This window comes from Streptomyces malaysiensis subsp. samsunensis (genome assembly GCF_024519315.1).
Lineage (GTDB): Bacteria > Actinomycetota > Actinomycetes > Streptomycetales > Streptomycetaceae > Streptomyces > Streptomyces malaysiensis.
In genome coordinates this window covers 1-112,573 of the sequence record NZ_JANIIC010000033.1, presented here as the reverse complement: position 1 = coordinate 112,573, position 112,573 = coordinate 1, and the positions used below count along the sequence as shown (strand labels likewise).

The window sequence follows — 112,573 nt, the reverse complement described above, 5'->3', positions numbered from 1 at the left end:
TACCCCGACCGGGAGTGTCTGTGAGCCCTGGCGGGGTGGTTCAGGGCTCCGGCCGCCGCTGCCTACCCCCGAGGGAGGGCGGCCGGAGCCACACACGAGCGAGAGGAGAGGGCCTGCGTGCGACGGCGATGGGCGACAGGATCCCTTCGCGTCAGATCCGCTTCCCGGGGTCCGTACGGATCCTACGGATCGTACGGGCGGTCCAGCGGCCGTCGGTGCGGGTGATGTGGACCGGGTGGTCGAAGCACTTGGTGATGTGGTCGGTGGTCACCACCTCGTCCACCGCGCCCGAGGCCAGGCACTCCCCGGTGCGCAGCAGCATCGCGTGGGTGGTGCTGGCGGGCAGCTCCTCCAGGTGGTGGGTGACCAGGACCGTGGCCAGCTCGGGGTGGTCGCGGCGCAGGGTGTCCAGGCTCTCCAGCAGCTGCTCACGGGCGGCGAGGTCCAGCCCGGTGGCCGGTTCGTCGAGCAGCAGCAGCCGGGGGCGGGGCATCAGCGCGCGGGCGATCAGCACCCGGCCGCGCTGGCCCTGCGACAGGGTCGGCCAGCGCGCGTCCAGCTTCCCGCCCATGCCGAGCGTGGTCAGCAGTCGGCCGGCCCGGTCCCGCTGTTCGGCGGTGGGCCGGCGGCGGGGGACCGGCTCCACGGTGTTGGTCAGCCCGGTGAGCACCACGTCCCGCACCCGCAGCGGGGAGCGCAGCGGATGCCGGGGGTCCACATGGCCCACGAACGACCGCAGCTCGCGCAGGTCCACCCGGCCCAGGGTGCGGCCGAGGACCTCCACCGTGCCGTGCGTCGGGTGCACCAGCGCGCCCGCGAGGCTGAGCAGGGTGGACTTGCCCGCGCCGTTGGAGCCGAGCAGCGCCCAGTGCTCCCCCTGGTGGACGGTGAGCGAGATCGAGCGCAGCAGCGGGGTGCCGTCGCGCACCACATCCACATCGCTCAACTTCAGTACGGGAACGGCCGGGGCGGTCACTGGGCCGCCACCTCCTTGTTCTGTCCTTGTCCTGGGCGACTGTCTCGACCTGTGCCGCGTACGGCACGGGTACGACGGAGGCTATCCCGGGCCGGGCCGGCGGAGGGTTGCCGTCCGGTTGTTGAGAGGGCGTGGGGCCGCTCGTGGCGGGCGTTGTCAGTGGTGCATGGGAAGGTGGGCACACATGGGGGAAGTACGACAAAGGGAGGGGCGGCCATGGGCTGGCACCGGGGGCTGCTGATCGGATTCGATCTGGAGACGACGGGCACCGATCCGCGGACGGCGAGGATCGTCACGGCGGCCGTGGTCGAGGCGAGGGGCGGGGAGCCGATCGGCCGGCGCGAGTGGCTGGCCGACCCCCAAGTGCCCATACCGGACGACGCGGTGGCGGTGCACGGGATCACCAATGAGCAGGCGGCGGCGGAGGGCCGGCCCGCGCGTGAGGTGGTCGAGGAGGTCGCCGAGGTGCTGGTGGCCCACTGGCGCTCCGGCGCCCCGGTGGTGGCGTACAACGCGGCGTTCGACCTCAGCCTGCTCGCCGCCGAGTTGGGGCGGCACGGGCTGCGCCCGCTGAGCGAGCGGCTGGAAGGGGCGGAGACCGGCCCCGTCGTGGATCCGTACACGATAGACCGCGCCGTCGACCGCTATCGCAAGGGCAAGCGCACGCTGGAGGCGGTGTGCGGGGAGTACGGCGTGGTGCACGACCGCGCCCATGACGCCGGTGCGGACGCGCTGGCGGCGGTTCGGGTCGCCTGCGCGCTCGCCGAGCGCCACCGCGAGGTCGCCGGGCTCGAGCTGTGGGACCTCCACCGCAAGCAGGTGGGGTGGTACGCCCACTGGGCGGCCGACTTCCAGTCCTGGCTGCGCCGCAAGGGCACGCCGGACGCGGTGGTGGACGGCGGCTGGCCCCTGCGGGAGGCGGAGGCGGAGGCGGCGGTGGGGTAACCGCCTCTCGCTCCGCTGGGAATGCCCCGGCCTGCCGTCGATCGTCTGCGGCGCCCACGAGGCGGAGCCGCACATCGACACGGCCCCGCGCCCCTTGGGGGTGCCTCTCGTTCGGGGCGCCTCTCCGAACGCGGCCGACTGCCGCCGTTCCGCTCAGCGGCCCGCCCAAGGCGGACATCGGAGCGGCCCGCCCGGCGGATATCGGAGCGGCTCACTCGGCGGATACCGGAGCGTGCCGCCTGGCTGACGTCGGAGCGTGCGGCCCGGCGGACGTCGGCGCGGTTCACTCGGCGGGTTCCGGAGTGTGCCGCTGGGCGGATAGCGGAAGTGCGTCGCCTGGCTGACGTCGGAGCGTGCGGCCCGGCGGACGTCGGCGCGGTTCACTCGGCGGGTTCCGGAGTGTGCCGCTGGGCGGATAGCGGAAGTGCGTCGCCCGGCTGACATCGGAGCGTGCGGCCCGGTGGACATCCGCGCGGCCCGCCCCGCGTACATCGGCGCGGCCCCCGTACATCCGCGCGAGCCGCCTTGCCGTACATCCGCGCGGCCCGCCTCCCCCTACACCGGAGCGCGCCGCACCGATGAGTTTCCGGCCGCCGTGCGGTCCATACGCGTGAGGGGGAACACGCACTCGATCGAGGAGAAGAACCACCGTGACCGACGACCAGACCGTCATGATCGACTTCGGACCCGCCGCCCAACGGGTGACGGCGCTGCTCAGCGGAGTCTCGGATGAGCAGCTCACCGCGCCCACCCCGTGTGGCACCTACTCCGTGGCCGATCTGCTCGACCACTTCATGGGGCTCGCCATCGGTATGCGCCATGCCGCCGAGAAGACCACGGCCGCGGCGGGTCCGGACGCCCCCGCCCCCGGCCAGGGGGCGGCGGAGCGGCTGGACCCCGACTGGCGGCAGGAGCTGCCGCGTCGGCTCGACGCGCTGACCGCCGCCTGGCGTGAGCCGTCCGCCTGGCAGGGCACCACGGAGGCCGGGGGTGTCACCATGCCCGCCCAGATGATGGGCATCGTGGCGCTGGACGAGGTGGTGATCCACGGCTGGGATCTCGCCCGCGCCACCGGCCAGCCCTACGACTGCGACCCCCACTGCGCCGAGGCCATCATCGGGTGGCTGTCGGCGTTCCCGGACGAGCAGCGCCCCGAGGGGGCTTTTGGCCCCATCGTCTCCGTGGCCGACGACGCCCCGCCCCTGGCCCGCGCGGTCGCCCTCAGCGGCCGCGACCCGGAGTGGCGAGCCTGAGCGAAGCCCTTCGTTCAGACCCGCTCGTTCAGAACGTGTGCCAGCGCACCGCCGTGTCGCCCTCCCGCAGGGAGGCGATGCGGCGGGCGAACTCGGTGCGCGCCGCCGGGTTGCCCGGGGCGTGCTGGGACACCCATGCACAGCTGGCGGTCTCCCGCGCGCCCCGCAGCACCGCGCAGCCGGGCCATTCGCGCACGTCCCAGCCGTACTCCGCCACGAACGCGTCGTACTCCGCCGCGCCGAGCCCATAGCGGTCCCGGGACAGGGCCATCACCACCAGATCGTGCTCGCGCAGATCGTGCGAGAAGGTCTCCAGGTCCACCAGCACCGGGCCGTCGGGGCCGATGTGCACATTGCGCGGCAGCGCGTCGCCGTGGATCGGGCCGGGGGTGAGCCGCGGGCTCAGCTCCTCGACGGCGGTCGTGAAGTCGTCCCGGCGGGCGCGCAGATACGCCGCGTCCGCCGGGTCGATCGCGTCCCCGGCCAGCCGCAGCCAGCGCTCGACCCCGCCCAGCAGATCGCGGCGCGGCAGTGTGAGCGGCGCCGGATCGGCGGGCGGGTCGGGCAGGGCGTGCACCATCCGCAGCAGCTCCGCGAGATCGCGCGGCCCGGCGGGGCGTACCGGATCGGGGAGCCGCTGCCAGTAGGTGACGAGGTGGTCGGCGAACGGCAGCGGCTGCTCGGGGCCGAAGCGCCGGTCGGGGCGTACCGCGGGCAGACCCTCCCGGGCGAGCCAGTCGGCGATCCTCAACTCGCGGGCGGCCCGGTCCCACACCTCGAGATCGCGGCTGATCCGGACCACCAGGGAGAGGCTGTCGACGGCGAAGACGGCGTTCTCGCCGAGGGCCAGCAGCCGGGCCTCCGCGGTACCCGCCCGGTAGGGCGGCAGCGCGGCCGAGAGCACCGCCCGCGCCCGCTCCTCCGTCAAGGCGACATCCGCCACCGCCACACCCCTCACTCCTCGTGTCCGTGCCGCCCAAGTCTCGCATCGGGTCCCGCGGCCAGTGTCACGTCGGGTCCTACGCCGGATGCCGCACCGGGCGCCGCGCCGGCTGCCTCAGATGAACCGCTTGACTGCGCCGTCCGCCCTCCGCACGATGACGTGGGCTCTCCCACCCGGGCCGCCCTCCCACCGTGTCCGAAGGAGGCCGCGCCGTTGGTACCCGTGACCGCCGCCTCCGCGCGCTCGGGCGAGGGCTCCGCCGAACACCCGTCAGCCGCTCCCGGCAAGCGGCCGGGCAGCCGCGTCGCGGCGCACCGCCACGGGACGTGGTTCCTGGTCCTCCCCGCGCTGATCCCGATCCTCCTGCTCAGCGTCGGCCCGCTGCTCTACGGCATCGCGCTCGCCTTCACCGACTCCCAGGCGGGCCGCACCGAGCCCACCCAGTGGATCGGGCTGCTCAACTTCCAGGATCTGCTGCGCGACACCCTCTTCTGGGAGTCCTTCCGGATCGGCCTGGTGTGGGCGGTCGCCGTCTCCGTACCGCAGTTCCTGCTCGCGCTCGGCCTCGCGCTGCTGCTCAATCAGAACCTGCGGTTCCGCTGGCTGGCGCGGGCGCTCGCGATCGTGCCCTGGGCGATGCCGGAGGTCGTGGTCGGCATCATGTGGCGGCTGGTCTACCACCCCGACGCGGGGCTGCTCAATGAGACGCTGGGCATCCACCGCGACTGGCTCGGCAGTCTGTCCACCGCCCTGCCCGCCGTCGTCGTGGTCGGCATCTGGGCGAGCCTTCCGCAGGTCACGGTCACCCTGCTGGCCGGGCTCTCGCATGTGCCACGCGAACTGCACGAGGCCGCGGCCATGGACGGCGCCGGTGCCTGGCGCCGCTTCCGCGCCGTCACCTGGCCCGCCATCAGGCCCATCGCGCTCGCCATCAGCGCGCTCAGCTTCATCTGGAACGTGAATTCCTTCGCGCTGGTCTACGTCCTGACGGGCGGTGGACCCGGTGGCCGTACCCGGCTACCGATGCTCTTCGCCTATGAAGAAGCGTTTCGCTATGGCCAGTTCGGCTATGCCGCGGCGATGGGGTGTGTGCTGGTGGCGGTGGTCTCGATCCTGCTGGCCGTCCATCTCGTCGCCCGGCTGAAGGGGGACGACGCATGAGCCCCCGCGCCACCGCCGGGCGCCGGGCGGCCCGCACCGGCCAGTACCTCGCGCTCCTCGGCTATATGGTCTTCCTCGCCTTCCCGCTGCTGTGGCTGGTCTCCACCGCCTTCAAACCGCCGCGTGAACTGGCGAGCCTCCACCCCGGCTGGATCCCCGACCATCCCACTCTCGACAACTTCCGCCAGGCGTTCGAGGAGCAGCCGCTGCTGCGGTCCGCGGGCAACAGCCTGATCGCCTCCCTCGCCGCTGCGGCCATCACCGTCGTCATCGCCACCCCGATGGCCTATGTGATGGCCCGGCACCACCGCTCCCGGCTGTCCCGGGCGGCCACCGGCTGGATCGTGGTCAGCCAGGCGTTCCCCTTCGTCCTGGTGATCATCCCGCTGTTCCTGGTGCTCAAGGAGGTCCGGCTGATCGACTCCCTCGCCGGGCTGATCATGGTGTATGTGGTGTGGTCGCTGCCGTTCGCGCTGTGGATGCTGGCCGGGTACGCACGGGCCGTACCACGCGAGTTGGAGGAGGCCGCGGCGGTGGACGGCGCGGGCAGGCTGCGGACGCTGATATCGGTCACCGTCCCGCTGCTGGCCCCCGGCATCGTGGCCACCGCCCTCTTCGCCTTCCTCACCGCCTGGAACGAGTTCTTCTTCGCGCTCGTCCTACTCAAATCCCCGCGGAAACAGACGATGCCGGTCATCCTCACTCACTTCATCGGAACCGAGGGCGTGGCCGACCTCGGCCCGCTCGCCGCCGCCTCACTGCTGGCGACGCTGCCCTCGCTCGTGCTGTTCGCGGTCATCCAGCGCCGGATCACCAGCGGCACCCTGGCCGGGGCGGTGAAGCACTGATGCGGAGCCGCGGCGGTGAAGCACTGATGCGGAGCCGCGGCGGTGAAGCACTGATGCGCCGCCGCACACTGCTGGCCGCGTCCGCCACCGGAACGCTGCTGTCCGCCTGCGCGCCCGAGCGGCGGCGGGCCACCGGCGGCCGGATCACCCTCCGCTTTCAGTCCCTGGCCTGGCAGAAGGAGTCCGTGGCGGCCAACAAACAGCTGGTGGGGGAGTGGAACGCGGCCCACCCCGACATCCGGGTCGAATACGTACAGGGCAGCTGGGACGCCGTCCACGACCAGCTGCTCACCTCCTTCGAGGGCGGTGAGGCGCCCGACATCATCCATGACGCCACCGACGACCTCGCCGACTTCGCCTACGGCGGCTATCTCGCCGATCTCACCGATCTGCTGCCCCGGCGGCTCAAGGCCGAGATCCCGGCCCGGACCTGGCAGACCGCCACCTTCGGCGGCGGCGTCCACGGTGTGCCGTTCCTCCAGGAGCCCCGCGTGCTCATCGCCAACCGCGCCCTGCTGGAGCGGGCCCGGGTGCGGATCCCCACGCCTCAACGGCCGTGGAGCTGGGCCGAGTTCGAGGACGCCGCCGGGGAGCTGACCCGGGACGGGACATACGGTGTGGCCTGGCCGCTCAAGGAGCCTGTCTCCGCGACCCTCAACCTCTCCCTCTCCACCGGCGGCAAGGTCTTCCACCGGGGCGCGGACGGCAAGGTCACCGTCCGGTTCGACGCCGCGGACCGGCGGGTGCCCCGTGTCATCCACGACCAGTTGGGCGGCGACCGCAGCGCCGCGCGGACCACCCTCGGCATGGGCGGCTCCGACACCCTCCCCGGCTTTTTCGGCGGGAAGTACGCGATGGTGCCGCTCGGCTTCTCCTACCGCCAGCAGATCGTGCAGCAGGCGCCCGAGGGTTTCGCCTGGACCGTACTGCCCTCCCCGGCCGGGCCCGGCGGCGACCAGCGGCAGGGGGTGAGCCCGCAGACGCTGTCCATCGCCGCCGACAGCCCGTACCGGCGCGAGGCGGTCCGCTTCATCGACTTCTTCCTGCGCCCACCGCATATGGTGCGGCTGGCCAGGGGCGACTGGATGCTCCCCACGGGCGTGACCGCGCTGCGGGACCCCGCCCTGCGCACCCGCCGCCACGGCTGGGCCACCGGCGCCGCCCTGGCCGGACGGCTGCGCCCGGCGCCCGCCCAGTCGGTGCGCGGCTATCCGGAGTGGAAGGACAAGGTGGCCACCCCGGCGCTCCAGGAGTACTACAGCGGGGCGATCGGCATGGCGGAGCTGCGGAAACGGCTGGTCGAGGACGGAAATCTGGTGCTGGCCCGCTACCAGCGGTAGATCCCGGTACGCGCGCCTGGTCGTGCCATGGACCCGGTCCTCCAAGCAGACCGATACCCCTTGGCAAAGGTTGCCCTTGCCCGATCTTGTCCTTTCTCTTAACAACTTCTTAGCTTCAGGTGAACTCCTTTCGAACGCCAGGAAGATTGACCATGCCCCGAGACATTCCACCGCTCGCCGAGGTCCGCCGGATCACCGAGAAGAAGCGAGACGCGTGGTGGACCGTCATGCTCGTGGACCCGGTGGCCACACCGCTGGTCCGTTGGACCGCCAGGTACACCCGGGCCACCCCCAACCAACTCACCTGGGGTGCGTTCCTGGTGGGCCTCGGCTCCGCCGCCTGCTTCGCCCAGGGCGACTGGAGATGGCTGCTGCTCGGGGCCGTGCTCTACCACGTGAGCTTCATCTTCGACTGCATGGACGGCAAGCTGGCCCGGCTGACCGGCACCGGCTCGGTCTTCGGGGCCTGGCTGGACTTCGTCTTCGACCGGATCCGGGTGCTGGTCTGCTCGATCGCCCTGATGGGCGGCCAGTACGCGCGCACGGACGACGTCCTCTATCTGTGGCTGGCGCTGGCCGTCGCCTCCCTGGACGCGCTGCGCTACATCGACTCGCTGGAGATCTTCAAGATCCGGCACGGGATGCGCAAGCAGATCAAGGCCCGGATGCGGGCCGCCCGCAAGGCCGAGAACCAGGCCGAACTGGCCTTCATGGAGGACCTGCTGCGGGAGAACCCCGAGGCCGATCTGGAGACGGACCGCGACACGGTGGCTCCCCTGGAGCCGGTGGCCGCCGTGGAGGCCACGGCGGCCCCGGGCACCCCGGCCGCGGCCGGGACCGGCGCCGGGGCCGGCGCCGAGGCCCCGGTCCAGGTACCGACCCCGCGCCGCCCCGCCGTCGTCGATCTGCACCAGGAGTTCCGGCGCCGGTTCCCGTGGTGGGTCCGGTGCCGGAACCTCCTACAGCGCCACCGCATCCGCGCTCATCTCATCAGCGGTATCGAGTTCCAGATGGGCGTGTTCATCATCGGCCCGGCCCTGGACGCGGTGGTGGCGACGACCGTCGTATCGGGTGCGCTGCTGCTCGTCTTCGAGCTGGCCATCATCTACAAGTTGCTGTTGTCCACCCGGGACTTCACCCGCACCATCAACTCCTTCGAAGCGGCCGATCGCTTCCCGGCCACCACCGCGGTCAACTCCTGAGCGAGGACCAGCCACTGCTCCGGCGTCACGTACGCCACCACCACCTCCCGCCCCAGCCCGGCCGCCCGGCACGCCCGGTCGACCGCTCGGGCGGGGCAGACCCGGCGCAGTGACGCGTGGAGCGAGCCACCGACCCCGGTGAAGCCCAGCTCGACCAGGTCCGCGTAGGCGGACCGGGCCACCGGGTCGGTGAGCAGCGATTGCGGCCGCCGGGTCAGCCGCAGGATCCCGCCGTCCACGGCGGGCACCGGCCGGAAGGCGGTACGGTCCACCAGCCCGCACAGCCGCCACTCGACCTCCGGCCAGGACCGCACGGTCAGCAGGGACCAACGGCCGTAGTCCCCGGTGCGCTTACGGGCGTACTCCGCCTGCGTGAGCAGTGTCGCCGAGGTCAGCCTGGGCACCGCCCGCAGCGCCCAGGCCACGATCTCGGCGGTCCGGGCGTAGGGCACATTGCCGACCAGGGCGAACGGCTCGCGCGGCGGCGCCGCGGTCAGGAAGTCCCGGTGCATGACCCGGACCCGCGGATGGCGGGCGAGCCGCTCCCGCAGCCCCGGGATCAGATGGCGGTCGATCTCATAGCTGATCAGCTCACGGCAGTGCGGAGCCAGCGCCTCGGTGAGCGCCCCCTTGCCCGCGCCGACCTCCACCAGGAGGTCGCCGGGCCCGGGGCGGGCGGCGCGTACGACGCGGGCGACGGCGCCCGGGTCGGCGAGGAAGTTCTGCCCGTACGCACGCCTCGCGCGGTCGCGTTCGGTACGGCGCGATTCGGTACGGGGGGCTTCCGTACGGCGCGGTTCGGTACGGCGCGGTTCGCCCCCGCGCAGGGCATGGGGATGGTGTCGATTGCGGGCCACGGCCACGGTCCTTTCGGGGCCGGGCGGGCGGCAGCAGCGCGGAACGGGCCCTGCCGCCCGTCCCGGAACGAGTGATTCCTGGACTGGCGGGGGCCCTGGCCGAGGGCGCGTGGAGGTACGGGATCAGCTCACGGTGAGAGACCGATGGAAAGTCCGGCGAGTCAGCCGCTCGGGCCGAGGCCGAGGAAATCCCTCGGGCACCTCGAACACCTCGACGGCGAACGGCTCACAGACTCGGAGAGACACCGGGCGCGTCCGGGCCGGCCAGGGCACCGGGGCCGCGCCGCGGGCGGCGGGCAGGCGAAGGAGAAGAGGCGCACGCACACGCCACCCCGGCACAGCCGCGGGTGATGCGGGTGAACACGCCGATGCCGGGACTTCCGCCCATCGGTGCACTCCTCCCGTGCGCGCGTACGCGAAATGACGCGTATGCGGATCTCCGCCGTATCCCCCGCACCGTACGGATCGCCCCGGACATCCCGCAACGCCTTTTCGACGCGCGACCCACGCCCCCACGCCGAACACTCACCCCGAACACGCCGAACCGGTCACCCGGCCCGAAGGCCATGTGACCGGTCGTCGGTCGTACTGGGGCGTACAGGGGCGCACGGAGCCGTATGGAGCCGTACGGGCGCGTGGCGCGGTCAGACGCCGGCGTGCCGGCGCTGTTCGTCCGCGTCCGGCCTCGGGGCGGCGCCCACCGGAGTGGTGGGCCGCTGGGCCGGGGCGGGCTCGTCATGGGCGAGGTCCGGGAGCCACCGCAGCCACTTCGGCAGGTACCAGTTGCGCTCGTCCAGCAGCGACATCGCGGCCGGGAGGAGCACTCCGCGGATGACGGTGGCGTCGATGAGGACCGCGGCCGCGAGGCCCACGCCCATCTGCTTCATGGACTGCATCGACAGCGTTCCGAAGATGGAGAACACCGCGACCATGATGACGGCGGCGCTGGTGACCACGCCCGCCGTGGTCACCACGCCGTGCACCACCGCGTCCTTGGTGGTGCGGCCGGCCAGGCGCGCCTCGCGGATCCGGGAGACCACGAAGACGTGGTAGTCCATGCTCAGTCCGAACAGGATCACGAAGAGGAACAGCGGCAGCCAGGACACGATCGCGCCCACGCCCTCCGCGCCGACCAGCCCCGCGCCCCAGCCGTGCTGGAAGACCGCGGTGAGGATGCCGTACGCGGCGCCCACCGACAGCAGGTTGAGCACGATGGAGGTCACGGCGATGGTGAGGGACCGGAAGGACATCAGCATCAGCAGGAAGGCGAAGACCACCACGAAGGCGAAGACCGGGGCGACGGCCGAGCCGAGCTTGTCGTTGAAGTCCTTGGAGGAGGCGGTCGAACCGCCGATGGGGGCGTCCACCCCGTCCACCGCACCGAGTGTCGCCGGGCGCACCTCGTTCCGCAGCACGTCCAGGCTCTTCTCGGCCTTGCCCTCGTCCGAGCCGCCGATCAGCGGGACCTCCACCACGGCCAGGTCCTGCTCGCGGTGGACGGTCACCTCGACCGGGCCCTTGGAGGCGCCCTTCGCCACGGCCTCGGTGCGGAAGCGGGCGATGGCGTCGCGCACCGGCGGCGAGTCGATGTCGTCCGCCTTCACCACGACCCTGGCCGGGTCGGATCCGCCCGGGAACGCCTCGTCGATGTGGTTGTACGCGTTCACGACCGGCAGCCGGTCGCCGAACTCCTGGTCCAGCGTGAGGTTCGCGGTGTTCATCCCCACGGCGGGGACGGCCAGCGCGATCAGCGCGCCACCGGCGAGGGCCAGCGACAGCTTGGGGCGGCGCAGCACCGGACGGAGGACGGCGCGCCAGATCCTGCTCTCGGTGCCGCTGCGCCGCTTGGCGCGGGTCGGGAACGGCAGCCGGCCCTTCTCCACCCGCTCACCGAGCAGCGAGAGCAGCGCGGGCAGCACCGTCACCGAGCCGACCATCGCCACCGCCACCACCATCAAGGTGGCGAGCCCCATCGCCTTGAACTCCGCGATGCCGGTGAAGAGCATGCCCGCCATCGCCACGATCACCGTGACACCCGAGACCAGGATGGCGCGGCCGGAGGTGGCCGCCGCGACCCGCAGCGCGGTCTGCGCGTCCCGTCCGGCGGCCCGCTCCTCACGCTCCCGGCGCAGGTAGAACAGGCAGTAGTCGACGCCGACGGCCAGCCCCACCAGCAGCATCACGGAGTTGGCGGTGTCGCTCATATGCACCCAGTGGCTGACCACCGCCACCAGACCGGTGGTGGCCAGGAACGCGGTCATCGCGAGCAGCACCGGCAGCAGCGCGGCCACCAGCGCACCGAAGACGATCAGCAGAATGCCCAGGGCCACCGGCAGCGCGGAGAACTCGGCCTGGGTGAAGTCGTCGCCGAACGCGTCGTCGAACGCCTTCTGGCCGCTGGCGTCGCCGAACTCCTCGATCCGCAGGTCCTGGTGGCGGTCCTGCGCCTTGTCCACCGCGTCCAGGACCGGCTGGATGTGCTCCGACGCCTTCTCCGGGTCGCCGCGCATCTCGAACTGCACCAGCGCGGAGCGCCGGTCGGCGGAGATGGTCTTCGTCTCGTACGGGGAGTGGGGAGTGGTCACCTTGCCGGTGTCGCGCACTCCGGCGATCACCGCGTCGACCGCCTCGCGGAAGGCCGGGTCGTTCGCGGTGAGCCCGCCGCCCTTCGCCTGGATCAGTACGGTTTCTCCGGCCGCTTCGTCAATGCCCGCCTTGTCGAGAATCATCGAGACGCGCCCGGACTCGCCCGGAACCTGCTCGCTGTCCGACACATCCACCCGGCCCGTCATCGAGCCGACGGCCAGGGCGAGGATGACCAGCAGCACCCAGCCCCCGACCGCCGCCCACCGGTGCCGGGCACTCCAACTGCCCGCTCGCGCGGCTATCCCGCGCGGCCTCTCCAAGCGGCCTGTGTCCGCCACGACATCCCCTTATGCCCTGGTGGCGGACCGTCCCCGCCACTCGCCGACGACGCTAGGCGGTGGCGGCGGACCGACCCATCCTGCTGACCGGTGAACCCTCCGGTGGTTCCCTCCAACCCCGGAAGGGGGGACAGCCCTACCACCCCCGATCGAGGCCCCTTACAAGCAAAGGGCTTTGACCTTGGTCTCCGCGCGGAGAACGTTGCCTATGTCACACATCTGTGGGGATCTTGAATTGACCCGTACTCATCAGTCAGGGTTTGGTCAGAACCGGAGTGGCCCCAACACACTCCGGATCTTTCGCACTTGAGGGATCGGACGCGATCCGGGTGCGGATTACCCCCCACAACCGCACGAGGAGGAACCCTCGTCATGGCAGTTCACAAGCAACGCAACGCGCGTCGACTCGGCTTGGCCGTGGCCGCCGCGACCGCCGTCACCGCCGGTGTCTTCGTGGCCGTTCCGGCCGGGGCCGCCACCACCGCCCCCGCCGAGGGCACCGTCTACGGCACCCAGGCGGAGAACGCCGTCGACGGCAGCTACATCGTCATGCTCAAGGGCGGCAAGAGCGTCAAGGCCGCCTCGGAGGGCAAGGACCTCGCCGAGCAGTACGGCGGGAAGCTGCGCCGCACCTACGACTCCGCCATCAACGGCTTCTCGGCCAGTGGTCTGACCGACACCGAGGCCAAGCGGCTCGCCGCCGACCCGTCGGTCGCCAAGGTGGTCCAGAACCACCGGTACACCATCAAGGGCACCCAGGAGAACCCGCCGTCGTGGGGCCTGGACCGGATCGACCAGGAAGACACCGAGGGCGACAAGGCGTACAACTACCCCGACAGCGCGGGTGAGGGCGTCACCGCCTACGTCATCGACACCGGTGTCCGCACCAGCCACAAGGACTTCGAGGACCGCGCCACGTCCGGCTTCGACGCCGTCGACAACGACGACGACGCGGACGACGGCAACGGCCACGGCACCCACGTGGCCGGCACCATCGCCGGTGCCGAGCACGGCGTCGCCAAGAAGGCCAAGATCGTCGCGGTGCGGGTCCTGGACGACCAGGGCTCGGGCACCACCGAGCAGGTCGTCGCGGGCATCGACTGGGTCACCGAGAACCACGAGGGCCCGTCCGTCGCCAACATGAGCCTCGGCGGCACCCCCGACGAGGCCCTCGACGCGGCCGTGCAGAAGGCCATCGACTCCGGTGTCACCTTCGGCGTGGCGGCGGGCAACGAGTCCGCCGACGCCAGCGGCAGCTCTCCCGCACGGGTGGAGGACGCGATCACGGTCGCCTCCAGCACCGACCAGGACGAGCAGTCCGACTTCTCCAACTACGGCTCGGTCGTTGACATCTACGCCCCCGGCTCGGACATCACCTCCGACTGGAACACCGGCGACGACGCGACCAACACCATCTCCGGTACGTCGATGGCCACCCCGCACGTCGTGGGCGCCGCCGCCGTCTACCTGAGCGGCCACCAGGACGCCAAGCCGGCCGACGTGTCGAAGGCGCTGACGGACGGCGCGACCGCCGACAAGATCTCCAACCCGGGCGAGGGCACGCCGAACAAGCTGCTGAAGGTCGTCGAGTAAGTCTCATACGGCTGAGGTGAACGGTTCCCAGGGGCGCAGCCGGGTGGCGAGACCACCCGGCTGCGCCTCTGGACGGCGGGAGCCCCCTTCGTCTTCAACCCGGAGGGCTGGGCCCCGGCGTCAGCCCTCCAACTCGCGGCGCGCGACGTCGAGATCCAGGTCAACGGTGAACTCTCCGGCCACGTCGACGGACGCCCTGCCCGTGATGGTGGCAGCCTCGCGGTAGGTGCCTCCGTCCAACTCGTGCACCACCACGCACAGATCCGGTTCCATCTCGACCCGCCAATAGGCGGGCACCTTCGCTTGAGCGTAGAGCGCCGGTTTGAGGATCCGGTCGGCGGCCCGGCTCAACGGGGAGACGATCTCCCCCAGCAGCAGCATGGTCTCGAGCGGCGCAGCCAGCGTGTGGCGCGAGACGACAGCGCGGTCGACAACGGCAATGTCGGGGATGAACAGCCTTGAATCGTTTGCCACCATCACCGCCCCTGCGGTGAGAAAGCGCACGCCGGAGCGAGTTGATCCGGCGTTGATCTGGCCGCGTAGCGCGGAAGACACGATTTGGTGGGCCAAGCCGGGGGCGGGGGATATGCAGAGAACACCATCCACAAGCTCGTAACGAGCCCGCGCTGGGTGTGCCGGAAGCGCCAGGACGTCCTCGACCGTCCAGGGTCCCACGTGATCGTCGATTCGCGTCCCGGTGACGCTCATGGCTGTGACTCCCGGTTCTTCTCGGCTCAGCGTGCCGTCCGGCACGGTCAATCCCCGAGACTTTCAGCCTGGACCGTGGGCTCGCGGGCGAAAGCATGAGCATCACCCACAGGAGTGAGCCGAGCACCGACCGGCGGCGGCCGGTGCTCGGCGACGCCCCGGTCCCGCTACGGCAGTACCTGCACCGTGTCGCCCACCGCGCGTTCGCCCGTCGCGTCTGAGGTGACGTTGGCGAGACGGCCGTTCACGGCCATGGCGGTGGAGCCGCCGCCGTCCAGGTTGAGGGCCTGGACGGCGCCCAGGGAGCGCATGAAACGGGCGGCCTCCTCCAGGGTGAAGCCCTCGCTCACACCGGGCTGACGGCCGTCCACCGTGGCCAGGATCAGCCGCCCCTTCGCGTCGAGCCCGGCCATCGTGCGGGGCTGCCGCACGTTCGACCAGGCGTAGCCGAAGGAGAGGTTCTTCGGGTCGAGGGTGCCCTCGGCGGCGGCGTCGATGGCGAGGCGGCCGTCCTTCACCAGGGTCGGGGCGGCGCTGACGATGCTGTCGTCGGAGTCGAGCCGGACGCGACGGCCGGCGGTGTCCCGGACGACCTCCTTCAGCGCGATCCGCTCGCCCTGCCGGGCATGGGTCGTCAGCCAGTCGGACGCGGCGCCGATGCCCTGGAGCACGGAGCCCCCGGCCGGGACCGTACCGCCGCGCGCCCCGGTGGAGACCACCCGGCCGTCGGCGTCGAGTACGACCTGGGTCCCGGGGCCGGTGGGCAGCGCGGCGCGGAACCTCGGCGTGAACTTCACCAGGTCGTCGGTCTCGGCGCAGGTCACGTCCTGCCGGGGCGACTCGGTCGGAGTGGCCCCGGGACGGCCGCAGTTGCGCACCTTGCCGGGCACCCGGTTGATGCCCTGGACCGCATACGTGGATGATCCCGCCCGCGCGGTGACCGTACTGGTCAGATCGGCGATACGGGCGTGCCGACCGCCGTCCGCCAGGATCAGCGCGGCCCGCGAACCGGCGGCCATCGACTCCAACTCCCCGTCGTACGCGCCGATTCCGGCCATCGTGCCCTGGACGCCGTCGGCGTCGGAGGTGATGAAGAAACCACCGTTGACGGCGAGCAGGGAGTGGCGCTTCGCGGCGACCGAGGAGGTCGTCTCACGGTCCGCCACGCTGGTGTCATGCGTGGCCGCCACGGTGCCGGTGAAGCGGGCCGGATCGATCACCGCCACATGGACGCTCTCCCGGTCGGCGGGCTGCTGCGCGTCGTAGCCGGTCCACTCCGCCACCGCCGTGAACCCGGCCGCGGCCACCTTCTCGCGCGCGCCCTGCGCCTCACCGGAGGTGCCGTACGAGCCCAGCCGCACCCGCCACCCCATGGTGCCGTGCGGTGTGTCCGCGTAGGCGGCCCACACCACCCGCTCGACCCGCGGCTCGAACCCCGCGCCGCGCAGCCGCCCCGCCGTGTCGTCCGCCCAGGCCCGGTCGCCCAGCGGCGCGGAACCCGGCCCCTGCACCGTGACCGTCCAGCTCGGCTTCGCGTCCGCGTCCCGAAGAACCCCGGCCCGCACCTGTACCCCTGGGGCCACCGTCTCCGTCGTCCAGGACCCGGCATCCGGCGCCGCCTGCGCCGGGGGATGCACGACCGCCAACACGACGGCGGCCCCCAGCACGGCCCCCATACGGACACCCGGACCCCGGCGGACACTGCTCTCTTCGTTGCGCATGCCCGGAAGTCCAGCGGCGCCCGGGGACGGCACCGACACGGAGGTGGGGCGAGACGCGGAACGTACGGTGAACGGGCGGGGGAATGCCGAGGGCCGCCCCGCCCCTCGTGACTACCGCCCGAGTCGGTCGAGCGTCCCCGCCTTGACGGCGCGTATGAATGTTCCGAGTCGGCCCGGCGTGGTGGTGAGGATGTCGGCGGGGGCGTCGCTTTCCCGGAGCCGTATTTCACCGCCTGCCGTGGCGAGTTCAACGCAGTCGTTGGTCTCGCCCGGCCCGGAGAACGACGACTTCCGCCATGTCATCGGCTTTTCCATGATCCTGCCCTTCACAATTGCCGCATGATGGTGTGGATGAATTCCTGAGATCTTTCAGCCGACAAGGAGAACGCCAGGGCCTTGTCGAGAAATACGCGATACCGTGCCAGCTGCGACTCCGCATCCAGCAGGATAGGGCCGTGCGGCACATCGATGTGTACGGTGTCCAGCCTCGGCACCGGGCCGTATGCGTAGAGCACGGGCGTCCCGACGCCGCCGAATCCTTCCGCGTCGAACGGGACAACCCGTACGGTGATCCCGGAGCGCTCGCCTTGCTCAAGCACGAAGGCGAGTTGTTGTCGTGCGACCTCCCGATCGGCGACAAGTGTCCGCAGAGCGGCTTCATGAACGACTGCTTCATACGCGGGAGGCGATTCCCCCTCGAGCACCTCTCGCCGTCGCATACGGAACGCGACCAGCGCGTCCAATTGGCGTGTTGACGGCTGGGGAACCCCGTAGGCCATGAGCGCACGCGTGTAGTTCTCCACTTGGAGAAGTCCAGGGATGTAGACACCCTGGAAGGTGCGCAAACGGCGAGATCGATGCTCCAGTTCGGCGAGATCCAGGGCTGCGTGTGCGAGGGTCCCCCGGTGCTCCTCCCACCACCCCTTGTCGCGTTCCGCGGCCATAGCGACCAACTCGTCGATCAGCGCGTCGTCGAGGCACGCGTAATACGTTGCCATTCCGCGCAGCCGTTCCTCGCTGACGCCGGTCCGTCCCGCCTCCACGTGGCTCATCTGGGCGGAGGTCGTGCCGACCCGCTCGGCTGCTTCTCGGGCGGTCAAGCCCGCCGCTTCACGCATCTTGCGCAGTTCGATTCCCAACCGCACTTGACGTGCCGTGGGTTGACTTCTCACCGCCATGCCCGGCGCCTCCGACTTCTCGACAATCCGACAGGCGTTCGTTGTGTAGCTCTGTCGGCCCCCAATGTCTGCCACAACTTTGTGGCGTACTTTACGTGACGCGCTCATCACGCAGCGGTGAGCGGCAGCCGAAGCCTACTGCGCCCGTGGAGGCCCAGATGGAGACACCGAACTCCCCAGAACTCTTCGACAAGGAACTCTGCGACCTCGTCCTCGCCGTCGCGCCCAGGATCTTCGCCGTTGTCCAGGAGTGCGAGGTGCGGCCTGGCCTGAAAGACGGGTGTGTCGCGGCGTGGGGAATCGCCTTCGGTGAGGGTCCCGTCCACGTGATCACGGCCGACGGCACCGGCCAGATGGTCCTCAACCCGCCGGAGCGCGCCCTTCGATGGTTCACGCGCGGCGCTGGTGAGGACGGCGTGACGGCAAGGCTGGTGTGGCTCAGCCGGTCGGGAGGGGCCACTTTCGACCATGCCGAGGCTGCTTAGCGCCCCGGTCATGGCCTATTGCCGATTGCCCCAATCGATAGGCTGCGGAGAGTTACCCGCTCCGGCCCGTTAGCAGGAGGCAAGCATGTACGTGGCGGACGTGGAGCTGTCCGGGGTTCGGGGGTTTCACGGTCACCGGGCGGCCCGATTGCGATTCCCTCGGCGTGAGGATGGCAGTTACGCGGGCTGGACCGTGCTGGCCGGGCGGAACGGCTCGGGCAAGTCGACGGTGCTGCAAGCCCTCGCGTTGGTAGTGCAAGGTCCGGCTGTCACCCATGCGCTGCTCAAGAAGGCAGACGAGTGGGTGACTCAGGAAGCGCGCAAGGCGGTCGTCGAGGCGACGGTGGTCGGTCCCGAACACGTGGATGCCCGTTGGGCCAGCTCCGACAGCTCCGCCGACGGTTGGTTTCCAGAGACAGGAAGTGTCCGGCTGGTCTGGGACCGGATGAAGAATCGTGGTAAGAATCATGTCAGCCTGCGGCATCCGGTGATGAAGAAAGCGGCCGATCTTCAACGCAGGGCTGAGTCGGGCCCTTGGCAGCAGGATCCGCAGGGGTGGCTGTGCCTCGGTTATGGCCCTTATCGCCGCCTCGGCGGCGGAAACTCTGCGCGGAATGTGGGTTCCGAGCGTGCTGAGCGGCTGGCAACACTCTTCGATGAGAGCGTCTGCCTGACGGAAGGCGTCACTTGGCTCATCGAACAACATCTGCGTAGTCTCGAAGGGCGTACCGGCGCACGAGAGCTCGTAGAGGCTGTAAAACTCCTGCTCGGCGATGGGCTGCTCCCCGATTACCACGAGGTGACCGACGTCGACTCCGATGGTCTCTGGGTGACGACCCCGCGTGGAGTGCTCGCCTTGCGTGGGCTGAGCGATGGTTACCGCTCGGTCACGGCTCTGGTCGTGGATATCGTCCGGCACTTGTATGGTGCGTATGGCGAGTTGCGAGTCGAGAACCGTGACGGACGTCCTGTCATCCCGATGCCCGGTGTCGTGCTCATAGACGAAGTCGATTCTCATCTACACGTCAGCTGGCAGAAGCTGATCGGCCCGTGGATGAAGCAGCACTTCCCGGAAATCCAGTTCATCGTCACCACCCACAGCCCGTACATCTGTCAGTCCGCCGACCCTGGCGGATTGATCAGGCTGGCCGCGCCCACGGAAGAACGTCCACCCGAGGTGGTTGACGAAGAGCTGTACCAGCGGGTCGTGTACGGCAGCGGGGACGACGCGGTCCTGTCCGACCTCTTCGGGGTCGATTCGCCATACTCTCATCGTGCGGACGAGCTTCGGCGACGGCTGGCGGCCATGGAGTTCAGGGTGCTGGACGGCCAGGCGAGCGAGGCGGAGGTGGTCGAATACCGTCGGCTAAGCGCGCAGCTAAACAGTTCTCTGTCTGCGCGGGTAAGCGAAGTGGCCGCCCATCTGGGGCGTGAGGAATGATTCGGTTAGAACGGCCACCGCTCGACGGTCAGACGGTGAAACTGCTTGCACGAGCGCACGATCGCCTACCTGACGCCGACCTCACAGAAGCTGTCGCCCGAAAGGCTTGGAAGGCGGCCAGCGGCACCCGCGAGCGCGTAGCCATGGCCCTCCGCGCGATGGCCAGCGGGATTGAGCGTTGTATGTACTGCTCGGAGAGTCTTGGCACAGCCGTCGACCACTTCGAGCCGCTGAACCATGCCCCTCGCCGGGTGTTCGACTGGTACAACCACCTCCTCGGGTGCTCCTTTTGCAACTCGCACGCCAAGGGGGGCACCTTCCCGAGAGGCGAGGACGGGGAGCCACTGCTCATCGACCCCACGGCGGACGAACCGGTACATCATCTCCGGCTGTCCCTCACCAGCGGTGAGTACCACTGTCTGACCCCGCGTGGCTGCGCGACCATCGATGTCTTTCAGCTCAACCGGGGTCCATTACGCAAGGGCAGGCTGGATGCGGTAGGCCAGTGTCTCGACACTCTGGCGAACTGCGCCGATCTTCTGGCGGTGGACGACAAGGCGGGTGCGCAGAAGCGCATGCTGAGACTGCGACGTCAGCCCCTCGCGGATGTTCTGCAAGAGTTACGGCGCATCGCGGACCGGCCCTCGGCGGCCGTGGTGGTCGGAGACGAGGCCGCCCTTGCCGCCTTGCGCGCGTTGTACGGGCAGCCGGTGGCCGAGCCCGTGTTCTTTCCGCGGCAGACCGCGCGGCACGAGCCGGACTGCAGGTCCTGGAAGACCGCCCCGTCCTAGGCGCTGAGCAGCACCCGGCCCGCCCCGCGCGCCTCGTCGTAGCGGTGGAGGAGGAGACGGGCCAGTTCGGGGGCGGGGCCCAGGACGGGGGACAGCAGGTCGGCGCCCGCCGCTTCGGCGCCGTGGGCGATGCGGTCGGGCAGGCGGCCGGGAGCGATGACGTAGGGGGCCACGGCCACGCGGGGGACGCCGTCCGCGCGCAGGGCGCGGACGGCGTCCTCGGTGCGGGGAAGAGAGGCGGAGGCGAACGCGGGTCGCACGGCGCACCATCCGGTGTGCCGCCACTCCCGCGCGATTTCAGCGATCACCGCGATCGCCTCCGGGTCGGTGGAGCCCGCCGAGGCCAGGACGACCCCGGTCGAGGAACGGTCGGCGGGGCGCAGCCCCGCCTCGTGCAGGCGGCGTTCCAGGGCGTCCAAGAGCAGCGGGGACGGGCCCAGGACCGCGGCCTGGCGGACGGACAGCCGGGGGTGGCGGGCCGTGGCCTCGCGCAGGACCGCCGGGATGTCGGTCTTCGCGTGGAAGGCGCGGGTGAGCAGGAGCGGGAGGGCGATCACCTCGGTCGCGTCCGCCGCGGCGAGGCGGGCCAGTACCTGCGGTACGCGCGGTGCGTTGAACTCCAGGAACGCCGCCTCCACCCGCAGTTCCGACCGCATCGACCGCACCCGCGCGCGCAGCGCGTCGACGGTCGCCGCATGGCGGGGGTCGCGGCTGCCGTGGGCGATGATCAGCAGGGTCGGGGCAGACATGGTGGCTTTCCGTTCCGTGGCTTTCCGGTCGGTGGCTTTCCGGTCGGTGGTTTTCCGCTCGGCGGGCTTCCGCTGTGTGGCTTGCTGCTCAGCGGCTTCCGTTCAGCGTTCCGGTCGGTGCTCCGTTCAGCGCGCGCTCGCCAGCAGGCCGCGGCTGCGCAGCACCCGGCGCTCGATCGGGGCGAAGATCAGCAGCTCGATGGCGATGCCGACGACGAGGATCATGAGGATGCCGAGGAGCACCCCCGCCATATCGGAGTTGTTGCGCTGGTTCTCCAGGTACTGGCCGAGCCCCAGGCCCAGGTCCGGGGACTTGGCGATGATCTCGGCGGCCATCAGCGAGCGCCAGGAGAAGGCCCAGCCCTGCTTGAGCCCGGCGACGTAACCCGGCAGCGCGGCGGGCAGCAGGATATGCCGGGCGCTGACCAGGCCGCGGGCACCGAGGGTGCGTCCGGCCCGCAGGAAGAGCGGGGGCACCTGGTCGATGCCGGCCACCAGCCCGTTGGCGATGGAGGGGACCGCGCCCAGCAGGATGACGGTGTACATCATCTGGTCGTTCAGGCCCAGCCAGATCACCGCGGGCGGCACCCAGGCGACCGAGGGCAGCGACTGGAGCCCGGACAGGATCGGGCCGATACCGGCGCGGATGAACTTCACCCGGGCGACCACCAGACCCAGCGGGGTCGCGATCGCCAGCGCGATGACGAAGCCGAACAGACCGCGCGAGACGCTGGTCCAGACGATGTCGAACAGCTCGCCCTCGAGCCACAGCTGGTGCAGCGCGTCCCAGACCCGGCCCGGGTCGGGCAGCTTGTAGTCGGCGGTGACCTTCGCGAGGACGAGCACCTTCCACACGGCCAGCACGACGGCCACGGCCACGATGGGCGGCAGCACCTTCTGGACCAGCACCTCGACCGGTGAGACACGCTTGGTCTGCACCGCGTCCAGGGCGTCCAGACCGGCCTCAAGACCCGCCAGGTCCTGGGCGTTCCCCGGACGCGGCTTCGCCGTGGACTTCTCGATGGGCCGCTCCCCGCCGTCGCCGCCGTCGGCTTCCTCGACCGCGGTGCCGCGGGTGGTCTCACTGCTGGCCATGGCGGCGGATCTCCCCACGCAGTTCTTCGGTGATCTCAACGGACAGGTCGGCGACGTCCGCGTCCTCGATACGGCGCGGCTGCGGAATGTCCACCGTCCATTCGCGGACGACCCGCCCCGGCCGGGAGGACAGCAGCACCACACGCTCGGCCAGCCGGACCGCCTCGCGGACGTTGTGGGTCACGAACAGCACCGAGACACCGGTCTCGCTCCAGATCCGGGTCAGCTCCTCGTGCAGCACATCGCGGGTGATGGCGTCGAGCGCGGCGAACGGCTCGTCCATCAGCAGCACGCTGGAGTCCTGCGCCAGCGCGCGGGCCAGCGCCACGCGCTGCCGCATACCGCCGGAGAGCTCGTGCACCCGCTTGCCGTAGGAGCCGCCGAGCCGCACCAGCTCCAGCAGCCGCTCGGCATGCGGCCTGCGCTCGGCGCGCGGCACCCCGCGCAGCCGCAGGGCCAGCTCGATGTTCTTCCCCGCGGTCAGCCACGGGAACAGGGCGTGCTCCTGGAACATCAGGGCCGGCCGGCCACCGGGGACCTCGATGGCCCCCGTGGTCGGCTTGTCCAGGTCGGCGATCAGATTGAGCAGGGTCGACTTGCCACAGCCGGACGCCCCCAGAATGCAGACGAACTCCCCGGGCCGCACCCGGAGGTTGATGTCCTCAAGAACGGGCTGGGCCGCCCCGGGACGGCCGAAGGACTTGTGCACATGGGCGATCGAGACGGATCCGGTGGCATCGGCGGGGCCGGGGGAGCCCGCCGCCGCGGCGCTCGCCCGGTCGTCCTTCTCGGTGGTCAGTGCCGGGGACATCCGGTCACCTCCTGATGGATGCGTACATGCGTACTCGCGTACCGTGCGTACGGGGACGGACGGGCGGCTACTTGACGCCGAGACCCGCGTCGGAGACGGTCGGCTTGCCCTCGGCCTCGAGGACCTTGTTCAGCGGGGCCAGGTCGTAGATCCCCTTGAGATCGGGCTTCTCCAGGAGCCCCGCCCGGACCGCGTGGTCCGCCTCGGCGTTCAGCGTCGAGGCCAGCGGGTCGTCGGTGGCCTGGATGGACTTCCACGCCGGGTCGATCACCTCGGCGGGCAGCGGCTTGCCGGTCTCCTCCTTGAGCGTGGCGTTGGCCGCTTCCTTCGCCTGCTCGGGGTTGGCGTTGATGAAGGCGTTGGTCTTCACCGAGCCGCGCAGCACGGCCTCGACGACCTTCGGATGCTCCTTCAGGAACTGCTGCCGGACGATCACGTTCGTGATCACGAACTTCTTGTCCGGCCACAGCGAGGACTCGTCGAGCAGCACCTTGGCGCCCTCGGCGACCAGCTTGGACGCCGTCGGCTCCGGCACCCACGCGCCGTCGATGGCACCGGACTTGTACGCGTCCGGGGTGACCTTGTTGTCGGTGCGGACCACCGACACATCGCCCTTGCCGCTCTGCGCGTCGACCTTCCAGCCCTTGCTCGCGGCCCAGTTGAGGAAGGCCACGTCCTGGGTGTTGCCCAGTTGCGGGGTGGCGATCTTCTTGCCCTTGACATCGTTCAGCGTCTTGATCTTCTTGGGGTTGACCACCAGCTTGACGCCGCCGGAGACCGACCCGGAGATGATTCTCAGGCTGGAGCCGTGCGACTTCACATAGCCGTTGATGGCCGGTGACGGGCCGATCCAGCCGATGTCGATGGAGCCCGCGTTGAGCGCCTCGATCTCCGAAGGCCCGGCGTTGAAGACGAACGGCGACACCTTCGTGCCGTGCAGCTCCTGCTGGATCTGGCCGCCCTTGCGCAGCCCCACCAGTGCGGTGGCATGGGTGAGATTGGCGAAGTAGCCGACCTTCACCTTGTCCAGGCCGTCGATCTTGTCGCCGCCGGCCGCGGGAACGGCCGAGGACCCCTTGTCGTCGGACTTCTTGTCCGAGCCGTAGCCGCAGGCGCCCAGCGCGCCCATCAGCAGGGGGAGGACGGCGGCCGCCGCCAGGATCCGGGTACGGCGGTGAGGGCGCTGGGCGGTGCGGCGGAAGGCAGATGACACGGGTGTTCCTCTCGACGGGCCGGGGCGGCGTCAGAGGACGCCCGGCAGATCAGACGGTTTTCGGCGGTGGTGGACAGGAGCGGACAGCGGTGTCAGCCCGCACATCGCCCGACCCCGCCCTGACCGCTGCCGAGCGCGCCGCTGCCAATGCGGCCGCCCTCCTTGGCGAACGTCGAGAACACCTCACCGGCCATGGTCAGAAGTCCCATCCCTCGTCGTCCCGCGCGCCCTCGGCACCCTCGGCCGACGCCGCGAAGGAGTCCCCCGCCATCCCGGCGGTGAGCGTGGTGCCGTCGGCCGGGTCGATCAGCAGGAAGGAGCCGGTGCGGCGCGAGGCGTCGTACGCGTCAAGCGCCAGCGGCTCCGAGGTACGGAGCACGACCCGGCCGATGTCATTGGCGGCCAGCTCACCCGGCGCCGGGTGGTGCGACAGATCGGCCAGCGTCAGCCGGGACGGGATGTCCTTGATGATCGCCTTCACCGTGCGGGTGGTGTGCTTGAGCAGCACCCGGTCGCCGACGCGCAGCGGACGGTCGTGCAGATGGCAGACGGTGGCCTCGACGTCCTGGGTGGTCTCCGGGGTGTGGTCGCTCGGTGCGAGCAGATCCCCGCGCGAGATGTCCAGATCGTCGGCGAGGGTGACGGTCACCGACTGCGGGGCCCACGCCACGTCCACCATCGTGCCCAGCGCGTCGATCCCGGTGATGGTGGACGTCCGGCCGGACGGCAGCACGGTCACGGCATCGCCCGTGCGCAGCACACCGGAGGCGATCTGGCCCGCGTAGCCGCGGTAGTCGGGGTGCTCGGCGGTCTGCGGGCGGATCACGTACTGCACCGGGAAACGCGCCGGGTCCTGGGACGGATCGGTGCCCACCGGCACGGTCTCCAGGTGCTCCAGCACGGTCGGGCCGCCGTACCAGTCCATGTTCGCCGACGGGGTCACCACATTGTCCCCGGCGAGCGCCGAGATCGGGATGGCCGTGATCTCGGGGACGCCCAGCGACGCGGCGTAAGTGGTGAACTCCTCGGCGATGGCCGCGAAGACCGGCTCCGCGTAGTCCACCAGGTCCATCTTGTTGACGGCGAGGACCACATGCGGAACCCGCAGCAGGGCCGCGACCGCGGCATGCCGCCGGGTCTGCTCCACCACGCCGTTGCGCGCGTCCACCAGGACGACCGCGAGCTCGGCGGTGGAGGCGCCGGTGACCATGTTGCGGGTGTACTGCACATGGCCGGGGGTGTCGGCGAGGATGAACCGCCGCTTGGGCGTGGCGAAGTAGCGGTAGGCGACATCGATGGTGATGCCCTGCTCCCGCTCCGCGCGCAGCCCGTCCGTCAGCAGCGCCAGGTCCGGGGCCTCCTGGCCACGGCTGCGCGAGGCGTGCGCCACGGCCTCCAACTGGTCGGCCAGCACCGACTTGGAGTCGTGCAGCAGCCGCCCGACCAGGGTGGACTTACCGTCGTCCACCGAGCCCGCGGTGGCGAACCGCAGCTGCGAGGTGGCCGCGGACCGCTCCACGGCGGCCGCCGCGGCCTGCTCCCCGGACGTCAGATTGCTCGTCATGGTTAGAAGTACCCCTCGCGCTTGCGGTCCTCCATCGCGGCCTCCGACAGCTTGTCGTCGGCGCGGGTCGCCCCCCGCTCGGTCAGCCGCGAGGCGGCTATCTCATCGATGACCTGCTCGATGGTCACCGCGTCGGACTCGACGGCGCCGGTGCAGGACATGTCGCCCACCGTGCGGTAGCGCACCATGCGCCGCTCCACGGTCTCGTCGTCCTTCGGACCGCCCCACTCACCGGGCGCCAGCCACATACCACCGCGGCGGAAGACCTCGCGCTCATGCGCGTAGTAGATCTCCGGCAGGTCGATCTTCTCCCGGGCGATGTACTGCCATACGTCCAGCTCGGTCCAGTTGGAGAGCGGGAAGACCCGGACGTGCTCACCGGGGGAGTGGCGGCCGTTGTAGAGCTGCCACAGCTCGGGGCGCTGCCGCCGCGGATCCCAGCCGCCGAACTCGTCCCGCAGGGAGAACACCCGCTCCTTGGCGCGGGCCTTCTCCTCGTCCCGGCGGCCACCGCCGAAGACCGCGTCGAAGCGGTTCTTGTCGATGGCGTCCAGCAGCGGCACGGTCTGGAGCGGATTGCGGGTGCCGTCCGGGCGCTCGCGCAGCCGGCCGTCGTCGATGAACTCCTGCACCGAGGCCACATGCAGCCGCAGCCCATGGTGGGCGACGGTGTTGTCCCGGTAGGTGAGGACCTCGGGGAAGTTATGGCCCGTGTCCACGTGCAGCAGTGAGAACGGGACCGGCGCCGGGGCGAACGCCTTGAGCGCGAGATGCAGCATGACGATGGAGTCCTTGCCGCCGGAGAACAGGATCACCGGTCGCTCGAACTCACCCGCCACCTCGCGGAAGATGTGCACCGCCTCGGACTCCAACGCGTCCAGGTGCGCGAGCGCGTACAGGCCCGCGCCCTCGCCCGCGTTGATCGCCGTCACGGTTGTCATGCCGCGCCCCTTTCGTTCGCTCGGCTGCGGTAGTAGCTTCCCGTCCTGTCGGCGGCTTCGCCGTGGGCACCGCCGGGCACTCGGCCCCCGGGTGCGGGGAGCGCCATGGCCCGCGATGCGGCGGCCGCGCGTACGTGACTCACAGCAGTCCCCTTTCACTCAACAGCAACCGCACCTCGGCGGCCGACTCCTGCACGCTGTTCCTGTGGGTTTCGATGCGCAGATCCGGGTCGGCAGGGGCCTCGTAGGGGTCGTCAACACCGGTCAGACCCGAAATCTCGCCCGCGGCCTGCTTCGCGTACAGCCCCTTGACGTCCCGCTCCGAGCACACGTCGACGGGGGTGGCGACATGCACCTCCAGATATGGGGTGCCCTCCCGCTGGTGGCGCTTGCGCACCGCCTCGCGGCTGTCCTCGTACGGGGCGATGACCGGCACCAGCACCGTGACCCCGTGGGAGGCCAGCAACTCGGCCACGAAGCCGATCCGCTGGACGTTGGTGTGCCGGTCCTCGCGGGAGAAACCAAGACCCGCGGAGAGGAACTCGCGGATCTCGTCCCCGTCGAGCACCTCCACCCGCCGGCCCTCGCCGCGCAGCCGCTCGGCCAGCGCATAGGCGATCGTGGTCTTTCCCGCGCTCGGCAGCCCGGTCAGCCACACCGTGGCACCGGTGGTCGTGGGGGCGCTCATCTCGTTCTCCTGGTCGACAGCCATCAGCCGTGCAGCCCGCATTCGGTCTTGTTGCTCCCCGCCCAGCGGCCGGACCGTATGTCCTCGCCTTCCAGTACCCGACGGGTGCAGGGCGCGCAGCCTATCGACGGATAGCCGTCCATCAGCAGGGGGTTGGTCAGCACGCCGTGCTCGGCGACATAGGCTTCGACATCCGCCTGGGTCCAGCGGGCGATCGGGGAGATCTTCACCTTACGGCGCCGGGCGTCCCAGCCAACGACCGGGGTATCGGCGCGAGTTGGCGATTCGTCCCGACGCAGTCCGGTGGCCCAGGCGTCATACTCCCGCAACCCCTCCTCGAGCGGCCGCACCTTGCGCAGGGCGCAGCACAGATCGGGGTCGCGGTCATGCAGCTCGGGGCCGTACTCGGCGTCCTGCTCGGCGACCGTCTGGCGCGGGGTCAGGGTGATGACATTGACGTCCATCACGGCGGCCACCGCGTCACGGGTGCCGATGGTCTCCGGGAAGTGGTAGCCGGTGTCGAGGAAGACCACATCGACACCGGGGAAGGCGCGGGAGGCCAGGTGCGCCACCACCACGTCCTCCATCGAGGAGGTGACGCAGAAGCGCGATCCGAACGTGTCCGCCGCCCAGCGCAGGATCTCCAGCGCCGGGGCGTCCTCGAGTTCATGGCCCGCCTTTTCGGCGAGCCCTTCGAGATCGGTGTCCTCAAGCCGTGTCGTCATATCGCCGTGCCCCCTTCATCGACCGAGTCGTGCCGCAGGCCCTTGGCCAGCAGCCCGAGGAACGACAGGCGGAACGCGCGATTGCAGGACGCGCATTCCCACGCGCCATGGCCCTCCTCCGAAGGCCGCAGATCCTCATCGCCGCAGTAGGGGCAGTAGAACGGCGCCGCACGCTCACTCACCGTGCCTCCCGCTCAGCCCCGACGCGCTCCGACGCGCGGGCTTCCCTCGTCACTGCTCGCTCCTTCGTCGCTGCGCGGCTCCTCAGTCCAGCCCGCGCAGCGCGCCGGGACACGCTCATGTGAGTGCCTCCCGCCGGCTCCCGAAGCGCTCACTCATGTGAGTGCCTCTTCCTCGGCCCGCGCCGCCCAGGTGGCGAAGCGCTCGCCGTCCTCGCGCTCCTCCTGGAAGCGGCTCAGCAGCCGCTCCACATAGTCGGGGAGCTCGGCGGCGGTGACCTTCAGCCCGCGCACCTTGCGGCCGAAACCGGGCTCGAGGCCCAGGGCGCCGCCCAGGTGCACCTGGTAGCCCTCGACCTGCCGGCCGTTGTCGTCCATGACCAGCTGGCCCTTGAGACCGATGTCCGCGACCTGGATACGGGCGCAGGCGTTCGGGCAGCCGTTGAGGTTGATGGTGATCGGCTCGTCGAACTCGGGCAGCCGGCGCTCCAGTTCGTCGATGAGCGAGGAGCCGCGCCCCTTGGTCTCGACGATCGCCAGCTTGCAGAACTCGATACCGGTGCAGGCCATCGTGCCGCGCCGGAACGGGGACGGCTTGACCTGGAGGTCCAGCGCCTCCAGCCCCGCGACCAGCGACTCCACCTGGTCCTCGGTCACATCGAGCACGATCATCTTCTGCTCGACGGTGGTGGTCAGCCGTCCTGAGCCATGCGCCTCCGCCAGATTGGCGATCTTGGTGAGGGTCGTGCCGTCCACCCGGCCGACACGCGGTGCGAAGCCCACGTAGTAGCGGCCGTCCTGCTGGCGGTGGACACCCACATGGTCCCGCCACCGCTGGACCGGCTGCTCGGGCGCCGGGCCGTCGATCAGCGGGCGCCGAAGGTACTCGTCCTCCAGCACCTGGCGGAACTTCGCCGGGCCCCAGTCGGCGACCAGGAACTTCAGCCGGGCGCGGGTGCGCAGCCGCCGGTAGCCGTAGTCGCGGAAGATGGAGGCGACCCCGGCCCAGACGTCCGGGACCTCCTCCAGCGGGACCCAGGCGCCGAGCCGGACGCCGATCTTGGGGTTGGTGGACAGCCCGCCGCCGACCCACAGGTCGAAACCGGGGCCGTGCTCGGGGTGGCGGACGCCGACGAACGCGATGTCGTTGATCTCGTGGACGACATCGAGCACCGGGGATCCGGAGACCGCGGTCTTGAACTTGCGCGGCAGGTTGGAGAACTCCTTGCTGCCGATGTAGCGGCGGTGGATCTCGTCGATGGCGGAGGTGCCGTCGATGATCTCGTCCTCGGCGATCCCGGCCACCGGCGAGCCGATGATCACGCGCGGGGTGTCACCGCACGCCTCGGTGGTGGACAGCCCGACGGCCTCCAGCCGACGCCAGATCTCCGGTACGTCCTCGACCTGGATCCAGTGGTACTGGATGTTCTGCCGGTCGGTGATGTCCGCGGTGCCGCGTGCGAACTCCTCCGAGACCTCGCCGACGACCCGCAGTTGCTCGGTGGTCAGCCGGCCGCCGTCGACCCGGACCCGCATCATGAAGTATTCGTCGTCCAGCTCCTCCGGCTCCAGGATCGCGGTCTTGCCGCCGTCGATCCCGGGCTTGCGCTGGGTGTACAGACCCCACCAGCGCATCCGGCCGCGCAGATCGGCGCCGTCGATGGAGTCGAAGCCGCGATGGGCGTAGATCGTCTCAATGCGTGTCCGCACATTGAGACCGTCATCGTCCTTCTTGGTCTGCTCATTGCCGTTGAGAGGGGTGAAGTGCCCCGCGGCCCACTGGCCTTCGCCGCGGTGGCGTCCGGCCTTGCGGCGGGGCGTTGCGCTTGCGCGTTCCGGGGTGGCAGCCATGGCGGTGTATGTCCTTCTGAGCGGCTCTGGTGCGGCGGTTGGTAGCTTGCGCACACCGTCTGACCTGCGCATGGGCAGGTGGGCAGAGTTGTGCGGCGGTGACCGGTGCGAAATGCGGCGGGGAGTGTCAAGGCATGCGTGCTCGCCCACGTCGTCGGGGGCGACGGAAGATGTGTTGGTGGTGCTGCCCGGGGCCGTCAGGGCCCTGTCGAGGTGCGGGTCAGCCCGCCGGACAGATCGCGCTGGACATGCGGCCGAGGTCGACGTGGCGTCGACTCACCAAGGCGATTCCAGCTCGAGACATGACGGAAGCGTCGCATGGGGGTCTCTGGCGAGTCCACCTTTATCCACTATGCGGACTGATCTGTCTCGCATCACAAGACGTTGTGGTGTTGGTCACCCCTCGTCCGACGTCTTGACGTCAAAGACCCGAAAGCCCCGGCGGCGGTAGTTGCCCAGCGCGTACGGCCCGTCCTTGCTGCATGTGTGCACCCACACCCGCTTGGTCGGCGTACGGTCCGGCCAGCGGTCGGCCATGTCCCAGGCGCGGGCGGTCCCCCAGGTCAGCAGGTGCCCGCCGATACGACGGCCCCGGAAGGCGGGCACCAGCCCGAAGTACGCGATCTCCACCACGCCCCCGTCCTGGCCCTCCAGCTCGATATACCCGGCCGGGGTGCCGCGCTCGTACGCCACCCATGTCTCCACACCGGGCCGGTGCAGATACCCCTCCCACGCCTCCCGCGACCACACCAGCCGGTCGGTCCATGCCACGTCCGAGCCCACCGCCGTATAGAGGAAGTGGCTGAACTCGGGGCTCGGCACCTCGGCCCGGACGATCCGCACCTCCGCCGCGGCGGGCGGCTCCTCCGCCGGGCTCAGATCCGACGGAGCGGTCTGCTCCAGGTGCCAGGTGGTCACGGTGATGGTCACGGTGGACAGATAACCATGGACGCCGTTGACTCGCCTTGACGGGTATCGCTCAAGCGGGGAGGGCGGGGGTCGGGGTGTCCGGGAACGGGGATGGGGGCGGGAACCGGGATGTGGAGGAGCTCGCCGAGCTGTTGCGCGAGCTCAAGGGGCGGACGAACCGCAGCTACGCGGCGCTGGCCGCCCGCAGCGGGGTGAGCGGCTCGGCACTGCACCGCTACTGCTCGGGGACGAGCGTGCCCGGCGACTACGAGGTGATCGGGCGGTTCGGCAAGGTGTGCGGGGCCGGCAGCGAGGAGCTGCTGGAGCTGCACCGGCGGTGGGTGCTGGCGGACGCGGAGCGGAAGCGGGCCGTCTCGCGGGCCCCGGCCGCGGTGTCGGCCACCGGGTCCGGTGGGCCCGGCTCGCCTGCCACTCCGGACGTCTCAGGGGATGAGACGGAGGGTGAGCCGGATGGCGAGACGGGGGTGGGGACGGGGCCCGATGTGGAGGCGGAGGCGGGGCCCGATGTGGAGGCGGAGGCGGGGCCCGATGCGGAGGCGGAGGCGGTGCCCGGTGCGGCGGCGGAGCCGGGGCCCTTGTGCCCGGCGCCCGCCCAGGGGCCCGGGGCTGCCGTGCCACCGCCGCACCGTCGGCCGCTGATCGCCGTGCTCGCGCTGGCCGTGGTCGCCGCGGCCGGGGTGGCGGCCGCGCTGTTGGGGAAGGTGTTCACGTCCTCGGGCGGCTCGGGCGGCTCCTCGGACGATCGGCTGCTGCTCTCCTCCCGTTGCCCGGTCGTGGTGAGCATGGGGCAGTCGGACGCGTGTGTGCATGAGCTCCAGTCGCTGCTCGCCCGCGCGGGCGGCAAGCTCGACATCGACGGGGCCTTCGGACCCGTCACCCAGATGCGTGTCGTGGTCTTCCAGCTCCGCAGCGGGCTGACGCCGAACGGATCGGTGGACGAGCGCACCAAACGGGCGCTGTACGAGAACGCGGGGAAGCCGCTCGGCACCTGGACGCCCGAGCGGGTCACCCGGCGTATCCGCGAGGTCTTCACCGAGGACCCCGAGCGCGCGGTCGGCATCGCGGACTGCGCCTCATTGCTCGATCCCCTCTATACCCTGCCCAATTCCAACGCCACCCGGAACTGGGGCGTCTTCCAGCTGTACGACGGCACGCTGCGCAAACTCGGCGGCACCCGCGAGCAGGCGCTGGACCCGGACTGGAACATCCGGGCGGCCCATCGGCTGTGGGCGCTCACCCATGACTTCAGCGCCTGGCAAGCCTGCGACCGCGCCTACCGCGCCGGTTCGAAGGGGGGTAAGGGGAGCTGACCACCACCCCGGCGCACCGCCCGGTATCCCACCGGGCGTCCCAGCTCCCGCCGTCCGCGCAGCTCAAAGGCGGTTTCCGATCCCGCTGTCCCGATTTCCCCGGTGGGTCGCCCGCCCGGCACGGAGGGCTGGGATCGTGCTGCCGCCGTCCTCGACGGTCCACCGATCCGCAGACGAAGGAGACGAAGACGACCATGGCTGTGACCAGCACCCGGATCAGACTCGGCGCCCTGCTGGGCGGCGCGGTCCTCGCGACCACCGGCGTTCTCACCGCCCAGAGCGCGGCGGCCGCCCCCAGCGCCCCCACGGCCGCCGACGCCCCCGCCGCCGCCGCGGTGACCAAGCTCAGCCACTCCGACGCGGCGAACCGGCTGCGCGGCGCCGGGGTCTCCTGGACCTCCAGCGGGGGCTGCTCGGACCGCAACACCCCCACCTGTACGTCGTTCGAGCAGATCAACCTGACCACCGTGCAGGGTGCCATCACCCTGAAGGGGGCCACCGGCTGCGCGCTCACCGTCACCGGCGGTACGGAGACCGGGCACGCCTCCGGTACGTACAGCCACTGGAACGGCTACAAGCTGGACTTCAGCCCCACCAGTTGCCTTAGCAACTACATCACGGGCACCTTCACCAACATCGGCCCGCGCCCGGGTGACGGCGCCCAGCAGTACAAGTCCGGCTCGGGCAACGTCTACGCCCGTGAGAGCAACCACTGGGACGTGACCTACTACAACTGCGGAGGCTGCTGACCCACGGCCCCACGGCCCCACGGCCCCACGGCCCACGGCCCACGGCCCCAGCGTTCCCACCGACCGTCCGGACGGCTGCGACGCCACTGCAACGCGGCGCAACCTTTGCGCATGGCTGTATCCGGCACGGACAGTGGGCCCGGCGGGCGGAGGGTGGTGCCGAGTCGGCGCGGCATCCCCTCCGCCAACGCCTTTTGCGGCGATTCGGCCTGGTCACCGGGTGAGCGGCGGTGAAAACCCCCGATACGGTGAGAAGGTGCAGCCAGCAAATGAAACACCGAAGCCGCCCGGCCGGCTCCGCAAAGCTCGCGCCCTGTACCGCAATGTGTCCAAGCGCAGGACGGCCTGGCTGCTGCTCAAGGACACGGTCAATTCCTGTATGGAGTACCGGGTCACCGGGCTCGCCGCCGAAGCGGCCTTCTTCACCCTGCTGTCGCTGCCGCCGCTGCTGCTCGGCCTGATCGGGCTGCTCGGCTACTTCGACGCCTGGACCAGCACGGACACGGTGGCCACCATCCGGCAGAACATCCTCGACGCCTCCGCGACCGTGCTGTCCGACCGGGGCGTCAAGGAGATCGCCCGGCCGTTGCTGGACGACGTCATCAAGGGCGGCCGCCCCGATGTGATCTCGCTGGGCTTCGCCATCGCCCTGTGGTCCGGCTCCCGCGCGGTGAACGTGTTCGTGGACACCATCACGATCATGTACGGGCTGGAGGGGCGGCGCGGGATCGTCAGGACCCGGCTGCTGTCCTTCCTGCTCTATCTGGTGGCGCTCCTGGTCGGGGCGGTGGCGCTGCCGCTGATGGTGGTCGGGCCGGAGGCGGTGGTGGGCCTGCTGCCGTCCAGCGGCGACCTCGTACGGGTGCTGTACTGGCCCGTGGTGATCGTGCTGTCCATCGCCTTCCTCACCACGCTCTACCACGTGTCCGTGCCGGTGCGCTCGCCGTGGCGGGAGGACATCCCCGGGGCGCTGGTGGCCCTCGCCATATGGGTGCTGGGCAGCTTTCTGCTCCGGATCTACCTGGTCCATACGGTCGAGGGGCCGACGATCTACGGCTCGCTGGCCGCGCCCGTCGCGGTGCTGCTGTGGATCGGCGTGTCCGCCTTCGCGGTGCTGGTCGGGGCGGCGGTCAACGCGGCGATCGACCGGGTCTGGCCCTCGGTGGCCACGGCCGCCGGGCGTGCGGAGCGCGCCGCCCGCGCCCGGGAGGAGGCGGCCCGGCTGCGGGCGAGGGAGCAGCGCACAGCGGACGACGGCGCGGCGGAGATCACCCCGCCGTCGGAGTTCCCCGAGCGCTGGGCCCAGTTCCTGCCGCACGGGGACATACGCTCCCGGCTGCACGCGAGGCGCGAGGCGGGGGAGAAGGCCGCCGGGAAGCCCACGGGGAAGCAGGGGAAGCCCGGGAAGCCGGGGGAGCAGGGGAATTCCGCGAAGCAGGGGGAGCAGGGGGAGCGGTCGGCGGACGGGGGCCGGGGGAGGCCCCCGGGGACGTCGGCAGGGAACTCCGCCGGTCAGCCCGCGGGGAACTCCGGGAACGCCCAGCCCCCGGGGCAGGCGCGGCCCTCGGGGAAGGGTGCCGGGGAGCCCCGGACGCCCCGGCAGGGGCCGAGGCGTCCGGAGGTACGGTCCGCGGCGGACGGCGCGAGCGGCACCACGGACAGCACCGCCATCGACGACACCGCCGCTGGGGCCACCGCCGCCGACGACGACACCGCGGCCCCGGACGATCCCGCCGTCAGGGACGACACCGCGGCGGACGACGACCACCGGGTGCGCTGACGCGCCCTACCCCGCCGGGGTGAACCGCACCGGCAGCCGCAGCAGGCCGCGCATCATGCTGGGGCGCCAGACCAGGGTGTCCGGATCGGTGTCCAGGGCCAGGTCCGGGCACCGCTCGAGCAGGGCCCGCAGCGCGATGGTGGCCTCCAGCCGGGCCAGCGGCGCGCCCAGACAGTGATGGACACCGTGGCTGAAGCCCAGGTGGCCCCGGGCGTCCCGGTGGATGTCGAAGCGGTCGGGGTCGGTGAAGCGCTTCGGGTCGCGGTTGGCCGAGCCGAGCAGCACCAGCACGGGCTCACCGGCGGGGATCTTGGTGCCCGCGATCTCCACGGGTTCGGTGGTGAAGCGGTGCGCCGTGGACTGCGACGGGCCGTCGTAGCGCAGCATCTCCTCGACGGCGCCGTCCAGCAGCGTGTGGTCGGCCCGGAGCGCGGCCAGCTGCCCGGGGGCGCGCAGCAGCGCACAGGTGCCGTTGGAGAGCAGGTTGACGGTTGTCTCATGCCCGGCGACCAGCAGCAGGAAGGCCATGCCGAGCATCTCCTCGGACGAGAGCCGGTCGCCGTCCTCGTCCATGGTGCGCACCAGGGCGGACAGCAGATCGTCGCCCTCCGCCTCCCGCTTGGCCTCGATGAGCCGGGCCGGATAGCCGGTCATGGCCGCCACGGCGGCGCCCGCGGCCGCCGGGCCACTGGGGAAGACGATCTCGCTGGACCAGCCGCGGAAGTCGGCCCGGTCGGCCGCCGGAACGCCGAGCAGTTCGCAGATCACCGCCATCGGCAGCGGCATCGCGAACGACTCCACGAGATCGGCCCGGCCGAGCGGCAGCATGGCGTCCAGCAGCTCATCCGCGATCTGCCGGATGCGCGGCCGCAGCGCCTCGATGCGGCGGGCGGTGAACTCGCGCGCCACCAGCTTCCGCAGCCGGGTGTGGTCCGGCGGATCGGTCTGGAGCATGTTCAGGCCGATGGCATTGCCCCCGTCGTCCTTCCAGGACGAGGAGTGGCGGATGTCATTGCTCAGCCGGGGGTCGGCCAGCGCGGCGCGGGCCTCCTCATGGCCGACGATCAGCCAGACGTCGTCCGCGCCGTGGCTGGGCACCCGGTGCACGGGGCCCTGTTCCCGCAGCAGGGCGTAGAGCTGGTACGGGTCGGCGACGATGTCCGTACCGGGCGGGACGAGTCTTTCGAAGGCGGGCAGGGTCACGGCATAGGTCCCTTCGTCGTCGGGTTTACGGGGTGTCCGGCGGGCTGTTCCCCTCCCCGCCCCTCCCCGCAGCACCTATATGCGGCTCCGCCGCGTGGCAGGGGCTTCGCCCCTGGACCCCCGGGTCTGGGGCGGAGCCCCAGTTGTGGGAAGGGGCGGGGAGGGGAACAGCCCGCCGCAGACGCGGTCGGTCACAGACCCCGTTCGGCTAGCCAGTCCTCGATGGCCTCGGTGGTCCGGGGGAGGTGGTGCTCCATGATCGTGAAGTGGTCTCCCGGGGTGGCCTTCGCGGTGTGCGGGAAGGGCCAGGACGCGCGCCACGCGTCGCCCTCGAACCCCTCGTCCTGGTGGGGCATGGGTTCGGCCGCGCTCAGGAAGAACGTCGGGCTCTCGACGGGCCGCAGCACGCACTCCTCCATCAGCAGCGCGTTGTAGCGCCCGCTCGCCGAGAGCTTCGCGCCGGTCAGCGCGAAGTCGCCCAACAGCTGCTCCCGGGAGTCCAGGCCCTCGTTCAGCGCGATATGGGTCTTCTCGGAGAACTGGTGGGCGGCCTCGAAGGTGTCGAGCAGCACGACCGCGCCGGGCGGCAGCCCCGCCCGCTCGGCGCGCTCCGCCAGGGCGTAGGCGAGCAGCCCGCCCATGGAGTGGCCGACCAGGACATAGCGCTCGGTGCCGATGGCCGCGCGCAGCTGGTGGAGGTGCAGCTCGATCAGGGCGTCGAAGCTGCCGGCCACCAACTCGCCTTCGAGATAACCGGGGTTGACCAGCGAGAGGACATCCCGCCTGCCCTCGAACATCTGCGCCATCATCCCGTACTGGATCGGCCCGGCGGTGGCGGTGATGGCGGGCAGACACACCAGCGTCGCCCGGGTTCCGTCGCCACCGGCCATCTTCACCGGCGGGAGGACGTGCCCGGCGGCGTCCTCGGCGGTGAAGGACGGCCGGAGCCGGCCCGCGGCCTGGATGAGCGCCATGCCCACCGACTGGGCCCGGCCGCTGGCGTACGCCTGGTGGTAGAGGGTGGTGAGGCTGTCGTAGGGGTCCGACGCCGGGGCCGCGGTGGCCTTCGCCAGCTCCAGCTCGACCGCGGACGGGGGCGCGGAGGCGTCGGACGCGGTGTCCGGGGCCTTATCCGGGGAGGTCCCCGGGGCGGACCGCTCCGGCGCGGCTCGCTCCGGGGGCGCGGTGTCCTCCGCCACGGGGGCGCTCGGCCGGGTGGCGGCCCGGCTGTCCACCAGGGTGGCCAGATGCCCGGCGAGCCGGTCCACCGTCGAGTGTTCGAAGGTCGCCGTGGCCGACAGCCGCAGCCCGAGCAGCGTGATGAGCCGGTCGCGCAGATCGATCCCGCGCACCGAGTCCATGCCGAGCGCCAGGAACTCGGTGTCCGGGCCGAGGTCCGCGCCCGCCTCATGGTGGAGCACCGCGCGCAACTGCTCCCGGACGAGGTCCGCCAGCAGCCGCCCCCGCTCCATGGGCGCGGCGTCCAGGACGCGTTGGGCGGCGGCGGTGTCCTGCGGCCGGGGGCGCGGCCGCTCGCGCCGTACGGGGCGGGCCACACGCTCCTCCGCGGCCGTCTGAAGCCGGTCCACGGACACCGCCCGCAGCGTCAACTCTTCGATATGCGCGAGCGGTTGGCCGTCAACGCCCGCGAGATGGACGCCGATGGCATCCGGGCCGACGGCGGACAGCCGCACCCGCACGGTGGCGGGCGAGGTGGCGGATGGAGTGGCGCCCGGGGCGGCTCCCGGGATAGCGCCCGGGGTGGAGTGCAGCCGGACCCCACTCCAGGAGAACGGCATCCGGATCCGCCCGCCCGCCGACTCCGCCGGGTCGAAGAACCCGCCGAGGCCGATCGCGTGCAGGGCGGCGTCGAGCAGCGCGGGGTGCAGCGCGAAGCCGTCCACCGGGCCGCTACCGGTCCCTTCGGCCCGCTCGTCCAGGGCCACTTCCGCGAAGACGTGCCCGTCGCGTCGCCAGGCCGACCGCAGCCCGCGGAAGGCCGGGCCGTAGTCGAAGCCGTCGGCCGCCAGCCGGTCGTAGTGGCCCGTCAGGTCGACCGCGCGGGCACCGGGCGGCGGCCAGGCGGCCGCCAGCTCCGCGAACGCGGCCGCGCCGGAGCCGTGCTCGCCACTCACCGGGACACCCGCCGGGCCGCCGTCCGAGCCCACCGGATCCGGTGCCACGAGGGCCCGCACATGGCAGGTCCAGCCCGTCGCCGTGTCCCCGGCCGCCGACTCGGGGCGGGAGTGCGCGGTGAGCTCCCGGCGGCCCTCCGCATCGGGCCCGCCCACCTGGATCTGGAGCTGCGCCGCGTCGGTGGCGGACAGGAACAGCGGCTCCTGGAGGGTGAGTTCGGGCAGATACCGGCAGCCGACGGCACGGCCCGCGTACAGCGCCCAGTCGAGGAACACACTGCCGGGCAGCACCACACCGCCCAGCACCGTATGGTCGGCGAGCCAGCGGTGAGTGGTCTGCGAAAGCCGCGCCGTGAACAGCACCGTGTCGCCTCCGGCCGGGGCCACCGCCCCCGCGAGCAGCGGATGGTCCACCGCCGTGAGCCCCGCGCCGCCCGCGTCCCCGGTGTGCTCGGGCGCGTCCAGCCAGTAGCGCCGCGCGCGGAAGGCGTACGTCGGCAGATCCACCGGCCGCCCGCCCTCCAACGCGGTCGACCACTCCACCGCGCCCCCGGCCACGAACAGTTCGGCCAGCGCGGTGAGCAGCCGCTCCCGGCCACCCTCGTCCCGGCGCAGCGTGCCCACCGCGACGGCGTCGCGGGCCGACGAGGTGTTCCGCGGTGTCCGCTCGACCGTCTGCTCGATCCCCGGGATCAGCACGGGGTGCGGGCTCACCTCGATGAACACCGTGTGCCCGGCGTCGGCCAGGGCGCGTGTCGCCTGCTCGAACCGCATGGTCTCGCGGAGGTTCCGGTACCAGTACTCGGCGTCCGCGCTCGCGCCGTCGAGGAGGGCGCCGGTCACCGTCGAGTACATCGGCAGCCCGCCGGGGCGGGGCGCGATGGGCGCGGCCAGCTCGAGCAGCCGTGTACGGATCCGTTCGACCTGCGGAGTGTGCGAGGCGTAGTCCACCGGGACCCGGCGCGCCCGTACGCCGTCCCGTTCACACGCGGCCATCAGCTCGTCCAGCGCCGCCGCGTCCCCGGCGACCACGGTCGAGGCGGGCCCGTTCACGGTGGCCACGCAGATCCGCTCGCCCCAGGGCGCCACCAGGCTCTCGGCCTCGTCCACCGGCCGGGGCAGCGAGACCATGCCGCCCCGCCCGGCCAGTTCGCTGCCGATGAGGCGGCTGCGCAGGGCGACGAGACGGGCGGCGTCCTCCAGCGAGAGCACCCCCGCGACACACGCCGCCGCCAGTTCGCCCTGCGAATGCCCCACCACGGCGGCGGGTTCGACCCCATGGGACCGCCACACCCGGGCCAGGGACACCATGACCGCCCAGAGCACCGGCTGCACCACATCGACCCGGTCCAGCGACGGCGCGCCCGGACGTCCGCGCACCACATCGAGCGGCGACCACTCGACATACGGGTCCAGCGCATCGGCGCAGGCGGTGAAGGACTCGGCGAACACCGGTGAGGCATCGAGGAGTTCGGCCGCCATCCCGGCCCACTGCGAGCCCTGTCCGGGGAAGACGAACACCGGCCCCGACCGGTCGGCGGACACGCCCCGCACCACACCGGTGGCCGGTTCGCCACGGCGGTCCCCGGCGACCACCACGGCGCGGTGCTCCAGGGCCGTCCGGTGCTCGGCGAGCGACCATCCGATGTCGGCCGGGGAGCTCTGACCGTCCGCCGCGAACTCCCGCAACCGCGCCGCCTGCGCCCGCACCCCGGCCGCGGACCGGCCCGAGACCACCCACGGCAGCGGTACCCGCACCTCATCGCCACGCGCACCCGCGACCGCAACGCCTTCGGCCACGTCCCGGCCGACGTCCCGGCCCATGTCCCGGCCCACGCCCTGGGGCACATCGACAGCGCCCTTCGCGGGCCGCGCCACCGGCGCCTGCTCCACGACCACATGGGCGTTGGTCCCGCCCACGCCGAAGGACGACACCCCGGCGATCAGCGGCGCATCCGGACGCGGCCACGCCGAGAGCCCGGTCCGCACCCGCAGATTCCACTCCTCCAGCGGAATCGCGGGGTTGGGGGAGCGGAAGTTGAGGCTGGGCGGGAGGTGCGCCGCCTCGAGGGAGAGCAGGACCTTGATCAGGCCGGTGATCCCGGCGGCCCCTTCCAGATGGCCCACGTTCGTCTTGGCGGACCCCACCAGCAGCGGACGGTCCTTCGTACGCGCGGTGCCGATCACCTCGGCCAGCGCCGCCGCCTCGATGGGGTCGCCGACGGCCGTGCCGGTGCCGTGCAGTTCGACGTACTGCACCTCGTCGGGGCCGACCCCGGCCGCCGCGTACGCCTGGCGGAGCACCTCCGCCTGGGCGGTCCGGCTGGGGGTGGTGAGGGTGTCCCCGCCGCCGTCGTTGTTGACCGCGCCGCCGCGCAGCACCCCATGGATCCGGTCGCCGTCGGCGAGCGCGCGGGCGAGGGGTTTGAGCAGTACGAGACCGCCGCCCTCGCCCTGGACGAAGCCGTTGGCCCGGGCGTCGAAGGCGAAGCACCTGCCGTCGGGCGAGAGCCCGCCGAAGCGTGCGGCGCTGAGCGCGCCGTCGTACGCGAGGTTGAGGTGGACACCGCCGGCGAGCGCGGTGTCGCATTCGCCGTTGCGCAGGCTCTGGGCGGCCGTGTGCACCGCGACCAGCGAGGACGACTGGCCCGAGTCCACCACCATGCTGGGGCCGCGGGCGCCCAGCAGACGCGAGAGCCGGTTGGCGATCATGCCGCGCTGGAGACCGGTCAGGGTGTGGTGGGTGACCGCGGAGTCGCCGTGCCGCCGCAGCAAAGTGGCGTAGTCGTCGTTGATGGCGCCGACGAACATCCCCGTACGCCCGCGTGCGATCCGGGCCGGTGTGAGGCCCGCGTCCTCCAGGGTTTCCCAGCCCAGTTCGAGCATCAGCCGCTGCTGGGGGTCCATGGCGCCGGCCTCGCGCGGCGATATGCCGAAGAAGTCGGCGTCGAAGTGGTCGACCCGGTCCAGGAAGGCGCCGAATTCCATCCCCGCTTCGGCTCCGGACCCTGACCGGCCGCCGGATTTACGCGGAGTCCATCGATCTTCCGGTACGGAAGTGATGGCGTCCTCGCCGTCGCTGAGCAGACGCCAGAATTCCCCGGGCGTCGCAGCCCTCGGTAAACGACAAGAGAAACCGATGACCGCTATCGAATCATGGACAGCGTGCTGCCATGGCGAATCGGCGACTGTGGACAACTAGGTACACTCCCCCGTGACCTGGTGACCTGACCCATTTATCGCATCGTGAAAATAAAGATCAACTGTCGCGAAGGTGCCTCAGCGTCCGACAGCCGCGCAAGCATGTTCGGTAGCCGCCGCTCGGGGTCATGTTCCGCTGGTCACAAGGGCGTTGATTGCGGCCCTTCGTTTTCGGCGAAAGAAAATGGATGGCGTCTCGGACGGGGATGGGCTACGGTTTCCCCGTTCCGTGTCGGCCCGTGTTGCTACGCGTTGAGGAAAGCAGGAGGTGAGGACATTGATGACGGTCACGGTGGCGAGCGCCGCTCGCGTTCAGGAGTTCCTCATTTCCATCCCCGCGGCCTCCGGCTGACACCTCTTCGGAGGCCGCCCCTCGAAGGGTTTCCTCCGTGTTCAACACTTCCACCGAGTCCTCCGACTCTCCTGACTCCGGGTCTCCGCACACCCTCACCGCCTATGGCTGGGACGACGGCTGGGCGGACGCGTTCGCCCCGTACGCCGTACAGGGCCTGGTGCCCGGCCGGGTGGTCCGCGTGGACCGTGGCCTGTGCGACGTCGTCACGCCGAGCGGCACGGTACGGGCCGACACCGAGCTGGTGACGCCGCGCGATCCGATGCGGATCGTGTGCACCGGCGACTGGGCCGCCGTGGACGCCGAGGGCGATCCGGCCTACGTCCGTACGCTGCTGCCGCGCCGTACCGCCCTCGTACGGTCCACCTCGTCCAAGCGCTCGGACGGCCAGGTGCTGGCGGCCAACGCCGACCACGCCGTCATCGCCGTGTCCCTCGCCGCCGAGCTCGACCTGGGCCGGGTGGAGCGGTTCACCGCACTGGCCTGGGAGAGCGGCGCCCAGCCGCTGCTCGTCCTCACCAAGGCCGATCTGGTGCCCGATCCGGCCGCCCTGGCCCATCTGGTGTCCGACACCGGGACGGCGGCGCCCGGTGTGCGGGTGCTGCCGGTCAGCTCCGCGACGGGGGAGGGCCTGGACGAGCTCCGCGCCCTGCTCGCCTCCGGCACCTCGGTGCTGCTCGGCCAGTCCGGCGCGGGCAAGTCCACGCTGGCGAACGCGCTGGTGGGCCGGGCCGTCCAGGACGTACACGCGATCCGCGACAGCGACGGCAAGGGACGGCACACCACGACCACCCGCGATCTGCTGCCCCTGCCCACGGGCGGGGTGCTGATCGACACCCCGGGGCTGCGCGGGGTGGGGCTGTGGGACGCGGAGGGCGGTGTCGCCCAGGCGTTCGCCGAGATCGAGGAGCTCGCCGAACGCTGCCGCTTCCCCGACTGCGCACACCGGGCCGAACCGGGGTGCGCGGTGCTCGCCGCGATCGACGACGGCTCGCTCCCGGAGCGGCGGCTGGAGAGCTACCGCAAACTGCTGCGCGAGAACGAGCGGCTCGCGGCCCGTACGGACGCTCGGCTGCGCGCCGAGATGCGGCGGGACTGGAAACAGCGGCAGGCGCTCGGCCGCCACATGATGGAGCGCAAGCGCGGGCCGATGCGCAAGCCGTAGTGGTACGCGGCAGAGCCTTCGACGCCCGCTGGAACCCGGCCGCCGATCGGGTGGCCGGGTCGCGGCGGGCGCAGGCCCGGCCGCTACATCCGGAAGCCCGCAGGTCCGCGCACCGTGGCGGCGGCGAGCTCCCTGACCCGGGCGGCGGATACGGGCACGCCGGGCGCCTGCTGGACCCAGGCCACCAAGTCCTTCGGGGCCAGGCCGGACGGCGGCCGGCCCACGTACGGGAAGGCGTACAGCGGTGTGTTGGGCTCACTGAGCCAGCTGTCGGCCAGCGGGCCGAGGTCCACCGCGTCGAAGCCCAGCACGTCCAGGAGGTCGACCACCTCCTTCTTGGCGTCCGGGTCGTCGCCGGACAGCGGCAGCGCGGTGCGGTCGGGGGCTCCGGCCGGGCGGTGCAGGTCCAGCAGGTGCTTGGGCCCGATGGAGTGCAGTGCCTTCACCACCCGGGCGCCGACGAGATGCCGCTGCACCAGTTCGCTGGAGGTCAGCTCGTCGCTGTCGAGCTCCGGGACGCTCCAGTCGGGATTCGGCGCGTAGTTCATCGGGTCGATCACGGTCTTTCCGGCGAGCTCCGCCCGGGGCAGCCGCTCGTGGGTGGCCAGCGGCACGGACGCGATGACCAGGTCACCGGCGCTCGCCGCTTCCGCCGGGGTGGCCGCGCGCGCCCGTCCGCCGAGCCCGGCGACGAGATCGGCCAGTGTTTCCGGGCCGCGTGAGCTGCTCAGGACGACGTTCAGACCGGCGTCGACGGCGCGACGGGCGACCCCGGCGCCGACCATGCCGGTGCCGATGATGCCGAGGGTTGTCGTGGTCACTTCTGCTCTCCGTTCGGATGTCCCCGCGGTCTTCCCGCGTCCTTCCCCGCGCCGGGGCGGCGGCGGGGCAAGGCCGCTTCGGCGGGCCTGTACTCATCACAGCCGGGCTGACCTGGGCGAACAATGACCACATACGCTCAGCACCGATCACATCGCGTGATAGATCTGAGAGATGGAACTGAGAGCGCTGCACTATTTCGTGACCGTCGCCGAGGAGCTGCACTTCGGGCGCGCGGCGCAGCGGCTGCGTATCGTGCAGCCGGCGGTGAGCCAGCAGATCTCCCGGCTCGAGCGCGAGCTCGGCGTGGTCCTGCTCGAACGCACCTCACGTCGGGTACGGCTCACCCCGGCCGGTGAACGGGTGCTCACCGCGGCCCGTGAGACCCTCGCCGCGGCGGCCCGGGTACGGGTGGTCGCCGGAGAACCCGCGGCCGCTCTGCGGATCGGAGTGGCGTCCTGCGTCACCCAACGGCTCGACCGGGCGCTGGACCGCCTGCGCGACAGCGAACGCCCCGCCGAGCCGGAGCTGATCGACCTGCCGGTGACCGCGCGCCTCGACGCCGTCCGCGACGGCGTGCTGGACCTGGCGCTGGTACGGGGCGCGGTGACAGCCGCGGCCGTGACCGTGGCGCGCGCGTGGTCCGAGCCGCTGCACGCGGTGGTCGCGCGCACCCACCACGCCGCCGGGAAGCCCGCGGTCGGCCTGGACGACCTCGACCCGCGCGGGCTGCGGCTCCCCGCCCGTGACAGTGACCCGCCGCTGCACGACGCGATCCTCGCCGTCCTGCCCGTGGCTCCGGTGCGGCCGCCCGCCGGGGATCTGCTCAATGTGCTGTTCGAGGTGGGCCGGGACCCCGGGGGCTGGACGCTGATACCGGCCGAGCAGCTCACCGGGGCCCATTCCGAGCGACTGCTCCGGGTGCCGCTCGACCCGCCGATGACCGTGGACGGCCATGTCATTACATCGCTGACCACACCGGGGCGGTGCGTGGCGTCGTACGTGGCCGCGTTCGCGGACTGAACTCCCGCCTTCGGGGCGGCCGTCCGGCCTGCCCCGTCCGGCCTGTCCCCCCCTCCCGCCTGTTCCGGGCATCGGCTCGTCGGTTCATCGGTGCTGGTCAGTCCACGGTCCGGCTCATGGCACGGGGGACGTCCTCCAGGCCCCAGCTGTACACCCAGCGCGGATGGATCCGGATGACCTCCTGGCTCAAATGGGCGCCCAGGGTATGCGGCCCCGTGCGCCGCTCCGCCTCCCCGCGGATCTCCACCCCGCACACCAGCCACGGCTGCTCGCTCACCAGGCTGTCCACGACCAGCGCCACCTTCGGATTCGTCTCCGTGTTGCGCCACTTCTTCGTCCTGCCCATGGCGAAGCCGCCGATGTCGACCGTGCCGTCCTCGTTGAGGAAGAACGCCACCGGGTTGGCCTGCGGCTGGCCGTGCTCGTCCACGGTGGCCAGCCGGCCGATCCGCTGCGATCCGAGATATCCGGTCTCGGGTTCCGTGAAAACAGTCATGTGTTCACTCTCGCGCTGCCGTGCCCCGTGCGCATGAGACGACGGAACCGGCACCGCCCGCGCCGGGAGCGGTCGGCCGAAACGCCGATTGGGGTGGCTGCGCGCGGTAACTCGACGCCACGATGACCCTGAGACGGTGATGGACACGGAGCGAGAGAGCGGGTTGCGATGAACCAGGCCACGGACGAGTACGACGTCGTCGTGCTGGGCGCGGGCCCGGTCGGCGAGAATCTGGCCGATCGGACCCGGGCCGCCGGGCTCTCCACGGTGATCGTGGAGCGTGAGCTGGTCGGCGGTGAATGCTCGTACTGGGCCTGTGTCCCCAGTAAGGCACTGCTGCGGCCGGTGCTCGCGCGGGCCGAGGCACGCCACGTGCCGGGGCTGCGGCAGGCGGTCGGCGGGCCGCTGGCGGCGGCCGATGTCCTCGCCCACCGCGACGAGGAGGTCGGCGACTGGAAGGACGACGGCCAGATCTCCTGGCTGGAGTCGGCCGGGATCGACCTGGTGCGCGGCCATGGGCGGCTGGTCGGGCCGCGGCGGGTCGCGGTGACGCCTGCGGTCGGACCGGACGGGGCGGACGCATCCGGTGGCGAGGAGCGGATCCTCACCGCCCGGCACGCGGTGGCCGTGTGCACCGGAACCCGCGCCGCGCTGCCCGATCTGCCCGGGATCGCCGAGGCCCGCCCGTGGACCAGCCGGGAGGCCACCAGCTCCGGCACGGTGCCGAAGAGGCTGATCATCATCGGCGGCGGTGTGGTGGCCTCCGAGATGGCCACGGCCTGGAACGGACTCGGCTCGCGCGTCACCGTGCTGGTGCGGGGCTCCGGGCTGCTGGGCCGGATCGAGCCGTTCGCGGGCGAGCTGGTGGCCGAGACGCTGAAGGAGGCGGGGGTCGAGATCCGTACCGGTACATCGGTGAAGGGCCTCGCCCGGCCGGGCGGAGCCGAGGGCCCGGTCACGGTGACCCTCGAGAGCGGGGAACGGCTCGAGGCGGACGAGGTGCTCTTCGCCACCGGGCGCGCCCCGCACACCGCGGAGCTGGGCCTGGAGACGGTGGGGCTCGAACCGGGGGGCTGGCTGACGGTCGACGAGACCTGCCGGGTGCGGGACGTATCGGACGGCTGGCTGTACGCGGCGGGCGACGTCAACCACAAGGTGCTCCTCACCCACCAGGGCAAATACCAGGCTCGGATCGCGGGCGCGGCGATCGGCGCACGCGCGCGGGGCGCCGAGCGGCTGGACACCGGCCGCTGGGGCGAATACGCGACCACCGCGGACGAGGCGGCCGTACCGCAGGTCGTCTTCACCGACCCGGAGGTCGCCGCGGTCGGGCTGACCGCGGAGCAGGCCGAGGCCGAGGGCCGCAACATCCGCGTCGTCGACTACGACATGGGCCACGTCGAGGGCGCCGTCCTGTACGCGGACGGCTACCGCGGCCGGGCCCGCATGGTCGTCGACCTGGACCGCGGCCATCCGATCGGCGTCACCTTCGTGGGCCCGGGGGTCAGCGAACTGCTCCACTCGGCGACGGTCGCGGTGGCGGGCGAGGTCCCCGTCGAACGCCTGTGGCACGCGGTCCCGTCGTTCCCCACCATCAGCGAGGTATGGCTCCGGCTACTGGAGACATACCGCGGCTGACGCCGCGGGGCTGTCTGGGCCACATCGCCGCCTACGGTCCGGCCCCGGTCTCGGCTCGGGCTCCGTGCCTGGCCTTGGCCCCGGCCCCGTGCCTGGCCCGGCCTTGGCCCCGGCCCGCCCCCGGCTGCCCCGTACTCGGCTCCCGGGGAACAGGGAATGCGTCGTGGCACGGGTGGCTCGTCGTCCGGCGCTCGCCCCCTGGGCTCAGGGGCGGCCTGCGGGGCCTGGCGCCTGGAGCCCAACGCCTGGCGCGCTCGGGTTGGCCTGAGCGATCTTGGGCGGGCCTCGTGCCGGTCATCGCGTGGTGTTCCCGTAGAGCCTCCCTGTGGACAATGTGGGGATGAGCCAGCAGGGCGACCGACGCCGTCATGAGGACGACTGGTGGGGCGAGTTGTACGACCCGCGGCGTGCCGACGCGGGGCCCGCGTCGGCCTCGGACTCCGTGGACGACCGGTTCGATTCGGCCTCCCGCACGCTCGCCGGCGGCGGGGACGCCGGTAACCAGAGACCGGCCGCGGGCGCCCCCTGGGGCCCGCGGACGGGGGAGTCGGGCGGTGGCGCCCCGGGCTCCGGCGCCGATGCGGAAGGTGGCCCGCAGGGGTGGCGATCTCCCGCCGGCGAGGGGCCCGGCGCCGCACTGCCCTCGCAGGGCGGCACGGGAGCCGATGCCGCAGAGGGCGGCACCGGAGGCTCTGGTGCCGCCCAGGGTGGCATATCGGGTTCCGGCGCCACACCGCCCTCCCGGCGCCAGCGTGACAACGCTGGATCCGGCACGGCGGAGGGCCGCACGGGAGGCGGTGCCGCACAGCGTGACGCGGGTTCAGCGGGTTCAGCGGGTTCAGCGGGGTCAGCGGGGTCAGGGGACGCTCCTGGGTCTGCGGGTTCATGGGATGCTCCCGGACGCTCCGGCCCTGGGAACGCCCCGGGGCGCCTGGGCCCGGAGAACGCGCCCAGGCGCACTGGCCCGGAGAGCCCACCCGAGCGCACGGATCCGAGAAGCACGCCCGGCCGCACGGGCCCAGAGGGCTCCCCTGGACGCTCCGGCTGGGAGAGCGCCCCTGGGCGCACTGACCCCGGGGGTGCGCCCAGGAGTACCGGTCCGGAGGGTGCGCCTGGGCGTAGTGGCCCGGGGAGCATGCCTGGCCGCACGGGCTCGGAGGGCTCCCCTGGGCGTACTGGCCCGGAGAGTGCCCCCGGACGCACCGGCCCCGGGAGTGCCTCCGGACGCACGGGCCCGGAAGGTGACCCTGGACGCGCCGGTCCCGGGAGTGTGCCTGGCCGCACCGGCCCGGACAGCGCCCCCGGGCGCAGCGGCTTCGGGGGTGCCTCCGGGCGCACGGGCTCGGAGGGCTCCCCTGGACGCTCCGGGCCGGGGAGTGGGCCCAGGCGCTCCGGCCCGGAGAGCGCGCCTGGACGTTCCGGCCCGGAGAGCGCCCCCGGCCGCACCGGCCCGGAGAGCGTGCCCGGCCGTACCGGTCCCGGTGATACACCCAGCCGCGCCGGGGGCTCGGTGGCGCCGTCCTCGTCGCCATCCCGCAGCCCCGGGCCGCCCGTTCCGCCTCGTTTCACCGGGGGCGCCGGCCCCGATCCCTCCCGGCCCTGGCGGGCCGCGGCGGCTTCGTATGTGGGGGACGAGCCGCCCACGTACGAGGCCGAGCCGACCACACTGCCCGTCGCCGATCCCGAGGATCTTCGGGATCTGGTGCCCGACACCGTGCTGGAGGGGGCCCGCTACGGCACGCTGACGCTCCGGGCCGCCTCGGTGCGCGGCGACGCGGCACGCTATCGGGGCGAGCCGCGGCGGGACGCGTTGCTCGCGGTGCGGTTCGGGACCGGGGACAGCGCCCTCATCCTGATCGCCGTGGCGACCGGGCAGCGGGCGGTTCCGGGGGCGCACCGGGTGGCCCGCGAGCTGTGCGAGTGGATCGCCGGGGCGGTCGGCAGCAATCAGCCCCGGCTGACCGAGGACATCCACACCGCCAATCGCGGCGCGCTCAGCTCCGGGCTGAATCGGCTCACCGGCCGTGCCTACGGGCGGCTGCGCGCGGGCGCGACCGTACGCGGACTCGCGCCCGCCGACCACACCGCGTCGTTGCGCTGTCTGCTGCTCCCGGCGCATCCGGCCTGCCGTACCCGGGTGTTCTTCGGCGTCGGTGACGGCGGGCTGTTCCGGTTGCGTGACGGCGTCTGGCAGGACCTGGAACCCGAAGGGGGCGAGCGGGACACCGTGGGCGGCCCCGTCCTCGGCTACGGCGGCCGCCCGCCCGTCCAGCGGCCGTCCCACGACCCCAACCCGAGCCGGGAACCGAACCCCGACCCCGCCCCCGCCCACGGGCCCTTCCGTTTCCGCGCCTCCGTCGCCCGACCGGGCGACACCCTTCTGCTGTGCAGCGCGGGCCTCGCCGACCCCCTGCGCGGCGAGGCGGCCCTCGCCGGCCGCTTGGCCGAACGCTGGGGCACGGCGGAGCCGCCGGGCCTCGCCGCGTTCCTCGCCGATGCCCAGACCGGGGTGAAGGGATACGCCGACGACCGTACGGCGGCCGCCGTCTGGGAGGCGTAAGCGTGCCGTCCATGGGTTGATGGACAAAAGGTGGGTGACGGGCAAACGTCACCCACCCCATCCAACCAGGACGAAAAGGATGAGGGCGCGCGATGGCCAAGCAGACCGTGGCGGAGCAATACGTGGACATCCTGGTGCGCGCCGGGGTGCGGCGGATGTACGGGGTGGTGGGCGACAGCCTCAACCCCGTGGTGGACGCGATCCGCCGCAACGCCGCGATCGAGTGGATCCAGGTGCGGCACGAGGAGACCGCCGCGTTCGCCGCCGGTGCGGAGGCGCAGCTCACCGGGTCCCTCGCCGCCTGCGCGGGCTCCTGCGGCCCCGGGCATGTCCATCTGATCAACGGGCTCTACGACGCCCACCGTTCCATGGCCCCGGTCCTCGCCCTCGCCTCGCACATCCCCAGCAGCGAGATCGGCACCAGCTACTTCCAGGAGACCCACCCCGAGCGGCTGTTCCAGGAGTGCAGCCACTACTGCGAGCTGATCTCCCACCCCCAGCAGATGCCCCGCGTCGTGCAGACCGCCGTTCAGCACGCGATCGGCCGCAGCGGGGTCAGCGTGGTGGCCCTCCCCGGTGATATCGCCGCCCGTCCGGCGCCCGAGCGTGCCGAGGAGCACGCCCTGGTGACCTCCCGGCCCACCGTGCGTCCGGGCGACGCGGAGATCGACCGGCTGGCCGCCATGGTCAACCGGGCGGAGCGGGTGACGCTCTTCTGCGGCAGGGGCTGCGCCGGGGCACACGATGAGGTGATGGCCTTTGCCGAGCTGGTGAAGGCGCCGGTGGGGCACGCCCTGCGCGGCAAGGAGTGGATCCAGTACGACAACCCGTACGACGTCGGCATGAGCGGTCTGCTCGGCTACGGCGCGGCCTACGAGGCCACCCATGAGTGCGATCTGCTGATCCTGCTGGGCACCGACTTCCCGTATGGCGCCTTCCTGCCCGCCGATGTGCGGACCGTGCAGGTGGACGTACGCGCCGAACACCTGGGCCGCCGCTCCAAGCTGGACCTGGCCGTCTGGGGCGATGTCCGGGAGACGCTGGGCTGTCTGACGCCGAAGGTGCACCCCAAGGCCGACCGCCGCTTCCTCGACCGCATGCTGAAGAAGCACGCCGACGCGCTGGAGGGCGTGGTCAAGGCGTACACCCGCAGGGTCGACCGGCATATCCCGATCCACCCGGAGTACGTGGCCTCGGTGCTGGACGAGGAGGCCGCCGACGACGCGATCTTCACCGTGGACACCGGGATGTGCAATGTGTGGGCCGCGCGCTATCTGTCCCCCAACGGCCGCCGCCGGGTGATCGGCTCCTTCACCCACGGTTCGATGGCCAACGCGCTGCCGCAGGCGATCGGCGCCCAGTTCATGGACCGCCGCCGCCAGGTGATCTCGATGTCCGGCGACGGCGGATTCACCATGCTGATGGGCGACTTCCTCACCCTCGTCCAGTACGACCTGCCGGTGAAGGTGATCCTCTTCAACAACTCCGCGCTGAGCATGGTCGAGCTGGAGATGCTGGTCTCGGGCCTGCCCCCGTACGGCACGGCCTACCGCAACCCCGACTTCGCCCAGATCGCCCGCGCCGCCGGGGTGTACGGCGAGCGGGTGGAGAAGCCCAAGCGGCTGCGGTCCGCGCTGCGCGCCGCACTGCACCACAAGGGGCCCGCGCTCCTGGACATCGTCACGGACCCCAACGCGCTGTCCATCCCGCCGAAGATCAAGGCGGAGATGGTGACCGGCTTCGCGCTCTCGGCCAGCAGGATGGTGCTGGAAGGGGGCGTCGGCAAGATGGTCCAGATGGCCCGCTCGAACCTCCGCAACGTGCCGCGCCCCTGAACATGAGCAGTCTCCGGGCCCCCGGCAGGCCGGGGCTCGACTTCCGAGCCCCGGCCGGCCGGGAAGCCCCGGCCGTCAGCCCCTCACCCCACCGGCCGCAGCCGCAGCGTGAGGATCTGGTGCGGGCGCAGGGCCAGGGTCAGCCCGCCCGGGCCCGTGGCCGCCTCGTGGAGTGGCCGCTCCAGCAGGTCCGTCACATCCGCCCCGAGCACCGGGAAGCCGGTGACCAGCGTGCCCGCCGCCCGGCCGCCCTGGGACTCGTACAGCCGCACCACCACATCGCCGCTGCGGTCCTCGGCCAGCTTGACCGACTCGATCGTGATCGCGGGGTTGTCCACCGACACCACTGGCGCCCGCTCGGCCGGTCCGGCGGGCACGGTGCGCAGCGGCAGGTTGAGGGCGAGTCCCTCGGCCACCGCCTCGGCGACGCCCGCGCCCGGCAGCAGGGCGTAGCGGAAGCGGTGGACGCCCAGGTCGGTCTCCGGGTCGGGGCTGTGCGGGGCGCGCAGCAGGGTGAGCCGCACGGTGGTGCCCAGCACCTCGCCCTCGCCCGCGCTGTCGGTGCCCTCGCCCGTGTCATGCGCCGTACGGGTCACATCGTGGCCGTACGTGGAGTCGTTGAGCACCGCCGTCCCGTACCCGGGCTCGGCGACCCGCAGCCAGCGGTGTGCGCAGATCTCGAACCGGGCCGCGTCCCAGCTGGTGTTGGTGTGGGTGGCGCGGTCCACATGGCCGAACTGGATCTCCGCGGTGGACACCTTGGCGTGGATGTCCAGCGGGAACGCCGCCTTGAGGACCTTCTCCGACTCCTGCCAGTCCACCTCCGTGGCGATGTCGAGACGCCGGTCGCCCGCGGCCAGCGTCAGCTCCTGGGTGATGCGGGAGGCGCCGAAGGACCGTATGACCCGGACCGTGGCGCGCAGCGGGCCGGACTCGATCAGCTCGACGGACTCGGCGCCGGTCAGATCGGTGTGGGAGCGGCGGTAGTGCCGGTCGATGTCCCAGGCGTCCCAGTGGTTGGGGTGGTCGGGGTGGAGCTGGAGGAGGTTGCCGCGGGAGCCCGGGGCCAGCACCTCACGGCTCGCGTCCAGGTCCAGTACCGAGGTCAGCAGCCCCTCGGCGTCGATGGTCACCCGCAGCCGGTCGTTGTCCAGGACGATGGACTGGCCGTCGCTCAGGGCGGTCACCGGCGGTGCCCCATGGGGTGCGCCACTGGTGGCGGCCGCGGCCCGCGGGGCGGCGCCCAGGGGTGCCGCGCCCAGCCCGGCGACCCGCACCGCGACCGCCGTACGGCCCTCGTCCAGCGGCTGGACCGGGGCCCCCGACGGCAGGGCGGCCGCGGTCTCCGCGTCCAGGACGGCGATCTCCTCGCGCTCGTACGGCGAGGCGTTGAGAACGGTGGGTCCGCCGCCGCCCAGCGCCGCCACCGCCTCCGCGACGATCCCCTCCAGCTCGGCGAAGACCATCTCGTAGGTGTCCCGCGCCTCGCGGTGCACCCAGGCGATCGACGAGCCGGGCAGGATGTCGTGGAACTGGTGCAGCAGCACCGTCTTCCAGATCCGGTCCAGGGCGTCGTACGGATAGGCGTAGCCGGGTGTGTGCAGCGCGGCGGCGGTGGCCCACAGCTCGGCCTCCCGCAGCAGATGCTCGCTGCGCCGGTTGCCCTGTTTGGTCTTGGCCTGGGTGGTGTACGTGGCCCGGTGCAGCTCCAGATACAGCTCGCCCGACCACACCGGCGCCTTGGCCCCGTACTCCCGCTCGGCCTCCGTGAAGAACGCCGAAGGTGGCTGGATCTCGACGGTCGGCGAGCCCTCCAGGGAGGCGAGCCGCCGCGCCTTCTCCATCATCTCGCGGGTCGGGCCGCCACCGCCGTCGCCGTAGCCGAAGGGCACCAGCGAGCGCGTGGCCAGCCCCTTGTCGGCGAAGTTCCGCTCGGCGTGGGCGAGTTCGGCGGCGCTGAATTGGGCGTTGTAGGTGTCCACCGGCGGGAAGTGGGTGAAGACCCGGGTGCCGTCGATGCCCTCCCACCAGAAGCTGTGGTGCGGCATCTTGTTGGACTGGTTCCACGACAGCTTCTGGGTGAGGAACCACCTCACCCCCGCCAACTTGGCGAGCTGCGGGAAGGCGGCGGTGTAGCCGAAGGAGTCCGGCAGCCATATCTCCTCGGTGTCCACCCCCAGCTCCTCCAGGAAGAACCGCTTGCCGTGCACGATCTGCCGGGCCAGCGCCTCACCGCCGGGCATATTGGCGTCCGACTCGACCCACATCGAGCCCACCGGCGCCCAGTTGCCGTCCGCCACCGCCTTCTTGATCCGCTCCCAGATGTGCGGCTGGTTCTCCTTGACCCAGGCGTACTGCTGCGCCTGTGAGCAGGCGAAGACCAGCTCCGGGTACTCGCCCGCGAGCGCGGTGACATTGGCGAAGGTACGGGACGCCTTGCGCACCGTCTCGCGCAGCGGCCACAGCCACGCCGAGTCGATATGGGCGTGCCCGGCCGCCGAGACCCGGTGCGCGCTCGCGTGCGCGGGACGGCTCAGCACCTCGGTCAGCTCGGCGCGGGCGGCGGCCGCGGTGGCGGGGACATCGTGCAGATCGAGCGCGTCCAGCGCGTTCTCCAGGGCGCGCAGGATCTCATGGCGGCGCGGCCGGTCCCGCGGCAGCTCGCGCATCAGCTCCGACAGCACCTCGATGTCCAGGACCAGATGCCAGACGGTCTCGTCGAGGACGGCCAGCTCGGCCGAGGCGAAGCGGTACAGCGGCTCGTCCCCGGCGGTCAGCACATCGCCGAGCCGGGTCGGGGTGAAGCCGTCGCGCAGCACGGACGGATTGGCGGCGGCCTCCAGCAGCAGTCGTACGGGCTCGCCACCGGCCGCCGGGGCCGCGACCGGGATATGGCGGTTGCGCGGATGGATGCCCTTGATCGGCACCCCCTCCGCGTCGTACACCAGCCCCTCGGCCTGGAACCCCGGGCCGTCGTCGGTGAAGCCCGGGTCGATGACGGCCTCCACCCGCCGCCCCGCCCACTCCTCGGGCACCGCGCCCTCCAGCCGGAACCACCAGGTCGACCACGGACTGCCCCAGTCCGTGCCGGTGGTGAACGGCTCGTACGTGCCCGCCAGCGCCTCCGCGACCGGCACCGGCTCACCGGGGGTGCGCCATGCGGAGAGGGTCAGCGGCACCCGGGCCGTGTACTGGGCGGGCCTGATGAACTGGCGCAGCGCGCGGTCCAGGCGCCCCTCCACCAGTGGTCGGTCGTCGTGCATCACGGCTCCTCGGCTCGCGCTCGATGGATCACTCAGCGGATCACATCGAACATTTCCCTCGGTGTGTAGGGGGCAACACGCGGGCATGCATTTCCGTGAGCGTGTTCGACGACATTCGACGCTGGCCGTCACCTCGGGGCGGCCGGGGCGGGGGAGGATGAAGCGTCAGCCTGTACGGTCGGGCCGGGGGAGCGGCAGACCGGATGCGAGGCCGAAGGCCGCGGGGGCTGTTCCCGGATCCGCGGACGCCGTTCCGCGGGCAGCGGGGACCGCGGGGGTCGCCCCGGAGACCGCTGGGGCCGTCCCGGCGGAGCGTGGCCCGGCGCTGACCAAGCGATTGGCGCGCGGCGACCTCGCGGCGGTGGCGCGGGTCCGCGCGGAGCTGCGCGAGATGCTGCGGCACTGGGGCGGGCCCGGCCGCACCGATCTGGCCGAGCTGCTCACCAGCGAGCTGGTGACCAACGCGCTGGTGCACACCGACCGGGGTGCGCGGATCACGGCCGCGCTGGGGGACGGGCCGGGCGCGCGCGTCACCGGGCGATTACGGGTGGAGGTGCGGGACTTCGTGTCCCGGCACCCGACGCTGCGCGACCGGCCCGCCGAGGACAGCACATCCGGGCGGGGACTGCTGTTGGTGCATACGCTCGCGGACGCCTGGGGCGTGCGGGCGCACGGGGTGGGCAAGGTCCTGTGGTTCGAACTCGAAGCCGAAGGCGTTCCGTAGCCGCGCCCCGCGGAGGTGCGGTGCGATGGCGCGTTCATGGACCCGCCGGGCGGCGGGCGGGGACATGTGCCCCCGCCCCGGCCACCCGCTCGGCCCGCTCAGCCGAAGGCGCGCTCGATCTGCGCCAGCTTCTCCTCGAGGGAGTCCAGCCGCGGGATGGTGAGGGTGTCGTCCTCGGCGGTGAGATCGATGGTACGGGGACTGTCGGCCTCGGCGTCCTTGTCCTTCTCACCGAAGCCGAAGCTGAAATCCCGTTCGCGGCCCTTGTCCCGGTCATGGCCCAGGTCGCCGGTGGCGGACTCGGCGCCGCGCGCGGACCGCAGAGCGGGCCGGGCGGAGGCCCCGGCCAGCTGGGCCTGCTCCGGGACCCCGGCGGTCTCCAGCACGTTCTCGCCCATGGCAGGCTCCGAACCGAGCTGCGCGGGCGGCGGGGTGGCGGCGGTGACCTCCACCTGACGGCCGCCGCGACGGCCCCACATCCGGTGCTGCCGGTTGATCGCCCGGATCCGGGCCCGGTCCAGCTTCTCCTGATCGCGCCGGCGGGCGCGGTTGTCTTCCTTCTCGCGCCGGTCCTCGCGGACCTCCTCGACCGCCTCGTCCAGCGTCCGCACGCCCTCCAGCAGCATCAGCGACCATGCGGCGAAGGTCTCGCGCGGAGCGCGCAGCCAGCGGACGACGCGGATCTGCGGCAGCGGCCGCGGCACCAGGCCCTGCTCGCGCAGCGCCGCCCGGCGGGTCTGCTTCAGGGCCCGGTCGAAGAGGACCGCCGCCGAGAGCGACATGCCCGCGAAGAACTGCGGAGCGCCCGCGTGGCCCATGCCGCGCGGTGCGTGCACCCAGTTGAACCAGGCCGCCGCGCCCGCGAACAGCCACACCAGCATGCGCGAGCCGAGCGCCGCGTCACCGTGGCTGGCCTCCCGCACCGCCAGCACCGAGCAGAACATCGCCGCGCCGTCGAGACCGAACGGCACCAGGTACTCCCAGCCGTTGGTCAGCGCCAGGTTCTCCCGTCCGAAGCCCACCAGGCCCTGGAAGGAGAGCGCGGCGGCCACCCCGGCACAGCAGAACAGCAGAACATAGGCGGCCATCCCATAGATGGCCTCCTTACGGCGCCGACGCTCCTCGCTGCGCTCCCATGAGTCGGTCGTGACGCTCTCGTCCTTCTTCCGTCGGCCGCGCGCGAGGACAACCGCCGCCCCCACGACGCCGGCGAGCGCTACGACGACTGGCAGGACCAGCGATATGTCGGTCAGTCTCATCCGGTGCCCCTTGATTGGCTTCCATGAAGTTCCGGCCGCAGTGCGGCCTACCGCGCGCGACATCCTGGCGGAATCCTGCCGGGCCTCGAGCGGTTTTGGGACAAGAGGCCGCCAAGTAGGCGGGGGGACACGCGTATAGGTGCGATGCGATCCGAACACTCGCGCTGTGCAAGCGGCTTGATTCTATTCACGGAACCCGATCGCGGGTAATCCGACCGATCGGCATGGCGGTCGGCATACTGTCCGTGTACACGGAGCAACGTTACTGCGACCTTAAATGATGTTTACGGGCTTTGCCCCGGGGCGGCCTCCGCATATCGTTCGATGGGATGTCAGGAGGACCGGAGTGGAGCAGTCCGAAGCACACGTGGCGATGGAGCGGCCGCCCTCCTGCGGCGCGCCCTCGGCACGCAGGTCCCCGCGCCGCCACTCGGTGCGCGGCCAGATCCTGGACGCCCTGCGGGACGCGCTGGCCGGCGGTGAGCTGACCCCGGGCGAGGTGTACTCCGCCCCGGTCCTTGCCGAGCGCTTCGGCGTCTCCCCCACCCCCGTACGGGAGGCCATGCAGCAGCTCGCGGGCGAGGGCGCCGTCGAGGTCGTGCCCAACCGGGGCTTCCGGGTCGCCCGCCGCAGCGAGCGCGAGCTGGCCGAGCTGGCCGAGGTGCGGGCGCTGCTCGAGGTCCCGGTGTTGCTCAGCCTGGCCGAGGTGATCGCGCCCGAGCGCTGGGCCGGGCTGCGGCCCTTCGCCGAGGCCACGGCCGCGGCCGCCGTGAGGGGCGACCGGGCCGCCTACCTGGAGTCGGACCGCACCTTCCACCAGACCGTGCTCGGTTTGGCCGGAAACCAGCAGCTCGTGATCGTCACCGACGATCTGCACCGCCGCGCCCAGTGGCCCCTGGCCTGCGGCCGGACCACCCGCACCGCCGACCTGGTCGCCGACGCGGAGGAGCACATGGCCCTGCTCGACGCCCTCGTCGCCCGCGACCTCGACACGGTCGAACACCTCACCCGCGCCCACTTCGCCCCGACGGTCTGAGGGCCGCTGGGCCCCGGCCGTCCGAGGGGCTCGGCGAGGGCGTACGAGCCCCCGCGTACGGCCCCGGGCCATCTCAGCACCACCTCGACCCCACCCGAGCGACCTCCCTCGGCCACCTCTTCGGCCTGAGCCGGAGCGCCCCGGGGCGCGGTGTGCTCGCCCCGGGGCCGGGCCGGGTCAGTCGACGGTGTCCGTGGGGGCCAGCTGTTCCGCGAGCCAGACCGGGACGCCGCCCAGGAGGCGGACCAGACGGCCCGCCTCGGTGCGCAGGCGGGTGGCCTCCTCAGGGTCGGGTTCGACATCGGCCAGGGCGGCCAGGGCCGGGGCGATGCCGACCAGATAGCCCAGCTCCTCCCGGATCCGCAGCGACTCGGCGAAGCCGTGCCGGGCGTCCGGCAGATCGCCGTCGGCCTCCGCCATGGCGGCCAGATGGCGCCAGGTGAACGAGCGGAGCAGGGTGTCGCCGTGGGCCGCCGCGCCCGCGTGGGCGCGCTGGAAGGCGGCCGTCGCGCCGGTCGGATTGTGGGCGAGGTGCTGGGAGATCAGCCCGCGCCGGAAGTCCAGCAGCGGCCGGATCGCGGAACCCGGTGAGAGCAGCGCGGCGGCGCGGCCGAGCGCGGTCCGCGCCTCGTCGGCCCGGTCCCGCACCCCGAGCAGCGTGGACGCGTACGCCAGATAGCCCCGCTCGCACGCGGTCGCGCCCCGCTCGGTGTCGGTGAGCGCGAGCGCCTCGGCCGCCCGCAGGGCGTCCTCGGCCGCGTCCCAGCCCGCGGAGGTGTACATGCACCGTTCGATCAGGACGGCGCTGCGCTTGAGCGCCGCCGAGGCGTCGTCCACCGCGTGTGGTGTCAGCAGCTCGGCGGCGTCCTTCCAACAGCCGCGCGAACGCAGCCGCCATACCGCCGTGTCGAGTGGGTCGTCCACGAGCGGGTCGAGCCCGCGCCCCGTTCGTACCTCGGAATGGGGATCTGACGATCCAGGTGGTGACATGGCGGTGTCCGCCACATTGCCCTCCCCAAGCGCGCCATCGAGCCGGAAGCTGTGGGCGAATCTCAGCATGAATGCGAGGGCCCGGCCAAGAGGTTGGTGTGAATGAATTCACAAACCCCTGGCAAGGGTGACGCCGCACTGGGGGCAGATGGGGTGTTCTCGGGGCGCTTTCGCGGCGCGTCAGCTCATGCGCAGTGCGAGGAAGAAGTCCAGTTTGTCCTCGAGGCGTGACAGGTCGCGCCCGGTGAGCTGCTCGATCCGGCCGACCCGGTAGCGCAAGGTGTTGACGTGCAGATGCAGCCGGGCGGCGCAGCGCGTCCAGGAGCCGTCGCAGTCCAGGAACGCCTCCAGGGTCGGGATCAGCTCGGCCCGATGGCGCCGGTCGTACTCGCGCAGCGGATCCAGCAGCCGGGCGGTGAAGGCGCGCCGCACATCGTCCGGGACGAAGGGGAGCAGCAGAACGTGCGAGGCCAGCTCCTGGTGGCCGGCCGCGCACACCCGCCCGGGGCGCGCGGCGGCGACGCGCCGGGCGTGCCGGGCCTCCTCCAGGGCGCCGCGCAGCCCGTCCGCGGAGTGGACGGCGGCGCTCACGCCGAGGGTCAGCCGGCCGTCGCCGTCCAGGCCGCGGGAGAGCGGCTCCCGGACGGCGGCCAGCAGCGCGTCGGCGTGCAGCCCCTCGGCGTCCACGCCGCCGTCGTACGGGCCGTCGGCGAGTGCCGGGAGCGGGACCAGCGCCACCGCCTCGTCGCCGGTGTACGCCACGGCGATCCGGTCCGAGGGCTCGGGCCCGGACGCATACGGGTCGACCAGGATCTCCTCCAGCAGCGACTGGGCGACCCGGCCGCCGGGGGCTGAGCCCTCCCTGCCGCCCTCGCGTACGCCGCTCTGCCGCGCCCCGTTCTGCCGCGCCCCGCTCTCCCGTGCGACACCCTCCCGTGCGACACCCTCCCGTGCCCCGCCGCCCCCGCCGTTCCCCTCCGCCGCGGTGACGCCCCACTCCACCCGGGCCACCACCACCTGCCAGTGCGGCGCCGTGCCGAGCCCCGGCAGCAGCACCGGGGCGGCCACCCGCAGCCTGGCCGCCACCTCGGCGGGCGGCGCGCCCGTCTGGACCAGCTCCAGCACCTCCTGGGCGAGTCTGCGCCGCACCGTGCGGGACGCGTTCCGCCGGTCGCGCTCGACCGCGATCAGCTGGGTGACCCCATGGAGCAGATCCAGCCGCTCCTCCGGCCATTCGTCGGCGTCCGCGCCGACCACCAGCAGCCAGTCGGACAGCACGGTCTCGCGCACATCGTCGCCGGTGTCGCCGCTGCGGATGGGGAAGAGGGAGTACGTGACGCCGTCCGCGCCGGTCATCCGGTGCGGGCCGCGCCGCCCCTCGCGCAGGGCGGCCAGCTGCTCGCCCGCCAGCCGGGCGCGGACCTCCGCGGGCGGCTCGGGGGCCGCTCCGGCGGCGGTGGGCCCGGCGATCCGGCGGCCGGTGGAGGAGAGCACCCACGCGGCCAGGTCCAGGTCCGAGCGGAGCAGATCCAGGACCACCTCGGGGCCGCCGCCCGCGGGCCCGGACGTCATCAGTCGGCGGTGGCGGTCGACGACCGCCGCCAGATCCCCCGCGCGCTCACCGGAGACCTGGCGCACCACATGCTCGGTGATCGTGGCGAACGCGACATCCTCGACCACGGAGAACAGCGGCAGCCGATGCCGTCCGCAGGCCAGCACCAGATCCTCGGGCACGGCGCCCAGCTCGGCCTCGCCCGCCGCCAGCCCCGTCACCCCGGCCGCCGCGAGGATGCGGACGAACCGCTCGGAGTCCTCCGGTTCACGCCGCCAGGCGAGCCCGGTCAGCACCAGCTCACCGCCGGAGAGATAGCGGCTGGGGTCGCGCAGATCGGTGGTCATCACGCCGCGCACGGTGCGGTCCAGCTCGTCCTCGCCGCCGAGCAGCCGCAGTCCCAGGCTGTCGTTCTCCAGCAGTGCGCGCAGCCGCATGTGATGCCAGCCGATCTTGTTCCGTGTTGCCGGTCGAATACCGCGAGGTTTCCGGTCCCCGCCGTTCGTTCGAATCTACAAGACCCGCCGCCTGGCCAGCCAATTGCTTCATGTCTTCGGTGACTGCACCAGGTGGCCCACACCTCGGTCTACTGGCGGTGAGCCGTGTGCAGAGTTCTGGGAGGGCGCTCCCTCCCGCCCACGCCACGCCGACGATTCGAGAAGAGAGACCCATGGACTTCCTGCGCCCCGCCGGCTGGGAGGAGGCGCTCGCCGCGAAGGCCGAGCACCCCACCGCCGTGCCCATCGCGGGCGGCACCGATGTGATGGTCGAGATCAACTTCGATCATCGGCGGCCCGAGTACCTGCTCGATCTGACCCGCGTCGCCGAGCTGGCCGAATGGGAGGTCACCGACCGTACGGTCCGGCTGGGCGCCGGGGTCCCGTACACCCGGATCATCGAGGAGCTCCGGGCCGAGCTGCCGGGGCTGGCGCTCGCCGCGCACACCGTCGGCTCACCGCAGATCCGCAACCGCGGCACCGTCGGCGGCAACCTCGGCGCCGCCTCGCCCGCCGGGGACGCCCATCCCGCGCTGCTCGCGGCCGGGGCCGAGGTGGAGGCGGCGTCGGTGCGCGGCACCCGGCTCATTCCGGTGGAGGAGTTCTTCACCGGGGTCAAACGGCATGCCCTGGCGCCCGATGAGCTGATCCGGGCGGTGCACATCCGGAAGGCGGACGGTCCGCAGCAGTTCTCCAAGGTCGGCACCCGTAACGCCATGGTGATCGCGGTCTGCGCCTTCGCCGTCGCGCTCCATCCGCGCACCCGCACCGTGCGCACCGGCATCGGATCGGCCGCGCCCACGCCCGTACGGGCCAGGGAGGCCGAGGAGTTCCTGGGCGGGGCGCTCGAGGAGGGCGGCTTCTGGGACAGCGGCGCGCCCCTCGCCCCGTCGGTGGCCCGGCGGTTCGCCGAGCTGTGCGCCGGGGCGTGCCGTCCGATCGACGACGTACGCGGCACCGCCGCCTACCGCCGCCACGCGGTGGGGGTCATGGCGCGCCGCACGCTCGGCTGGACCTGGGAGGCGTATCGCGAGGGAGACGGGAGGACCGCACAGTGCGCGTGAACATCACGGTCAACGGGCGGCCGTATGCGGCCGATGACGTCTGGGAGGGCGAGTCCCTGCTGTACGTGCTGCGCGAGCGGATGGGGCTTCCCGGTTCGAAGAACGCCTGTGAGCAGGGCGAATGCGGTTCCTGCACGGTCCGCCTCGACGGGGTGCCGGTGTGCGCGTGCCTGGTGGCGGCGGGGCAGGCCGAGGGCCGCGAGGTGGTCACCGTCGAGGGGCTCGCCGACCACGCACGGCAGCGGTTCACGCAAGCGGCTGGAGCCGTCTGCCCCGGTGAGCCCGAGGAGGGTCACCCGGGGGCGCATGGGGCGACCCGCCCCGGGGGGCCCGAGGCCCGCCCCGGGGGGCCCGGGGTCGGCCGCGCCGACGAGCAGCCCGAGGCGGGCCATCCTGGGGCGCCTGGGGCGACCCGCCCCGTGGGGCCTGATGCGGCCCGTTCCGTGGCACCCGAGGCCCGCCCCGTAGAGCCTGATATGGCGCGTCCCGCGGAGCCCGGGGGCGGCCGCCCTGTGGGGCCTGAGGGTGCCCGCCCGGGGAAGCCCGGGGTCGGCGGCCCCGTGGGGCCCGGGACGGGCCGCCCCGGCGAGCCTGATGCGGCCCGTCACGCGGGGCCTGACGCGGGCCACCCCCTGGAGCCCGAGGCCGTCCGTCCCCGGCGGCCGGAGCCATCCCGCCCCGGGCAGGCCGCCCCGCTGGCCCCGGTCCAGCAGGCGTTCATCGACGCCGGTGCCGTCCAGTGCGGCTTCTGCACCCCGGGGCTGCTGGTGGCCGCCGATGAGCTGCTGGAGCGAAACCCCGACCCCTCCGACGCCGATATCCGCGAGGCGCTCTCCGGCAACCTCTGCCGCTGCACCGGCTACGAGAAGATCCTGGACGCGGTCCGCCTGGCGGCCGCCCGCACCGGGGAGGCGGTCTGACCATGGCGGCCGACCGCACCACCAGTGCCCCCACCACCCTCACCCAGGCCACCGGAGCCGCCAGGGGGACCGTCGGCGAGTCCACCCTGCGCCCCGACGGCACCCTCAAGGTGACCGGCGAGTTCGCGTACTCCTCGGATCTGTGGCACGAGGACATGCTGTGGGGCTTCACCCTGCGCAGCCCGCACGCCCACGCCGCGATCAGATCCATCGACACCGGCGAGGCGCTCGCCCTGCCCGGGGTGTACGCCGTGATGACTCACGCCGACCTGCCCGCCGAGACCCACTACGGCCTGGAGATCCGCGACCAGCCGGTGCTCGCGAAGGACCGGGTCCGCTACCACGGCGAGCCCGTCGCGATCGTCGCCGCCGACCACCCCGAGACCGCCCGCCGCGCCGCCGCCCGGATCGCGGTGGAGTACGAGGAGCTGCCGCTGGTCGTCGACGAGGCCACCGCCACCGCCCCCGACGCCCCGCTGCTCCACCCCGGCCGCCGGGACCACCACGCCGCCCACGTCCCGCATCCGAACATCGTGCACCGGCAGCCGGTCCGGCGCGGCGATGTGGCCGCCGCCAGGGCCCGCGCCGATGTGGTGGTCCGCCGGGACTACGAGGTGGGCATGCAGGACCAGGCGTTCCTCGGCCCGGAGTCGGGGCTCGCGGTGCCCGCCGAGGACGGCGGTGTGGACCTCTACATCGCCACCCAGTGGCTGCATGTGGACCGCGATCAGCTCGCCCCGGTCCTCGGGCTGCCCGCGGACAAGGTGCGGCTGACGCTTTCGGGGGTGGGCGGGGCGTTCGGCGCGCGCGAGGACATGTCCATGCAGGCGCACGCATGTCTGCTGGCACTGCGCACCGGACGGCCCGTCAAGATCGTCTACAACCGGTACGAATCCTTCTTCGGCCATGTCCACCGCCACCCCGCCAAGCTCACCTACGAACACGGCGCGACCCGCGACGGCACCCTGCTCTACGTCCAGTGCCGCATCGTCCTGGACGGCGGTGCGTACGCCTCCTCCTCCCCGGCGGTGGTCGGCAACGCCGCCTCCCTGTCGATCGGCCCCTATGTCGTCGAGAACGTCGATGCCGAGGCCATCGCCCTCTACTCCAACAACCCGCCCTGCGGTGCGATGCGCGGCTTCGGCGCCGTCCAGGCGTGCTTCGCCTACGAGGCGCAGATGGACGCGGTGGCGGCCGAGCTCGGCCTCGACCCGGTGGAGTTCCGGCAGCGCAACGCCATGTCCCAGGGCGCCACCATGCCCACGGGGCAACTGGTCGACTCCCCGGCCCCGGTCGCCGAGCTGCTGCGCCGGGTCAAGGCGCTGCCGATGCCGCCCGAGCGCGTCTGGGAGGCGGCGGGCGGCCCGGTGGACGTACGGGCCCTGCCGGGCGGGCTGTCCAACACCACCCACGGCGAGTCCGTGGTGCGCGGAGTGGGCTATGCGGTCGGCATCAAGAACGTCGGCTTCTCCGAGGGTTTCGACGACTACTCCACGGCCCGGATCCGGCTGGAGGTGATCGGCGGCGAGCCGGTGGCCCTGGTGCACACCGCGATGGCCGAGGTCGGCCAGGGCGGAGTCACCGTGCACGCCCAGATCGCCCGCACCGAGCTGGGCGTGGACCGGGTCACCCTCCACCCGGCCGACACCCGGGTCGGCTCGGCCGGCTCCACCTCCGCCTCCCGCCAGACGTATATGACGGGCGGCGCCATCAAACACACCTGCAAGGCGGTCCGGGAGGAGGTGCTGCGGCGCGGCCGCGAGCGGTTCGGCGCCTCCCACCCGGCGTGGGCCGCGGCCGAGGCGCCGCGGCTGGCGGACGGCAAGGTGGTCACCGAAGGCGGCGAGGTGATCGGCGACCTCGCCGAGATCCTCGGCGACGGGGCGATCGAGCTGGAGCGGGAGTTCCGGCACCGGCCGACCGAGCCGTTCGATCCGCGCACCGGACAGGGGTTCGGCCATGTGCAGTACTCCTTCTGCGCCCATCGCGCGGTCGTCGAGGTGGACACCGAGCTGGGTCTGGTCAAGGTGGTCGAGCTGGCGGCCGCGCAGGACGTGGGCAAGGCGCTCAACCCGCTGTCGGTCGTCGGGCAGATCCACGGCGGTTCGGCGCAGGGGCTGGGGCTCGCCGTGATGGAGGAGATCGTCGTCTCGCCGGACGGGGCGCGGGTGCGCAACCCGTCGTTCACGGACTATCTGATCCCCACCATCCTGGACACCCCGGCCATGCCGGTGGAGGTGCTGGAGCTGGCCGACGACAACGCCCCGTACGGGCTGCGCGGTGTCGGCGAGGCGCCCACGCTCTCCTCGACCCCGGCCGTCGTCGCCGCGATCCGCGCCGCCACGGGCCTGTCCCTGAAGCGCGTGCCGGTCCGCCCGGAGCACCTGATCGACGGGCGCTGACCAGGGCATCGCCGCCGCCCTCCCGGGCCGGGGCAGATATCGGAAGGTAGATGTGTTGTTCCGGTTATAGACCCGCCACCAAGGAGCTGATCACCATGCTGGACATCGCCGCCGAGCTGCACCGCTGGTGCGAGAAGGGCCGGGACTTCGCCGTCGCCACCGTGGTCTCCGTGGGCGGCAGCGCGCCCCGGCAGCCCGGCGCGGCCCTCGCCGTGGACGCCGACGGCACGGCGATCGGCAGCGTGTCCGGCGGCTGTGTCGAGGGCGCGGTGTACGAGCTGTGCCAGGAGGCGCTGCAAACCGGCGAGACCGTCCGCGAGACCTTCGGCTACTCCGACGAGGACGCCTTCGCGGTCGGCCTGACCTGCGGCGGGGTCATCGATGTCCTGGTCACCCCGGCCCCGGCGGCCGACCGCCGGGTGCGCCCGGTGCTCGCCGCCGCGGCGTCCGCCGCCGCCGAGGGCCGGACGACGGCGCTGGCCCGGATCGTGGACGGCCCGCCCGAGCTGCTGGGTGGCGCCCTGCTCGTTCACCCCGACGGCGGCTGGGACGGCACCCTGGGCGGCCACCCCGAGCTGGACCGTACGGCGGCCGCGGAGGCCCGCGCCCTGCTGGACGCCGGGCGCACCGCGACCGTGGTCATCGGCGCCGAGGGGAGCCGCTGCGGGCGGCCGGTCACCCTGCTCGCCGAGTCCAGCGTGCCGCCGCCGCGCATGATCGTCTTCGGGGCGGTCGACTTCGCGAGCGCGCTGGTGCGGATCGGGAAGTTCCTGAACTACCACGTCACGGTCTGCGACGCCCGTCCGGTCTTCGCGACCGCGCTCCGCTTCCCGGACGCCGACGAGGTGGTCGTCGACTGGCCGCACCGCTATCTCGACGGGACCGAGGTGGACGCCCGCACGGTGCTGTGCGTGCTCACCCACGACGCGAAGTTCGATGTGCCGCTGCTGGAGCGGGCGCTGCGGCTGCCGGTGGCGTACGTCGGCGCCATGGGCTCCGCCCGCACCCACCGGGACCGGCTGCGGCGGCTGCGCGAGGCCGGGGTGGGCGAGCCGGAGCTGGCCCGGCTGCGCGCCCCGATCGGGCTCGACCTCGGCGCCCGTACGCCCGAGGAGACCGCACTGTCCATCGCGGGCGAGATCGTGGCACACCGGCGGGGCGGCAGCGGAATGCCGCTGACGGGTTCCGGGACCCCGATCCACCACGACACGCGGGAGCCCGCGGAGCGGATCGGCTCGGTCGCCTGAAGCCTGATCGCCTCGCCATCTGAAAACAGATCAGATCACAGAAGGATCTTCTGACATAAGGCCACTCCTGAGCGGGAAAAACCCTCCGCCAGCTGGCGGAGGGTTCATTTGCCGGGTGCCGGTTCCTGAGTGAGAGTCAGAAACCGACCTTGGTCCTGCCGCCCCCTGGAGTGCGCACGTGCGTAAGAGACGCAAGATCATCACCGTGTCGACGGCCGTCGCGGCCGCTGCCACCCTGCCCCTGCTGATGAGCCCCGTGGTGAGCGCGGCCGTGCTGGAGGACGACGACGAGTCCTCGCGCATGACCCGCCTCTACGCCCCGCCTCCGGACCGGGACTCCTACCGCCAGGTGGCCCGGCTCGCCTGGCGGGGCGACTTCCGCGACTCCGCCGGGCTCCTCTCCATGGTGCGGACGCCGCAGGCGGTCTGGTACGGGGACGAGACCCCGGAGCAGGTCGAGCGGCTGGTCCGCAGGACGACGCGGAGCGCCGACTGGCAGGGGAGGCTGCCGGTTCTCGCCCTCTACAACGTCCCGGGCCGTGACTGCGGCAGCTATTCGAGCGGGGGAGCGGACAGCCTCGCCGAGTACGAGGCGTGGATCGACGCCGTCGCGGCGGGCATCGGCGACCGCGAGGTGCTGATCATCCTCGAACCCGATTCGCTGGCGCTGCTGCCCTCCGACTGCGCCGACGCCTCGAACGCCGCTCAGACCGCCGTCGAGCAGCAGACCGTCATCGAGGAGCAGACAACCGCCGACGAGCAGACAACTGCGGACGAGCAGACAGCTGCCGATGGGCAACCAGCTGCCGACGGGCAACCGGCTGCCCAGGAGCAGCCGGCCGCGGAGGAGTCGCCCACCGAACTTCCGCCGCTGCCCGACCCCGGCGCTTCCACGGCCCCGCCCACCGGATCGGCCGCCCCCGGCACCGGCCAGGAGGCAGCGCAGACCCCGGCGCAGCAGGTTCCGGACGCGCTGCCCGCCGCCTCCGAGACCCCGGCGCCCCAGCCCCCGGAAGTCCAGGAGCCCGCCGCCCTCGAGCCCTCCGCGTCCCAGACTCCCGCCCCCGAGCCCTCCACCGAGCAGCCCGGCACTCTCCCCGAGCTGCCCCCGCTCCCCACACCCGACCCGGTGACCCCGGAGGCCGGGAACTCCGTCGACCCTGACGAGCTGGACACCCCGGTGGTCGAGGACCCGGAGACCGCCGCCCGCTACTCCGAGATCAACTACGCGGTGGACGTCCTCACCGCGCTCGGCCAGACGTCGGTGTACCTGGACGCGGGCCACGCCGGCTGGCACTCCGTCAGCAGCATCGTGCCCCGTCTGATCAAGGCCGGGATCGACCGCGCCACCGGCTTCGCCCTCAATGTCTCCCACTACCAGACCGACCCGGACAGCACCTGGTACGGCCGGCTGATCTCCTCCTGCCTCGCCTACGCCGACGAGGGCGGGGACCCCGAGGAGTGCGCCGACCAGAGCTGGTCGCGGCGGCACGCCCGCCGCTGGCTGCGTGCCCACGCACCCGACGACCCGGCCGGTATGAAGCACTACGTCACCGACACCAGCCGCAACGGCCAGGGCCCCTGGACCCCCAGGGACAGGCACATCGACGCGCAGTCGTGGTGCAACCCGCCGGGGCGGGGCCTGGGCAGGCGCCCCACCACCCACACCGGCGACGCCCTGATGGACGCCGCGCTGTGGGTGAAGACACCGGGCCAGTCGGACGGGCGGTGCCTGCGCGGCACGGACGGGCCCCTGGACCCGGTGCGCGGCACGGTCAACCCCGAGGCCGGGGAGTGGTTCCCCGACCAGGCGCTGGAGCTCGTGCGCTACGCGGACCCCGCGGTCAAGGTCTTCCGGCGGACCGCCGGCCGCTGACCGCCGTGGTCAGCCCCCCGGATTGTGCCGGACGAGGGCGTCGACCAGGCCGGACGTGGTGTTCGGGAAGTCCATCGGAACGATCCCGAGCCCGGTCCAGCCCTGTGTCTCGGCGCCCTCCAGGAACGACTTCACCCGGGGGTTGAGCCGGTCCGAGTTGGAGCGGGGCGGCAGCAGGGCGGCGGTGGACACATAGTTGATGAACAGCTTGCCGGGCTCGGCCGCCGCCTTGCGGAACTGCGCCTCGATCTTGGGGTACTTGCCGATCGGCTCCGCCATGTAGTCGTCCTGGATGTCGAAGAGCGACCCGTCGCCGTACCGCACCCCCGGCATGTTGTCCGAGTCGGCGAGCAGCACCACCCTGCCCCGGGCCTGGCCCAGGGTGGGGAGGGTGTTGTCCAGGCGGAACAGCGAGCGCCAGCCCTTGTCATCCAGATAGGTGTCGAAGATCCGGCGGAACTCCGCGGCGCTCTCCTCCGAGTACTCCTGCTTGACCCGCATCAGCACGGTCTCCGACGGATGCGCGGAGAGGAAGGAGCGGCAGGCGCCGAGCACATCGTCGAAGTTGAGGTTCTGGTAGAAGGCGCCGTGGTGGATGGGGAAGGCGTTCTCGAAGGCGCGGCAGCGGATGTCCAGGAAGCGGATGCCGCTGTTCAGCTGGTCGGCGATGGTGGTGTTCTGACACTCCGTCCACGGACCGCCGAAGCGGGCGCCGGAGTCATGGCTTCCGGGCAGGGTCAGCCGCTGGACCGGGGTGGCGTCGGCGATGGCCGACAGCCAGTCCTGGGCGGCCGTCAGCCTGGGCGGCGCGGCGGTGGCCGTCGTGGCACCGCCGATGGCGGTGACCAGCCCCGCGGTGGAGAGCGCGGCCGCGCCCATGAGGAACCCTCGCCGGTCCATACGCCCACTCCCTCGCTCGCCTGCCCGTGCCGCACGGCATCGAAGCACAAACGGATGGGAGGGGCTACGGAAAACGGCTGAATCAGCGGTTCATCGAGGGATTCCCTAGAACCGCCGATCCAGCCGGTTCGGCTGGGGCGCCGTCAGAGCCAGTCGCGGCGTTTGAAGATGATGTACAGGCTGACGCAGACCACCGCCATCAGCAGGATCGCGAACGGGTATCCCCACACCCACGTCAGCTCGGGCATATGGGTGAAGTTCATCCCGTAGATGGTGCCGACCAGAGTGGGCGCGAAGAGGATCGCCGCCCATGCGGAGATCTTCTTGACCTCCTCGTTCTGCTCGAAACCCGCCTCGGCCAGCGCCCGCATCTCGGCGTTCTGCTGCTGGGTCACCAGGGTGGCGTTGACCGCGAGGATATCGGTGAGGGCGGAGCGGAAGCCGTCCACGCGCTCGCTGGTGTGGGTGACGTGGTCGGCGACGTCCCGCAGATAGCGCTGGAGCTCCTCGTCGGTGCCGTATTTGTCGAACCCCGCCATCAGCCCGTGCAACATCCCGACCAGCGGGCGGGTGGCGCGCTGGAACTCCACCATTTCGCGGGAGAGCTCATAGATGCGCCGCGACACCTCGGGGTCGCCGCGGAAGACCTCGGTCTCGATCTCGTCGATGTCGTTCTGCACCCCCGCCACCACCGGGGCGTAGCCGTCCACGGCCGCGTCGAGAATCGCGTACAGCACGGCCTCGGGGCCCAGCGCCAGCAGCTCGGGGGTGGACTCCATCCGGGCCCGCACCGCGGACAGGTCCGGGGCGGCGCCGTGCCGGACGGTGATGACGAAGTCGGGGCCCACGAAGACGTGCAGCTCGCCGAAGTCCACCTCCTCGGGCGCGTCGAGATAGCGCGCGGCGCGCAGCACCACGAAGAGCGTCTCGCCGTAGCGCTCCAGCTTGGGCCGCTGATGGGCTTCCAGAGCGTCCTCGATGGCCAGCTTGTGCAGATCGAACTCCTCGGCCAGCGAGAGCAGCTCGGCCTCGCTCGGCCGGTACAGCCCGATCCACGCCATGGCGCCCGTCTCCTCGCGCAGCCGCCGGTAGGTGGCGGCGAGGGAATCGGGAGTGCCGACCCGGCGGCCGCCGCGGTACACGGCGGCGTCCACCACACCGCGCTCGTCGATGTCCGGCGGGGCCCCATCGGCCGACGCGGCCGACGGCTCGCCGCGCCGCGGCCCCGGCGCGGGGCGCGGTGTGGCGTCGGCCCCGGCGGGACGCTGCCAGGGGTACCGCTTCGTGGGACGCGGGGTGCGGCGGCGCTCGGACATGGCGGGTCCTTTACGGATAGCGGGCTCGGAGCGGCGCCACCTCCGAGCCGAGCCGGGCGTCGTGCTCAGCGCGTCCGGGCCGGGGCGGCACCTCGCGGCATACGACTGGGAGGTTCACCGTCCATGGACCTCACCTCCCGTGTCGTGAGCACTGACCTCAGTGCAGGATATCGCCCCATATGACCGTGGTGCGCCCCGGGGGAGCGTTGGGTCACGGCGGGGGACCGCTTGACGCGATAGTTGCTCCAGATCAAGCAATTTCCGAAGGGCTACCCAGAGGGCCCGCGGTCCGGAGAGACCTCGGCCCCCGAGCCACGGAAGCCGCCACCGTCCCCACGCCCGCCACCCCGGCGCCCGGCGACGCCGCCGCGCCTCCCACCCCCTGCCCCGCTGCTCAAATGCGCCGAAGGCGCGAAACGGCGCCGCACCCGACCGACCCGAGAACGCGCGCTAAGGCAGCAGCCCCGCCCGGCGGGCCTCGACCACGGCGTGGAGACGCGTATGGGCCCCCAACTTCCGCATGGAGGACCGCAAATAGCTCTTGACCGTCTCCGGCCGCAGCCCCAACCGCTCCGCCGCCGCCGAATTCGTCGCCCCCGACGCCACACACGCCAGCACATCCACCTCGCGCGGCGACAGATCCACCCCGTGCGGTCGGCCCCGCTCCCGGCCGCGCCCCGAGGTGGCCCTGGCCAGCCGCCCGCAGGCGGTGAGAATCTCCGCCCGCAGCTGGGGGTCGGGCACCCGGTGCGCCAGGGCCCGCAGATCGCCATGGGCCTCGCGCACCTCCTCCCACACCGCCGGATCGGTCCACGCCACCGACTCCAGCGATTCCACCGACGCCAACGACGCCAACGGCTCCACCGATTCCGCCGTCGGCGCCCACCGCGCCCGCTGCCGCCGCTGCCGCGCCTCCGCCAGCAGCCGCCGCGCCTCGTCCCGCGCCGCCAGCTCCTGCGCCAGTTCGCGCTCCAGCGCCCGCTCCAGCTCGCGGGCCGCCTCCACGGCCGCGCTCAGCGCGCGGTCGCCGAGCAACAGCGGCTGGCGCAGCGCGCCGTACAGCACTCCGCGCACCTGCCCGCGCACCACCACCGGCACCGCGAGCATCGAGCGCAGCCCTTCCGCACCCACCGCCGCGTCGTACTCATGGCTGATCGCCCGCGAGGTGGGGTAGTCCGCCACTGAGATCGGCCGGGACATGGTGAGGACCTTGCCGCCCAGGCCGTTGCCGGGTGTGACGGCCAGGTCCCGTAGGGAGTTGGTCGTGGTGCCGGTGAGTTCCGAGATCCGGAACTGCCGCGAGCCGGAGGACAGTCCGCCGAACGCGACGGGCAGCCCACCGCGTCGGCGCATCCGCTGAAGTGTGCTCCGTACGTCGACGGCCCCGTCCGATCCCGCCACGGCCACCTCCCGCATCCAGCGCCACCCCCGTCCGGGGGTAGTGAGACTCAGATCACCCGTCGCACGATGCTAGCGAGCGGTACGCCATTCAGGAGGACAAGTGACAGCAATGAATCCGTCCCACGACTTCCGCGCGGCACGGGACTTCCTGCTCGGCCACCGCGAGGACTACACGGCGGCGTACGAGGGGTTCGGCTGGCCACGCCCGGAGCGGTTCAACTGGGCCCTGGACTGGTTCGACGGGATCGCCGCGCGGAGCGGCGACCGCGCCGCACTGCACATCGTCGAGGAGGACGGGAGCGAGATCCGCCTGACGTTCGAGGCGCTGCGCCGCCGCTCCAACCGGGCCGCGAACTGGCTGCGCGACCGGGGCGTCCGGGCCGGTGACCGCATCGTGGTCATGCTCGGCAACCAGGTCGAGCTGTGGGAGACCGCGCTGGCCGCGATGAAGCTGCGCGCCGTGGTCATCCCCGCCACGCCGCTGCTCGGCCCGCTCGACCTCGCCGACCGCATCGAGCGCGGTCGGGCGGGTCATGTGATCGTCCGGGCCGGGGACACCGGCAAGTTCGCGGGCGTGGCGGGCGACTACACCCGGATCGCGGTCGGCGGCGCGTCCGCGGGCTGGCTCGCCTACGAGGACGCCGGAACCTCGGCCGTCCCGGCGGACATCACCGCGAACGGCCCGGCGGCCATCACAGCGGATGCCACCGGCACCGACGACCCCTTCGTCCCCGGTGGCCCCACCCTCGCCACCGACCCCCTGATGCTGTACTTCACCTCCGGCACCACCGCCCGCCCCAAGCTGGTCGAGCACACTCACATCTCGTACCCGATCGGACATCTGTCGACGATGTACTGGATCGGGGTCCGGCCGGGCGACGTCCACCTCAACATCTCCTCCCCCGGATGGGCCAAGCACGCCTGGTCGAATCTCTTCGCCCCCTGGAACGCCGAGGCCACCGTCTTCGTCCACAACTACACGCGCTTCGACGCCACCCGTCTGATGGCCGAGATGGACCGCTGCGGCATCACCACCTTCTGTGCCCCGCCCACCGTCTGGCGGATGCTCATCCAGGCCGATCTCACCTTGCTGCGCACCCCGCCCCGTGAGGCCGTCGCCGCGGGCGAGCCGCTCAACCCCGAGGTCATCGAGCATGTGCGGCGCGCCTGGGGGGTGACCATCCGGGATGGTTTCGGCCAGACCGAGACCGCCGTTCAGGTGGCCAACAGCCCCGGACAGCCGCTCAAGCCCGGTTCGATGGGGCGGCCGACCCCCGGGTTCCGGGTCGCCCTGCTCGATCCGGTCACCGGCCGGCCCGGCGACGAGGGCGAGATCTGCCTGGACCTCACCGGCCCCGAGGGCCGCCCCGTCGGCCTGATGACCGGCTACGAGGGCGATGAGGAGCGCACCGCCGAGGCCACCGCGGGCGGCTACTACCGCACCGGGGACATCGGTTCGCGCGACGCCGACGGCTACATCACCTACATCGGCCGCGCCGACGACGTCTTCAAGGCGTCCGACTACAAGATCTCACCGTTCGAGCTGGAGAGCGCGCTGCTGGAGCACGAGGCGGTCGCGGAGGCCGCCGTCGTCCCGGCCCCCGATCCGGTGCGGCTCGCCGTGCCGAAGGCGTACATCGTGCTCGCGGAGGGCTGGGAGCCCGGCCCGGACACCGCGAAGACGCTGTTCGCGCACTCCCGCGCGGTGCTCGCGCCGTACAAGCGGATCCGCCGATTGGAGTTCGCCGACCTCCCCAAGACGGTTTCCGGGAAGATTCGCCGGATCGAGCTGCGTGAACGCACGGCACAGGGGGGCGGTATCGAGTTTCATGAGGAGATCTGATGACTGACGCTCATATGATGACCCACCCTCACGAACGTGAAGGCGTACGTGAACGTGAACACAAGGAGCTCCCATGACCGACCTGACCTCCGACCCACCGAGCTCAGCCGGGCTCTCCTACGCCAGCGGACCCAGTGACCTCCCGCTGCTCGGCGAGACCATCGGCACCGCCCTGGGCCGCGCCGTCGAGCTGTACGGCGAGCGCGAGGCGCTCGTCGACATCCCCTCCGGCCGACGATGGACCTACGCCGAGTTCGGCCGGTCGGTCGAGGAGGTCGCGCTCGGGCTGATGGCCAAGGGGGTCGCCAAGGGCGACCGGGTCGGTATCTGGGCCATCAACTGCCCCGAATGGGTGCTGTTGCAGTACGCCACCGCCCGCATCGGCGCCATCATGGTCAATATCAACCCCGCGTACCGCGTCCATGAGCTGCGGTACGTACTCCAGCAGGCCGGAATCTCGGTCCTGGTCTCCTCCACCGCGCACAAGACCAGCGACTACCGCCGGATGGTCGAGCAGGTGCGGTCGGCCTGCCCCGCGCTGCGCGATGTCATCTACATCGGCGACCGGACCTGGGACGGTCTGGTGCGCGCCGGAGCCGATGTGGCCCCCGGGCGGCTGGCCGAGCGGGAGGCCCGGATCGGCTGCGACGACGCGGTCAACATCCAGTACACCTCCGGTACCACCGGCTTCCCCAAGGGCGCCACCCTCTCCCACCACAACATCCTCAACAACGGCTTCTTCGTGGGGGAGACCGTCCGCTACACCTCCGCGGACCGGATCTGTGTGCCGGTGCCCTTCTACCACTGCTTCGGCATGGTGATGGGCAACCTCGCGGCCGCCACCCACGGCGCCTGCGTGGTCATCCCCGCCCCCGGCTTCGACCCCGTCGCCACCCTGGCCGCCGTCGAACGGGAGCGCTGCACCGCGCTGTACGGCGTCCCCACCATGTTCATCGCCGAGCTGGCCCTGCCGGACTTCGCCACCTTCGACCTCAGCTCGCTGCGCACCGGGATCATGGCCGGATCGCCCTGCCCGGTGGAGGTGATGCGGCGGGTGGTCGCCGAGATGCACATGGAGGAGGTGTCCATCTGCTACGGCATGACCGAGACCTCACCGGTCTCCACCCAGACCAGGCCCGATGACGAGCTCGTACGCCGTACCTCGACCGTCGGCCAGGTGATGCCGCATGTCGAGGTCAAGATCGTCGACCCGGCGACCGGGGCGACCGTGCCCCGCGGCACCCGCGGTGAGCTGTGCACCCGCGGCTACTCGGTGATGCTCGGCTACTGGCAGGAGCCCGAGCGGACCGACGAGGCGATCGACTCGGCGCGCTGGATGCACACCGGCGACCTCGCGGTGATGGACGGAGAGGGATACGTCCAGATCGTCGGCCGGATCAAGGACATGATCGTCCGTGGTGGGGAGAACGTCTATCCGCGGGAGATCGAGGAGTTCCTGCACACCCACCCCAAGATCGCGGATGTGCAGGTGGTCGGCGTACCGGACGAGAAGTACGGCGAGGAGATCCTGGCCTGCGTGATCCTGCGCGAGGGCGCCAGGACCCTCACCCGCGATGAGCTCTCCCGCTTCTGCCGGGGACGCCTCGCCCACTACAAGGTCCCCCGCTATCTGCGGCTCATGGACGCCTTCCCGATGACGGTCAGCGGCAAGGTCCGCAAGGTCGAGCTGCGCGAGGCGGCCGCCCGGGAGCTGCTGCCCGAAACCCGGTCCGGGGCCGATCCGGCCAGATCGGAAACGCCGGTCGAGCGGGCCGAACCCCAGGCCGCGCACCACTGATGAGATGCGGGCCCCTCTGTCACAGCAGGGGCCCACAACCCCGCGCCGGGAACCGCCGCCCGTCACCCGCGCCCGGGAAACGCCGCCCGTCACCGGGCCGCTGTCATTCCCTGCCCGTCACCGGACCCTGTCACCGGCCGCCCCCACGCCGCTGCCCGTCACTGGATGACGTTCGGCAGGCAGGACTTCACCCCCGAGCGCGCGCCACGGCTGAAGTAGGAGACTCGCTGGGAGGCGTCGCCGTGGTCGGCGATATCGGTCCACGGGGTCCTGTCGGCGAGTGCGGTCAGGGCGTCCGCCAGCTCCTCGGTGTCGCCCTCCTCGAAGGTGAGCGTCCCGTCCTGCGCGGCGCCGAAGAGGACCGCCCCGGCCAGGCAGTCGGCCTGGAGCTCACGGGCCAGGTCGACCAGGCCCGCGTCCAGACGGTTCTGGACGGCGTGGCCCCACTCATGGGCGATCACCAGATAGACCCAGGCGTCGCCCCGCGCATGGCCCCAGCGCATCAGATCCATGTCCCACGCTATGTAGTCGCCGTCCGGGCAGTAGACGGCGTTGTCGTCGGGGAGGGGCTCGCTGCCGCACACCGGGGTGCCGGGGGTGTCGCCGTCGTAGGCCCCCAGGAGCCGGGGCGGGTTGTAGCCGCCGGTGAACAGCTGCGGCCAATGGGTCCGCCAGTAGGTGTTGGTGACGGAGACCGCCGCGTCGATGTCCTCCTCCACGCTCTTTCCACCGTCGCCTCCGGTGCCGTCGCCGCCGGTGGCGCTCGTGGGCGGGGCGGGTGTGCCGGACGGGGGCCCGGGTGCGGCCGAGGAGCTCTCCGCCGTGGGCGGCGGCTCGTCGCCGCCTGCGCAGCCGGTCACCAGAAGGAGGGTCAGTGCGGCGATGGGCGCGGCCCATGACCTCGGGTACCACGGAACAGCCATCGTGCGGCCTCCGGCCGGTCGAGCGGATGGGACGGGTGAACGGTGGAGGGCGGCCCCTCAGCGGCCCCTCAACGGCCCCTCAGCGGAAGCGTTCCCCGGTCATGAGCACAAGTGCCGACGGGGTCAGCCGTCCGGCGGCCCCATCCGGATCAGCACGTCCGCCGGGTCGTTGACGGGCTGCGGGGTGCCGGTCAGATCCATGATGAACAGCGGCAGGTGCAGCGCGTCGGCGCGCGCCCGCGCCTCCCGCGCGTAGCCCGCGCGCGAGAAGAAGACGCTCATGGCCGACTTCTGGAGCCCGTTCAGCCACAGGCACTCGATGTCCCGCAGTTCGGTGGGGCGGGTGGTCGGATCGACCTGGGCGACCACGCCCGTCCCGTAGAGGTCCACCCCGGAGGCGGCCCGGTCGTCCGAGGGCCGCAGACTGTGGAAGCCGAGCCACTTCAGATACTGCGCGGCGGCGGTGACCGCGTCCCGCGCCGTACGGATCGTCACCGGCCGGAACGCCGGGCGCCGCACCACCGCGCCGCCGAGTCCGGCCGCCGCACCCAGGCCGGCCAGGGGCGGCGCGACGGCCACGGGCACGCGGACCACCGCGCCGCAGTCGCAGCCCAGCTCCGGCCGCGGCCAATGGCCCTGGCGGCCGCAGGACGGGCAGTTCACCGCCACCCAGAGGTTCTCCCAGGTACGGTGGCCGAGCTCCTCCGGGGTGCCGTCGCGGAGGACGGGCAGGGTGACCGGCGCACCGCACGCACAGGGGAAGGTGGGCGGTGTGAACGACTGCTCGCGACGGCACGCGGGACAACGCACCGGCACGTTGTCTGTCATCGGGCGCTCCGAGGAGGAAGGGCGGACGGGGTATCCGTCCATGCTCCCCGAAGCGGGCCGCCGCCGGGAGGGACTTGGGCGTTCGGTCCCCCGTAGTGGGGGCGCCGTGTTACGGCGTGACGCAGTAGGTTGGCGGCGTGAGATTGAGGGTTGAGTTCACCACCGAACCGTTCGACCTCGACGAGGTGCCGCCGCACGCGGTGGCGGCCCGCGAGACCGTTCAGGCCGCCGCGCTGGACACCGTCGACGTCGGCCCCTTCGGCAACACCGCCGAGGGCGGGGCGGAGGCGGTGCTGGAGGCCGTGGACCGGCTTCTGCGCAGTTCCCTCGAAGCCGGTGCCACCCGGATCTCGCTCCAGGTCAATGTCATCGGGGAGGCCGAGGCGTGAGCGTACCGGCCGACCACCCCTTCGCCGCCGCGGTGAAACCGCTCGTGGACGCCATGGGCGGCGAGCTGATCGCCCCGGACCGGGCCCGGGGGGACGATGTGGTGCTCTCCTGGGAGGGCCGCCCGGTGGTGGCCGTAAGGCTGCCGCATCTCTCGGACTCGCTCGACCGCATCCTCGCCGACCTCCAGCGCCGCCACGGTGTGCCGCTGTCGGCCCTCGACCGCAAGACCAAGCAGTCCGTCGTCCGCCATCTCGAACAGCGCGGCGCCTTCTCCGTGCGCCACGGCGTGGAAACGGTCGCCGGGGCCCTCGGGGTGAGCCGCTTCACCGTCTACAACTACCTCAACCGCGAGAAGAGCGGGGAGTGACCTGAGCCGGTACGCGCCCCTCGCGTACCCCCTACTGCGTACCCCCGCTACGGAGCGACCGGCGGGGCTCCCGTTACGCCGATTTTTCAACAAAGCGTTGACGCCCGGCGAGGGAGCCTCCTAGCTTGCGAGAGTGACTTCCAGTGCTCCGCCGGGGCTGGCCCGGTTCAACGCGGTGGACGACCCGGACGCCGCCGCGACGCTGCGTACGGTGTGCGCCAGCCGGACCTGGGGCGCCGCCCTGGCGGGCGGGCGGCCGTACGCGACGGTCGGGGAGCTGCTCGACGCCTCCGACGCGGCCATGACCGGGCTCACCGCCGCCGACCTGGCCGAGGCGATGGCCGCGCATCCGCCCATAGGACGGCCGGCGCCGGGCGACGCCGCCTCGGCACGGGAGCAGAACGGCGTGCGGGACGCGGAGCGCGCGGAGCTGCTGGAGCTGAACCTCGCCTACCAGGAGCGCCATGGCCATGTCTTCCTGATCTGCGCCACCGGCCGCACCGGCGAGGAGATGCTGGCCGCGCTGCGCGAGCGGATCCACCATGACGCCGACACCGAGCGCGAGATCGTCCGCACCGAACTGGGAAAGATCAATCGCATCCGGCTGACCCGGCTGGTGGAAACCCTTTCAGGCCCCGCGGGCCCCGGCGGAAGGAGAGCGGCGATGGCGAGCGGCGCCACATCCGTGTCCACCCACATCCTGGACACCAGCATCGGCCGCCCCGCCGTGGGGGTGGTCGTCGAGCTGGCCGTCCGCTCGGGGCCCGGTGCGGAGTGGACGGCGCACGCCGACTCCCTCACCGACGCCGACGGGCGCTGCACGGATCTGCCCGCCCTCCCCGAGGGCACCACCCACGCACGGCTGCGCTTCGAGACCGGGCCGTATCTGACCCACGCCTTCTTCCCGGAGGTCGCGGTCGCCTTCGCCGTCGAGCCGGGTGAGCACTACCACGTACCGCTGCTGCTCACCCCGTTCGGCTACTCCGTCTACCGAGGGAGCTAGCACCGATGCCCACGCTCGGCCAGAACCAGTACGGCAAAGCCGAAACCCGCGTCGTCCGGGTGGTGCGCGACGGCGCCGTGCACCACATCAAGGACCTCAGCGTCTCGGTGGCCCTGTCCGGGGAGATGGACGCGGTCCACCTCTCCGGCAGCAACGCCAATGTCCTGACGACCGACACCACCAAGAACACCGTGTACGCCTTCGCCAAGGAGCACGGCATCGACACGGCCGAGGAGTTCGGCATCCGGCTGGCCCGCCACTTCGTCACCGGCCAGGAGTCCATCCACCGCGCCCGCGTCCGCGTCGAGGAATACGCCTGGGAGCGGATCGAGACCGCCGGGAGCGCCCAGCACTCCTTCGTCCGGCGCGGCCAGGAGGTCCGCACCGCCCAGATCGGCTATGACGGCGAGTGCTGGGAGGTGATCTCCGGGCTCACCGGCCTCACCGTCCTGAACACCACGGACTCCGAGTTCTGGGGCTATGTCAAGGACAGGTACACCACGCTCCAGGAGGCCCACGACCGCATCCTCGCCACCGATGTGCACGCCCGCTGGCGCTACGGCTGGAGCGATGACACCCGGCCGATGCCGGACTGGGACCACGGCTATGGCGAGGCGCGCGGCCATCTGCTGAGCGCGTTCGCCGAGACCTACTCCCTCTCGCTCCAGCAGACGCTCTACCAGATGGGCGCGCGGGTGATCGAGCGCTGGCCCGAGATCGACGAGATACGGCTCTCGCTGCCCAACAACCACCACTTCCTGGTCGATCTCGAACCCTTCGGCCTCACCAACGACAACGAGGTCTACTTCGCCGCCGACCGGCCGTACGGGCTCATCGAGGCCACCGTGCTGCGCGACGGCGTCGAGCCCCGGATCCCCACCGACTGACAGACCCCCGCCGACCGACCGCGATCCCCGCCGACCGACCGGATTCCCACCCACCGACCGCGACCCCCGACACCGACCCGACGGAAGGCCACGCTCCGTGAACCGCATCGTCATCGAGAACTGCGCCGTCGCCACCGTGGACGCCCAGGACACCGAGTACGCGTCCGGCCATGTCGTCGTCGCGGGCAACCGCATCGAGTCGGTGGGCGAGGGGCGCGCGCCGGAGGGGCCGGCGGGCGTCGTCCGCCGGGTGGACGGTACGGGGCATCTGGTGACCCCGGGCCTGGTCAACACCCATCACCACTTCTACCAGTGGCTCACCCGCGGCCTCGCCCAGGACAGCAACCTCTTCGACTGGCTGGTGGCGCTCTACCCCGTCTGGGCGCGGATCGACGAGCCGATGGTCCACGCGGCGGCCCGCGGCTCGCTCGCCATGATGGTGCGCGGCGGGGTCACCACCGCCATGGACCACCACTACGTCTTTCCGCGTGAAAGCGGCGATCTGCTGGGCGCCGAGATCCGGGCGGCGCGCGAACTGGGGGTGCGGTTCACCGCCGCCCGCGGCTCCATGGACCTCGGCGCCTCCGACGGCGGACTGCCGCCGGACTTCGCCGTGGAGTCCACCGAGGAGGCGCTGGCCGCCACCGAGAAGGCGATCGACACCCACCACGACCCGGGGTTCGACGCCATGCTGCGGATCGCGGTCGCGCCCTGCTCGCCCTTCTCCGTCTCCACCGAACTGCTCCGCGAGTCCGCCGCGCTGGCCCGCCGCAGGGGCGTACGGCTGCACACCCACGGCTCGGAGACGGTGGAGGAGGAGAAGTTCTGCCATGAGCGGTTCGGGATGGGGCCGACCGACTACTTCGAGTCCACCGGCTGGCTGGGCGAGGACGTGTGGATGGCCCACTGCGTCCATATGAGCGACACCGATATCGAGGCGTTCGGCCGTACCGGCACCGGGGTGGCCCACTGCCCCTCGTCCAACGCCCGGCTCGCCGCCGGGATCGCCCGCGTCCCCGATCTGCTCGCCGCGGGCGTACCGGTGGGCCTGGGCGTGGACGGCACCGCCTCCAACGAATCCGGTGAACTCCACACCGAACTGCGCAACGCGCTGCTGGTCAACCGGCTCGGCAGCCACCGCGAGAAGGCGCTGACCGTCCGTCAGGCGCTGCGCCTGGGCACCTACGGCGGTGCCCGGGTGCTCGGCCGCCAGGACCAGATCGGCTCGCTGGAGCCGGGCAAACTGGCCGACCTGGTGCTGTGGAAGCTGGACGGCCTCGGCCACTCGTCGATCGCCGACCCGGTCGCGGCCCTCGTCCTCGGCGCCCCCGCCCCGGTGACCTTGTCGCTGGTGAACGGCGCCCCGGTGGTGGAGTCGGGCCGGCTGCTCACCGTGGACGAGGACGAGATCGCACGGGAGGCGCGCGCCGAGGCGCGCCGCCTGGCCCGTATCGCGGAAGGCGACTGACCGCAGCGGAGCGCGCCGCGCTCCCGGCTCCACACCCCGTGACGATCAGGGCCCGGACCGTACGCCCCCACGGTCCGGGCCCTTCCGCGTACGGGACGCGCGTACGGGGACGGCGGCTCAGTCCAGCAGCTCGTACGCGGGCAGCGTCAGGAACTCGGTGTAGTTCTCGTCCAGCGCGACCCTCAGCAGCAGATCGTGCGCCTGGCTCCACCTGCCCGCCGCGAAGGCGTCCTCGCCGACCTCCTCGCGGATCGCCGCCAGCTCCTCGGCGGCGACCTCACGGACGAGATCGGCCGTCGCCTTCTCGCCGTTCTCGAAGACGATCCCCGCGTTGACCCACTGCCAGATCTGGGAGCGGGAGATCTCGGCGGTGGCCGCGTCCTCCATCAGGTTGAAGATCGCGACGGCGCCGAGGCCGCCCAGCCACGCCTCGATATAGCGGATGCCGACCTGTACGGCGTTGCGCAGGCCGTTGTGCGTGGGCCTGGCGTCGAGCGAGGCGATGTCGATCAGCTGGGCCGCGGTGACCCGGACGTCCTCGCGCAGCCGGTCCTTCTGGTGCGGCCGGTCGCCGAGGACCGCGTCGAAGGAGGCGCGGGCGACCGGGACCAGATCCGGATGGGCGACCCACGAGCCGTCGAAGCCGTCGTTCGCCTCACGGTCCTTGTCGGCCTTGACCTTGTCGAACGCCACGGCGTTGACCTCGGGGTCGCGGCGCGAGGGGATGAAGGCCGCCATGCCGCCGATCGCGTGCGCGCCGCGCTTGTGGCAGGTGCGGACGAGCAGTTCGGTGTAGGCGCGCATGAACGGGGCGGTCATGGTGACCGCGTTGCGGTCCGGGAGGACGAAACCGGGGCCGCCGTCGCGGAAGTTCTTGACGATGGAGAAGAGATAGTCCCAGCGGCCCGCGTTGAGCCCGGAGGCGTGGTCGCGGAGCTCGTAGAGGATCTCGTCCATCTCGTACGCCGCCGTGATCGTCTCGATCAGAACGGTGGCGCGGATCGTCCCTTGCGGAAGGGAGAGGTGGTCCTGTGCGAAGACGAAGACGTCGTTCCACAGGCGGGCCTCGAGATACGACTCGGTCTTGGGGAGATAGAAGTACGGCCCCTTGCCCTTGGCGAGCAGACGGCGGGCGTTGTGGAAGAAGTACAGCCCGAAGTCGACGAGGGCGCCGGGGACGGGGCTGCCGTCGGCGGCCCGCAGATGGCGCTCGTCGAGGTGCCAGCCGCGCGGCCGGGTCACGACGGTGGCCAGCAGGTCGTCGGGCAGCAGTGTGTAGCTCTTGCCCTCGGGGGAGGTGAAGTCGATCCGGCGCTCATAGGCGTCGATCAGATTCAGCTGGCCGCCGATCACATTCGCCCAGGTGGGGGCGGAGGCGTCCTCGAAGTCGGCGAGCCAGACCTTGGCGCCCGAGTTGAGGGCGTTGAGGGTCATCTTGCGGTCGGTGGGACCGGTGATCTCCACCCGGCGGTCCTCGAGGGCGGGCGGTGCGGGCGCGACGCGCCAGTCGGGGTCGTCGCGGATGTGGGCGGTCTCCGGGAGGAAGTCCAGGCTGCTGGTGCGGGCGATCTCGGCACGGCGCTCCGCGCGGCGCGCGAGCAGCTCGTCCCGGCGCGGGGTGAAGCGGTGGTGCAGCTCGGCCAGGAAAGCCAGGGCCGCCTCGGTCAGCACCTCTCCCTGACGCTCCAGCGGCTCGGCGTCGACGATGGTCAGCGGGGACGGCGCTGATGCGGACATGGGCGCTCACTCCTTAGGCGAGTCTCGGTTGGACGCTCGCGATGCTTCTGTGTTGTGGATAGTAAGTTTCCCATAGTGGAAGTTCAATCTTCTGTTGAACCGCCTCGTGCTGATCCGCCTCGTCCGCCGGTGACCCTCACTCCAACAGCGTCAAGTCCTCGGGGGTGTCGATGTCGTCCGGACGGGCGATATCCGAGCAGTCGACGAGCGTGATCGCGGACTGGTGCGCCCGCAGATAGGCGCGTGCCCCCCGGTCGCCCACCGCACTCGCCGTGATGTCTCCCCACCGGTCCGCGCCGAACAGCACCGGATGCCCCCGCTCCCCGTCGTACGCGGCGGCCGCCAGGGTCGACGGCGAGCGGTACGCGGCCACGACCCGCGCCACGGCCTCGGCGCCGATCCCCGGCTGGTCCACCAGCGCGACCAGCGCCGCCCCCGCGCCCGTACCGGCCAGTGAGCCGAGCCCGGCCCGCAGCGAGGAGCCCATGCCCTCCGCCCAGTCGGGGTTGTCCACCAGCACGCACCCGGGCAGCCTTGCCCGCTCCCGTACGGTCTCCGCCCCGGCGCCCAGCACGATGTGCACCGGCGCGCAGCCGCCCGCCAGCAGCGCGTGCGCCGCGTGTTCCACCAGCGGCCGCCCCCGATGCGTCAAAAGTGCCTTGGGCCGCCCGCCCAGCCGCCGTCCGCCCCCCGCCGCCAGTACGATCCCGGCGACCTGCGCGGACTCCTCCGAAGTGCGATCCATGGCCCCTGCATACCGCACCCGAGGGCCGAGCGGGGGCTTCATCCCAGCCGGTCTGATTTTCGCTCTCCGTATAGCGCGTCGTGCACTGAGTGGCGTTAACTGATCCGCGGCCCCTTGTGTCCGAATCCACGTGAGGTGGAGGGTTGGGGCGGCCATGCGGGAGAGGGGGCAGGGTCGTGCGAGATGGCGCGAGGGGGAGAAGGGCAGTGTTGGCCAACGATGGCGCGAGGCTCCGGGGCGAACCCGGAGCCTTGTCAGTGGAGGGCGCCGCAGTCGTGGAAGCCAGGCGAGTGGCGGGCACCGATGACGATCCGAGGACGGGCGAGCTGCGCCGTGCCGTGGCCCGGCTCAGGCGCGATCTCGCCGCCCACCCGGCGGAATTACCGGACCGGGCGATCGCGGACGACGAGCTCGCCTCGCTCGACGCCATGGCCCGCACCGGCGCCCCCGAGCTGCACCGACTGCGCCGCTCACTGCTCCTCATCGCGGGCGCCCTGGGCTCGGTCAGCGCCCTGGGCCCCGCCCTGACGAGCGTCCGCGCGGCGATCGACCAGTTCGGAAACGTTCCGCAAGCGGGCAGAGGAAGAGACTGACCGGGCAGGCCGGGCAGTCCCGCGCACGCCCGCGGTCGGCCCGGCCCGAGCCTGTGGCGTTCCCGCGGGTCGCCCGCGCTCGCGCCATGGGCCGCGTGCGTCGAACGTGACGTCGGGCTGCCCGGCGGTGGTTCCGGTCGGGCATTCGGCCCCGGGCCCGCCGCGAGGGCCGCGCCTCATCGAGCCGAGCGGTTCAGCGGTCCCCTCCGCCGTCAGGCGGCCAGCGCTCCGGACAGCTCGGCCGCGACCTCCTGGAGGATCGGCACGATCTCCTGCGTGGCCTCGTCCGTCACCCGGCCCGCCGGGCCCGAGATGGAGATGGCCGCCGGTGCGGGGGAGTCGGGCACCGGGACCGCGAGGCAGCGCACGCCCATCTCCTGCTCGTTGTCGTCCACCGCGTAGCCCTGTTCGCGTACCTGCCGCAGCGCGTCGAGGAACACCTCCGGCGAGGTGATCGTCTTCTCGGTCGCCGCGGGCATACCGGTGCGGGCCAGCAGGGCGCGCACCTCCTCGGGGGGCGTGTCCGCCAGCAGCGCCTTGCCGACGCCCGTGGTGTGGGGCAGCACCCGCCGCCCGACCTCGGTGAACATCCGCATCGAGTGGCGCGAGGGCACCTGCGCGACGTACACCACCTCGTCGCCGTCCAGCAGCGCCATGTTCGCCGTCTCGCCGGTCTCCTCCACCAGCCGCGCCAGATACGGCCGCGCCCAGGTGCCCAGCAGCCGGGACGAGCTCTCGCCGAGCCGGATCAGCCGGGGCCCGAGGGCATAGCGGCGGTTGGGCTGCTGGCGGACGTAGCCGCAGGCCACCAGGGTGCGCATCAGCCGGTGAATGGTGGGCAGCGGCAGCCCGCTGCTGGTGGAGAGCTCGCTCAGCCCGACCTCGCCCCCGGCGTCGGCCATCCGCTCCAGCAGATCGAAGGCGCGCTCCAGGGACTGGACGCCACCGGATCCGGCGGTGGTGGCGGCGGTCTTGGACTCGGCGGACGGCACGTCGGTGTTCCTTTCCCAGCGGTCGGCACCGGCCCGCACACGGTGACGATCCGCTGCCGACCGGCCACGGGCAGCCTACCGGTCCCGGGCGACGCCCACAGCGGGCTTGCGCTCGCGGTCCGCGCCGGTCACGGCGGGTGACGGCGCGCGGGTCGAGGACCTCGGCGACGACGTCCTCCTCCCCGGCCTCGTCGACACCCACGTCCATGTCAACGACCCCGGCCGCACCGCATGGGAGGGGTTCGCCTCCGCCAGCCGAGCCGCCGCGGCCTGCGGCGTCACCACCCTGGTCGACATGCCGCTCAACAGCATTCCGCCCACCACGACCGTCGCCGCCCTGGAGGCCAAACGGGCGGTCGCCCGGCGCTCGGCCCATGTCGACATCGGCTTCCGGGGCGGCGCGGTGCCCGGAAACGTCCCGGCCCTGCGCTCCCTGCACAACGCGGGCGTCCTCGGCTTCAAGGCGTTTCTGCCGCCCTCCGGCGTGGACGAATTTCCGCCACTCGCACCCGACCGGCTCGAGACCGCCCTCCGTGAGATCGCGGGCTTCGGCGGGCTGCTCATCGTCCACGCCGAGGACCCCCGCCTCATCGACGGCGCGCCACCGCCCACCGGCCCCCGCTACGCCGACTTCCTCGCCTCACGCCCGCGCGCCGCCGAGCACGAGGCCATCGCGCGCCTCATCGCACTCGCCCCCGCGCTCGACGCCCGCGTCCACGTGCTGCACCTGTCGTCCGCCGACGCCCTGCCGCTGATCGCCGAAGCCCGCCGCGAGGGCGTCCGGATCACCGTGGAGACCTGCCCGCACTTCCTGACCCTCACCGCCGAGGAAGTGCCCGACGGCGCCACGGAGTTCACATGCTGTCCGCCCATCAGGGAGGCCGCCGACCAGGACGCGCTGTGGGCGGGCCTGGCGGCCGGGGAGATCGACTGCGTCGTCTCCGACCACTCGCCCTGTACGGCCGACCTCAAGGTCGGCGACTTCGGGCGGGCCTGGGGCGGCATCTCCTCGCTCCAGCTCGGGCTCCCCGCCGTCTGGACGGCGGCCCGGCGGCGCGGCCACACCCCGCACGACGTGGCCCGCTGGATGTCCACCGGCCCCGCCGCGCCCGTCGGTCTCGACCGTAAGGGCGCCATCGAGGCCGGGCGCGACGCCGACTTCGCGGTCCTCGCCCCCGACGAGACCTTCACCGTCGACCCCGCCGCCCTCCATCACCGCAACCAGGTCACCGCCTACGCGGGCAGGACGCTGCACGGCGTCGTACGGTCCACCTGGCTGCGCGGCCGGAAGATCGCCGACCATGGCGCGCCGACCGAACCCACCGGCCGACTCATGGAAAGGCAGGCCCGCCCATGACCGCGCCGATCCCCCGCTTCACCGGCGACGCCGCCCCGTACGGCGGTGGCGACCCGTACGCCGACTACCGGACCGCCGACCTCCCCTTCACCCACCTCGTGGACCTGGCCGACCGGCGGCTCGGCGGCGGCGTGATCGCGGCCAACGACGAGTTCTTCGCCGAGCGCGAGAATCTGCTGAAGCCCGAAACCCCGCGCTTCGACCCCGAGCTCTTCGGCCACAAGGGCAAGGTCATGGACGGCTGGGAGACCCGGCGGCGGCGCGGCGCCTCGGCCGATCACCCGCATCCGGCCGAGGACGACCACGACTGGGCCCTGATCCGCCTCGGTACGCCCGGGGTGATCCACGGCATCGTCGTGGACACCGCGCACTTCCGCGGCAACCACCCGCGGGCGGTGAGCGTCGAGGCGACGGCGGTGGACGGCGCCCCGTCCCCCGAGGAACTCCTCGCCGACGACACCGCCTGGACCGAACTCGTCCCCCGTACCCCGATCGGCGGCCACGCGGCCAACGGCTTCCCCGTCCCCGTCCGCCGCCGCTTCACCCACCTCCGCCTTAAGCAGCACCCCGACGGCGGCATCGCCCGCCTCCGCGTCCACGGCGAGGTCGCCCCCGACCCGGCGTGGCTCACCGCCCTCGGCACCTTCGACCTGGTCGCCCTGGAGCACGGCGGCACGGCCGAGGACGCCTCCGACCGCTTCTACTCCCCGCCCGCCAACTCCATCCGGCCGGGCCGCTCCCGCAGGATGGACGAGGGCTGGGAGACCCGCCGCCGCCGCGACACGGGCCACGACTGGGTCCGCTACCGCCTCGCCGCCCAGGGGGCCGTCCGCGCCGTGGAGATCGACACCGGCTGCTACAAGGGCAACGCGCCGGGGTGGGCGACGCTGTACGGCCTCGACGCGACGTCCGGCGCGGACCCGGCCGACCCCACGGCACCGGCCTGGACCGAACTCCTGCCCCGCACCCGCCTCCAGCCCGACACGGTCCACCGCTTCCTCCTCGACGCGGCCCCACCGGTGACCCACGTCCGCATCGACATCCACCCGGACGGGGGCGTGGCCCGGCTACGGCTGCACGGCTCGCTGACCGAGGACGGCGCGCGGCGGCTGGCGGCGCGCCATGCGGAGCTGAGCGGGGTCTGAGCGTTGTCTCCCCTCACCGGTAGCAGAGGCGGATGCCGGGGCCGAGCTGTTCGGTCCCGGTGACGGTCTGCGTGGTGCCCACCTCGATGGTGAGCCGCGTCGGGGCCGTGCGGCCGGCCAGAGGCGAGAGGTCCAGGGGGCCGGGGTCCGGCCCGTGGCACTCGCCGAAGAATACGGAGCGCAGAGAGTCGATACCGTTCAAAGCGCCGATGTCGGCCGGAAAAGCGCAGCGGTAGAAATTCAGCTCCTGGACGCGTACGGACGCGGACAGGACGGGGAAGCCCTCGGACAGATCGAAGCCGCTCAGCCGCAGCCACCGCAGGCCGCTCGGCGCGGAAAGGTCTGCGAGGTGCAGCGGACTCCCCGAGCCCTCCAGGTTCAGTTTCTGAACCGGCGGCAGCTGGTGGAGAAAACTCAGGTCGGGGTTGTGGGGGAGGGCGCCCAGGCCGAGCGAGGTCAGCTTCTCCGGAAGCGGGATATCGGCGATGGGCGGGAGGGCGGCCCAATGGGTGAGCTGCAATTCCTCGAGGTGGGTGAGGGCTCCCAGCGGGGAGGCGTCCTCGAGGGCGATGTCTCCGACGATCGAGAGGACGGTGAGCTGGGGATGAGCGGTGAGCGGGCTGAGATCGTTATGGCTCCTCAGCTGTGAGATCGACAGCCAGGAGAGTCCCGGGAAATCCGCGAGGGCTGCGAGACCCTCGGTGAGCGGATGGTTGATCCATATCTTCCGCATCGACCGCAGCTCCCTGGCCGAGGGCCACTGGCTGGGATGGGAAAGGGTCAGCGTGACGTCTTCCAAGGAACACTTGGCGAGCACGCGCCGGGCGTACTCCTCCGGGTCGAAATACTCCCAGACGTCGGCGAGTTCCTTCTCCGCTTCGGCATGCCCGGCCTCCGCGTAAGCGGCCAGCAGATCGAGCGCTCTCCCGCCGCCGATGAGCGCGGCGGTGCGCACGGAGGTCCTGGCGGCCGTCCCGCTCAGACCGTCCAGTGAACGCGGCAGCCGACGCAGCACTGGATCCCCCACCACGGCCAGCGATATGACGTCCTTACGGCGCCTCGGCGGCACCAGCGACCCCAGGGCGTCGTCCAGCCGTTCGGTGAGTTCGGAAGGCACCGATTCCATCGTCTCCAGACAGGACGCCGCCAGCAGCCGCAGCCCGCGCGCATGGCGGCGCTCGGCCTCGGCGCGCTCCAGAATGCCGGTGATCAGCTCCTGCCGCTGGCTGCGGTTGGCGTGTCCGGCGGCCATGATGATGGTCTCCCGCCAGGTGTCCAGATGGGACCGCTCGATGAGATTGCCGATGCGGTCCTCCTCCGCCGCCTCCTCGGCCGCCAGGTACTCCTGGAAGCTGCGGTGCAGGAAGTCGATGCGGTCCTCGGCGGGGACGCGCAGCACCCCCGAACGGGACACCAGATGATCCAGGACCTCCTCGCCCCCGTCGTCCAGGTGACGCATCGACGCCACCTTGGTCGTGACGTGGGCGAGGGCCTTCTCCGTGGCGATCTCAGTGCGGTTGTTGTCCGAGAGCCGCCACGCCAGATCTCGCAGCAGACACAGCTTGTCCGTCAGGCTGAGCTGCACATCCAGCGCGCTGGGCACCCCGCGCTCCGCGTCCCGGCGCTGCACCAGCAGCTCCAGGGCGATGCGGTACAGCTCCATGCGGTTGCGCGGCAGCCGCCGACGCCGTCCCAGGTGTAGTGCGCACAGCAGGGCCGCCAGCAGGGGGCTCGCGGCGAGCGCCCGCAGATGCGGGCGGTCCTGGAGAGCGGTCAGCAACGCCCGCTCGTAGTGCGGCAGTTCCTCCGGGGCGCACGGCAGCTCGCCGCCCTGGGCGCCCACCGCCTGGTGCCACTGCTGGACGAACGCCCGCAGATCCGCGGGGGTCATCCGCTCCAGTCCCACCGGGGCGAAGCCCTCCGCGCGCAGCCAGTCGCCGCGGGCGGCGGTCGGGCGGGAGGTCACCACCGTACGGCTGTCCGGGTAGGCGCTGAGCAGCAGCCGGAGCCACTCCCTGACCCCGCGCCGCTCCGCCGCGACGAGTTCGTCCACCCCGTCGACGAGCAGCAGCACCCGCCCCGCCTGGAACGCGCGGTCCACCCACGCCCGGGGCATATGGCCGGTCAGCGGCCCCGCCGTGGCGTCCAACAGCTCCTCCGGGCGCGGCAGGTCACGAGAGGCGTAATGCCGCAGTTTGACCAGGACGGGGACAAGTCCGTTCCAGTCGGCCAGGTCCCCGCCGAACGCGCCGCGCGCCGCCGTGACGGCCAGCCAGTTGAGCAGAGTCGTCTTGCCGGAACCCGCCTCGCCGCGCAACAGCACCCGCGGCGACTCCTTCAATGCCGCCTCCACCCGTACGTTCGCCGACAGCTCGTGCTCCGCGCCGCCCCACGAACCGATGCCCGTCCGCAACCGGTGGTCGGGTCCGCCCGACGACCTCCGCGCCGCCCGCCCCTCCGCATCCGTGCTGACCCGCAGACTGATGTAGGCGACGGACAACTTGGTGCGCGGGGCCTGACCGGCCGTGAAGCTGAACAGCTCCACCTCGTCCAGGGTGCGGCTGAGGAACTCCAGGTACTCCCTGCGGAAGGCTTCGTCCTGATCCGCCCCCTGCGGCGCGTACAGCGATCTGACCGGGAGCCGTTCCAGCACCCGGCTCAGCTCGGGGCCGAGCTCGCCCACCCGCCCCAGCAGTTCGGCGATCCCGCGCTCGGTGAAGACCGGGAGCCGCTGAAGGATCCGCACATAGCAGTCGCAGCACTCGGCCAGCACCAGCTCGTAGAAGTGCGTGGCCGCCTCGCCCAGACCGGCGGGCGGGGGAGCGGAGGCCCGCACCCGGCGGGCGAGCTCGGCGGGGTTGGCGTCGGACCCGAGGATCGCCCCGTCGGACAGGTCCGCGCGACCGAAGGCCGCCGTCACGGCGTCGAGCGCCGCCTGCCGCCCGCCCTCCTCCAAGTCCCGGAACTCATGCCCGCACATCGGCTCCAGCCGCGCCGCGACCGCGTCCGCGATCTGCTCGAACTGCCGCTCCACGCCCCGCTGCGCCCGCAGCCCCGGCACCCGCCGCCGGACCAGGGCGGACATCTCCATCCGGCTCTCCTGCTCGCGCCGACGCGGTTCGAGCCATAACCGCACGACGCGGGTCGCGACCGTCCGCCCGAGATTGATGGCGGCTGCCTCAGCGCTCACTCCGCACCCCCCTTTCTGGGCGCACCACTCTGACACCGATCCGGCTCCGGCCGGCCATCGCCGCCTGCTGGCCCGGCGGATCCCGGTTCAACCGGATTGGGCTCCCCGCAGAGAAAGTGGCGGACTTCGAGCCCCCTGAGCAGGGTAGCGATGAGGGCCACTTGGCGGATGGGCCGCGAAGTTCTTGACCGCCGAGCCGGACCACTTCTGAGCCGAGCCGGACCAAGTGCCGGACGGCGTGCTGCTGCTGGAACGTACCGAGCCCCGTTCTGCTCGGGGTGGGGCTCGGCTTCTGGTCAGTCGGCGTCGGGCTCTCGCACCAGCAGTTCATCACCGGCCGGAAAGCGGGCGGCTCCGTTCTCCTCCCAGGTGACCACGACGGCCAACCCGCCCATAGGTCCCCGGTCGACCCTGGCTGTCCTGACCGTGCGCCACTTGCCCTCGTAGCCGATCACGTCCCCGGGCTGATCAGGGCAGCCCGCTTGGTGGGGTGGTTTAACCGTTCTCGTCGGCGGGCTTGATGCGGTTCAAAGGAGCCTCCCACTCAAGGCCACCTCCCCTCGGCCGCATGAATGCTGTTTGGCTGAGCAGCTTTCCGGTCCCCTTGACGCGCTCCTCGATCACGCCCTGCAGCTCGCCCGTGCGTCCGGTCTCGACGTCTTCGACAAGTGTGCCCTTTGGGTACGGCAGATCGCCGTGGCTGAGTACCGTCGGTGGCTTCTCTTCTGTCTGTGCCATGACCCCTCGTCCCACCTGTGCATACGTTTCTCACACAAGAGAACTGCCGCCGTGCAAAGGGAACTTGCACACCGCTTGCACAAGGCGCAAGCGCACGAGTGCTGAGAGTGAGACGATGGATCAGAGGTAACGCCAGTCGAGTGGGGAAGACGCATACCATGAGCGTGACCAAGATTCCCGGGCCCGGTGCGAATGTGGCTGTCTGCCGCAAGACGCGCGGCTTCAGTCAGGTTGCCCTCGCCCGGCGTGCAGGCGTGTCCGTCTCGCTGCTCAGCAAGATCGAGGTGGGCGACCGCGCGCTGACCCAGGGCATTGCCGCCGCTCTCGCTCAGGCGATGGGGCTGACGCTGGATGAGCTGCTGGGTACGGCCCCCGTCGAGCGCACCGACGAGAACAGCCTTGCCGCCCTCAATTACGCCATCCGGCGATTCGACATCCCCGACACGCCGCCGTCACACCCTGAGGACCTTCCGCGCGAGCTGGCCGAGCTGAACGAGCACCGCCACCGGACCGAGCTGTCGGCGGTCCTCCAGAAGCTGCCCGGCGTGCTGGCCGACGCGACCAACTACGCGCACGCCACCCAGTCGCCCGACGCCTGGACCCGCGTCGCCGACACATACTCGGTGGTCTACTGGCTGGCCGCCCGCCACCGCTGGATGCACCTCGCCGAGCTTGCCGTCATGAAACAGCGGCTGGCCGCCGAGCGTGCACACCCCATCGCGGCCACGGTGGCCGCCCGGGACGAGGCCGGAGCGTTCCTGAACTCCGGAGACTTCGCAGGCGGGTTGGCGATCGTGGACCGTGCTGTTGTTGAGGCCGAGTCGACCTTGCGAGGCCGTGATCGCGCGTACGGCCTGGGCATCCTGCACCTGCGCGGGCTGACGTTGGCCGGTCGGATCAAGGACAAGGCAACCGCCGGACGGCACATCGCGGCAGCGTGGCAGGTGGCCGAGGAGTTCCCCGAGGACATCAAGGACCACGGCATCCACTTCGGGCCCGAGAACACCGCCGTGCATGTCATTTCGACGGCCTCTGACATGGAGGACTACCGCGAGTCTCTCAACACGGCGGATGACCTGATCCGGGGTGGGGTGACGCTTCCGGCCACGCGCGTTGGTCCGCTGTACATGAACATCAGCCGGTCGAAGCTCGCCCTGGGGGACCGTGACGGGGCTCTCGAATCGCTCGAAGCGGCTTGGGGTGTCGCGCCGGAGATGGCCCGGGTGCACCCGACCAGCCAAGAGCTGATGCGCGTGCTGACCTCGCTGCACCGCCGCAGCAACCCGCGCCTTACGAAGCTGGCCAAGCGGGCGGGCGTGCCCTTCTGAACCATCGGGGGAGTTCCCGGTCCGCCGAGGTGATGCGGCTGATGACCGGCTCGAAGATCGCGGTGGACGAAATCCATGAGCTGCTGGCGCAGCTCATCGGCCCCGGCGTCGCGTCCCGCTTCGGCGTGCTGTAGGCGATCAGTGCGCAGTAGCATCGCACAACATCCAGCGAGGAAAGGCGAGCTCACGTTGTGGACATGAAAGCGGCCGCGCGCAAGGTCTTTGATGCATACGACCTCGATGCCGACGGGCAGATAACCGCCAAGGAATACCAGCAGGTCGTCGCCGAGCTGCGCGGCGAGCACCTCACCGACGAGCAGGCGCAGCGATTCATCGACGTACTCGATACGGACGGCGACGGCACGATGTCGTTCGAGGAGTTCTGGGCCCCAATGCAGGGCGTCGCGGACTGACGGTGGCGGGTGAGCACCGACCTGCGTGACGATGTGCAGGTCGGCGGGGTGCGGGTGCAGCGCGTCCCTGATCAGTTCATTGACGGCCGCCGGTCCGTAGAAAATGAGGGCCGCCCCCTGGCGTGATCCGCTCACCCCGTCGGCTTCGGGAGCCCGATCGGGTTGGGGAAGCGCAGGGCGGTGGCGCAGGCGGTGGCCAGGGGGGTGAGCAGACGGACCAGGGTCGTCACCTGCTCGGGGGCCAGGGGGCGCCAGGGGCGTTCCGCCGCCCGGTCCGTGGCGGTCTCGGCCGTGCGGAGGAGCTCGTGTGCGGCCTCCGTCGCTGCTCCGTCCGGCGCGAGCAGGCCGCGGTCGGTCAGCCGCCGGGTGGCGGCCTCCCACTCCTGGTCGGTCCAGCCGCGGTGGGCTGGAGCTCGGTGCGCAGGAGGTCCATGGCGGAGCGCAGGACGAGGGCCTCGCAGCCATCGAGACCGGCGGCTACGAGGGCCGCCACATGGCCGTCGCCGCGGTGCTCGCGCAGCAGGGTGGTCGCGTGCCACAGCCGCTCGACGGGTTTGTCGGGGAAGTCCAGTGCGCCGTTCGCGGCGGCCAGCGGCCGGCCGGAGCCGTCCAGGCCCGCCGCGCGGGGGACCAGTGCCTCGGCGGCGCGCTCCACCTCGCGCTCGTGCCCGGCGAGCAGCCGGGCGAGGGTGGCCGCGGCGCCCGCGCGGCGGAGCTCCAGGGCCCGCTCGGGGGCGGCCAGCGACCAGATGTCGGGCAGGGCGCGGGCGACCATGGCGGGCGCGAAGCTGAAGAAGGCCGCCACGACGGGCTCCGGCCCCACCGGTCCGAGCGGTGCGGCACGGCCCGCGAAGTAGCCGCGCCAGAAGCCGCGGAGCCCGGCGTCCTCGTACGCGGCCCTGGCCTCGGGGGCGAAGTACGCGACCGCGTGGATCGGCTCGTAGAGGGCCCACATCGTGCGGGCGGTCGTCGCGGCGCTGGTGTTCATCGCCATCCTCCCTGCTCCCTTCGGCGTCGACCCGGGGCCGGATCACGACCGGCATTGTGCCAAGCTCACGGAACCTGGTGGACCGGGTCGGACGTTGACCCGGATGTCCGGTTATGACGCCACCTGACGGCACCTGGCACCACCTCACGCGACCTTCGAGGAGATTGGCTGTGACCCTGCGGCAAGAGATCGTCGGCAACGCCATGCAGATGGCGGTCTGCACCCTCCAGCCGGGGCAGACCGTCTACTGCGAGGCCGGGAAGTTCCTGTTCAAGACGGCGAACGTGACGATGGAGACCCGGCTGTCCGGACCCGGCGGGGGCGGCGGCCAGGCCGCCGGGGGCAATGGCGGGAGCGGTGGGGGCGGCGGGATGGGCGGGATGCTGCGCCAGGCCATGGGCACCGCCATGCAGGTGGGGCAGCGTGCGCTGGCCGGGGAGTCGCTGGCGTTCCAGTACTTCACCGCCACCGGCGGCGAGGGCACCGTCGGCTTCGCGGGGGTGCTGCCCGGCGAGATGCGGGCGCTGGAGCTGGACGGGACACGGGCCTGGTTCGCGGAGAAGGACGCCTTCGTGGCGGCCGAGTCCACCGTGGAGTTCGGGATCGCCTTCCAGGGCGGGAAGACCGGGCGCAGCGGCGGCGAGGGGTTCATCTTGGAGAAGTTCACCGGGTACGGCACCGTGATCATCTGCGGTGCGGGCAACTTCATCGACCTCAACCCGGCCGACTTCGGCGGCCGCATCGAGGTCGACACGGGCTGCATCGTGGCCTTCGAGGAAGGCATCCAGTACGGCGTGGAGCGCATCGGCGGGCTCAACCGCCAGGGGCTGATGAACGCGGTCTTCGGCGGTGAGGGGCTGTCCCTGGCCACGCTGGAGGGCAATGGACGGGTGATCCTCCAGTCGCTCACCATCGAGGGCCTGGCGAACGCCCTGAAGAAGGCCCAGGGCGGCGACAAGCAGGGGCCGACGGGCGGAATGTTCTCCACCCACGCGGGGTGACGAGACCCACGCGGGGTGAGGAGCGGCCCGTGGGCCACGCCCCGCCGGACTCCGCCTACTTCGCGCCCGCCACGTAGAAGAGGAGGAAGAGAAAGCCGGCGATGAAGTGGACGCCCACGAGGTAGATGAAGACCCGCACCGTGAACGTCATCGGCGCCCGGTCCTCCTCGCGCGGGCCGGTCCGGGCGTTCGCCGTCGGGGTGTCCGTCGGGGCGTGCGTCGGGGTGTCGGCGGCGCTCATGTCGTTCGCGTCCTTCATGGCATACCGTGCCTTCCTCGGCGAGGGGCGTCGCCGAGGCACAGCTCGGCCGCGCCGCTCTGGAGCAGCGTGTGGACGAAGAGCAGATCGACGCCGCCGGGTGAGGCGGCGGCGATGCGGTGCGGGGTGAGGGAGTCGAAATGGGCCGCGTCGCCCGGGGAGAGCGCGTGGATGGTCTCGCCGAGGGTCAGCCGCAGCCGGCCCCCCAGGACGTAGAGCCACTCCTCGCCGGGGTGGACCCGCACCAGATCCTCCTGGGCGGCGGACCGCTCCGGCACATGCAGCCGCAGCGCCTGCATGGCCCGGCCGGAGCCGCCGGCCTGCCAGTAGGTCCAGCCGCCCGCCGCCTGAGCCTCCATGCGGTCGGCCCGTACGACCGGGTCCCGCTCCGAGGACGTTTCGCCCAGCAGGTCGGATACCGTGGTTCCGTAGGTACGGGCCAAGGTCAGCAGCATCGGGAGCGAGGGCTGGCGGCGGCCCGTCTCCAGCCGGGACAGATGTGCGGGGGAGAGCCCGACGCGAAGGGCGGCGGCCTCGAGCGTAAGACCACTGCGTCGTCGCAGGTCACGCAGGCGGGGAGCGACAGTGGGCAGTTCGGCGGACGGTCCGCCGGGGTCACCGTCGGCCGGTCCGCCCGTGGGCCACTCGGCGGGCCCGTGGGGGAGCGGGTTCATATCTCCGGTATAGCCAGCCTTGACCTCTGAGGCAAAAGTTTTGCCCGAGAGGCAAAAGGTTACGCTTCCGTTACCTCTTCTGACGCTTCGCGCAGTTCTTGTGAACTCCCGGCGAACGGCGACGACTTGGGATTGACACACCAGCGTCTACGCGCGTCATGCTATCCGTATGACAATCCCCCCACGGATCGCCCGCATCGGTGCCCTCGGCGCCCTCGTCTCGACGCTGATCATCGGCGGTACGGCCACCGCGGCCACCGCCGTCACCCCGTCGGCATCGCAGACCGTTGCGTCGTCGCAGGTCATCGCGGCCGTTGGCGATATCTGCTACTCGGACCTGCCGTCCCAGGCCCATGACACCCTGGACCTGATCGAGCAGGGCGGCCCCTACCCGTTCCCCCAGGACGGCACCGTCTTCCAGAACCGTGAAGGCATCCTGCCGTCCCAGTCCTCCGGCTACTACCACGAGTACACCGTGATCACCCCGGGCTCCGACGACCGTGGCGCCAAGCGCATCGTCACCGGTAACAAGACGGACGAGGACTACTACACGTCCGACCACTACGCCTCGTTCGACCTGGTCGACTACGGCTGCTGACGCGGCCCCACCGAAGACCGCCACCCCCCGCCCTGCGGCCGCTGCCCCCACCGGGGCAGCGGCCGCAACATGGTGACGGCCCGTCCGCCCAGCCGGTCCGTCCGTCCGCCGATCCGTCCGCCGGTCCGCTCGTCCTTCCGCCCCCGCCCGCCTGCCCGTTGCCCGCCCGTTCGCCTCGCTCTACGCCCCGAAACGGTCACCGCCCGGGAACCCCGAGCGGGCCATTGTCGTTCCTTCCCGATACCGTCTCGGTAGCAGCGGACGTGCGGGGAGGCATGGTGGCGAACGGTCCGGAAGTGGTCACGTGCGGAGAAGCCATGCTCCTCCTGCTCGCCGAACCCGGAGTTCCGCTGGACCGGGCCATGCATTTCCGCAGGTCGGTGGCGGGGGCTGAATCCAATGTGGCCGTGGGCCTCGCCCGGCTCGGCCATGGTGTGCGCTGGCTCGGCCGGGTCGGTGCCGATCCCGCGGGGGAGGCGGTGCTGCGCGAGCTGCGCGCCGACTGTGTGGATGTCGCCCACGCGATCGTGGACGACTACGCCCCCACCGGGCTGCTGATGCGGGACAGCCACGCGTACCGCGCCATCGATGTGCAGTACTACCGCATGGGGTCGGCCGCCTCCCGGCTGACGCCCGAGCAGATACGCCCCGAGGCCCTCCACGGCACCCGGCTGCTGCACCTGTCCGGGATCACGCCGATGCTCTCGCCGACCGCGGCGGCCGCGAGCCGCCGCCTGGTGGAGCTGGCCCGGGAGGCCGGGGCCAGGGTCTCCTTCGATCCGAACGTACGGCACAAGCTGGGCGGCGCGGCGCAGTGGGCCCAGACGGCGGGCCCGTTGCTGCGCGACGCCGATATCGTCCTCGCGGGCGAGGACGAGTTGGAGCTGCTGACCGCCCAACCCGCCGACGAGGCCGCGCGGGAGCTGCTGCGCGGCGGGGCCGACGAGGTCGTGATCAAGCGCGCCGACCACTCCTCGACCGTTCTCACCGCGGACGGCAGCTGGGATCAACTGCCCCATGCGGTGCCGGTCGTCGACCCGATCGGGGCCGGTGACGGCTTCACGGCCGGCTATCTGTCGGCGCGTCTGCGCGGGCTGCACGAGGACCAGGCGCTCGCCGAGGCGGCGTGCGTGGCCGCCCTGGTCGTCCAGGCCGCCACCGATACGGACGGGCTGCCCACCGCCGCCGCGCGGGACCGGGCGCTCGCCGAGCTGTCCAAGGGCGGGGATCCGGCATATCGCTGAGCCGCCCCGCCGTAGCCACGGACCGCCCGGAGAGCGCGGACACCGCGCACAACAGCGCACAACACATACAGCACACATAGGACCCACAGCACGGAGCAGCACGGACAGCACCGGTAACACCGACCAGCCCGATACCGATCCACCAAGCGCATCACAGCACCGCACATCGTCCACCGCACACCGACAACGCCGCATATCCCGGAGGCAAGCCGGGGCGGCATCGCCAGCAGCACTGGGAGAGGAAAGGCGGCGACCGCCGTGTACCGCTGGGAGATCACCCGGGCCGCGCTCGCACAGCGCGTTCTCGCCATCGTCCGCAGCGACAGCTACGACCACGCCCATGCCACGGCGGACAGTCTGCTCTCCGCCGGTATCACCAGCCTGGAGATCTCGCTGACCACGCCCTTCGCCCTGGAGGCGGTCACCACCCTGATCCGGGAGGTCGGCGATGACGCGGTGATCGGCGCGGGCACGGTGCTCGATGCCGCCTCGGCCCGGATGGCGGTGGACGCGGGCGCCCGCTTCCTCGTCTCACCGAGCCTGGACCCCGAGGTCATCCGCACCGGTCACCGCTACGGCCTGCCGGTCTTCCCCGGCGTGGCCACGTCCACCGAGGCGGTGCGCGCGATGGAGCTGGGCGCGGACGCCCTGAAGCTCTTCCCCGCCTCCGCCTACGGGCCCCGATGGGTCAGCGATGTACGGGCCGCGCTGCCGCAGGCCGCCGTGATCCCCACCGGCGGGGTGACCCTGGCCGAGGCCCCGGACTGGATCGCGGCCGGGGCCGTCGCCTGCGGGATGGGCTCGGCGCTGTCCGAGGGCGACCGGGACACCGTGGGCAAGCGCGCCGCCGAGCTGCTGGCCCGCCTCGCGGATGTGGCGCCACCGCTGGACTCGGCCCAGGAGCTGTTCTGACGGCGGTGCATGAGCCGTTCCGACCGGCGGCCCGCAAGCCGTTCCGACCGGCGGCCCGCAAGCCGTTCCGACCGGCGGCCCGCAGGCCGTTTCGGCGGCGTCGTGCGAGCCTTACGGCGACATGCGAGCCGTAAGGACGCCGACACGCGAGCCGTAAGGACGCCGACACGCGAGCTGTAAGGACGCCGACACGCGAGCCGTAACGACGGCGGCATCCGGCCGGTGGTCAACGGCTTCCCGTGGGACGGGACTTCTGCCACCCTGAGCGCGCTGTGATCATGCGGCTCGTAGCGGCCGCCCGCCCGCGCCCAGGAGGTGCCGTGAGACGTACCGTCACGCTGTCCGCCCTCGCCGCCGTGCTCGCCGTCACCGCCGCAGGTTCGGCACTGGCCGTCGGCACGGCGAAGCCCACCTCGAAGCCCACGTCGAAGTCCGAGCCGAAGGCCGAGTCGGTGCGGGCGTCCGCCGCCGACCGCGCTCGGCAGCAGCGCGGCACCCTGCTCGACCGGGTGCCCGAGCGCGGGGTGCTGAAGGTGTGCACCACGGGCGACTACCGGCCCTTCAGCCATCGCGACCCCACGTCCGGCGCCTACACCGGTATCGACATCAAGATGGCCGGGGATCTCGCCAAGAGCCTGGACGCCAAACCGGCGTTCGTGCCCACCACCTGGGCCACCTTGGTGGACGACCTCGTCGCCGGGCGCTGCGACGTCGGCATGGGCGGGGTGTCGGTGACCCTGGAACGCGCCCGTAAGGCGTACTTCAGCGAGCCGTACCTCACCGACGGCAAGACGCCGATCGTGCGCTGCGAGGACAAGGACAAGTACCGCACGCTGGAGGAGATCGACAAACCGGGCGTACGGGTGGTGGTCAACCCGGGCGGCACCAATGAGCAGTTCGCCCGAGCCCATGTCGAACAGGCCACCCTCACCGTCCATCCGGACAACACCACGATCTTCGACGAGATCATCGAGGGCCGCGCCGATGTGATGATGACGGACGCCAGCGAGACCCGCTACCAGTCCGCCATCCACCCGGAGCTGTGCGCGGTCCACCCCGACGAGCCGTTCTCGTTCTCCGAGAAGGCGTACGCCCTGCCGCGCGGCGACGCGCAGTTCAAGGAGTACGTCGACCAGTGGGTCCATCTGTCCACGCACGACGGCACGTACCAGAAGTACGAGGATGAATGGATGAAGCGGATGAAACGGTCGAAGCGCTGAAGTCGTTGGAGCCGCCGAAGCCCTGAGCGGGCAGTGCGGCGGCGGACGCCCGGCGGCTGAAAATCTCGGCACCGGTGTACGACTCTCGCGTCCGCCGCCCTTCCGCGGCGCCCGGAGCGGGAAGATGGCCCCATGAGTCCCGCCCATCCCGTGCGCCGCCGCTCGGACGCCGTCGCCAACCGCGCTGCCCTCCTCGACGCGGCCGAGCGGGTTCTGCTCCGTGACGGGCCCGCCGTGCCGCTGGACGTGGTGGCGCGCGAGGCCGGGGTCGGCATCGCCACGCTGTACCGGAACTTCGCCGACCGCGAGGAGCTGTACGCGGCCGTCACCCACCGCTCCTACGCGTTCGTGGCCGCCCTCGCCCAGGAGGCGGAGGACAGCGCGGCGCCGCCGCTGGACGCGCTGGCCGGTTTCCTGGACCGGCTCCTCGCCGAATGCCGCCATCTCGCCCTGCCGCTGCTCGGCGGCCCTCTACCGGAGGACGGAGGCGATCCCCTCGGCCCGCGGATCTCCCGGTCGCTGGCGGCCGTTCTGAAGCGGGGCATGGACGACGGTTCGATCCGCCCCGACGCCACCGCGGCCGACCTCGTGGTCACCGGCGCGATGCTCGCGCCCGCCCAACTCCCGCCCGAAGCCTGGGGCCGCGCCGCCCGCCGTATCGCCGCACTCGTCCTGGACGGTCTGCGCGCCCGCTCCGACACCGTCCGGCTCCCGGCCGGGCTCACCGGGACCGAACTGGACCGGGCCATGACCCGTGGCGGGGGCGAGACACCGGCCTACTGAGCGCTCCGCTGGACGTGCCCTGACCTGCCGTCGATCGTCCGCGGCGCCGTCGTGGCCGGTCGCGCCCGCGCGACGGAGCCGCATATCGATCGCGGCCCCGCGCCCCTTCGGGGCGCCACCGAACCGCCGCCGACTTCCGCCGAGCCGCGTAGCCTGTCGACCGCAGCGGGATGCGCATTTGCGCGAATCCGGGCGCGGCTCCCGTGCGGGTGCTACACGCTGACGGATGCCGGTTGTAACGCCCTGGACCGGTGACCGTTTCCTCGTACCCGGAGAGACGACATGAGCAGTCCCCTCAGCCACCCCCTCGTGCGGACCTTTCTGTCCTCGGTCGAGCGGCGGACCGCGGCGCTGCCCGCCGCGTGGCGGGAGGAGTTGCTCGAGGATCTGCGCGAGGAGATCGCGGCGGCGCTGGCGGACGACCTCGGCGAGGACGCCTCCGGGGAACCCGCTGGGGACCACGGCACGATCGGCGAGGAGCGGGTGCGGCGGGTGCTCGACTGGATCGGAACCCCGGAGGAGATCGCGGCGGACGCGCTGGCCGAGGAGTCCGGCAGCATCCCACCCGAACCGGAGAACGTCGGCGCCACCTGGACGACGCTCGGCATCGCCGTGCTGCCCGTGCCGCTGTGCCTGGTCCCGGGGGTCGGCATACCGCTGGGGCTGGTCGCCGCGCTCGGCGCGCTGGTCCGGCTGTGGCGGTCCGCGCCGTGGGCGCGGCGCGAGAAGCGGCAGGCCACCCTGTTCGTCCTGTCGCCCCTGGTGACGGTGCCGGTGCTGGCGGCGGCCCTCTCCCTGGCGTTCGACGGGATCACCGCCCCCGCGTTCGTGGCCTCCTTGCTGATAGCGCTCACCCTGCCGGTGGCCGGCGCGATACGGCTGGCCCGGTCCGCCGCCCGGCTGCGCGAACGGACCTGGTAGGGCGTGTAGGGCACCTGGCAGGGCGGGTAGGCCCAAGTGATCGGTTGACAGCGTTGTCGGCCCCGTGGGGCCGCCTGTGCGTAGTTTGTCCGGACAACAGAACTTCACGACTTCCCGTCATGTGCTCATCCGGATACCCTCGGCCCGTGGCTATGGAGGAAGAAGACTCTTCGGGCGGGGCGGAGGCGCTCCAGCTCAGCGTCGATCGCAGCAGTCCGGTCCCGCTGTACTTCCAGCTGTCCCAGCAGCTCGAAGCGGCGATCGAGCAGGGGCGGCTGGCGCCCGGGAGCCTGCTGGGCAATGAGATCGAGCTGGCCGGGCGGCTCGGGCTGTCCCGCCCCACCGTCCGGCAGGCCATTTCGTCGCTGGTCGACAAGGGGCTGCTGGTGCGCCGCCGGGGCGTGGGCACCCAGGTGGTGCACAGCCAGGTCAAGCGTCCGCTGGAGCTGAGCAGCCTCTACGACGACCTGGAGGCGGCCGGTCAGCGCCCCGCCACCCGGGTGCTGCGGAACACCACCGAGTCCGCGACCGCCGAGGTGGCCGCCGCGCTCGGCATCGCCGAGGGCGCCGAGGTGGTGCTGATCGAGCGGCTGCGGCTGGCGCACGGCGAGCCCATGGCCCATCTGCGCAACCACCTCCCCGTGGGCCTGCTCAAGCTGGACAGCGCCGAGCTGGAGGACACCGGGCTCTACCGGCTGATGCGCGCCGCCGGGATCACCCTGCACAGCGCCCGCCAGGCGGTCGGCGCCCGTGCGGCCACCGCGGAGGAGGGGAAGCAGCTCGGGGAGCCGGCGGGCGCGCCCCTGCTGACCATGGAGCGCACGACCTTCGACGACACCGGCCGGGCCGTGGAGTTCGGCTCGCACATCTACCGGGCCTCGCGCTACGCCTTCGAGTTCCAGCTGCTCGTACGCCCCTGAACCCCGCGCCGAGCCCCGCGGCCGGCCCGCGCCCGCACCGCGCTTCCACCCCGCGCCGGGCCCTTTTGTCCTTGACGTGTGCCGCGTCCCCGGTTACAAGTCCTCCAGCCGTACGGGCGCCGGGCCGCTGACCACCCCGGAAGTCCCGGCGAGTACCGGTGACGGATACTTGGGCGGCGGCCGGGACCGATCATGCGGTACCCGGCCGTGAAGGTGACAGCGGGACGAACAGACAGTGAGAAGGGCGGGTCTTCGTGGCGAAGGTGCGGAGAGGGGCGCGCGCGATGACCGCGGCCGTGCTCGCGGCGGTGCTGGGTACGGCGTTGGCGGCGTGCAGCGATACGGGCGGCAAGCGCGCCGAGGAGCGGGCGGCCCGGGAGGCGGCCGCCGGGGGACGGGCCGCGGTCAACACCCCGAAGTGGACCTTCGCCATGGTCACCCACTCCGGCGACGGCGACACCTTCTGGGACATCGTCCAGAGCGGTGCCAAGCAGGCCGCGGTCAAGGACAACATCCGGTTCCTCTACGCCCACAACGAGGAGGGCAAGGAGCAGGCCCAGCTGGTCCAGTCCTACCTCGATCAGAAGGTCGACGGCCTGATCGTCACCCTCGCCAAGCCCGACGCCATGAAGTCCGTGATGAAGAAGGCACAGAAGGCCGGGATACCGGTGATCACCGTCAACTCCGGCTCCGAGGTGTCCAAGGCGTTCGGCGCGCTCACCCACGTCGGCCAGGACGAGACCATCGCGGGCGAGGCCGTCGGCGACGAGCTCAACAAGCGGGGCCGCGAGAAGGCGCTGTGCGTGATCCACGAGCAGGGCAACGTGGGCCTGGAGCAGCGCTGCGACGGTGCGGCCAAGACCTTCGACGGCAAGATGGAGAAGATTTACGTCGAGGGCACCAACATGCCCGATGTGCAGTCCTCGATCGAGGCCAAGCTCCAGTCGGACAAGGGCATCGACACCGTGGTCACCCTCGGCGCGCCCTTCGCGGACACCGCGGCCAAGGCCGCCGACTCGGCGGGCAGCAAGGCCGAGATCGACACCTTCGACCTCAACGCCAAGGTGGCCGCCTCGCTCCAGAGCGGCAAGCTGGGCTTCGCCGTGGACCAGCAGCCGTACCTCCAGGGCTATGAGGCCGTGGACCTGCTGTGGCTCAACCGCTACAACGCCGATGTGCTCGGCGGTGGCAAGCCGGTGCTCACCGGTCCGCAGATCATCACCAAGGACGACGCCGCCGAGCTCGCGTCGTACACGAAGCGGGGGACCCGATGAGCGCGGAGGCACCGCCCGCCGAAGAGGAGCTCTCGTCCCCGCGGCCGGTGCGCGGCTCGCTGCCGCGGCGGCTGGTGGGCCGGCCGGAACTGGGCGCGGTCGTCGGCGCCGTGGCCGTCTTCGTCTTCTTCTCGGCCGTCGCCGACGCCTTCCTCCAGTGGTCCAGCTTCAGCACCGTGCTGTACGCCTCCTCGACCATCGGGATCATGGCGGTGCCGGTGGCGCTGCTGATGATCGGCGGGGAGTTCGATCTGTCGACCGGGGTCCTGGTGACCAGTTCGGCGCTGATCTCCTCGATGTTCTCGTACCAGATGACGGCGAACGTGTGGGTCGGCGTCGGGGTGTCCCTGCTGGCCACCCTCGCGATCGGCTTCTTCAACGGCTATCTGCTGGTCCGCACCAATCTGCCGAGCTTCATCATCACGCTCGGCACCTTCCTGATCCTCCAGGGCTGCAACCTCGGCTTCACCAAGCTGATCAGCGACACCGTCTCCACCAAGAGCATCGCCGACATGGAGGGCTTCCCCTCCGCCCACAAGGTCTTCGCCTCGCATCTGACCATCGGCGACGTCGAGGTGCAGATCACCGTCCTGTGGTGGTTCGCCCTGATCGCGCTCGCCACCTGGATCCTGCTGCGCACCCGCGCCGGAAACTGGATCTTCGCGGTGGGCGGCGCCAAGGAGGCGGCCCGCGCGGTCGGCGTACCGGTGGCGCGCACCAAGATCGGGCTCTATCTGGGCGTCGCGCTGGCCGCCTGGATCTCCGGCCAGCATCTGCTGTTCAACTACGACGTGGTCCAGTCCGGCGAGGGCGTGGGCAATGAGCTGCTCTACATCATCGCCGCCGTCATCGGCGGCTGTCTGCTGACCGGTGGCTACGGCTCGGCGGTCGGCGCGGCCGTCGGCGCGTTCATCTTCGGCATGACCAACAAGGGCATCGTCTACGCGCAGTGGGGCGCCGACTGGTTCAAGTTCTTCCTCGGGGCGATGCTGCTGCTCGCCACACTGCTCAACTGGTGGGTCCGCAAGCGGGCGGAGGAGAGCAAATGAGTACGTCCCAGACATCCGAGACATCTCCGGCATCCCGGACGGCCCTGGTCGCGTTGCGCGACATCAGTAAGTACTACGGCAATGTCCAGGCCCTGGACGGCGTCTCCCTCGAGGTGCACGCCGGGGAGATCACCTGCGTCCTCGGGGACAACGGCGCGGGCAAGTCCACCCTCATCAAGATCGTCGCCGGGCTGCACCAGCACGACGGCGGCACCTTCACCATCGAGGGGGAGGAGACCCGGCTCGGCTCCCCGCGCGAGGCCCTCGACCGCGGGATCGCCACGGTCTACCAGGATCTGGCCGTGGTCCCGCTGATGCCGGTGTGGCGGAACTTCTTCCTCGGTTCCGAGATCCACAAGGGCCGCGGCCCGCTCCGGCGCCTCGATGTGGCGGCGATGCGCGCCACGACCCACCGCGAACTGCTGCGCATGGGCATCGAGCTGCACGATGTCGACCAGCCCATCGGCACCCTCTCCGGCGGTCAGCGCCAGTGCGTGGCCATCGCCCGCGCCGTCCACTTCGGGGCGAAGGTGCTGATCCTCGACGAGCCGACGGCGGCGCTGGGCGTCAAGCAGTCCGGGGTCGTGCTCAAGTACGTCGCGGCCGCCCGGGACGCGGGCCTCGGGGTGGTCCTCATCACCCACAACCCGCACCACGCCTATCTCGTCGGCGACCGCTTCGTCCTGCTCAAGCGGGGTGCCATGGCGGGCAGCCACGCCAAGGACGAGATCGCCCTGGAGGAGCTCACCCGGCAGATGGCGGGCGGCAGCGAGCTGGAGCAGCTCAGCCATGAGCTGGCCCGCACCCCCGCCCCCGATCTCTCGGGAGGGGCCGCCAAGGGCTGAGCGGCCGGGCCGTCGGCCGTGTTCTGGTGCTTCCCATGGGCTTCGCGCCGTAGGCTCGCCATGCGGCATGAGGCGCGGGTGAGGCACAATCGCACGGCGGGCCACACCCGCCACGACCGACGCACCCGAGGCCCCGCGGCCTCCCGAGACCCCCGCAGGGACGACGAACTCTTGCGAGCACGTACCCGCAGCGACCGCACCCCCCACACCGGCGAGGGGGCCGGCCGATGAGCATCTACCGCGAACGAGTGCACCGGGGCTCGGCCCGGGCCACCGTGCTGCGGACCGTCGGCACCCGTGAGCGCCGCTCGCACCTCAGCGCGCCCCGGGTGCCCACGGTCGGCATCGACATCGGCGGCACCAAGGTGATGGCCGGGGTGGTCGACGCCGACGGCAACATCCTCGAGAAGCTGCGCACCGAGACCCCGGACAAGTCCAAGAGCCCCAAGGTCGTCGAGGACACCATCACCGAGCTGGTGCTGGACCTCTCCGACCGGCACGATGTGCACGCCGTGGGCATCGGCGCCGCGGGCTGGGTGGACGCCGACCGCAACCGCGTGCTGTTCGCGCCGCATCTGTCCTGGCGCAACGAACCGCTGCGCGACCGGCTCGCGGAGCGGCTCGACGTCCCGGTCATGGTCGACAACGACGCCAACGCCGCCGCGTGGGCGGAGTGGCGGTTCGGCGCCGGGCGCGGCGAGGACCATCTCGTCATGATCACCCTCGGCACCGGGATCGGCGGCGCGATCCTGGAGGACGGCCAGGTCAAGCGCGGCAAGTACGGGGTCGCCGGGGAGTTCGGCCATATGCAGGTCGTCCCGGCCGGCCACCGCTGCCCCTGCGGCAACCGCGGCTGCTGGGAGCAGTACAGCTCCGGCAACGCCCTCGTCCGCGAGGCCCGCGAGCTGGCCGCCGCCGAATCGCCGGTGGCGTACGGGATCACCGACCGGGTCGGCGGCAACATCCAGGAGATCACCGGACCGCTGATCACCGAGCTGGCCCGCCAGGGCGACGCCATGTGCGTCGAGCTGCTCCAGGACATCGGCCAGTGGCTCGGCGTCGGCATCGCCAACCTCGCCGCCGCCCTCGACCCCTCCTGCTTCGTCATCGGCGGAGGCGTCAGCGCCGCCGACGATCTGCTGATCGGCCCCGCGCGGGACGCCTTCCGGCGCACCCTCACCGGCCGCGGCTACCGGCCGGAGGCCCGGATCGTCAAGGCGCAGCTGGGCCCCGAGGCCGGGATGGTCGGCGCCGCCGACCTCGCCCGGCTGGTGGCCCGCCGCTTCCGGCGCGCCAACCGCCGCCGCGTCGAGCGGTACGAGCGCGCCGGGTCCTACTCCCCGCTGCGGCTGGCGCCGCGCAGCCAGGCGGGCCGCGAGTGACCGCCGCCGAGCAGCACCCCGGCCCCGCGATGCCCCCGGCCGACGGCGTTCGCCCGACCGACGGCATGCGCCCCGCCGACGGCATGCGCCCCGGCGGCCCCACGCCCGGTGGACCCGCCCCCGGAGGACCGGCCCCCGGAGGACCCGCCCCCGGCGGGCTCACACCCGGCGGCCCCACGCCTGGCGGACCCACATCCGGCGGGCCGGTGCCCGGCGGTGGCCGTCCGCCCCGCCGCTGGCTCAAGGCCCTGGTCGTCTTCCTGCTGATCGCGATCCCGGCGGGCTATCTGGTGATCTCCGCCATCCAGAGCCGCAACGGCGGTGAGGACAAGGCGGAGGCGGCGTCGGCCAAGGGCCTCAGCGCGGGCTATCCGACCCGGGTGCAGCGGCGCATATACGACGTGCCGGTGCCGCCCCACTCCAAGAAGGTCGCGTTCTACGAGACCAACTCCTGGAAGGTCAGCTCGCTGTACGTGCAGTTCGTCACGGACCGCGATGGTCTCGACGCCTTTCTGGCCAAGATCGGCACCCGCCGCTCCGCCCTGGAGGAGGGCGAGGTGACCATCACCGGCGAGCAGGCGAAGAAGGTCGGCTGGCAGGTCGGAGCGGCCGGTCACGACTGGGCCGGGATGGTGCTCAAGCAGAAGGATCCGCAACCGAAACTGAGGATCACGGTCAAGTTCGACAGCCCGGCGCATCCGAAGGTTTACGTGGTCTCCACGGTTACGCCGTAGGTCCTTCACATCCTGGGCGCATCGCGCCCGAAAACCCCGCCGCTCGTGTCGGATACCGTTTTCGGGTGAGCGAGACGAAGACACTTCAGTACCGGACCGACGGACCCGAGGACGGGCCCGTGCTCGTCCTCGGACCGTCGTTGGGCACCACCTGGCATAGGTTGTAGAGACCGTCCGGGGGCGTCCGGCCAGTCCAAGGTGAGCGCGTAATGCCAGGTCAGGGCATTCTGAGCCGGGGGAGTCGACGCAGTCGGTGATAGGCGTGTGAGAACGGCGTGCGACGAGAAGCCCCGCGGGTGCGGCCTGGCGGGGTTTCCGAACAGGTGGGTTACAACGCCGGCGCGGGAGCCATTGCACTCGGTTGTCCTCTTGGGAGCCACCCGAAGCAAGGACACAGCGACGGCACGCGTTATACGGCCGATGCGCAACACACGACCCAGGGACTTGGCGCGATCAACCAGGACACATCCGTTTGCTCGCACAAATTTTGACGTCTCCTGATGCGGCTCAGGAGGCCAGCCTGAAGTCGTCCTGCACAGGCTGGCCCTCGCTGCGGCAGGCCCAGGGGAAGCAGCTGGTTGACCACCCCGTTCTCCGGCTCTTCCGCAGCGGTTCGGGCGTCCCAGTTGCTGTCGGCATGCGGCTGATGCGGCGGCAGTGACTTGGTCGATCGGGGCCTGGGCAGGCGGTCCCCGGGAGCGGTGCAGGAATCCTGCCTGAGCAACCGACCCGCCGCACGACGGCACCCCCCGGTGCGAAATACTCTCCCGATGAGTTCACGCACTTCCCCGATCGGCCAGCCGATCACGATACGGAGGGCCGTCGCGCGGGATGCCAAACGGCTCACGCGGCTCGTGCGTGGCTCAGGCGCCTACGAGGGTAGGTACGCAGCCGCAGTCGCGGGCTACCGGGTCGGTCCTGATTACATCGAGGCCCACCGCGCCTTTGTGGCCGTTGGCGCCGACGAGCATGGAGGCCGGGTCCTCGGGTTCTACTCGCTCGTCCTCGCTCCACCGGAGCTCGACCTGCTGTTCGTCGCTGACGAAGCGCAAGGACGGGGTATTGGACGGCTGCTCGTCGCGCACGTGCAGTCCGAGGCCCGTGCCGCCGGGCTCGACCGTGTCAAGGTCGTGTCGCATCTTCCCGCCGAGGGCTTCTACCACCGCGCTGGTGCAGTGCGGACCGGGACCGCGTACGCGAACCCGCCCGCCGTGCCGTGGGACCGTCCCGAATTCGAGTTTCGCGTTTCTTCGGAATGACGCGGTGTGCCGGTTCGCAGACTGCCCGAGGCCGCGTGCCTCGGGCAGCAGCAGACGCGCCAGCTCGGGACACATGCGCCGGAAGTGGATCGCCACGAAGATGATCGCGGCCAGCACCTCGCGGTCCCCGGACCGCTGCCGGCCCCCGCCCTGCGACCGCGCGGTACTCCGGCACCGACCGGCGGAACAGGTTCCGCAGCGCGGACTGCCAAAAGAAACGTCCCAATGGGTCGTGCGTCGCGAAACCTCAGCGGCAGGGCCACAGCGGCCTCTACGATGTCCACTCGGCTTGATCATCCTCTGGAGCACCATGCGCCTCGAGCACATTGCGATCGACAACTTTCGTGGACTGAACCACGTGGACATGCCATTCTCGCGGTTGGTTGCCTTATTGGCGAGAACAATGCTGGGAAGTCGTCCGTGTTCCAGGCCCTCAACATGTTTTTACGCTCGGGTTCCGCCGTGGAGACTGACTTTCTGAACCCTGCGCGGCCGGTTCGGATCCAGCTCTCTTTCAGGGGCATCGACGGCGCGGACCTACAGCGCCTCGAGGAGAGCCACCGGTCTCGCATTACGCCTGAGATCCATGGCGGGCGCCTCACCCTTGCGCGGACATATAGGGGGCCGGGCAAGGGTGAGATGTGGCTGGTCAAGAAGGTGCCGGGCGATCCCCGTTACCGCAAGGCGGTCCTTGAGGAGATTGTCAGGTCCAAGATCTCCCCCGAGGAGCTCACGGAGAACGTTAAGCACACCTATCCGGAGATCTTCGAGAAGTTGTCCGGGAAAATTACTCGTGTCGCAGTCAGGCGGGAGTGGGGCGAACTTGTCGCTGCGCTTCCTGACACGGACTACGTCACGGGTGACGATCCGCTGTCGACGGGGCTGGACAAGTCGGTGGCTGCCCTGTTGCCGGAGCCGATTTACATCCCGGCAGTGAAGGAACTGAACGACGACCTCAAGACCAGCTCGACGGCGACGAGCCGAACAACAAGCTCGATCGGGCCCGCAAGTTCTGCGAGCGGTACACCACCGCAGGAGACATCCGTGGTCTTCCTGTCTTCGAGGAGACGGATGCCTGTGAGTTCGACTTGATTTTCGAAGCCTTCTTCGGCTCATCTACACCGCAACCAGGAGTGGTTGAGCTCCCACTGCAGGTGGCAGCTGATGCGCGCGGACCTCAACCAGTGGACATGGCAACCTCAGAATGACCGGCGAGGGCCGACTGTCAGGGCCCGGAGGCCAGCGGCCCTCTTGCAGGACCGCGAAGAAGATAACGGGGCGGACAGCTGACCACCGCGACCGACCCGCCCGATCACATGCTCCACGCGGGCGCGGAATCTTTCGTCCATGCTGTGCGGGTGGACAACATCGACAGTCGTCTTGAAGACGCGGGGCGGGCGTTCCTGGGCGCGGCATGGGATCGGCTTCTGAAGGAGCGGGTGGTTCCGCCGCCGACCTTCACCCGTATCTTCAGGTCGGACGCGACTACTTCGGGGGTTCCGTCAGCTCGCTGGCCGAGTACCGGGCACTCGAAGAAGCGATCATCGCTTCTCATCCTCGCTTCGACACAGGTCGGCCACTGGCCGAGCGCGAATTCCCTGCTGGACTGATCTTCAGTTTCCTGGTGACGTTCATTGCCCGGCTGGCCTCGCGAACGGGTGGAGTTCTCGCTCGGAGGACCAGCCGCGGAGCAGTCGCTGCGTGACTTGGTCCAGGCGGTCCCACGCAGACGAGTGCGAGGTTGCCTGCTGCCGGATCGTCTCTCACATGACCACCACAGACAGTCAGCCGGTCGAGTTCGCCGGCGTCCGCGTCGAGCCGGTGATTTCGGAGGCGGCCGATGAGCTGGCCCCGGATTCGTGGAGTCCCTGAAGCCAGGCTTATGATCCTGGCCCGAAGGAGAACCACGAGCAGTGCCAGCACCACGTAAGTACCCGGACGAGCTCCGCGAGCGGGCCGTCCGCGAGGTCCGCACCACCGGCCGTCCGATCGCACACGTCGCAAGGACCTGGGCATCCACAAGGAGGCCCTGCGCGGGTGGGTCCGCCAGGCTGAGGCGGACGCCGGCGAACGCGACGACCGGCTGACCACCGCAGAGCGGGAAGAGCTGAGGCAACTTCGTGGGAAAACACGGAGTTGAGGCGGGCGAACGAGATTCTGAAGGCCGCGAGCGCGTTTTTTGCGGCGGAAATCGACCGTCCCCGGACGAGGCCGACCAGGTGATCGAGCACCTCAGGGACAAGGGCCTCGGGGTCGGGTTCGTCTGCCGGGTGCTGGGGCTGTCCGAGTCGGCGTACTACGCGCGCAAGAAGCGGCCGAAGTCGGCCCGCCGGCTGCGTGACGAGCAGCTAATGCCGCTGATCGAGCAGGTCCATGCCGAGTCCGGCGGCACCTATGGCGTCCGCCGGATCACCCGCGCGCTGCGGCGCAGGGGTGTGCAGGTGGCCCGCTGCACCGTCGAGCGGCTGATGGGCGAGCTGGGCGTGGAGGGCGTCATCCGCGGCCCGCGGCGCCGTACCACCGTGCCGGAGCCGTCGGCACCCAGGCCGCCGGACCTGGTCGACCGTGACTTCACCGCGAGCCGGCCCGACCAGCTCTGGGTGGCCGACATGACCTATGTCCGCACCTGGACGGGCTGGGTATACGTGTTTGTTCTTCGAGCCTGCAGGCCGCCCGGGACCTGGCCGGGACGGTTTCGGTGCGGTCGCTGGACGGGCCGTGGTCGCGCGGACGTTGCGAAACCCCCGCCGCACCCGGGCGGGGGTGAGTCGGCGGGGCTCGGCCGGTCGTTCCCAGGGGCGGCGGAGGTCCTCGGCGAGGGGCCGGGCGAGGCGGAGCTGGGTGTGGGCGGCGATGATGAGCCAGGTCCACAGGTCGGCGGTGTCCGCGTGGCGGACCTTCGGGGCGGTCCAGCCGAGGGTCTGTTTCATGAGCCGGAAG

General features: G+C 71.7%; 93 protein-coding genes and 5 pseudogenes. 56 read left to right on the top strand and 42 right to left on the bottom strand.

The window, feature by feature from the left end:
- Nucleotides 1-151 precede the first annotated feature (151 nt).
- Nucleotides 152-976 carry an ABC transporter ATP-binding protein gene (locus NQU54_RS26520; protein WP_257633306.1) on the bottom strand — a complete coding sequence of 275 codons (825 nt, stop codon included), beginning with the start codon at nt 974-976 and terminating at the stop codon, nt 152-154.
- A 216-nt stretch (nt 977-1,192) separates the two neighbouring features.
- Between NQU54_RS26520 and NQU54_RS26515 the strand changes: the two genes are divergently transcribed.
- Together NQU54_RS26515 and NQU54_RS26510 are read left to right on the top strand one after the other, a co-directional pair.
- A complete protein-coding gene (locus tag NQU54_RS26515; RefSeq protein WP_257633305.1) occupies nt 1,193-1,921 on the top strand; it encodes a 3'-5' exonuclease in 729 nt (242 codons plus the stop codon).
- A gap of 650 nt (nt 1,922-2,571) precedes the next feature.
- Nucleotides 2,572-3,174, top strand: coding sequence for a TIGR03086 family metal-binding protein (locus NQU54_RS26510; RefSeq protein ID WP_257633304.1), 603 nt, complete (start codon nt 2,572-2,574; stop codon nt 3,172-3,174).
- 28 nt (nt 3,175-3,202) lie between these two features.
- Here NQU54_RS26510 and NQU54_RS26505 read toward each other — a convergent pair whose 3' ends face one another.
- Nucleotides 3,203-4,102 carry a phosphotransferase enzyme family protein gene (locus NQU54_RS26505; protein ID WP_257633315.1) on the bottom strand — a complete coding sequence of 300 codons (900 nt, stop codon included), beginning with the start codon at nt 4,100-4,102 and terminating at the stop codon, nt 3,203-3,205.
- Nucleotides 4,103-4,330: 228 nt separating this feature from the next.
- On the opposite strand from NQU54_RS26505, the gene NQU54_RS26500 reads away from it, so the two are divergent.
- The 4 genes from NQU54_RS26500 (at nt 4,331) to NQU54_RS26485 (ending at nt 8,668) form a co-directional block, all read left to right on the top strand.
- Nucleotides 4,331-5,278 carry a carbohydrate ABC transporter permease gene (locus NQU54_RS26500; RefSeq protein WP_100805872.1) on the top strand — a complete coding sequence of 316 codons (948 nt, stop codon included), beginning with the start codon at nt 4,331-4,333 and terminating at the stop codon, nt 5,276-5,278.
- On the top strand, nt 5,275-6,126 hold the full coding sequence (locus NQU54_RS26495; RefSeq protein ID WP_257633303.1) for a carbohydrate ABC transporter permease: 852 nt from the start codon (nt 5,275-5,277) through the stop codon (nt 6,124-6,126). Before NQU54_RS26500 ends, NQU54_RS26495 begins: the two co-directional genes overlap by 4 nt.
- A gap of 53 nt (nt 6,127-6,179) precedes the next feature.
- Nucleotides 6,180-7,466 carry an ABC transporter substrate-binding protein gene (locus NQU54_RS26490; RefSeq protein WP_257633302.1) on the top strand — a complete coding sequence of 429 codons (1,287 nt, stop codon included), beginning with the start codon at nt 6,180-6,182 and terminating at the stop codon, nt 7,464-7,466.
- 152 nt (nt 7,467-7,618) lie between these two features.
- On the top strand, nt 7,619-8,668 hold the full coding sequence (locus NQU54_RS26485) for a CDP-alcohol phosphatidyltransferase family protein (protein WP_257633301.1): 1,050 nt from the start codon (nt 7,619-7,621) through the stop codon (nt 8,666-8,668).
- On the opposite strand, the gene erm is transcribed toward NQU54_RS26485, so the two are convergent.
- On the bottom strand, nt 8,572-9,495 hold the full coding sequence (gene erm / locus NQU54_RS26480) for an ErmE/ErmH/ErmO/ErmR family 23S rRNA (adenine(2058)-N(6))-methyltransferase (RefSeq protein ID WP_306279096.1): 924 nt from the start codon (nt 9,493-9,495) through the stop codon (nt 8,572-8,574). The two genes, NQU54_RS26485 and erm, sit on opposite strands and share 97 nt — an antisense overlap.
- A gap of 674 nt (nt 9,496-10,169) precedes the next feature.
- Nucleotides 10,170-12,449 carry an MMPL family transporter gene (locus NQU54_RS26475; RefSeq protein ID WP_257633299.1) on the bottom strand — a complete coding sequence of 760 codons (2,280 nt, stop codon included), beginning with the start codon at nt 12,447-12,449 and terminating at the stop codon, nt 10,170-10,172.
- 372 nt (nt 12,450-12,821) lie between these two features.
- Between NQU54_RS26475 and NQU54_RS26470 the strand changes: the two genes are divergently transcribed.
- A complete protein-coding gene (locus NQU54_RS26470; protein WP_257633298.1) occupies nt 12,822-14,042 on the top strand; it encodes a S8 family peptidase in 1,221 nt (406 codons plus the stop codon).
- Nucleotides 14,043-14,162: 120 nt separating this feature from the next.
- Here NQU54_RS26470 and NQU54_RS26465 read toward each other — a convergent pair whose 3' ends face one another.
- The 4 genes from NQU54_RS26465 to NQU54_RS26450 all read right to left on the bottom strand — a co-directional run bounded on the left by NQU54_RS26465 (nt 14,163) and on the right by NQU54_RS26450 (nt 17,757).
- Nucleotides 14,163-14,750, bottom strand: coding sequence for a Uma2 family endonuclease (locus tag NQU54_RS26465; protein WP_257633297.1), 588 nt, complete (start codon nt 14,748-14,750; stop codon nt 14,163-14,165).
- 167 nt (nt 14,751-14,917) lie between these two features.
- Entirely contained in the window at nt 14,918-16,471 is a 1,554-nt protein-coding gene (locus NQU54_RS26460; protein WP_257633296.1) for a phosphodiester glycosidase family protein, read from the bottom strand.
- A 111-nt stretch (nt 16,472-16,582) separates the two neighbouring features.
- A complete protein-coding gene (locus tag NQU54_RS26455; protein WP_257633295.1) occupies nt 16,583-16,774 on the bottom strand; it encodes a DUF397 domain-containing protein in 192 nt (63 codons plus the stop codon).
- Between the two features lie 23 nt (nt 16,775-16,797).
- Complete coding sequence (locus NQU54_RS26450; protein ID WP_306279081.1) at nt 16,798-17,757, bottom strand: helix-turn-helix domain-containing protein; 960 nt, start codon at nt 17,755-17,757, stop codon at nt 16,798-16,800.
- 38 nt (nt 17,758-17,795) lie between these two features.
- On the opposite strand from NQU54_RS26450, the gene NQU54_RS26445 reads away from it, so the two are divergent.
- From NQU54_RS26445 to NQU54_RS26435, 3 genes are all read left to right on the top strand, one after another.
- Nucleotides 17,796-18,134 carry a hypothetical protein gene (locus tag NQU54_RS26445; protein WP_257633294.1) on the top strand — a complete coding sequence of 113 codons (339 nt, stop codon included), beginning with the start codon at nt 17,796-17,798 and terminating at the stop codon, nt 18,132-18,134.
- A gap of 85 nt (nt 18,135-18,219) precedes the next feature.
- Nucleotides 18,220-19,575 (top strand): AAA family ATPase, encoded by a 1,356-nt coding sequence (locus NQU54_RS26440; RefSeq protein ID WP_257633293.1) that lies wholly within the window; start codon nt 18,220-18,222, stop codon nt 19,573-19,575.
- 182 nt (nt 19,576-19,757) lie between these two features.
- Nucleotides 19,758-20,366, top strand: a complete 609-nt coding sequence (locus NQU54_RS26435) for an HNH endonuclease family protein (protein WP_257633292.1) — start codon at nt 19,758-19,760, stop codon at nt 20,364-20,366.
- On the opposite strand, the gene NQU54_RS26430 is transcribed toward NQU54_RS26435, so the two are convergent.
- From NQU54_RS26430 to NQU54_RS26380, 12 genes are all read right to left on the bottom strand, one after another.
- On the bottom strand, nt 20,363-21,115 hold the full coding sequence (locus NQU54_RS26430; RefSeq protein ID WP_257633291.1) for a sirohydrochlorin chelatase: 753 nt from the start codon (nt 21,113-21,115) through the stop codon (nt 20,363-20,365). The genes NQU54_RS26435 and NQU54_RS26430 overlap by 4 nt on opposite strands.
- Nucleotides 21,116-21,241: 126 nt before the next feature.
- Nucleotides 21,242-22,210: an ABC transporter permease gene (locus NQU54_RS26425; RefSeq protein ID WP_257633290.1), complete on the bottom strand. Its 969-nt coding sequence runs from the start codon at nt 22,208-22,210 to the stop codon at nt 21,242-21,244.
- Entirely contained in the window at nt 22,197-23,021 is an 825-nt protein-coding gene (locus NQU54_RS26420) for an ABC transporter ATP-binding protein (RefSeq protein ID WP_176742827.1), read from the bottom strand. The genes NQU54_RS26425 and NQU54_RS26420 overlap by 14 nt, the downstream gene beginning before the upstream one ends.
- Before the next feature lie 67 nt (nt 23,022-23,088).
- Nucleotides 23,089-24,150: an aliphatic sulfonate ABC transporter substrate-binding protein gene (locus NQU54_RS26415; RefSeq protein WP_257633313.1), complete on the bottom strand. Its 1,062-nt coding sequence runs from the start codon at nt 24,148-24,150 to the stop codon at nt 23,089-23,091.
- Nucleotides 24,151-24,430: 280 nt separating this feature from the next.
- The gene (locus NQU54_RS26410) at nt 24,431-25,798 is read right to left on the bottom strand and encodes a sulfate adenylyltransferase subunit 1 (protein ID WP_147968350.1); all 1,368 of its coding nucleotides are present in this window, start codon (nt 25,796-25,798) and stop codon (nt 24,431-24,433) included.
- 2 nt (nt 25,799-25,800) lie between these two features.
- Complete coding sequence (gene cysD, locus NQU54_RS26405) at nt 25,801-26,739, bottom strand: sulfate adenylyltransferase subunit CysD (RefSeq protein ID WP_257633289.1); 939 nt, start codon at nt 26,737-26,739, stop codon at nt 25,801-25,803.
- Nucleotides 26,740-26,878: 139 nt separating this feature from the next.
- Nucleotides 26,879-27,469 carry an adenylyl-sulfate kinase gene (cysC, locus tag NQU54_RS26400; protein WP_257633288.1) on the bottom strand — a complete coding sequence of 197 codons (591 nt, stop codon included), beginning with the start codon at nt 27,467-27,469 and terminating at the stop codon, nt 26,879-26,881.
- Nucleotides 27,451-28,152 carry a phosphoadenylyl-sulfate reductase gene (locus NQU54_RS26395; protein ID WP_257633287.1) on the bottom strand — a complete coding sequence of 234 codons (702 nt, stop codon included), beginning with the start codon at nt 28,150-28,152 and terminating at the stop codon, nt 27,451-27,453. Before NQU54_RS26395 ends, cysC begins: the two co-directional genes overlap by 19 nt.
- Nucleotides 28,149-28,334, bottom strand: coding sequence for a hypothetical protein (locus tag NQU54_RS26390; RefSeq protein WP_069867124.1), 186 nt, complete (start codon nt 28,332-28,334; stop codon nt 28,149-28,151). The genes NQU54_RS26395 and NQU54_RS26390 overlap by 4 nt, the downstream gene beginning before the upstream one ends.
- A gap of 153 nt (nt 28,335-28,487) precedes the next feature.
- On the bottom strand, nt 28,488-30,182 hold the full coding sequence (locus tag NQU54_RS26385) for a nitrite/sulfite reductase (protein ID WP_257633286.1): 1,695 nt from the start codon (nt 30,180-30,182) through the stop codon (nt 28,488-28,490).
- Between the two features lie 220 nt (nt 30,183-30,402).
- On the bottom strand, nt 30,403-30,486 hold the full coding sequence (locus tag NQU54_RS50210) for a putative leader peptide (protein WP_309471194.1): 84 nt from the start codon (nt 30,484-30,486) through the stop codon (nt 30,403-30,405).
- 92 nt (nt 30,487-30,578) lie between these two features.
- On the bottom strand, nt 30,579-31,112 hold the full coding sequence (locus tag NQU54_RS26380; RefSeq protein WP_257633285.1) for a GNAT family N-acetyltransferase: 534 nt from the start codon (nt 31,110-31,112) through the stop codon (nt 30,579-30,581).
- Between the two features lie 110 nt (nt 31,113-31,222).
- Between NQU54_RS26380 and NQU54_RS49400 the strand changes: the two genes are divergently transcribed.
- The 3 genes and pseudogenes from NQU54_RS49400 to NQU54_RS26355 all read left to right on the top strand — a co-directional run.
- On the top strand, nt 31,223-32,422 hold the full coding sequence (locus tag NQU54_RS49400; RefSeq protein WP_308408504.1) for a helix-turn-helix domain-containing protein: 1,200 nt from the start codon (nt 31,223-31,225) through the stop codon (nt 32,420-32,422).
- 194 nt (nt 32,423-32,616) lie between these two features.
- Nucleotides 32,617-33,171: a hypothetical protein gene (locus tag NQU54_RS26360; protein WP_257633284.1), complete on the top strand. Its 555-nt coding sequence runs from the start codon at nt 32,617-32,619 to the stop codon at nt 33,169-33,171.
- A 256-nt stretch (nt 33,172-33,427) separates the two neighbouring features.
- Nucleotides 33,428-34,510, top strand: a pseudogene (locus NQU54_RS26355) (YihY/virulence factor BrkB family protein); the annotation flags it as partial.
- A gap of 447 nt (nt 34,511-34,957) precedes the next feature.
- Here the strand turns inward: NQU54_RS26355 and NQU54_RS26350 are convergent.
- Entirely contained in the window at nt 34,958-36,148 is a 1,191-nt protein-coding gene (locus NQU54_RS26350) for a cytochrome P450 family protein (protein ID WP_306279091.1), read from the bottom strand.
- A gap of 197 nt (nt 36,149-36,345) precedes the next feature.
- Nucleotides 36,346-41,487 (bottom strand): type I polyketide synthase, encoded by a 5,142-nt coding sequence (locus NQU54_RS26345; protein WP_257633282.1) that lies wholly within the window; start codon nt 41,485-41,487, stop codon nt 36,346-36,348.
- Between the two features lie 392 nt (nt 41,488-41,879).
- Here NQU54_RS26345 and rsgA point away from each other — a divergent pair, with 392 nt between their 5' ends.
- Nucleotides 41,880-43,007, top strand: a complete 1,128-nt coding sequence (gene rsgA, locus NQU54_RS26340) for a ribosome small subunit-dependent GTPase A (RefSeq protein ID WP_257633281.1) — start codon at nt 41,880-41,882, stop codon at nt 43,005-43,007.
- Nucleotides 43,008-43,090: 83 nt separating this feature from the next.
- Here rsgA and NQU54_RS26335 read toward each other — a convergent pair.
- Nucleotides 43,091-43,834 (bottom strand): annotated as a pseudogene (locus NQU54_RS26335) (NADPH-dependent F420 reductase); the annotation flags it as partial.
- A 166-nt stretch (nt 43,835-44,000) separates the two neighbouring features.
- Here NQU54_RS26335 and NQU54_RS26325 point away from each other — a divergent pair.
- Nucleotides 44,001-44,849 carry a LysR family transcriptional regulator gene (locus NQU54_RS26325; protein WP_306279080.1) on the top strand — a complete coding sequence of 283 codons (849 nt, stop codon included), beginning with the start codon at nt 44,001-44,003 and terminating at the stop codon, nt 44,847-44,849.
- A 97-nt stretch (nt 44,850-44,946) separates the two neighbouring features.
- On the opposite strand, the gene NQU54_RS26320 is transcribed toward NQU54_RS26325, so the two are convergent.
- Complete coding sequence (locus NQU54_RS26320; RefSeq protein WP_069867115.1) at nt 44,947-45,345, bottom strand: PPOX class F420-dependent oxidoreductase; 399 nt, start codon at nt 45,343-45,345, stop codon at nt 44,947-44,949.
- A gap of 168 nt (nt 45,346-45,513) precedes the next feature.
- On the opposite strand from NQU54_RS26320, the gene NQU54_RS26315 reads away from it, so the two are divergent.
- From NQU54_RS26315 to NQU54_RS26305, 3 genes are all read left to right on the top strand, one after another.
- Nucleotides 45,514-46,983 carry a dihydrolipoyl dehydrogenase family protein gene (locus tag NQU54_RS26315; RefSeq protein ID WP_257633280.1) on the top strand — a complete coding sequence of 490 codons (1,470 nt, stop codon included), beginning with the start codon at nt 45,514-45,516 and terminating at the stop codon, nt 46,981-46,983.
- Between the two features lie 1,624 nt (nt 46,984-48,607).
- Nucleotides 48,608-49,543 carry a protein phosphatase 2C domain-containing protein gene (locus NQU54_RS26310; RefSeq protein WP_257633279.1) on the top strand — a complete coding sequence of 312 codons (936 nt, stop codon included), beginning with the start codon at nt 48,608-48,610 and terminating at the stop codon, nt 49,541-49,543.
- Nucleotides 49,544-49,635: 92 nt separating this feature from the next.
- Complete coding sequence (locus NQU54_RS26305) at nt 49,636-51,378, top strand: pyruvate dehydrogenase (RefSeq protein WP_257633278.1); 1,743 nt, start codon at nt 49,636-49,638, stop codon at nt 51,376-51,378.
- An 83-nt stretch (nt 51,379-51,461) separates the two neighbouring features.
- Here the strand turns inward: NQU54_RS26305 and NQU54_RS26300 are convergent, their stop codons facing one another.
- Nucleotides 51,462-54,641 carry an alpha-mannosidase gene (locus NQU54_RS26300; RefSeq protein WP_257633277.1) on the bottom strand — a complete coding sequence of 1,060 codons (3,180 nt, stop codon included), beginning with the start codon at nt 54,639-54,641 and terminating at the stop codon, nt 51,462-51,464.
- 337 nt (nt 54,642-54,978) lie between these two features.
- Between NQU54_RS26300 and NQU54_RS26295 the strand changes: the two genes are divergently transcribed.
- Nucleotides 54,979-55,365, top strand: a complete 387-nt coding sequence (locus NQU54_RS26295) for an ATP-binding protein (RefSeq protein WP_372506035.1) — start codon at nt 54,979-54,981, stop codon at nt 55,363-55,365.
- Nucleotides 55,366-55,463: 98 nt separating this feature from the next.
- On the opposite strand, the gene NQU54_RS26290 is transcribed toward NQU54_RS26295, so the two are convergent.
- On the bottom strand, nt 55,464-56,624 hold the full coding sequence (locus tag NQU54_RS26290) for a DUF2637 domain-containing protein (protein ID WP_257633276.1): 1,161 nt from the start codon (nt 56,622-56,624) through the stop codon (nt 55,464-55,466).
- A gap of 346 nt (nt 56,625-56,970) precedes the next feature.
- Between NQU54_RS26290 and NQU54_RS26285 the strand changes: the two genes are divergently transcribed.
- Nucleotides 56,971-57,660 (top strand): GntR family transcriptional regulator, encoded by a 690-nt coding sequence (locus NQU54_RS26285; protein ID WP_372506034.1) that lies wholly within the window; start codon nt 56,971-56,973, stop codon nt 57,658-57,660.
- A gap of 177 nt (nt 57,661-57,837) precedes the next feature.
- Here NQU54_RS26285 and NQU54_RS26280 read toward each other — a convergent pair whose 3' ends face one another.
- Nucleotides 57,838-58,719, bottom strand: coding sequence for a hypothetical protein (locus NQU54_RS26280; protein ID WP_257633275.1), 882 nt, complete (start codon nt 58,717-58,719; stop codon nt 57,838-57,840).
- Nucleotides 58,720-58,830: 111 nt separating this feature from the next.
- Entirely contained in the window at nt 58,831-60,639 is a 1,809-nt protein-coding gene (locus NQU54_RS26275) for a PucR family transcriptional regulator (protein WP_257633274.1), read from the bottom strand.
- Nucleotides 60,640-60,872: 233 nt separating this feature from the next.
- On the opposite strand from NQU54_RS26275, the gene NQU54_RS26270 reads away from it, so the two are divergent.
- The 6 genes and pseudogenes from NQU54_RS26270 to NQU54_RS26245 all read left to right on the top strand — a co-directional run bounded on the left by NQU54_RS26270 (nt 60,873) and on the right by NQU54_RS26245 (nt 68,208).
- Nucleotides 60,873-61,763 carry an FAD binding domain-containing protein gene (locus NQU54_RS26270; RefSeq protein WP_069867107.1) on the top strand — a complete coding sequence of 297 codons (891 nt, stop codon included), beginning with the start codon at nt 60,873-60,875 and terminating at the stop codon, nt 61,761-61,763.
- Nucleotides 61,754-62,026, top strand: a pseudogene (locus NQU54_RS26265) ((2Fe-2S)-binding protein); the annotation flags it as partial. The gene NQU54_RS26270 and the pseudogene NQU54_RS26265, both read left to right, overlap by 10 nt.
- Before the next feature lie 426 nt (nt 62,027-62,452).
- Nucleotides 62,453-62,683 (top strand): annotated as a pseudogene (locus NQU54_RS26260) ((2Fe-2S)-binding protein); the annotation flags it as partial.
- Between the two features lie 2 nt (nt 62,684-62,685).
- Nucleotides 62,686-65,085, top strand: coding sequence for a xanthine dehydrogenase subunit D (gene pucD, locus NQU54_RS26255; RefSeq protein WP_257633273.1), 2,400 nt, complete (start codon nt 62,686-62,688; stop codon nt 65,083-65,085).
- A 95-nt stretch (nt 65,086-65,180) separates the two neighbouring features.
- A complete protein-coding gene (locus NQU54_RS26250) occupies nt 65,181-66,332 on the top strand; it encodes an XdhC family protein (RefSeq protein ID WP_257633272.1) in 1,152 nt (383 codons plus the stop codon).
- Between the two features lie 178 nt (nt 66,333-66,510).
- Nucleotides 66,511-68,208, top strand: coding sequence for a glycoside hydrolase family 6 protein (locus NQU54_RS26245; RefSeq protein WP_257633271.1), 1,698 nt, complete (start codon nt 66,511-66,513; stop codon nt 68,206-68,208).
- Between the two features lie 9 nt (nt 68,209-68,217).
- On the opposite strand, the gene NQU54_RS26240 is transcribed toward NQU54_RS26245, so the two are convergent.
- The 3 genes from NQU54_RS26240 to NQU54_RS26230 form a co-directional block, all read right to left on the bottom strand.
- Complete coding sequence (locus NQU54_RS26240; protein ID WP_257633270.1) at nt 68,218-69,108, bottom strand: phosphatidylinositol-specific phospholipase C; 891 nt, start codon at nt 69,106-69,108, stop codon at nt 68,218-68,220.
- Nucleotides 69,109-69,251: 143 nt separating this feature from the next.
- A complete protein-coding gene (locus NQU54_RS26235) occupies nt 69,252-70,424 on the bottom strand; it encodes a magnesium and cobalt transport protein CorA (RefSeq protein ID WP_257633269.1) in 1,173 nt (390 codons plus the stop codon).
- Between the two features lie 450 nt (nt 70,425-70,874).
- Nucleotides 70,875-71,825: a helix-turn-helix transcriptional regulator gene (locus NQU54_RS26230; RefSeq protein WP_372506033.1), complete on the bottom strand. Its 951-nt coding sequence runs from the start codon at nt 71,823-71,825 to the stop codon at nt 70,875-70,877.
- Between the two features lie 109 nt (nt 71,826-71,934).
- On the opposite strand from NQU54_RS26230, the gene NQU54_RS26225 reads away from it, so the two are divergent.
- Together NQU54_RS26225 and NQU54_RS26220 are read left to right on the top strand one after the other, a co-directional pair.
- On the top strand, nt 71,935-73,668 hold the full coding sequence (locus NQU54_RS26225) for an AMP-binding protein (RefSeq protein ID WP_257633308.1): 1,734 nt from the start codon (nt 71,935-71,937) through the stop codon (nt 73,666-73,668).
- A gap of 73 nt (nt 73,669-73,741) precedes the next feature.
- Nucleotides 73,742-75,466, top strand: a complete 1,725-nt coding sequence (locus tag NQU54_RS26220; RefSeq protein WP_257633267.1) for an AMP-binding protein — start codon at nt 73,742-73,744, stop codon at nt 75,464-75,466.
- A gap of 158 nt (nt 75,467-75,624) precedes the next feature.
- Here NQU54_RS26220 and NQU54_RS26215 read toward each other — a convergent pair whose 3' ends face one another.
- Together NQU54_RS26215 and NQU54_RS26210 are read right to left on the bottom strand one after the other, a co-directional pair.
- On the bottom strand, nt 75,625-76,389 hold the full coding sequence (locus NQU54_RS26215; protein WP_257633266.1) for a neutral zinc metallopeptidase: 765 nt from the start codon (nt 76,387-76,389) through the stop codon (nt 75,625-75,627).
- A gap of 123 nt (nt 76,390-76,512) precedes the next feature.
- The gene (locus NQU54_RS26210; RefSeq protein ID WP_257633265.1) at nt 76,513-77,217 is read right to left on the bottom strand and encodes a hypothetical protein; all 705 of its coding nucleotides are present in this window, start codon (nt 77,215-77,217) and stop codon (nt 76,513-76,515) included.
- Nucleotides 77,218-77,354: 137 nt separating this feature from the next.
- Here NQU54_RS26210 and NQU54_RS26205 point away from each other — a divergent pair, with 137 nt between their 5' ends.
- From NQU54_RS26205 to NQU54_RS26185, 5 genes are all read left to right on the top strand, one after another.
- Entirely contained in the window at nt 77,355-77,606 is a 252-nt protein-coding gene (locus tag NQU54_RS26205) for a hypothetical protein (RefSeq protein ID WP_069867096.1), read from the top strand.
- On the top strand, nt 77,603-77,974 hold the full coding sequence (locus NQU54_RS26200) for a helix-turn-helix domain-containing protein (RefSeq protein WP_257633264.1): 372 nt from the start codon (nt 77,603-77,605) through the stop codon (nt 77,972-77,974). Before NQU54_RS26205 ends, NQU54_RS26200 begins: the two co-directional genes overlap by 4 nt.
- A 133-nt stretch (nt 77,975-78,107) precedes the next feature.
- Nucleotides 78,108-78,977, top strand: a complete 870-nt coding sequence (uraD, locus tag NQU54_RS26195; protein WP_257633263.1) for a 2-oxo-4-hydroxy-4-carboxy-5-ureidoimidazoline decarboxylase — start codon at nt 78,108-78,110, stop codon at nt 78,975-78,977.
- Nucleotides 78,978-78,982: 5 nt separating this feature from the next.
- Nucleotides 78,983-79,864 carry a factor-independent urate hydroxylase gene (gene pucL, locus NQU54_RS26190; RefSeq protein ID WP_257633262.1) on the top strand — a complete coding sequence of 294 codons (882 nt, stop codon included), beginning with the start codon at nt 78,983-78,985 and terminating at the stop codon, nt 79,862-79,864.
- 97 nt (nt 79,865-79,961) lie between these two features.
- The gene (locus NQU54_RS26185) at nt 79,962-81,332 is read left to right on the top strand and encodes an 8-oxoguanine deaminase (RefSeq protein WP_257633261.1); all 1,371 of its coding nucleotides are present in this window, start codon (nt 79,962-79,964) and stop codon (nt 81,330-81,332) included.
- A gap of 117 nt (nt 81,333-81,449) precedes the next feature.
- On the opposite strand, the gene aceB is transcribed toward NQU54_RS26185, so the two are convergent.
- Both aceB and NQU54_RS26175 read right to left on the bottom strand, forming a co-directional pair.
- Nucleotides 81,450-83,069: a malate synthase A gene (gene aceB, locus NQU54_RS26180; protein WP_257633260.1), complete on the bottom strand. Its 1,620-nt coding sequence runs from the start codon at nt 83,067-83,069 to the stop codon at nt 81,450-81,452.
- A 136-nt stretch (nt 83,070-83,205) separates the two neighbouring features.
- Complete coding sequence (locus tag NQU54_RS26175; RefSeq protein WP_257633259.1) at nt 83,206-83,814, bottom strand: nucleotidyltransferase family protein; 609 nt, start codon at nt 83,812-83,814, stop codon at nt 83,206-83,208.
- 275 nt (nt 83,815-84,089) lie between these two features.
- On the opposite strand from NQU54_RS26175, the gene NQU54_RS26170 reads away from it, so the two are divergent.
- Nucleotides 84,090-84,407, top strand: a complete 318-nt coding sequence (locus NQU54_RS26170; RefSeq protein ID WP_257633258.1) for a DUF5955 family protein — start codon at nt 84,090-84,092, stop codon at nt 84,405-84,407.
- A 212-nt stretch (nt 84,408-84,619) separates the two neighbouring features.
- On the opposite strand, the gene NQU54_RS26165 is transcribed toward NQU54_RS26170, so the two are convergent.
- Nucleotides 84,620-85,399, bottom strand: coding sequence for an IclR family transcriptional regulator (locus tag NQU54_RS26165; protein WP_257633257.1), 780 nt, complete (start codon nt 85,397-85,399; stop codon nt 84,620-84,622).
- Between the two features lie 106 nt (nt 85,400-85,505).
- On the opposite strand from NQU54_RS26165, the gene allB reads away from it, so the two are divergent.
- On the top strand, nt 85,506-86,756 hold the full coding sequence (gene allB, locus NQU54_RS26160) for an allantoinase AllB (RefSeq protein ID WP_257633256.1): 1,251 nt from the start codon (nt 85,506-85,508) through the stop codon (nt 86,754-86,756).
- Nucleotides 86,753-87,901, top strand: a complete 1,149-nt coding sequence (gene alc / locus NQU54_RS26155; protein ID WP_257633255.1) for an allantoicase — start codon at nt 86,753-86,755, stop codon at nt 87,899-87,901. The genes allB and alc overlap by 4 nt, the downstream gene beginning before the upstream one ends.
- Nucleotides 87,902-87,914: 13 nt before the next feature.
- Here alc and NQU54_RS26150 read toward each other — a convergent pair whose 3' ends face one another.
- The 3 genes from NQU54_RS26150 to NQU54_RS26140 form a co-directional block, all read right to left on the bottom strand.
- Nucleotides 87,915-91,091, bottom strand: a complete 3,177-nt coding sequence (locus NQU54_RS26150) for an NACHT domain-containing protein (RefSeq protein WP_257633254.1) — start codon at nt 91,089-91,091, stop codon at nt 87,915-87,917.
- A 296-nt stretch (nt 91,092-91,387) separates the two neighbouring features.
- Entirely contained in the window at nt 91,388-91,546 is a 159-nt protein-coding gene (locus NQU54_RS26145) for a hypothetical protein (protein ID WP_257633253.1), read from the bottom strand.
- A 40-nt stretch (nt 91,547-91,586) separates the two neighbouring features.
- Nucleotides 91,587-91,829, bottom strand: a complete 243-nt coding sequence (locus tag NQU54_RS26140; RefSeq protein ID WP_257633252.1) for a hypothetical protein — start codon at nt 91,827-91,829, stop codon at nt 91,587-91,589.
- Between the two features lie 158 nt (nt 91,830-91,987).
- On the opposite strand from NQU54_RS26140, the gene NQU54_RS26135 reads away from it, so the two are divergent.
- Together NQU54_RS26135 and NQU54_RS26130 are read left to right on the top strand one after the other, a co-directional pair.
- The gene (locus tag NQU54_RS26135; RefSeq protein WP_257633251.1) at nt 91,988-93,157 is read left to right on the top strand and encodes a helix-turn-helix domain-containing protein; all 1,170 of its coding nucleotides are present in this window, start codon (nt 91,988-91,990) and stop codon (nt 93,155-93,157) included.
- Between the two features lie 197 nt (nt 93,158-93,354).
- Nucleotides 93,355-93,570 (top strand): EF-hand domain-containing protein, encoded by a 216-nt coding sequence (locus tag NQU54_RS26130; RefSeq protein ID WP_166484350.1) that lies wholly within the window; start codon nt 93,355-93,357, stop codon nt 93,568-93,570.
- 230 nt (nt 93,571-93,800) lie between these two features.
- Here NQU54_RS26130 and NQU54_RS26120 read toward each other — a convergent pair.
- Nucleotides 93,801-94,525, bottom strand: a pseudogene (locus tag NQU54_RS26120) (SCO6745 family protein); the annotation flags it as partial.
- Between the two features lie 203 nt (nt 94,526-94,728).
- On the opposite strand from NQU54_RS26120, the gene NQU54_RS26115 reads away from it, so the two are divergent.
- On the top strand, nt 94,729-95,559 hold the full coding sequence (locus NQU54_RS26115) for an AIM24 family protein (RefSeq protein WP_093701013.1): 831 nt from the start codon (nt 94,729-94,731) through the stop codon (nt 95,557-95,559).
- Between the two features lie 55 nt (nt 95,560-95,614).
- On the opposite strand, the gene NQU54_RS26110 is transcribed toward NQU54_RS26115, so the two are convergent.
- Entirely contained in the window at nt 95,615-95,818 is a 204-nt protein-coding gene (locus tag NQU54_RS26110; protein ID WP_257633250.1) for a DUF6126 family protein, read from the bottom strand.
- On the bottom strand, nt 95,815-96,492 hold the full coding sequence (locus NQU54_RS26105) for a helix-turn-helix domain-containing protein (RefSeq protein WP_257633249.1): 678 nt from the start codon (nt 96,490-96,492) through the stop codon (nt 95,815-95,817). Before NQU54_RS26105 ends, NQU54_RS26110 begins: the two co-directional genes overlap by 4 nt.
- A gap of 169 nt (nt 96,493-96,661) precedes the next feature.
- Between NQU54_RS26105 and NQU54_RS26100 the strand changes: the two genes are divergently transcribed.
- The 17 genes from NQU54_RS26100 to NQU54_RS26025 all read left to right on the top strand — a co-directional run.
- Nucleotides 96,662-97,090: a guanyl-specific ribonuclease gene (locus NQU54_RS26100; protein ID WP_100805839.1), complete on the top strand. Its 429-nt coding sequence runs from the start codon at nt 96,662-96,664 to the stop codon at nt 97,088-97,090.
- A 275-nt stretch (nt 97,091-97,365) separates the two neighbouring features.
- On the top strand, nt 97,366-98,334 hold the full coding sequence (locus tag NQU54_RS26095; protein WP_257633248.1) for a sugar kinase: 969 nt from the start codon (nt 97,366-97,368) through the stop codon (nt 98,332-98,334).
- A gap of 258 nt (nt 98,335-98,592) precedes the next feature.
- Complete coding sequence (locus tag NQU54_RS26090; RefSeq protein WP_257633247.1) at nt 98,593-99,246, top strand: bifunctional 4-hydroxy-2-oxoglutarate aldolase/2-dehydro-3-deoxy-phosphogluconate aldolase; 654 nt, start codon at nt 98,593-98,595, stop codon at nt 99,244-99,246.
- Between the two features lie 320 nt (nt 99,247-99,566).
- Nucleotides 99,567-100,466, top strand: a complete 900-nt coding sequence (locus tag NQU54_RS26085) for a transporter substrate-binding domain-containing protein (protein ID WP_257633246.1) — start codon at nt 99,567-99,569, stop codon at nt 100,464-100,466.
- Nucleotides 100,467-100,598: 132 nt separating this feature from the next.
- Entirely contained in the window at nt 100,599-101,249 is a 651-nt protein-coding gene (locus NQU54_RS26080; RefSeq protein ID WP_257633245.1) for a TetR/AcrR family transcriptional regulator, read from the top strand.
- A 282-nt stretch (nt 101,250-101,531) separates the two neighbouring features.
- On the top strand, nt 101,532-102,170 hold the full coding sequence (locus tag NQU54_RS26075) for an HAAS signaling domain-containing protein (protein ID WP_257633244.1): 639 nt from the start codon (nt 101,532-101,534) through the stop codon (nt 102,168-102,170).
- Nucleotides 102,171-102,322: 152 nt separating this feature from the next.
- The gene (locus NQU54_RS26070; protein ID WP_257633307.1) at nt 102,323-103,090 is read left to right on the top strand and encodes a GntR family transcriptional regulator; all 768 of its coding nucleotides are present in this window, start codon (nt 102,323-102,325) and stop codon (nt 103,088-103,090) included.
- A gap of 284 nt (nt 103,091-103,374) precedes the next feature.
- Nucleotides 103,375-104,364 carry a sugar ABC transporter substrate-binding protein gene (locus NQU54_RS26065; RefSeq protein ID WP_257633243.1) on the top strand — a complete coding sequence of 330 codons (990 nt, stop codon included), beginning with the start codon at nt 103,375-103,377 and terminating at the stop codon, nt 104,362-104,364.
- Nucleotides 104,361-105,413 (top strand): ABC transporter permease, encoded by a 1,053-nt coding sequence (locus tag NQU54_RS26060; RefSeq protein ID WP_069867073.1) that lies wholly within the window; start codon nt 104,361-104,363, stop codon nt 105,411-105,413. The genes NQU54_RS26065 and NQU54_RS26060 overlap by 4 nt, the downstream gene beginning before the upstream one ends.
- Nucleotides 105,410-106,258, top strand: coding sequence for an ATP-binding cassette domain-containing protein (locus NQU54_RS26055; protein WP_257633242.1), 849 nt, complete (start codon nt 105,410-105,412; stop codon nt 106,256-106,258). Before NQU54_RS26060 ends, NQU54_RS26055 begins: the two co-directional genes overlap by 4 nt.
- Nucleotides 106,259-106,485: 227 nt before the next feature.
- On the top strand, nt 106,486-107,640 hold the full coding sequence (locus NQU54_RS26050; RefSeq protein ID WP_069867071.1) for an ROK family glucokinase: 1,155 nt from the start codon (nt 106,486-106,488) through the stop codon (nt 107,638-107,640).
- Complete coding sequence (locus tag NQU54_RS26045) at nt 107,637-108,374, top strand: hypothetical protein (RefSeq protein WP_257633241.1); 738 nt, start codon at nt 107,637-107,639, stop codon at nt 108,372-108,374. The genes NQU54_RS26050 and NQU54_RS26045 overlap by 4 nt, the downstream gene beginning before the upstream one ends.
- Nucleotides 108,375-109,144: 770 nt before the next feature.
- Nucleotides 109,145-109,633 carry a GNAT family N-acetyltransferase gene (locus tag NQU54_RS26040; RefSeq protein ID WP_257633240.1) on the top strand — a complete coding sequence of 163 codons (489 nt, stop codon included), beginning with the start codon at nt 109,145-109,147 and terminating at the stop codon, nt 109,631-109,633.
- A gap of 462 nt (nt 109,634-110,095) precedes the next feature.
- Nucleotides 110,096-110,725, top strand: coding sequence for a hypothetical protein (locus NQU54_RS26035; protein ID WP_257633239.1), 630 nt, complete (start codon nt 110,096-110,098; stop codon nt 110,723-110,725).
- Between the two features lie 266 nt (nt 110,726-110,991).
- A complete protein-coding gene (locus NQU54_RS26030; RefSeq protein WP_257633238.1) occupies nt 110,992-111,243 on the top strand; it encodes a hypothetical protein in 252 nt (83 codons plus the stop codon).
- Between the two features lie 398 nt (nt 111,244-111,641).
- A complete protein-coding gene (locus NQU54_RS50205) occupies nt 111,642-111,773 on the top strand; it encodes a transposase (protein ID WP_372506040.1) in 132 nt (43 codons plus the stop codon).
- A gap of 79 nt (nt 111,774-111,852) precedes the next feature.
- The coding region (locus NQU54_RS26025) for an IS3 family transposase (protein ID WP_257633237.1) at nt 111,853-112,573 on the top strand (721 nt) is incomplete at its 3' end.

Excerpts from the sequence above, each read along its gene's own strand:
- NQU54_RS26515 (WP_257633305.1), top strand. The coding sequence starts at position 1,193 with ATGGGCTGGCACCGGGGGCTGCTGATCGGATTCGATCTGGAGACGACG.
- NQU54_RS26495 (WP_257633303.1), top strand. The coding sequence starts at position 5,275 with ATGAGCCCCCGCGCCACCGCCGGGCGCCGGGCGGCCCGCACCGGCCAG.
- NQU54_RS26490 (WP_257633302.1), top strand. The coding sequence starts at position 6,180 with ATGCGCCGCCGCACACTGCTGGCCGCGTCCGCCACCGGAACGCTGCTG.
- NQU54_RS26485 (WP_257633301.1), top strand. The coding sequence starts at position 7,619 with ATGCCCCGAGACATTCCACCGCTCGCCGAGGTCCGCCGGATCACCGAG.
- NQU54_RS26470 (WP_257633298.1), top strand. The coding sequence starts at position 12,822 with ATGGCAGTTCACAAGCAACGCAACGCGCGTCGACTCGGCTTGGCCGTG.
- NQU54_RS26465 (WP_257633297.1), bottom strand. The coding sequence starts at position 14,750 with ATGAGCGTCACCGGGACGCGAATCGACGATCACGTGGGACCCTGGACG.
- NQU54_RS26460 (WP_257633296.1), bottom strand. The coding sequence starts at position 16,471 with ATGCGCAACGAAGAGAGCAGTGTCCGCCGGGGTCCGGGTGTCCGTATG.
- NQU54_RS26455 (WP_257633295.1), bottom strand. The coding sequence starts at position 16,774 with ATGACATGGCGGAAGTCGTCGTTCTCCGGGCCGGGCGAGACCAACGAC.
- NQU54_RS26450 (WP_306279081.1), bottom strand. The coding sequence starts at position 17,757 with ATGAGCGCGTCACGTAAAGTACGCCACAAAGTTGTGGCAGACATTGGG.
- NQU54_RS26440 (WP_257633293.1), top strand. The coding sequence starts at position 18,220 with ATGTACGTGGCGGACGTGGAGCTGTCCGGGGTTCGGGGGTTTCACGGT.
- NQU54_RS26435 (WP_257633292.1), top strand. The coding sequence starts at position 19,758 with ATGTACTGCTCGGAGAGTCTTGGCACAGCCGTCGACCACTTCGAGCCG.
- NQU54_RS26430 (WP_257633291.1), bottom strand. The coding sequence starts at position 21,115 with ATGTCTGCCCCGACCCTGCTGATCATCGCCCACGGCAGCCGCGACCCC.
- NQU54_RS26425 (WP_257633290.1), bottom strand. The coding sequence starts at position 22,210 with ATGGCCAGCAGTGAGACCACCCGCGGCACCGCGGTCGAGGAAGCCGAC.
- NQU54_RS26420 (WP_176742827.1), bottom strand. The coding sequence starts at position 23,021 with ATGTCCCCGGCACTGACCACCGAGAAGGACGACCGGGCGAGCGCCGCG.
- NQU54_RS26415 (WP_257633313.1), bottom strand. The coding sequence starts at position 24,150 with ATGGGCGCGCTGGGCGCCTGCGGCTACGGCTCGGACAAGAAGTCCGAC.
- NQU54_RS26410 (WP_147968350.1), bottom strand. The coding sequence starts at position 25,798 with ATGACGAGCAATCTGACGTCCGGGGAGCAGGCCGCGGCGGCCGCCGTG.
- cysD (WP_257633289.1), bottom strand. The coding sequence starts at position 26,739 with ATGACAACCGTGACGGCGATCAACGCGGGCGAGGGCGCGGGCCTGTAC.
- cysC (WP_257633288.1), bottom strand. The coding sequence starts at position 27,469 with ATGCGGGCTGCACGGCTGATGGCTGTCGACCAGGAGAACGAGATGAGC.
- NQU54_RS26395 (WP_257633287.1), bottom strand. The coding sequence starts at position 28,152 with ATGACGACACGGCTTGAGGACACCGATCTCGAAGGGCTCGCCGAAAAG.
- NQU54_RS26385 (WP_257633286.1), bottom strand. The coding sequence starts at position 30,182 with ATGGCTGCCACCCCGGAACGCGCAAGCGCAACGCCCCGCCGCAAGGCC.
- NQU54_RS50210 (WP_309471194.1), bottom strand. The coding sequence starts at position 30,486 with ATGTCTCGAGCTGGAATCGCCTTGGTGAGTCGACGCCACGTCGACCTC.
- NQU54_RS26360 (WP_257633284.1), top strand. The coding sequence starts at position 32,617 with ATGGCTGTGACCAGCACCCGGATCAGACTCGGCGCCCTGCTGGGCGGC.
- NQU54_RS26325 (WP_306279080.1), top strand. The coding sequence starts at position 44,001 with ATGGAACTGAGAGCGCTGCACTATTTCGTGACCGTCGCCGAGGAGCTG.
- NQU54_RS26320 (WP_069867115.1), bottom strand. The coding sequence starts at position 45,345 with ATGACTGTTTTCACGGAACCCGAGACCGGATATCTCGGATCGCAGCGG.
- NQU54_RS26315 (WP_257633280.1), top strand. The coding sequence starts at position 45,514 with ATGAACCAGGCCACGGACGAGTACGACGTCGTCGTGCTGGGCGCGGGC.
- NQU54_RS26305 (WP_257633278.1), top strand. The coding sequence starts at position 49,636 with ATGGCCAAGCAGACCGTGGCGGAGCAATACGTGGACATCCTGGTGCGC.
- NQU54_RS26300 (WP_257633277.1), bottom strand. The coding sequence starts at position 54,641 with ATGCACGACGACCGACCACTGGTGGAGGGGCGCCTGGACCGCGCGCTG.
- NQU54_RS26290 (WP_257633276.1), bottom strand. The coding sequence starts at position 56,624 with ATGAGACTGACCGACATATCGCTGGTCCTGCCAGTCGTCGTAGCGCTC.
- NQU54_RS26280 (WP_257633275.1), bottom strand. The coding sequence starts at position 58,719 with ATGCTGAGATTCGCCCACAGCTTCCGGCTCGATGGCGCGCTTGGGGAG.
- NQU54_RS26275 (WP_257633274.1), bottom strand. The coding sequence starts at position 60,639 with ATGCGGCTGCGCGCACTGCTGGAGAACGACAGCCTGGGACTGCGGCTG.
- NQU54_RS26270 (WP_069867107.1), top strand. The coding sequence starts at position 60,873 with ATGGACTTCCTGCGCCCCGCCGGCTGGGAGGAGGCGCTCGCCGCGAAG.
- pucD (WP_257633273.1), top strand. The coding sequence starts at position 62,686 with ATGGCGGCCGACCGCACCACCAGTGCCCCCACCACCCTCACCCAGGCC.
- NQU54_RS26250 (WP_257633272.1), top strand. The coding sequence starts at position 65,181 with ATGCTGGACATCGCCGCCGAGCTGCACCGCTGGTGCGAGAAGGGCCGG.
- NQU54_RS26240 (WP_257633270.1), bottom strand. The coding sequence starts at position 69,108 with ATGGACCGGCGAGGGTTCCTCATGGGCGCGGCCGCGCTCTCCACCGCG.
- NQU54_RS26235 (WP_257633269.1), bottom strand. The coding sequence starts at position 70,424 with ATGTCCGAGCGCCGCCGCACCCCGCGTCCCACGAAGCGGTACCCCTGG.
- NQU54_RS26225 (WP_257633308.1), top strand. The coding sequence starts at position 71,935 with ATGAATCCGTCCCACGACTTCCGCGCGGCACGGGACTTCCTGCTCGGC.
- NQU54_RS26220 (WP_257633267.1), top strand. The coding sequence starts at position 73,742 with ATGACCGACCTGACCTCCGACCCACCGAGCTCAGCCGGGCTCTCCTAC.
- NQU54_RS26215 (WP_257633266.1), bottom strand. The coding sequence starts at position 76,389 with ATGGCTGTTCCGTGGTACCCGAGGTCATGGGCCGCGCCCATCGCCGCA.
- NQU54_RS26210 (WP_257633265.1), bottom strand. The coding sequence starts at position 77,217 with ATGACAGACAACGTGCCGGTGCGTTGTCCCGCGTGCCGTCGCGAGCAG.
- pucL (WP_257633262.1), top strand. The coding sequence starts at position 78,983 with ATGCCCACGCTCGGCCAGAACCAGTACGGCAAAGCCGAAACCCGCGTC.
- aceB (WP_257633260.1), bottom strand. The coding sequence starts at position 83,069 with ATGTCCGCATCAGCGCCGTCCCCGCTGACCATCGTCGACGCCGAGCCG.
- NQU54_RS26175 (WP_257633259.1), bottom strand. The coding sequence starts at position 83,814 with ATGGATCGCACTTCGGAGGAGTCCGCGCAGGTCGCCGGGATCGTACTG.
- alc (WP_257633255.1), top strand. The coding sequence starts at position 86,753 with ATGACCGCGCCGATCCCCCGCTTCACCGGCGACGCCGCCCCGTACGGC.
- NQU54_RS26140 (WP_257633252.1), bottom strand. The coding sequence starts at position 91,829 with ATGGCACAGACAGAAGAGAAGCCACCGACGGTACTCAGCCACGGCGAT.
- NQU54_RS26135 (WP_257633251.1), top strand. The coding sequence starts at position 91,988 with ATGAGCGTGACCAAGATTCCCGGGCCCGGTGCGAATGTGGCTGTCTGC.
- NQU54_RS26130 (WP_166484350.1), top strand. The coding sequence starts at position 93,355 with ATGAAAGCGGCCGCGCGCAAGGTCTTTGATGCATACGACCTCGATGCC.
- NQU54_RS26110 (WP_257633250.1), bottom strand. The coding sequence starts at position 95,818 with ATGAAGGACGCGAACGACATGAGCGCCGCCGACACCCCGACGCACGCC.
- NQU54_RS26105 (WP_257633249.1), bottom strand. The coding sequence starts at position 96,492 with ATGAACCCGCTCCCCCACGGGCCCGCCGAGTGGCCCACGGGCGGACCG.
- NQU54_RS26100 (WP_100805839.1), top strand. The coding sequence starts at position 96,662 with ATGACAATCCCCCCACGGATCGCCCGCATCGGTGCCCTCGGCGCCCTC.
- NQU54_RS26095 (WP_257633248.1), top strand. The coding sequence starts at position 97,366 with ATGGTGGCGAACGGTCCGGAAGTGGTCACGTGCGGAGAAGCCATGCTC.
- NQU54_RS26080 (WP_257633245.1), top strand. The coding sequence starts at position 100,599 with ATGAGTCCCGCCCATCCCGTGCGCCGCCGCTCGGACGCCGTCGCCAAC.
- NQU54_RS26075 (WP_257633244.1), top strand. The coding sequence starts at position 101,532 with ATGAGCAGTCCCCTCAGCCACCCCCTCGTGCGGACCTTTCTGTCCTCG.
- NQU54_RS26070 (WP_257633307.1), top strand. The coding sequence starts at position 102,323 with ATGGAGGAAGAAGACTCTTCGGGCGGGGCGGAGGCGCTCCAGCTCAGC.
- NQU54_RS26065 (WP_257633243.1), top strand. The coding sequence starts at position 103,375 with ATGACCGCGGCCGTGCTCGCGGCGGTGCTGGGTACGGCGTTGGCGGCG.
- NQU54_RS26060 (WP_069867073.1), top strand. The coding sequence starts at position 104,361 with ATGAGCGCGGAGGCACCGCCCGCCGAAGAGGAGCTCTCGTCCCCGCGG.
- NQU54_RS26055 (WP_257633242.1), top strand. The coding sequence starts at position 105,410 with ATGAGTACGTCCCAGACATCCGAGACATCTCCGGCATCCCGGACGGCC.
- NQU54_RS26050 (WP_069867071.1), top strand. The coding sequence starts at position 106,486 with ATGAGCATCTACCGCGAACGAGTGCACCGGGGCTCGGCCCGGGCCACC.
- NQU54_RS26040 (WP_257633240.1), top strand. The coding sequence starts at position 109,145 with ATGAGTTCACGCACTTCCCCGATCGGCCAGCCGATCACGATACGGAGG.